This is a genomic window from Thalassotalea mangrovi (assembly GCF_005116735.1).
GTDB classification, from domain to species: domain Bacteria; phylum Pseudomonadota; class Gammaproteobacteria; order Enterobacterales; family Alteromonadaceae; genus Thalassotalea_A; species Thalassotalea_A mangrovi.
Map to the genome: position 1 here is coordinate 1 of NZ_SWDB01000028.1, position 115,343 is coordinate 115,343.

91 protein-coding genes and 5 tRNA genes are annotated in these 115,343 nt (G+C 47.3%); 35 read left to right on the plus strand and 61 right to left on the minus strand.

Annotated elements, in window-relative coordinates; genetic code table 11:
• Positions 1-241: 241 nt before the first annotated feature.
• A complete protein-coding gene (locus tag E8M12_RS11315) occupies positions 242-2,695 on the plus strand; it encodes a M13 family metallopeptidase (protein ID WP_169303127.1) in 2,454 nt (817 codons plus the stop codon).
• Positions 2,696-2,739: 44 nt separating this feature from the next.
• On the opposite strand, the gene E8M12_RS11320 is transcribed toward E8M12_RS11315, so the two are convergent.
• The 6 genes from E8M12_RS11320 to E8M12_RS11345 all read right to left on the minus strand — a co-directional run bounded on the left by E8M12_RS11320 (position 2,740) and on the right by E8M12_RS11345 (position 7,916).
• A complete protein-coding gene (locus tag E8M12_RS11320) occupies positions 2,740-4,056 on the minus strand; it encodes a tetratricopeptide repeat protein (RefSeq protein ID WP_136736258.1) in 1,317 nt (438 codons plus the stop codon).
• A 17-nt stretch (positions 4,057-4,073) separates the two neighbouring features.
• On the minus strand, positions 4,074-4,679 hold the full coding sequence (locus tag E8M12_RS11325) for an energy transducer TonB (protein WP_136736259.1): 606 nt from the start codon (positions 4,677-4,679) through the stop codon (positions 4,074-4,076).
• Positions 4,680-4,681: 2 nt separating this feature from the next.
• On the minus strand, positions 4,682-5,095 hold the full coding sequence (locus tag E8M12_RS11330; protein WP_136736260.1) for an ExbD/TolR family protein: 414 nt from the start codon (positions 5,093-5,095) through the stop codon (positions 4,682-4,684).
• 49 nt (positions 5,096-5,144) lie between these two features.
• Complete coding sequence (locus tag E8M12_RS11335) at positions 5,145-5,684, minus strand: MotA/TolQ/ExbB proton channel family protein (RefSeq protein WP_136736261.1); 540 nt, start codon at positions 5,682-5,684, stop codon at positions 5,145-5,147.
• Between the two features lie 3 nt (positions 5,685-5,687).
• Positions 5,688-7,061, minus strand: coding sequence for a MotA/TolQ/ExbB proton channel family protein (locus tag E8M12_RS11340; RefSeq protein WP_136736342.1), 1,374 nt, complete (start codon positions 7,059-7,061; stop codon positions 5,688-5,690).
• A 69-nt stretch (positions 7,062-7,130) separates the two neighbouring features.
• Positions 7,131-7,916 (minus strand): DUF3450 domain-containing protein, encoded by a 786-nt coding sequence (locus E8M12_RS11345; protein WP_136736262.1) that lies wholly within the window; start codon positions 7,914-7,916, stop codon positions 7,131-7,133.
• 554 nt (positions 7,917-8,470) lie between these two features.
• On the opposite strand from E8M12_RS11345, the gene E8M12_RS11350 reads away from it, so the two are divergent.
• Positions 8,471-8,917, plus strand: a complete 447-nt coding sequence (locus E8M12_RS11350; protein ID WP_136736263.1) for a hypothetical protein — start codon at positions 8,471-8,473, stop codon at positions 8,915-8,917.
• A 173-nt stretch (positions 8,918-9,090) separates the two neighbouring features.
• Here E8M12_RS11350 and E8M12_RS11355 read toward each other — a convergent pair whose 3' ends face one another.
• The 3 genes from E8M12_RS11355 to E8M12_RS11365 all read right to left on the minus strand — a co-directional run bounded on the left by E8M12_RS11355 (position 9,091) and on the right by E8M12_RS11365 (position 15,762).
• Positions 9,091-11,766, minus strand: coding sequence for a TonB-dependent receptor domain-containing protein (locus E8M12_RS11355; protein ID WP_136736264.1), 2,676 nt, complete (start codon positions 11,764-11,766; stop codon positions 9,091-9,093).
• Positions 11,767-12,116: 350 nt separating this feature from the next.
• Positions 12,117-14,906: a beta-helix domain-containing protein gene (locus E8M12_RS11360; protein WP_136736265.1), complete on the minus strand. Its 2,790-nt coding sequence runs from the start codon at positions 14,904-14,906 to the stop codon at positions 12,117-12,119.
• Between the two features lie 364 nt (positions 14,907-15,270).
• Positions 15,271-15,762: a ribosome recycling factor family protein gene (locus tag E8M12_RS11365; protein ID WP_136736266.1), complete on the minus strand. Its 492-nt coding sequence runs from the start codon at positions 15,760-15,762 to the stop codon at positions 15,271-15,273.
• Positions 15,763-16,182: 420 nt separating this feature from the next.
• Between E8M12_RS11365 and E8M12_RS11370 the strand changes: the two genes are divergently transcribed.
• From E8M12_RS11370 to E8M12_RS11390, 5 genes are all read left to right on the plus strand, one after another.
• A complete protein-coding gene (locus tag E8M12_RS11370; protein WP_136736267.1) occupies positions 16,183-17,088 on the plus strand; it encodes a MipA/OmpV family protein in 906 nt (301 codons plus the stop codon).
• Position 17,089: 1 nt separating this feature from the next.
• Complete coding sequence (locus E8M12_RS11375) at positions 17,090-17,485, plus strand: DUF3019 domain-containing protein (RefSeq protein ID WP_169303128.1); 396 nt, start codon at positions 17,090-17,092, stop codon at positions 17,483-17,485.
• On the plus strand, positions 17,486-18,190 hold the full coding sequence (locus E8M12_RS11380) for a response regulator transcription factor (RefSeq protein WP_136736269.1): 705 nt from the start codon (positions 17,486-17,488) through the stop codon (positions 18,188-18,190). It begins immediately after the preceding gene.
• 3 nt (positions 18,191-18,193) lie between these two features.
• A complete protein-coding gene (locus tag E8M12_RS11385; RefSeq protein WP_136736270.1) occupies positions 18,194-19,498 on the plus strand; it encodes an ATP-binding protein in 1,305 nt (434 codons plus the stop codon).
• Between the two features lie 239 nt (positions 19,499-19,737).
• Entirely contained in the window at positions 19,738-24,651 is a 4,914-nt protein-coding gene (locus tag E8M12_RS11390; RefSeq protein ID WP_136736271.1) for a S8 family serine peptidase, read from the plus strand.
• A 107-nt stretch (positions 24,652-24,758) separates the two neighbouring features.
• Here E8M12_RS11390 and rdgC read toward each other — a convergent pair whose 3' ends face one another.
• Entirely contained in the window at positions 24,759-25,682 is a 924-nt protein-coding gene (gene rdgC / locus E8M12_RS11395; RefSeq protein WP_136736272.1) for a recombination-associated protein RdgC, read from the minus strand.
• Positions 25,683-25,740: 58 nt separating this feature from the next.
• Here rdgC and E8M12_RS11400 point away from each other — a divergent pair, with 58 nt between their 5' ends.
• Positions 25,741-26,085 (plus strand): phage holin family protein, encoded by a 345-nt coding sequence (locus tag E8M12_RS11400; RefSeq protein ID WP_136736273.1) that lies wholly within the window; start codon positions 25,741-25,743, stop codon positions 26,083-26,085.
• A gap of 108 nt (positions 26,086-26,193) precedes the next feature.
• Here E8M12_RS11400 and phoR read toward each other — a convergent pair whose 3' ends face one another.
• The 3 genes from phoR to E8M12_RS11415 all read right to left on the minus strand — a co-directional run bounded on the left by phoR (position 26,194) and on the right by E8M12_RS11415 (position 29,546).
• On the minus strand, positions 26,194-27,525 hold the full coding sequence (gene phoR / locus E8M12_RS11405; RefSeq protein WP_136736274.1) for a phosphate regulon sensor histidine kinase PhoR: 1,332 nt from the start codon (positions 27,523-27,525) through the stop codon (positions 26,194-26,196).
• A 6-nt stretch (positions 27,526-27,531) separates the two neighbouring features.
• Positions 27,532-28,224: a phosphate regulon transcriptional regulator PhoB gene (gene phoB / locus E8M12_RS11410; protein ID WP_136736275.1), complete on the minus strand. Its 693-nt coding sequence runs from the start codon at positions 28,222-28,224 to the stop codon at positions 27,532-27,534.
• A gap of 380 nt (positions 28,225-28,604) precedes the next feature.
• Positions 28,605-29,546: a porin gene (locus E8M12_RS11415; RefSeq protein WP_136736276.1), complete on the minus strand. Its 942-nt coding sequence runs from the start codon at positions 29,544-29,546 to the stop codon at positions 28,605-28,607.
• Positions 29,547-29,898: 352 nt separating this feature from the next.
• Here E8M12_RS11415 and E8M12_RS11420 point away from each other — a divergent pair, with 352 nt between their 5' ends.
• Positions 29,899-30,867, plus strand: coding sequence for a PstS family phosphate ABC transporter substrate-binding protein (locus tag E8M12_RS11420; protein ID WP_136736277.1), 969 nt, complete (start codon positions 29,899-29,901; stop codon positions 30,865-30,867).
• A gap of 218 nt (positions 30,868-31,085) precedes the next feature.
• On the opposite strand, the gene E8M12_RS11425 is transcribed toward E8M12_RS11420, so the two are convergent.
• Positions 31,086-31,586, minus strand: a complete 501-nt coding sequence (locus tag E8M12_RS11425; RefSeq protein WP_136736278.1) for a glycine cleavage system transcriptional repressor — start codon at positions 31,584-31,586, stop codon at positions 31,086-31,088.
• 189 nt (positions 31,587-31,775) lie between these two features.
• Here E8M12_RS11425 and E8M12_RS11430 point away from each other — a divergent pair, with 189 nt between their 5' ends.
• Positions 31,776-33,431, plus strand: a complete 1,656-nt coding sequence (locus E8M12_RS11430) for a DUF8614 domain-containing protein (RefSeq protein WP_136736279.1) — start codon at positions 31,776-31,778, stop codon at positions 33,429-33,431.
• A gap of 207 nt (positions 33,432-33,638) precedes the next feature.
• Here E8M12_RS11430 and thiI read toward each other — a convergent pair whose 3' ends face one another.
• Positions 33,639-35,102, minus strand: a complete 1,464-nt coding sequence (gene thiI, locus E8M12_RS11435; RefSeq protein ID WP_136736280.1) for a tRNA uracil 4-sulfurtransferase ThiI — start codon at positions 35,100-35,102, stop codon at positions 33,639-33,641.
• A gap of 208 nt (positions 35,103-35,310) precedes the next feature.
• Here thiI and xseB point away from each other — a divergent pair, with 208 nt between their 5' ends.
• The 4 genes from xseB to E8M12_RS11455 all read left to right on the plus strand — a co-directional run bounded on the left by xseB (position 35,311) and on the right by E8M12_RS11455 (position 39,336).
• Positions 35,311-35,559: an exodeoxyribonuclease VII small subunit gene (gene xseB, locus E8M12_RS11440; RefSeq protein WP_136736281.1), complete on the plus strand. Its 249-nt coding sequence runs from the start codon at positions 35,311-35,313 to the stop codon at positions 35,557-35,559.
• The gene (gene ispA / locus E8M12_RS11445) at positions 35,559-36,449 is read left to right on the plus strand and encodes a (2E,6E)-farnesyl diphosphate synthase (protein ID WP_136736282.1); all 891 of its coding nucleotides are present in this window, start codon (positions 35,559-35,561) and stop codon (positions 36,447-36,449) included. The genes xseB and ispA overlap by 1 nt, the downstream gene beginning before the upstream one ends.
• 12 nt (positions 36,450-36,461) lie before the next feature.
• Positions 36,462-38,324 carry a 1-deoxy-D-xylulose-5-phosphate synthase gene (gene dxs / locus E8M12_RS11450; RefSeq protein WP_136736283.1) on the plus strand — a complete coding sequence of 621 codons (1,863 nt, stop codon included), beginning with the start codon at positions 36,462-36,464 and terminating at the stop codon, positions 38,322-38,324.
• A 76-nt stretch (positions 38,325-38,400) separates the two neighbouring features.
• A complete protein-coding gene (locus tag E8M12_RS11455; RefSeq protein ID WP_136736284.1) occupies positions 38,401-39,336 on the plus strand; it encodes a DUF808 domain-containing protein in 936 nt (311 codons plus the stop codon).
• 83 nt (positions 39,337-39,419) lie between these two features.
• Here E8M12_RS11455 and E8M12_RS11460 read toward each other — a convergent pair whose 3' ends face one another.
• From E8M12_RS11460 to trmJ, 15 genes are all read right to left on the minus strand, one after another.
• The gene (locus E8M12_RS11460; RefSeq protein ID WP_136736285.1) at positions 39,420-40,112 is read right to left on the minus strand and encodes a hypothetical protein; all 693 of its coding nucleotides are present in this window, start codon (positions 40,110-40,112) and stop codon (positions 39,420-39,422) included.
• 141 nt (positions 40,113-40,253) lie between these two features.
• The gene (ribBA, locus tag E8M12_RS11465) at positions 40,254-41,363 is read right to left on the minus strand and encodes a bifunctional 3,4-dihydroxy-2-butanone-4-phosphate synthase/GTP cyclohydrolase II (RefSeq protein ID WP_136736286.1); all 1,110 of its coding nucleotides are present in this window, start codon (positions 41,361-41,363) and stop codon (positions 40,254-40,256) included.
• Between the two features lie 26 nt (positions 41,364-41,389).
• A complete protein-coding gene (locus tag E8M12_RS11470) occupies positions 41,390-42,043 on the minus strand; it encodes a riboflavin synthase (protein WP_136736287.1) in 654 nt (217 codons plus the stop codon).
• A 15-nt stretch (positions 42,044-42,058) separates the two neighbouring features.
• Entirely contained in the window at positions 42,059-43,189 is a 1,131-nt protein-coding gene (gene ribD / locus E8M12_RS11475) for a bifunctional diaminohydroxyphosphoribosylaminopyrimidine deaminase/5-amino-6-(5-phosphoribosylamino)uracil reductase RibD (RefSeq protein ID WP_281277716.1), read from the minus strand.
• A 48-nt stretch (positions 43,190-43,237) separates the two neighbouring features.
• Positions 43,238-43,693: a transcriptional regulator NrdR gene (nrdR, locus tag E8M12_RS11480; RefSeq protein ID WP_136736288.1), complete on the minus strand. Its 456-nt coding sequence runs from the start codon at positions 43,691-43,693 to the stop codon at positions 43,238-43,240.
• A gap of 168 nt (positions 43,694-43,861) precedes the next feature.
• The gene (glyA, locus tag E8M12_RS11485) at positions 43,862-45,118 is read right to left on the minus strand and encodes a serine hydroxymethyltransferase (protein WP_136736289.1); all 1,257 of its coding nucleotides are present in this window, start codon (positions 45,116-45,118) and stop codon (positions 43,862-43,864) included.
• A gap of 123 nt (positions 45,119-45,241) precedes the next feature.
• Positions 45,242-45,580, minus strand: a complete 339-nt coding sequence (fdx, locus tag E8M12_RS11490; protein WP_136736290.1) for an ISC system 2Fe-2S type ferredoxin — start codon at positions 45,578-45,580, stop codon at positions 45,242-45,244.
• 2 nt (positions 45,581-45,582) lie between these two features.
• A complete protein-coding gene (hscA, locus tag E8M12_RS11495) occupies positions 45,583-47,445 on the minus strand; it encodes a Fe-S protein assembly chaperone HscA (RefSeq protein ID WP_136736291.1) in 1,863 nt (620 codons plus the stop codon).
• Between the two features lie 16 nt (positions 47,446-47,461).
• Positions 47,462-47,989, minus strand: a complete 528-nt coding sequence (gene hscB / locus E8M12_RS11500; RefSeq protein ID WP_136736292.1) for a co-chaperone HscB — start codon at positions 47,987-47,989, stop codon at positions 47,462-47,464.
• Between the two features lie 25 nt (positions 47,990-48,014).
• Positions 48,015-48,338, minus strand: a complete 324-nt coding sequence (iscA, locus tag E8M12_RS11505; RefSeq protein WP_136736293.1) for an iron-sulfur cluster assembly protein IscA — start codon at positions 48,336-48,338, stop codon at positions 48,015-48,017.
• A 13-nt stretch (positions 48,339-48,351) separates the two neighbouring features.
• Positions 48,352-48,735 carry a Fe-S cluster assembly scaffold IscU gene (gene iscU, locus E8M12_RS11510; protein ID WP_136736294.1) on the minus strand — a complete coding sequence of 128 codons (384 nt, stop codon included), beginning with the start codon at positions 48,733-48,735 and terminating at the stop codon, positions 48,352-48,354.
• A gap of 25 nt (positions 48,736-48,760) precedes the next feature.
• Positions 48,761-49,975, minus strand: a complete 1,215-nt coding sequence (locus tag E8M12_RS11515) for an IscS subfamily cysteine desulfurase (RefSeq protein WP_136736295.1) — start codon at positions 49,973-49,975, stop codon at positions 48,761-48,763.
• A gap of 28 nt (positions 49,976-50,003) precedes the next feature.
• Positions 50,004-50,510: a Fe-S cluster assembly transcriptional regulator IscR gene (gene iscR, locus E8M12_RS11520; RefSeq protein ID WP_136736296.1), complete on the minus strand. Its 507-nt coding sequence runs from the start codon at positions 50,508-50,510 to the stop codon at positions 50,004-50,006.
• A 163-nt stretch (positions 50,511-50,673) separates the two neighbouring features.
• Positions 50,674-51,477, minus strand: a complete 804-nt coding sequence (cysE, locus tag E8M12_RS11525; RefSeq protein ID WP_136736297.1) for a serine O-acetyltransferase — start codon at positions 51,475-51,477, stop codon at positions 50,674-50,676.
• Between the two features lie 33 nt (positions 51,478-51,510).
• Positions 51,511-52,275, minus strand: coding sequence for a tRNA (cytosine(32)/uridine(32)-2'-O)-methyltransferase TrmJ (gene trmJ / locus E8M12_RS11530; protein WP_136736298.1), 765 nt, complete (start codon positions 52,273-52,275; stop codon positions 51,511-51,513).
• Positions 52,276-52,628: 353 nt separating this feature from the next.
• Here trmJ and suhB point away from each other — a divergent pair, with 353 nt between their 5' ends.
• A complete protein-coding gene (gene suhB / locus E8M12_RS11535; protein WP_136736299.1) occupies positions 52,629-53,435 on the plus strand; it encodes an inositol-1-monophosphatase in 807 nt (268 codons plus the stop codon).
• A gap of 71 nt (positions 53,436-53,506) precedes the next feature.
• On the opposite strand, the gene E8M12_RS11540 is transcribed toward suhB, so the two are convergent.
• Both E8M12_RS11540 and E8M12_RS11545 read right to left on the minus strand, forming a co-directional pair.
• Entirely contained in the window at positions 53,507-54,832 is a 1,326-nt protein-coding gene (locus E8M12_RS11540; protein WP_211245034.1) for a M24 family metallopeptidase, read from the minus strand.
• A gap of 47 nt (positions 54,833-54,879) precedes the next feature.
• Positions 54,880-56,298, minus strand: a complete 1,419-nt coding sequence (locus E8M12_RS11545; protein WP_136736300.1) for a M28 family peptidase — start codon at positions 56,296-56,298, stop codon at positions 54,880-54,882.
• A gap of 573 nt (positions 56,299-56,871) precedes the next feature.
• Here E8M12_RS11545 and cobA point away from each other — a divergent pair.
• Positions 56,872-57,696, plus strand: a complete 825-nt coding sequence (gene cobA / locus E8M12_RS11550) for a uroporphyrinogen-III C-methyltransferase (RefSeq protein ID WP_136736301.1) — start codon at positions 56,872-56,874, stop codon at positions 57,694-57,696.
• A 66-nt stretch (positions 57,697-57,762) separates the two neighbouring features.
• Here the strand turns inward: cobA and E8M12_RS11555 are convergent, their stop codons facing one another.
• The 7 genes from E8M12_RS11555 to E8M12_RS16335 all read right to left on the minus strand — a co-directional run bounded on the left by E8M12_RS11555 (position 57,763) and on the right by E8M12_RS16335 (position 64,230).
• Positions 57,763-58,131: a rhodanese-like domain-containing protein gene (locus E8M12_RS11555; protein ID WP_136736302.1), complete on the minus strand. Its 369-nt coding sequence runs from the start codon at positions 58,129-58,131 to the stop codon at positions 57,763-57,765.
• 229 nt (positions 58,132-58,360) lie between these two features.
• Positions 58,361-59,308 carry a protein translocase subunit SecF gene (gene secF, locus E8M12_RS11560; protein ID WP_136736303.1) on the minus strand — a complete coding sequence of 316 codons (948 nt, stop codon included), beginning with the start codon at positions 59,306-59,308 and terminating at the stop codon, positions 58,361-58,363.
• A gap of 14 nt (positions 59,309-59,322) precedes the next feature.
• Entirely contained in the window at positions 59,323-61,173 is a 1,851-nt protein-coding gene (gene secD / locus E8M12_RS11565) for a protein translocase subunit SecD (protein ID WP_136736304.1), read from the minus strand.
• 10 nt (positions 61,174-61,183) lie between these two features.
• Positions 61,184-61,516 (minus strand): preprotein translocase subunit YajC, encoded by a 333-nt coding sequence (gene yajC, locus E8M12_RS11570; protein WP_136736305.1) that lies wholly within the window; start codon positions 61,514-61,516, stop codon positions 61,184-61,186.
• Positions 61,517-61,563: 47 nt separating this feature from the next.
• Positions 61,564-62,697, minus strand: a complete 1,134-nt coding sequence (gene tgt / locus E8M12_RS11575; RefSeq protein WP_136736306.1) for a tRNA guanosine(34) transglycosylase Tgt — start codon at positions 62,695-62,697, stop codon at positions 61,564-61,566.
• Positions 62,698-62,825: 128 nt separating this feature from the next.
• Positions 62,826-63,881, minus strand: a complete 1,056-nt coding sequence (queA, locus tag E8M12_RS11580) for a tRNA preQ1(34) S-adenosylmethionine ribosyltransferase-isomerase QueA (protein ID WP_136736307.1) — start codon at positions 63,879-63,881, stop codon at positions 62,826-62,828.
• A gap of 199 nt (positions 63,882-64,080) precedes the next feature.
• The gene (locus tag E8M12_RS16335) at positions 64,081-64,230 is read right to left on the minus strand and encodes a hypothetical protein (protein WP_169303129.1); all 150 of its coding nucleotides are present in this window, start codon (positions 64,228-64,230) and stop codon (positions 64,081-64,083) included.
• A gap of 478 nt (positions 64,231-64,708) precedes the next feature.
• Between E8M12_RS16335 and E8M12_RS11585 the strand changes: the two genes are divergently transcribed.
• The 7 genes from E8M12_RS11585 to E8M12_RS11615 all read left to right on the plus strand — a co-directional run bounded on the left by E8M12_RS11585 (position 64,709) and on the right by E8M12_RS11615 (position 70,774).
• A tRNA-Trp gene (locus tag E8M12_RS11585) sits at positions 64,709-64,785 on the plus strand.
• Positions 64,786-64,983: 198 nt separating this feature from the next.
• Positions 64,984-65,457, plus strand: coding sequence for a hypothetical protein (locus E8M12_RS11590; protein WP_136736308.1), 474 nt, complete (start codon positions 64,984-64,986; stop codon positions 65,455-65,457).
• A gap of 19 nt (positions 65,458-65,476) precedes the next feature.
• Positions 65,477-65,941, plus strand: coding sequence for a ribosomal protein S18-alanine N-acetyltransferase (gene rimI / locus E8M12_RS11595; protein ID WP_136736309.1), 465 nt, complete (start codon positions 65,477-65,479; stop codon positions 65,939-65,941).
• A 212-nt stretch (positions 65,942-66,153) separates the two neighbouring features.
• Positions 66,154-67,734, plus strand: a complete 1,581-nt coding sequence (prfC, locus tag E8M12_RS11600; RefSeq protein ID WP_136736310.1) for a peptide chain release factor 3 — start codon at positions 66,154-66,156, stop codon at positions 67,732-67,734.
• 3 nt (positions 67,735-67,737) lie between these two features.
• A complete protein-coding gene (argS, locus tag E8M12_RS11605) occupies positions 67,738-69,477 on the plus strand; it encodes an arginine--tRNA ligase (protein ID WP_136736311.1) in 1,740 nt (579 codons plus the stop codon).
• Positions 69,478-69,693: 216 nt separating this feature from the next.
• The gene (locus E8M12_RS11610; RefSeq protein WP_136736312.1) at positions 69,694-69,924 is read left to right on the plus strand and encodes a hypothetical protein; all 231 of its coding nucleotides are present in this window, start codon (positions 69,694-69,696) and stop codon (positions 69,922-69,924) included.
• Positions 69,925-70,015: 91 nt separating this feature from the next.
• Positions 70,016-70,774, plus strand: a complete 759-nt coding sequence (locus E8M12_RS11615) for a TatD family hydrolase (protein ID WP_136736313.1) — start codon at positions 70,016-70,018, stop codon at positions 70,772-70,774.
• Here E8M12_RS11615 and E8M12_RS11620 read toward each other — a convergent pair.
• Complete coding sequence (locus E8M12_RS11620) at positions 70,760-71,344, minus strand: AhpA/YtjB family protein (protein ID WP_136736314.1); 585 nt, start codon at positions 71,342-71,344, stop codon at positions 70,760-70,762. The two genes, E8M12_RS11615 and E8M12_RS11620, sit on opposite strands and share 15 nt — an antisense overlap.
• A 130-nt stretch (positions 71,345-71,474) precedes the next feature.
• Between E8M12_RS11620 and serB the strand changes: the two genes are divergently transcribed.
• The 3 genes from serB to E8M12_RS11635 all read left to right on the plus strand — a co-directional run bounded on the left by serB (position 71,475) and on the right by E8M12_RS11635 (position 76,805).
• Positions 71,475-72,539, plus strand: coding sequence for a phosphoserine phosphatase SerB (gene serB, locus E8M12_RS11625; RefSeq protein ID WP_246034120.1), 1,065 nt, complete (start codon positions 71,475-71,477; stop codon positions 72,537-72,539).
• 293 nt (positions 72,540-72,832) lie between these two features.
• On the plus strand, positions 72,833-74,197 hold the full coding sequence (gene radA / locus E8M12_RS11630; protein ID WP_136736315.1) for a DNA repair protein RadA: 1,365 nt from the start codon (positions 72,833-72,835) through the stop codon (positions 74,195-74,197).
• A 331-nt stretch (positions 74,198-74,528) separates the two neighbouring features.
• On the plus strand, positions 74,529-76,805 hold the full coding sequence (locus tag E8M12_RS11635) for a S9 family peptidase (protein WP_136736316.1): 2,277 nt from the start codon (positions 74,529-74,531) through the stop codon (positions 76,803-76,805).
• Positions 76,806-76,868: 63 nt separating this feature from the next.
• Here E8M12_RS11635 and E8M12_RS11640 read toward each other — a convergent pair whose 3' ends face one another.
• The 3 genes from E8M12_RS11640 to dinB form a co-directional block, all read right to left on the minus strand.
• A complete protein-coding gene (locus tag E8M12_RS11640) occupies positions 76,869-77,324 on the minus strand; it encodes a YybH family protein (protein ID WP_136736317.1) in 456 nt (151 codons plus the stop codon).
• 92 nt (positions 77,325-77,416) lie between these two features.
• On the minus strand, positions 77,417-78,274 hold the full coding sequence (locus E8M12_RS11645; protein ID WP_246034122.1) for an MBL fold metallo-hydrolase: 858 nt from the start codon (positions 78,272-78,274) through the stop codon (positions 77,417-77,419).
• 92 nt (positions 78,275-78,366) lie between these two features.
• A complete protein-coding gene (dinB, locus tag E8M12_RS11650; protein ID WP_136736318.1) occupies positions 78,367-79,416 on the minus strand; it encodes a DNA polymerase IV in 1,050 nt (349 codons plus the stop codon).
• Between the two features lie 177 nt (positions 79,417-79,593).
• Here dinB and E8M12_RS11655 point away from each other — a divergent pair, with 177 nt between their 5' ends.
• Positions 79,594-81,570 carry a BCCT family transporter gene (locus tag E8M12_RS11655; protein ID WP_136736319.1) on the plus strand — a complete coding sequence of 659 codons (1,977 nt, stop codon included), beginning with the start codon at positions 79,594-79,596 and terminating at the stop codon, positions 81,568-81,570.
• Between the two features lie 79 nt (positions 81,571-81,649).
• Here E8M12_RS11655 and E8M12_RS11660 read toward each other — a convergent pair whose 3' ends face one another.
• The 6 genes from E8M12_RS11660 to E8M12_RS11685 form a co-directional block, all read right to left on the minus strand.
• Positions 81,650-81,934, minus strand: coding sequence for a hypothetical protein (locus tag E8M12_RS11660; protein ID WP_136736320.1), 285 nt, complete (start codon positions 81,932-81,934; stop codon positions 81,650-81,652).
• A gap of 60 nt (positions 81,935-81,994) precedes the next feature.
• Positions 81,995-83,140: a GNAT family N-acetyltransferase gene (locus tag E8M12_RS11665; RefSeq protein ID WP_136736321.1), complete on the minus strand. Its 1,146-nt coding sequence runs from the start codon at positions 83,138-83,140 to the stop codon at positions 81,995-81,997.
• Positions 83,141-83,214: 74 nt separating this feature from the next.
• Positions 83,215-84,534, minus strand: coding sequence for a metal-dependent hydrolase family protein (locus E8M12_RS11670; protein ID WP_136736322.1), 1,320 nt, complete (start codon positions 84,532-84,534; stop codon positions 83,215-83,217).
• 159 nt (positions 84,535-84,693) lie between these two features.
• Positions 84,694-85,176, minus strand: coding sequence for an FKBP-type peptidyl-prolyl cis-trans isomerase (locus tag E8M12_RS11675; protein ID WP_136736323.1), 483 nt, complete (start codon positions 85,174-85,176; stop codon positions 84,694-84,696).
• 424 nt (positions 85,177-85,600) lie between these two features.
• Entirely contained in the window at positions 85,601-86,980 is a 1,380-nt protein-coding gene (gene pntB, locus E8M12_RS11680) for a Re/Si-specific NAD(P)(+) transhydrogenase subunit beta (RefSeq protein ID WP_136736324.1), read from the minus strand.
• Positions 86,981-86,990: 10 nt separating this feature from the next.
• Positions 86,991-88,532 (minus strand): Re/Si-specific NAD(P)(+) transhydrogenase subunit alpha, encoded by a 1,542-nt coding sequence (locus tag E8M12_RS11685; RefSeq protein WP_136736325.1) that lies wholly within the window; start codon positions 88,530-88,532, stop codon positions 86,991-86,993.
• A gap of 324 nt (positions 88,533-88,856) precedes the next feature.
• Between E8M12_RS11685 and E8M12_RS11690 the strand changes: the two genes are divergently transcribed.
• Positions 88,857-89,297: a hypothetical protein gene (locus tag E8M12_RS11690; RefSeq protein ID WP_136736326.1), complete on the plus strand. Its 441-nt coding sequence runs from the start codon at positions 88,857-88,859 to the stop codon at positions 89,295-89,297.
• A gap of 141 nt (positions 89,298-89,438) precedes the next feature.
• Here E8M12_RS11690 and E8M12_RS11695 read toward each other — a convergent pair whose 3' ends face one another.
• From E8M12_RS11695 to E8M12_RS11745, 11 genes are all read right to left on the minus strand, one after another.
• Positions 89,439-92,561 (minus strand): efflux RND transporter permease subunit, encoded by a 3,123-nt coding sequence (locus tag E8M12_RS11695; RefSeq protein ID WP_136736327.1) that lies wholly within the window; start codon positions 92,559-92,561, stop codon positions 89,439-89,441.
• A gap of 2 nt (positions 92,562-92,563) precedes the next feature.
• Positions 92,564-93,718: an efflux RND transporter periplasmic adaptor subunit gene (locus E8M12_RS11700; RefSeq protein WP_136736328.1), complete on the minus strand. Its 1,155-nt coding sequence runs from the start codon at positions 93,716-93,718 to the stop codon at positions 92,564-92,566.
• Positions 93,719-93,914: 196 nt separating this feature from the next.
• Complete coding sequence (gene nagP, locus E8M12_RS11705) at positions 93,915-95,240, minus strand: N-acetylglucosamine MFS transporter NagP (protein ID WP_438363461.1); 1,326 nt, start codon at positions 95,238-95,240, stop codon at positions 93,915-93,917.
• A 92-nt stretch (positions 95,241-95,332) separates the two neighbouring features.
• A complete protein-coding gene (nagA, locus tag E8M12_RS11710; protein ID WP_136736329.1) occupies positions 95,333-96,463 on the minus strand; it encodes an N-acetylglucosamine-6-phosphate deacetylase in 1,131 nt (376 codons plus the stop codon).
• A gap of 1 nt (position 96,464) precedes the next feature.
• The gene (gene nagB-II, locus E8M12_RS11715) at positions 96,465-97,463 is read right to left on the minus strand and encodes a glucosamine-6-phosphate deaminase NagB-II (RefSeq protein WP_136736330.1); all 999 of its coding nucleotides are present in this window, start codon (positions 97,461-97,463) and stop codon (positions 96,465-96,467) included.
• 25 nt (positions 97,464-97,488) lie between these two features.
• A complete protein-coding gene (gene nagK / locus E8M12_RS11720; RefSeq protein WP_136736331.1) occupies positions 97,489-98,376 on the minus strand; it encodes an N-acetylglucosamine kinase in 888 nt (295 codons plus the stop codon).
• Positions 98,377-98,522: 146 nt separating this feature from the next.
• Complete coding sequence (locus E8M12_RS11725) at positions 98,523-101,204, minus strand: beta-N-acetylhexosaminidase (RefSeq protein ID WP_136736332.1); 2,682 nt, start codon at positions 101,202-101,204, stop codon at positions 98,523-98,525.
• Positions 101,205-101,281: 77 nt separating this feature from the next.
• Positions 101,282-102,874: a tryptophan halogenase family protein gene (locus E8M12_RS11730; RefSeq protein ID WP_136736333.1), complete on the minus strand. Its 1,593-nt coding sequence runs from the start codon at positions 102,872-102,874 to the stop codon at positions 101,282-101,284.
• Positions 102,875-102,885: 11 nt separating this feature from the next.
• Positions 102,886-104,424 carry a tryptophan halogenase family protein gene (locus E8M12_RS11735; RefSeq protein ID WP_136736334.1) on the minus strand — a complete coding sequence of 513 codons (1,539 nt, stop codon included), beginning with the start codon at positions 104,422-104,424 and terminating at the stop codon, positions 102,886-102,888.
• A 42-nt stretch (positions 104,425-104,466) separates the two neighbouring features.
• Complete coding sequence (locus tag E8M12_RS11740) at positions 104,467-105,189, minus strand: SapC family protein (RefSeq protein ID WP_136736335.1); 723 nt, start codon at positions 105,187-105,189, stop codon at positions 104,467-104,469.
• 140 nt (positions 105,190-105,329) lie between these two features.
• Entirely contained in the window at positions 105,330-107,903 is a 2,574-nt protein-coding gene (locus tag E8M12_RS11745) for a TonB-dependent receptor (protein ID WP_136736336.1), read from the minus strand.
• A 491-nt stretch (positions 107,904-108,394) separates the two neighbouring features.
• On the opposite strand from E8M12_RS11745, the gene E8M12_RS11750 reads away from it, so the two are divergent.
• Positions 108,395-109,423, plus strand: a complete 1,029-nt coding sequence (locus tag E8M12_RS11750; protein WP_136736337.1) for a LacI family DNA-binding transcriptional regulator — start codon at positions 108,395-108,397, stop codon at positions 109,421-109,423.
• Positions 109,424-109,453: 30 nt separating this feature from the next.
• Here E8M12_RS11750 and E8M12_RS11755 read toward each other — a convergent pair whose 3' ends face one another.
• Positions 109,454-110,089: a TetR/AcrR family transcriptional regulator gene (locus E8M12_RS11755; protein WP_246034123.1), complete on the minus strand. Its 636-nt coding sequence runs from the start codon at positions 110,087-110,089 to the stop codon at positions 109,454-109,456.
• A gap of 162 nt (positions 110,090-110,251) precedes the next feature.
• Here E8M12_RS11755 and E8M12_RS11760 point away from each other — a divergent pair, with 162 nt between their 5' ends.
• The 6 genes from E8M12_RS11760 to E8M12_RS11785 all read left to right on the plus strand — a co-directional run bounded on the left by E8M12_RS11760 (position 110,252) and on the right by E8M12_RS11785 (position 115,063).
• Entirely contained in the window at positions 110,252-111,409 is a 1,158-nt protein-coding gene (locus tag E8M12_RS11760) for an efflux RND transporter periplasmic adaptor subunit (protein WP_136736338.1), read from the plus strand.
• Positions 111,406-114,489, plus strand: coding sequence for an efflux RND transporter permease subunit (locus E8M12_RS11765; RefSeq protein ID WP_136736339.1), 3,084 nt, complete (start codon positions 111,406-111,408; stop codon positions 114,487-114,489). The genes E8M12_RS11760 and E8M12_RS11765 overlap by 4 nt, the downstream gene beginning before the upstream one ends.
• A 195-nt stretch (positions 114,490-114,684) precedes the next feature.
• Positions 114,685-114,761: transfer RNA gene (locus tag E8M12_RS11770), tRNA-Met, on the plus strand.
• 5 nt (positions 114,762-114,766) lie between these two features.
• A tRNA-Leu gene (locus E8M12_RS11775) sits at positions 114,767-114,852 on the plus strand.
• A 10-nt stretch (positions 114,853-114,862) separates the two neighbouring features.
• Positions 114,863-114,937, plus strand: a tRNA-Gln gene (locus E8M12_RS11780).
• A gap of 51 nt (positions 114,938-114,988) precedes the next feature.
• A tRNA-Gln gene (locus tag E8M12_RS11785) sits at positions 114,989-115,063 on the plus strand.
• Positions 115,064-115,343 lie beyond the last annotated feature (280 nt).

The following is a 115,343-nucleotide window of genomic DNA, read 5'->3' on the forward strand; positions in this document are numbered from 1 at the left end:
CTTCGAATTTATCTATTTATTCCCTTGTTTTCTCTGAATTATTTGTGGGGATAGCTCAGACTCTGACCCCTTGATTTATCTATCACCTTTAATTTCAACCCCTTAAATTCTTCTGCATTTAACATCCATTTCTGCTCACTTCCCTACCCCCGTTTTTCTGATTCTTGGCTATAGTTAATTCATTAAGCAATAACAATAGTTCGCAGTCTGGAAGATTGCTGCGCAAGAAATGGAAAACCTCATGGTCAAGTACCTGATTTCAACATTTTTACTGCTCACCTTACTCGCCTGTACTTCGGGATCTCGTCAGGCAACCCCCGTATCCTACCGCTCTGGCATTGACCTGGAAAACATGCTGCTGGAAGAATCTCCCGGTAAAAACTTTCATCAATATGTTAACGGTCACTGGCAACAATATGGCGTACTGCCGAGCGAACTTCACCAATACGATGTTTTCGATGAGCTCGAACAGCGCTCTCACGATGCCATCTTACAAATCATTGAACGGGCCGCCAGAACCCGCTATGGGCACGGCACTGACGAACAAAAAGTTGGCGATCTGTATCAGTCGTTTTTAGATTTTAAACGTCGTAACTCGATGGGGATTGCGCCATTAAAGCCGGTGCTCGAGCAAATTAACGCGATTGAGTCTAATGCCGATTTCGCCCGCTACCTGGCCTTTGCCAACAAAGCGGACTACAACCCGCCGTTTGCATTAAGCGTTGAAATCGACCTGGAAGATACGTCACGGTATATGCTGACAACCTGGCAGGCGGGACTTGGCCTGCCAGATAAGCAACATTATTTAAGTGACGAGCAAAAATATCGTGATATCCGCGGTGCTTATCGCCAGCACATAGTAAGTATGTTTGAGCTTGCCGGGATTGAAGATGCTGAGCTCAACGCCAGTAAAGTCATCGCTCTGGAAACTGAGCTTGCCAATCATCACGAAGACAAACCAGACAACCGTGACAAGAACAAACTTTATAACAAATTTCTCTACCATAACCTGCCGCAAATCATGCCTTATTTTGACTGGAAAGAATTTGTCGAAGATGCTGGTTTGTCTAAAAACGTCGAACTGGTCGTGCCACAAATTGATTATCTGCGTGGCCTCAATGAAATGCTGGTTACTACCGAGCTAGAAGACTGGAAACTGTATTTTACCTGGCATGCGATTCATGCCAATGCCAATCATTTGACTCAGAGTTTTGCCCGCCAGCATTTCGCCTTCTATGGGAAAACGCTAAACCAGCAACGAGCAATGAGAAGTGCTAAGTGGCGTGCCGTCAACGTTGTCAATGATGTCCTCGGTGATATCGTTGGCAAGACCTATTTGAAAGAGCACCTGACCACTCAGGTATCGAGAAGCGTACAACAGATTGTCCGCAATCAGGTTTTCGCCCTCGCTTACTGGCTTGATGATATTGACTGGCTTGATGGCGATACCCTGGACATGGCACTGGATAAATTAGCAGAGATGCAGGTTCAAGTGGGTGGCCCAACGATTTGGCAGGATTACCAAAACCTGGAGATCCGCTTTGACGATTATTTTGGTAATCAGCAGCGAGCTGCCATATTTCAATATCAACAACAACTAATGCTGTTAAATCAGGATGTTGACCGCGAACGTTGGCAACAACTTCCGCAATCGGTGCATGTAACGTACCAGCCAGAGTTAAACCAACTCATTATTCCTACAGGTGCGATGCAGCCGCCACTCTATGATCCTGGGGCCGATCAAGCGATAAATTATGGCGCTATGGGCTCTGTGATCGCCGAGGCCTTGATTGCCAGTATCGATAATAACGGTAGAAATTTTGACGATGAAGGGATTTATCAGCCCTGGTGGCAAAACCGTGACAAACGAGAATATCTGCAACTGGCAGCAAACGTAGCCGGTCAATACGATACGCTAGCACTAAGCATTGAACACGAAACACAACTTCATGCCCACGCACTGCTGGCCAAAGCGGAGGCCGAAGCGGAGGCGAAAGCACTTGCCGCCGCCAAATTACTCGAAGAAATTGACGAAGAAAACTCATCTGAACAGCCCAAAGACGGCGTCGGCTCTGATGCCAGAGACGATGAAAACATGGAGGCCCCTGAAACTGAAACCTTGCCTGAGTCAAACCAAAGCGAAAGTTTATCACAACCGGAAAATATGCCAGCCCCGGTTAATGAGGAGTTTCCGCCGATTAATAGCAGTGAGGAAATCAATACCGAACTGACAGCAAACGTTCCGGATGGCAGTGTTCCTGTTGAACAACAAGGTAGTGAAGAGTCGACTGATAGCTCTTATGACAGCTCTGATGGCGGCTCGGAACAAACTAATTTGCCAGCACCACAGTTTCCGATGGTTAATGGAGTACAGACATTAGATAGAAGCTTATCGGATATTAATAGTTTGTCGGTTGCGCTGCGCGGATATCAACGGGCGCTTTCTGGTAGAAATGGCACATCGATTGATGGTTTTACCGGACTCCAACGCTTTTTTATTGGCTACGCTCAGCGTTGGCGTACCCTGTACAGCCCGCAAAGATTAGAACAAATGCAGCAACAGGAGGATTATCTGCCGCTGCGCTACCGGGTCAACGGTGCGGTTCGTAATATGGATGCCTTTTATCGGGCTTTTGATATCCAGGAAGACGAAAGGATGTTTCTGCCCGCTGAGCAGCGGGTCAGGATCTGGTGATAAATCAAGGGGTCAGAGTCACAGACTCTGACCCCTTGATTTACCTAATTTTTAACCTGCGCCAGTTGCATCTGATAGCCCTTTTCCCGCTCCACGTATTGGCTCCACTGTTGCGCCGTTTTTGCAACATCGGCAATCTCTTCTGCCTGGGCAAAGGCTAACAGGGATTGTTCAAATCGTTTCAGGTTAAAGTGCCCAATGCCCATGGCTAAATGCATGTCACCAACGTTGTCTATACCACCTCGGTTTAACGCCTGCTCAGCCGCATCAATGGCCTGCTGCCATTGCTCCAGATTCAGGTACGCCTGCGCCAGCTGCGCATCAAACTCCCCCGTATCACTGATTTTACTGGCTCGCACTAACACCGGTATCGCCTTGTCGTCTTCCTTGGCGAGCATATAACTTTGTGCCAATAACTGCAGGCGTTGCAGGTTAACCGTTAATGAGCCATCGTCCATCGCCCCTTGCAACAAGGTTGCGGCTTTAAAAGGTAACTGATGATAAACATAGAGTTGCGCCAGCGTCATAATGTCTTCTTCCTTAGTGATATAACCAGCCTGCCAGGAAGCTTCCATTACCGCCAGTTGCTTATCTTCTTCACCAATTTCTCCGTACATACCCGACAGTTGTAACCAGTACTGAGGTTTATTAAACAGGCGCACCATTTGCTCCATCACTTGTGTCACCTGTTTCGGTTGCTTGAGCTCGTAATGGGCGGCACGTTTTAATATCAACCAGTTTTCGCGCAGCTCGTCACCATTTTGTTCACTGATGGCAATCGCATTATCAATGGAATTCAAAGCTTTGTGATAATTCTTCTGTTGATAAAAAACCTGGGCAAACAGCACATGCTCATTCGCCGTTAACTCACCATCTTTTTCGGCCTGCCATTTTTTCAAGGCTTGCTCGGCACGGATATAATCCTGCTTTTGCATGTGTAGTTGTGCCAGGGAGTACAAGGTCGACATATACAGCGCATCGGTGATGCCGTCTTTATCACTGACCACCATTTCAAAGTTGGCAATGGCATTATCAATATCATCAATACCGTAATACAAGAAGCCATAAAAATTAAACAGCATGGCTTTCTCGTAACTGTTGAGGCTCGACAACCTGTCTTTGACCGCATCCAGTACTTCGATGCCTTGTTGCGCGTTTCCTGCATCTGCCATCTTCTGGGCTCGGGCCAACTGGCCGTAAACCCGTTCTCGCATTGCCGGTACTCGCTTGGTTTTTCGCGACGGCGACTCTTCTGCCTGGGCCTGATTAAAGATTCCGCTTGTTGCTGCACCCGACCAATCCTGAGCGCAAAACAGCAAGGACGATCCAAGGACAAACAATACGGATTTAGAAAATTTCATTGAGCTCTCCTAACCAGTTAACCATCGATTTCAAAAGTGATTTTATTCTGCACACCAGCCACTTCCTGCGGCTTACCATTTACCACCCGGGGTTTGTATTTGAACTTTAACGCCGCATCCATGGCCGCCTGGTCAAAGATACCTTCAGGCTCGGCTTCAACGACCATTGGATCGCGCACCGAACCGTTGGTTGTCACCGTAAATTCGACAATGACGTAGCCTTCAATTCCCCGTGATTGCGCCCGACGTGGGTAGATGGGTGCAACTTTCACTATCGGTAAATATTCACCATCACTGGTATCAAGCCCCAGCCCCCCTGAAAGCGCAACATCGGCCTGGATATCAGCACTAAAACTGCTGGTTGTTGCCATATCGTTTGGATTGGATTTGGCAACATTTGGAGTCATATTCTGCGGTGGCGGTTGCTCCGGCTTTTTCGGTTTCACCGGCTTGCGCTTTTTCGTTTCAACCGTCTCTTCCTGCTTCAGGCGGATAAAATCCAGTACTCTGCCTTTTGGTGGCTCAGACATGGCTTCATTGCCTGAGCTAATCAGTGTCTGCATTCCCCAAAACAAGCCAAAGGTGACAAACACTGCCAGGCCAAGGGCAAGTAAATATCTCATTGTCAGGCCTCTTGTGCGGCTATGGATACATCAAATACACCAGCCGCCCTGGCAGAATCCATCACCTTAATTAATACCTCGGTGGTGGCCTTTTTATCCGCCTGAATGACTACTGTGCCCTGTGGGTTTTCCGCTTTAAGGCGCTCAATGTTCGCTTGTACAGCGCGAATATCAACACGACGCTTATTAATCCAGACTTCACCCTTATCACTGATCGCCACCAGGATATTGGCACGTTCTTTTTTCAAAGCGGTAGCCGCTTCCGGGCGATTGACCTCGATACCTGCTTCCTTTACGAACGAAGCCGTTACGATAAAAAAGATGAGCAGGATAAAGACAACATCCAGCATTGGTGTCATATTAATTTCTTCATTTTCTTCCTGCTCTTGAAGAACTTTCGTTAATTGTGATCGCATAACAATTTCCTAAATATTTCTGGCGTAATAGCCTGCACTCGCAACACGATTAGTGCGCGGTTGGCATTGCATCTTCCAGTAATTCTGTTTCGCGTTTCGCGAAGCGTTGTAAAAAGCTCGAGGCAAATACCCCAGACAGTGAGCCAACCATTCCGGCCATTGTTGGTATCGTTGCTTTCGATACACCGGAAGCCATTGAGCGAGCGTTACCACTACCTGAGATGGCCATCACATCAAATACTTCAATCATCCCGGTCACTGTACCCAGCAGACCTAACAGTGGACATAACACAACTAATGAATGAATTAATGGCAAATTCTGGTTGAGGCCATTGCTGCCCCGGGAAATTAGCGCCTGGCGAATCTGTTCGCTGTTCCAGCTTTCCCGTTTCGTGGTTGCAACCGTCCGCCGTTGCCAGGTATTTAACATGGTCTTTTTGATGCCACGGTAGCGATAAAAGATGTAAATCAGACGTTCGAAAATCAACAACCACATCAGGCAAACGACGGCGGCAATGACCAGGAGAACCTGGCCACCTGTGTCCATGAACTCCCGAATATCATTCATCATTTCGATGAAAAAGAGCATGGCTTACGCTCCTTTTTCCGAACGTTCAGCAATGATGCCAGCACTTTGTTGCTGCAGAATGCTGATGATATTGCGGCTGCGGGTATTCAGCATGGTAAACAGAAATACCATGGGAATGGCGACTACCAGACCAAGTACCGTGGTTACCAGAGCCTGGGAAATACCGCCAGCCATCAGTTTCGGGTCACCAGTACCGAATAACGTAATCGCCTGGAAGGTATTGATCATCCCGGTCACCGTACCCAACAGTCCGATAAGTGGTGCGACGACGGAGATAATCTTAATCATCGTCAGTTTACTGGAAAGCTTAGGCTGTTCGCGCAAAATGGATTCTGATAATTTCAGTTCCAGAGTATCGACATCAGCCGATGGGTTTTGCTCTTTTACCAGCATCACCCGGCCAAGTGGATTATCATTGGTTGCCTGGTCATTTTTAAGTTGGCGATTTACCTTACGACCAATCAGGAACAAGGACACAAAGCGCTCCAGTGCGATCAACAGTCCGATTGCGCCGATGGCCAGAATGATATAACCGACGGTACCACCTTGCTCGATGCGCTCCTGATTATTCGGAGCCTGAACCAGAAGGGATAAAATTGAACCACCGGTTGGGTCTAGTGCGAAAGCAACCTGCTCATTGTTGGCGGACTCAAGTGCTGATGCGGTCGCTAAATAACGCGAAGATGGCTGACGTTGTAGCTCCGCAACGCTGCCCGTTGCATTGATATACTCAAGGTAGCTGCCGTTGCTTATCAGGTTAAAGTTACCAACCCTAATAACTTCTGTATTGACACTCTCACCATCGGCTTTAACAACCTGACGCTGAAACTTTGCGACTTTAGCGCTTTCGGTCATTTCCCGTTGTAGCTCAAACCACAGCTTTTCAATATCTTCAATCGATGCCAGTTTTGAGGTTGACCCCATAGACTGTGCCAAATCATCAAGAAACGCTTCACGACCCGGGATTTGCGCCGAAATCACCGAATTTTGAAACTTGCTTTTGGTATCACCAGCAACTTGCTGCAACACCCCAAACAACTCTTTCAGCTCGCCCATGCGTTTGTTTAGCGCTTCGGCCTGGTTGGCTAACTTAACCTCGTTTTCCTGATAATTACGTTCCAGTGTGGTGCTTAACGTTACCTGCTCGATGCGTTCGTTATTAACCTGTTTAAGCATCGCATCCTGCTCTGCACGTTTGGCTAAAAATTCCGCTTCACGTTGCTGGTTTTGTTTGCTTTGCGCTATTTTTCCCTGTTCAAGCTGCGATAATAGCTCATCCAGTGATTTTGCTTGTTGTGCCTGGGCGGTGCCAGCCAGGGCCAGAGTACATAGACCCGATGCTATGACTTTCACCGCTGACTTATTAAAAAATGGCATATTCATGATGTTCATTGCTTTATTCGATACAATTGCTGTTAATAATTTCATTGAGTTACCCAGTCCCTGTTATTTAGCCGAATTCACTGGCACGACAATTAAGTCTGGGGCCAATTGTTTGCGGGCAATGCGCAGTCCTTTATTGATGTCAGAACGCATGCTGGTAGGTAGCGCCTGCCATTGGCGAGATTCCTGATCCCAAATGCCAAGGTGAGAACCATCACGTGTCTGGTAAATTAAACTGACCCGACCAATTCTTAAAAAGTCGACATCACGCTCACTACCGTCGACGGTCAGTAAGCCGGTGTAGGCTTCAATGGTTCGGCCGTAATCGGTTTCCACCTGATAGGCCTCCAGTACACGACGGAATTTTTCCGATACCGAAACATTGGCACGGTCGAGCATGCCTTTTAAATCGGCAATGCGGTTGCTGCGCTCTTCTTCTAAAAACGGGACATCGAGGGCGATAAACTGATCGAGAGTGTCGATCATCCGTGTCATCAACGGCGAGATTTGACGCTCAATAATGCTGACCTGTTGCATCGAATCCTGAAGTTGTTGCAGCTCCTGCAATTGGTTGTCCAATTGGCGTTGCATCTGTTCGTTATAGACTTTCAGACCATCGACCTCTTTGCTGAGAGTTTTGAACTGTTGCAACTTGCTTTGGATCTGATCGTTGTAATTATCAATGCGCTGCTGCGATTTTTCCGCGGAAGCATTAATTTGCTGAGAATTGCTAACGACCTGAGTTAACTGCTTTTCAGTAGCTGCTTCATTTTCAAACGCATAGCCGCTTAAGGAAAGTGCACTGCTGCCAAGAACGATTGCAGCGAACACCTTATTGGATGGTTTCATAACTTACCCTTGATTTTAAAAATTCTGCATTGCTTCAGCCTTTTGTGGCGAAACCTAAGCTTTTTTCACTTGGGATAAAGTGTAGTGAGGGAATATGACAATTTGGTTGCAGCTATGTTGCACTTTAATGAAGATGACAGTTTTGTTGCAACATCATGAATGGATTCACTTTTTTGTCACCAACAAATAGTCGTTTGCTCGCGGGTAAATGGCCTGAATCGCGCAAATGCCAGAGTTCTACTATGCTGTAATAATACCAATCACATTAAGTTTGTGCACAACTCAGAGTTAGGGCAGAGGTTCAGTTACAACATAGATTTCATTGATATAGTCATTCTATATTAATGAAATATAGGGCCGTAAATGGGCCTCTCACTCACTCCCTACGGGTGAGTTTTAAAGGCGTTTGAACTGCATTCCTGATTTTGGTTGATTTTGAGATAACGGAATAACCATTCTCTGCAATCAAAGCCTTGTCTAAAAGCCTTTAAATTCTCACTGAGTGAGCAATAATTTAATGTGATTGGTATAAGACCGTCTGTAGGAGGTTATCGATGAAAGCCAATGCACATATCATCACCATCGTGACAAGCGTGTTGTTTGTTATTAGCGGTTGCAGCAGTAACTCTGATGAAATTGCCGCCTTGGAAAATCGGGTGCAAATGCTCGAACAGGCTCAGCAAATCAACAATACCCTGGCCAAAGATACTCATACCAAGATCATTGCCACCATGACCGCCGGGCTCGAAGGCCAGCAACCGAGCATTTTCATGACCCCGGAAGCGAGGTTTTTCCTGGCTCCGGAATACTGGCAGAACAATGTAAGCGACGAGTACAGCCAGTGCGTTTATTCCTGTGCCAAGAATGCCTACGCCGGCTATGAAGCCTGCGGCCTTAATGACCAGGCAATGCAGGATGGCTGCAGCCAGCGGGTACAGGATTCGGCTAAAGTGTGCCAGTTAACCTGTATCAATCGGTTCAGGCCGGTGACGACGCCGTAAAGGAGCTTTAAGCGATAAGAAGCTGTAAGCGACAAGCTGTAAGCGTTAAGTGGCTTCTCCTCGTTTCTAGTTTCTCGTTTCTCGTCTCTAAAAAGCAAAAGGAGCTGTAATAGCTCCTTTTGAGTCAACTTAACGCTTTTACTTACCGCTTAAAGCTTACGGCTTACAGCTTGTTAAAAGTCCCACTTAAACGCAACATCAAAGCCAACACCGTAGGTTGAAGAACGCAATAAGGTGTCTTCAAACTCGATCTGCTTTTTCTCATCGAGAAGGTTGTTTACTTTAAACTTCAACGTCGATGAATACGTTGGGTAATAGGTGTAAACAAAATCGATGGAGTGAAATGGCTGCTCATAAGCATCATCCCTGCCGTCAATGCCTGGAATGATGATACGGTCACCAAACACATTGTAAGCCAGCGTGGCACTGTGATTGCCATTCGGCGCATCCCAACCCAGGTTCAGGTTAATCACGTATTCACTGTGCCCGGTCATACGACGTGTCGGGTTAGTAACCGTGGTGGATACACCGGTTTGTTCAACAACATTCTGAGTATCGATATTTATCTCGGAATCTGAAACAGTAACATTACCAGATAGGAAGATATCTTCACCGATGCCACCTAAGAAATTGAAGTCCTTTAAGAATTCCGCTTCAATGCCATAAACTTCACCATCTTCGGCATTGGCAATTCGGATCAGTGGCGGACCATCCTGAGCCGGAGACTGAACCGCTTCAATCGGTTTGATCATATCCTTGTAGAACAACCCCACCGATAAGTTCTCACCGGTGTCCATATACCATTCCCAACGCAAATCGTAGTTTTTCACCTGGGTGGAAACCACCCTTGGCGTACCGCCGACCGGGAACTCCGTGAGCGGGTCGATGTAGGTCGCCGGTGCGACTTCTCGGATATCCGGGCGCACGGCACTTTCACCATAAGAAGCGCGGAACTGCATTTCTTGGTCCAGCACGTAGGTTAGCGCCACGGCTGGGTAAATATCGTCTTCTTTAAACGCCAGTTTAGCGAGATCGTCGACCGTCGGCTCAGAAGGAATATCGAACTGGCCTGTTGCCGGATCCAGCGGTGCCACAACCTGGCGAAAATCTTCCCAGCGAACACCTGCACTAACACGCCAGGTATTATCGTAAAACCAGTCGATTTCACCATAATAGGCATCTACCATTTGTGCTGACAGATAGTCATCACCAGCGACCGATGTATCACGAATGATGCGCTCATTACCATTAAATGGCTGATTTAAAATGGCATCGTCAGTGAGGATATCATTAACAGCAAATCCGGCTAAATCATAGTTGGCAAAAGCCAGTGTATTCCAGTCAATTCGACGGGCAAAGGCATCACGGGATTTTTCAATAAAATCGCCACCGGCCTTTAATTCAATTTCGCTGCGATCCCAGGTTAACGGTAATGAAACATTGAAACCGTAATTTTCAACACGGTCATTCAGATCCTGGAAGGTATAACGTGAAGCGGTCGTCGCCTTGCGTAACGAACTTTCCGTTTCCAGGTCGAAGATACCGTCTTCATTCTCATCGGCGAGGATAAATCGGGTAGTTACGTTGCCCGGTGCATAACGGCTGGAACGGGCATTGGAATACTTCCAGTCAAATCCCAGGTAATTTAGGGCCGGGAAATTATGTTGACCACGCAGTTGATTGGCCAAAAACTGACGTTCTTCATAAATGGTTTCGTTATCGCGAACACGCAATCCGTCGCTCAATAATACGTTATTGGTATTACCCAGCTTCACTTTCACTTCATCACGGGTGTCGCGAAGAATAATGGTGCTGAAATCAAGGCGATGATCACGGGCATATTCAAAACCTAAGTTAAACATACCGGAGAATCGCACACTGTGCTCGGTTGCATCAACCTGGTCAAAACCGCGAACCAGCGACCAGCTACCATCTTGCTGTTCGGTAAAATCCTGTCCTTCGTACTGCTCGGTTACCTGCCACTCATTATCATAGGACAGAGATGTGAGATAACCGACGCGCAGATCCTGGCCAAAAACATCGTCAAAATCGAAACGATCACCCAAGGCCAGGTCTAAGCCAAAATCCGGATCGACACTATCCATGTAGGGGTCATAATCCCGGTTAAACTGAGCGGCAATCTCACGATTTTCCTGTTGCGTTACGCTATCCAGACCTTGGTAGCTGCGCCACAACTCTTGCAGGCGGGCAGGAGCCGCGCGAGTTCCATCGTCTTCACCGTACCAATCGTTGTCACCACCGTTGTAGGTAAAACCATCATCAAAGTTGTCGGTGTTACCACCGATATTTCCGCCGACCTGTAAGGTAAATTCGGATGGAATGGTTTTTAAGCGAATATCAACGCTACCGCCACCGAAGTGAGCAGGCATTGATGCCGAATAGGATTTTTGTACCGACAGAGATTCAATAATGGCCGATGGAAATAAATCCAATGGAATAACGGTACGGGTCGGATCCGGACTTGGTACCGCGGCACCGTTCAGTGACGTACTGGAGTAGCGTTCTCCTAAACCGCGAACGTAGATGAACTTGCCGTCAACCAGAGTCAAACCGGTAACCCGGCGCAGGGCCGCTGCCGCATCACTATCACCGGTACGGGCGATTTGTTCGGCACCGAGAATATCGGCAACAAACGCCTGATTCTTACGTTCTTCAATTACCGCACTGGCTGTACCCTTCAGGCGACTGGCTTTTACGACAACTTCTTCTATCGCTTCCTGTTCGGCATCATCCTGCGCCAGGGTAACACCCGGAGCGGTGGATAGCATTGCCGTTAATACCGACGTACTAAGCAGGGATAACTGAAATGTTTTTAATTGTGTTTTCATTTTCAACCTCTTGAGAATGGCATCAAAGAATGTCTTTGATGTAGCTGCTCTAGCGTTCAACGAATGAAGGGTGTTGTTTTTACAGACAACACCCTATTCGCTGTAGGGGCTGCTGAGTTTTCAGGGTTGGCTTTTGCAGTGAATTGTTTGGAATCTGGGCAAGGCTTTATCTCTTCGGCGTACCATACGTACGTCGATGAGATAAAACGAAGTTCAGATTTAAAACAAACGCTGTTCGAAGAATTCATTTGAGTTATCACTCCCCATGCTTCGTTAACACGCATGAATCGACGATACGCTCTTCGCAAATGAACAAAAGTTAACCTCGAATATTCAGGAGCCCCTCTAGGCTATTCCAAGCCCACAGTCCATCCTGCAGTCCAGTCATTATCAGCACTTACCGCACCGATGTGGTTGGCATCATCGAAGAACGCATCGCCAGCAAAGCTTTTAGGTGCAGTGGTATCGATGGTAAAGATGCCATCAAGCACGTCTGCTTGTGATGCCTGTACAGAGTTACCCATTTGACCCAGCACCCAGGTACCTAAATCAAACGCCGTGCCGTCAGATTCTGCGGTATTCTTGAAGTTCTCACCACAGGCAAATACCGAGTTGGTGATCACTGTGTCGCCATTTAGTGCCTGGTCAACGGTAAGGCCCGCTTCCATTTCGAAACACTCACCCATACCTGCGCTACCGGTTACTACAAAGTTGTGTAGCTGGGCGCGAGTACCTTCACGTAGGTAGATACCTTCTGAATCTTTGTCGGCGGTGTCGAAGTCATTACCGATAATGGTCATATTGGCAATGGTCGGGTTGGATTGCGGTTGCTTACCCGGGGTTGAACCATCATTGTCCGCTTCAATGGCCCGGTTAGATTCACCATTATTGGCATCGTGCTTAACCAATACGTATTGCAGGTTGCCTTTAAAGCCATTATCCCAGTCAACACTGTCATCTTTGTTTGATGTCAGTACCACATACTTGGCATTAACGTTACCACCGAAGAACTCGATACCATCGTCAGCATTTTCGTGAACCTGGATGTACTCAACTTTTGTACCGCTACCGACACCACCAAAGGTAATACCATTTAGTTCGTTATCCGGAGCGATTTCGTACCCGGCGTGCTTTACGACGACATAGCGAAGTGTACCCGAGCTGTCATCTTCCTGAGTACCACCGAATACCGCACCTTCCTGGACGCCTTCAACCTGAAGGGCACAGGCACTGCCGTCGGTAGGACATTTGTTTGATGGCGCATTACCCAGCAGAACAATTCCACCCCACTGGCCAGAACCTGTGATTCCGCCATTAACATCTTCGCTTGATGTGAAGGTGATTGGATTTGCCTGAGTACCCATGGCATTGATTTGCGAACCACGGCTCACTACCAGGTAATCATCACCTGAACGACCAAAAATGGTGGTACCGGCTTCGATATTCAGTACCGCAGAGTCAACATTATCACCACCAACAAATACCGGACCGTCGAGAGCGTATAGGTTATTGCTGGTTAAGGTCAGGTTAGCGGTCAGTTGACCAGAGATTTCACAGGTCGTAGTACCATTTACCGGAGAAATGGCAGTGGTGCCAGCCGGACAGCCTTCAGCTTCCACGGCAGCCGTCACTTCACCGCCACCAAAACCGAATGCCCAGCCCTGACGCCAGTCATTATTGCCATCAAACGCACCGATGTAGTCGGTGGTATCGAAAAATGCACCTTCCGTGTTAGCCACATCCTGACCCGCACCTAATAATGGCGAATTGGCATCTGGCGTACCGTCAGAGCTAACCAGGATAGATGAATAAACACTGTTCGAGGTCTCTGCCAAAAACCAGCTTTCCAGATCCAGCAATACGCTGCCATCAGCGGCTTTGGCATCTTTGAAGTTTTCGCCATTGGCACAAGCCATGACCGAGTTCTGGATGATAATTTTGCCGGAATTGGCGTTATCGACGGTAACGGAAGAAACATCACCACCTTCAAATTCCAGACACTCACCCATTTCTGAAGGACCGGTCACAACCGTGTTATAAATGCGCGCCGCGGTACCCTCACGCAGATAAATACCTTCTGAATCTTTATCGGCAGTATCGAAGTTATTACCTATGATGGTCATATTAGCAATCGCAGGATTGGATTGTGGCTCTTTATCCGGTGTAGAACCATCGTTATCGGCTTCGATGGCACGGTTTGCTTCACCGGCATTAGCCGCGTGGGCAACATAAACGTGCTGCATCATGCCACGGTAGCCGTTATCCCAGTCGATAGAGTCGTCTTTATTGCCGGTTAACACTAAGTGTTTAACGTTTACCGCGCCGCCGAAAAACTCGACACCATCATCAGCGTTGGCGTGTACCTGAATGTAATCAACGTCAGTTGCTGAACCGACACCACCAAAGGTAATACCGTTTAATTCGTTGTCTGGGGCAATTTCATAACCCGCATATTTAACAATTACATATTTTAAAACACCGGAATCATCTTCCCAGTTATCACCACCGAAGACACCGCCTTCGGCAACGCCTTCGACCTGCAGCGCACAATCACTGCCATCAGAAGGGCATTTATTAGAAGGCGCATTACCTAAAATAACCAACCCCCCCCATTGACCGGCGGTGGTTTCTTCACCCTTAACATCCTGCAGTGACGTAAAGATAATTGGCTTAGAGGCGCTACCTTCAGCATTAATTTTACCGTCACGGTGTACCAGCAGGTAATCATTACCCGATTGTCCGAACAATACCGCACCCGGCTCAATGGTTAAATTCACTTTGTCGGCAACATTCGCAGCACCAGTACCGACCTGCAGGTCTTCACTGATCGCATAAAATACTGGCTTGCCATTGGCTGATGACAATAAGGTTGTATCTTCAAGAATGGGGTCACGAAGGATTTGCACCTGAACGTCAAAACCTAAAGCCGCAGTAACTTCTGCGGTAAGCGCTGACGAACCAACACCTGGCAGTTCTACGTTACTGCCGCCACCGTCACCGTCGCCACCATTGTTGATGATGGTATCACCAACAGAGTTATCGACGTTCGATTCAAGATTGATATCGCCACCACAACCGGCCAATGTAAGACCTGCCGCAATCGCGCTGAACTTAAACAACTGTGTTATTTTGTTTTGCATTTTGCTGCTCCGCAGAGAATAGAAATAAAAAATTCCCAATCATAGTACTGAGCAAAAATGACAGTTTTGTTTTAGTAATATGGTGATTTGATGTAGAAATTATTACAGGAGTGTGACAACGGCATTTTCACGAGGAGATGAAACCGACCCAAAACCAGTTAAATCAATTAAAATCAGATAGTTAAAATAAAAAACTTTCACAAAGTTGCAAACTATAATTCATCGAATTGTCATTTGCGAAATAATCGGCTCTAGACTACCAACCGTTTATAAGTTCATGAAAGATAGTATAAAACAATCCGTTTTCGGATATACGTACAAAATAACTAGCCATAGAAAACCATGTTAAATAAAGGTTAACCAACTAGTTTTCATCCTGCCACTCATAGATATCAATTGCTGAACGGGCTTCGGCGATGGTGCAGTTAGCCAGAACCACCAGTTCCTTGACACTAATCCCCGGATTTCTGGAAACCAGGTTTACTAATTCTTTTTCGGTAAGCTGGCCACGGCTTTCTTTAATTTTCTTCAGCACCCATTGCCAACTGACTTCCTCGGTTTGCTCTAACGAATGGATAAGTGTCGTTAACTGATCGCGATTTGCAGATAACCGCCAATTGCGGGAACGGCCAATTCGGCTCAGCTCTGCCCCACTGTCGCGAATGATGGCTTTGATTTCATACGCCCGCATTACACGTCGTAAAAATGAAGGAAGCAATATGTGAATTAACTGCGCCATGTCTATTGAATACATTGCAAAAATTAGCAAACAGAAGCGCAGTATATCAGCAGAAAAAGCACATTGCATTTCGAGCACACTGTATTCCTGGCACATTGCATTTCGAGCACACTGCATTCCTAGCACATTGCATTCCTGGCACACTGCGTTCCTGGCACATTACATTCCTAGCACATTGCATTCCTGGCACACTGCATTCCTGGCACACTGCATTCCTGGCACACTGCGTTCCTAGCACATTGCATTCCTGGCACATTGCATTCCTGGCACACTGCGTTCCTAGCACATTACATTCCTAGCAGCTAGTTGCTAGGCGCAATCTTCGATTGCATGCTAGGAACGATTTCCAATTGTGTGCTCGAAACTAAATCTTTGATTTCGTGTGCTCGAAACTAAATCTTTGATTTCTTGTGCTAGAAACTAAATCTTCGATTTCGTGTGCCTGATTGATACAAAATGGTACACAAGAATCATTGACTCAAACCGGACCTGACCATAAAGATAAGGTCAGTAGAAGTAAGTTGTTACGAATAATAAATGTGGTCAAAAAGTGGCGACAGAATAAAAACAATACTACGCAACACTTGTGTTTGTACGCTGATTATTCTGTCTGTATCTAAGACGCAAGCCAAACAAAGCTATGAAGATATTTACCAGGCGCAGTCAGGTTGGCATCTGGGTATGGCTGCTGGCTATGGAAAAGTTGATAACCCGGTATACCAGGGTCGAGACATTCCCTTAGTCCTGATCCCAAAATTCGAATTCTACTGGGGTGATTTTGCGATCAACAACAGTCAGTTGATTTATACTCCCTGGCAAAATCACTCCACCACCTTTTCCTTTTTAACCCGGGTTAATGAAGACGGCCTGTATTTCATCGATGATTTGTTAGCAGCTTCCGCGGGTGCCGCCTTTTTTCAGCGTCCTTTCATGAGTGATGGTGGACCAAGTCAGCAAAAAGCGATCACAGAGCTTCCCCTTATGCGCGGCAATATGGAGCGAATCGATGACAGAAAGATATCCGTTCTCGCCGGTATGGAAGTCAATCACGACTGGCAAGACTGGCGCCTCAGTGCCGCCTGGTACCAGGAGGTTAGTAATTATCATCATGGTAATGAAGCATTTGTGAGTATTGCCAAAGCCTGGCACGGACAATCACACTTATGGTTAACCAGCCTCGAGTTGCAATATCAGAGTGAGGATTTACTGCAATATTACTATGGCACCAGATTAGCCGACTGGGTCGCCGGATTTGGCCGATTTCAGCCTGATTCAGCGCTCAATACCAGTATAAAGATCAGCTATCGTTACAACATTAACCAGCAATGGGATTTTATTGCCGAAGCCCGAGCCCAGCGTCTCGACTCGATGTTGAATGAGAGCCCATTGCTGGAGCAGCAACATTTATATTCTTTCTTTGCGGGATTTGCCTGGAGCTTTTAGGATGGGCAGACTCGTGAAGCAAAGTACAACTTATCTGATAGCCCTGCTGGTACTGGGCTCACAATGGGTTTACGCCCAGCAGCCACGACAGTATTTTGAGATATCGCCGAACCGTTGCCTGAGCAAAGATGATCAATGCCGCCTGACGACAAATCTGTCCTGGCATGTTAATGACCATTTCCAGGTCTGTCTCAAAATTTATGAGCGCCAGGTCCGAATATTTTGCGACCTGCCGGCCAGCATGGAGAAATATTCGTTGGAGCTGTTGAGTCACGAGGATATCCGCATTGACATTACCAACAGGGAACAAACCAAACTGTTAGCGACCCAGCGTATTGAAATTCTCCACGTTAACGAGCGCAACCCCAGACGTCGTATAGCCTGGAGTATCTTTTAAATGGATCAACATTCAATATTATACATAGAAGATGATTGCAAGCTGGCCAAACTGGTTAGTCGTTACCTGCAAAGTCATGGCTTTACCGTTACCCACCATGAGCAGGGGTATCCCGCGGTGTTTGCCGCGCAAACGCAAACCTATGACCTGATACTCCTTGATATTGGTCTGGCAGATATGGATGGTTTTGAAGTGTTTCGCGAACTCAAACAAATCACCACTTCGCCGGTTATTTTTATGACCGCAAGACAAAGCCAAATCGACCATATAGCAGGCTTAGACCTGGGCGCTGAAGATTACCTGACAAAACCGGTAAGCCCATCGATTCTGTTAGCAAGAATCAACCGCTGTTTACGCCGTAAACACACGACTCCCTCATTACAGAATCGCTACCCGGCAATGAAATTTGGCTCCCTGGATATCAATAAATCACAAATGCAGGCATTTATTGATGGTCAATCTTTACAACTTACCAATGCGGAATTTTCCATATTAGTGCAACTTGCCAGTAAGCCCGGTGAAATGGTTAGCCGAGAACAACTATTCGATAAAACCATAGGTCGCCAATATGATGGTATGAATCGCACTATTGATGGTCGGGTCAGTCGTCTGCGTAAAAAACTGGGCGATGATGTGAATGGTCCGGAAAAAATAAAAACCGTTTGGGGTAAAGGTTACATTTTTATGCCCAATGCCTGGCAATAGTCTATGTTCCGCCTTTATCTTTCGCTTTATCTCACCTGCGCTTTGTGCCTGGGCACCAGCGCCTGGTTTCTTGAGACCTATTACAGCCAGACCGGACGACTCAGCAACCTGGAAAAACAATTAATTGAAAGCTACCTCAACAATGGTGAACACCCCGACAACATAAATGCCGACAGCCTGTTGAGTAAGGTGCCGTTAGACAGCCTGCACTTATCACAGGAACTGTATCAGCAACTGCAGACAGGGCAGATACTAACGGTCGAGGACAGCCTGCAGCAATGGTACTTTTATCAGTTAAATGACAATGCCACTGAGGTAACAATCTTTGGTCCATTTACGGCTACCGGCGATGACAATGCCTCATTAATTAAGTTTATCTTTTACCTGAGCATCGCCGTCGCGGTTTTTCTCGGCAGCTGGCCCTTGTTCCGCGATTTAAATCGCCTGCAACTTGCTACCTACGCCATAAGTCGCGGTGTACTAGGGAAAGATATCCAATTCTCACGATTTTCAATGATCAAAGATATTGGTGACACCTTCAATCATATGAGTCAACAACTCAGTCGTCGGGTAACAACCCAAAGGGAGCTGATCAACGCAGTTTCGCACGATTTTCTGACGCCAATCTCAAGGGCCAAGTTTGCGCTTGAGGTGCATGATGATGAGCAATGCCACAGTCTGAAAAATGTTGACTTAATGCAGGATCTGGTTGAGCTGGAAATACTGGTCGAAGAGTTTCTCACTTATGCTGAGTTTCAACAATGCAAACCGCAGTTTGTATACCGGTCATATACCAGTGGTGACCTCATTATGCCGTGCATTAGCAAGTTTTCAGTATATAGCGACCTGGACATTAACCTGACCGATCAGCAGCAGAATATCTTTGTCGATCAGCGAAGTTTTCAACGAATCCTGCAAAATCTGCTTGGCAATGCGGTTCGTTTTGCCCGCAAGCGTATCATCGTGTCAATTCAACAGGCATCGACATATTGGGAGTTATCCGTCAGCGATGATGGACCTGGCATCGCCGAAAATAAAAAGGCCGGGCTACTAAAAGCATTTAATCAGGATGAAAAGGGTAATGAAGAAATATATCAAGGTGTGGGTTTAGGCCTCGCCATCGTCAAGCAATTATGTATCTGGCAACAAGGTCAGTTACGGGTCGATAGCTGCCCTACCCTGAACGGCGCTCGATTTACCATACGAATTCCACACCCTAACTGCGCCCTGGATAAGGATCAGCGACCGCAATCAACATCCCTTCGATATGAGGGAAATGATTCACTGTTCGCTCCCGACCCAAGGTAACGATGATGTTGCTCCATTTCAGGGAGCCAGTTCGATGATTGCCTGCCCGTTCAATCACACAACTAAAAACTCAGCCCTCAATTTGTACCAACCTGTATCAAACTGTACTTTAGTTTGCCAATTCATTGACCGAATTTGCTAACCACAGGAATCTAACAAAGTTAAAAACCGCAGGTTTTATGCCATCATTTTGACGGTAAAAACCTGTAACTCATTAATTTAAAAGTTAAAGGACTTTTATGTTTAACTTAAAGAAAGTTTCTGTGGTGGTAGCCTCAGCACTGTACGCCAGTGCCGTTGGCGCCAGCGCCACCAATGCGCCGCAGTCTGGCTGGTTAGAAGCACCAGCCGACTATCAGGCGCCAAAACCGCTGGAGCGAGCCGAATACCCGGGCATCGCCAACCAGCAAACCAAAAAGCAACATAAAGTATTTCAGGCTGAAGCCGATATCAGCGGCGTACAGACCTACATTGTACAACTGGAAGATCAGCCTGTTGCAACTTATGGCGGTGAATTACAAGGCTATGCGGCTACCCAACGTCATGTTTTGGCGGCACGACAAACTAAAAACCAACCGCTGAACCTGGCACAACCAGATATCGCCAGCTATCGCAGTTACCTGGATAGCAAGCGCCAGCAATTTGTACAAAATGCCAGCCGCCTGCAAGGACTAAACATTCATCCAGAGCGCGAATTCAGCGTGGCGTTGAACGGTTTTACCACCCAAATGACCCAGGATGAAGCGATTCGCCTGGCCAAAGTTCCTGGCGTCAAACACATTACCCGCTCAAAAATCTACGAGTTACAAACCAGTGGCACTATCGGCCAGACCGGTGCGGATAAAGTCTGGCAACACCCTGTCCACGGCGACAACATGGGTGAAGGTATCGTTGTCGGTATCATTGATACCGGGATCAACACCGATCACCCGTCATTTGCCGAAGTAGGCGGTGATGGCTATGTACATACCAATCCACTAGGTGCAGATACCTTCCTCGGTGACTGTGTCGACTCGCCCCAATTGTGTAATGATAAACTCATTGGTGTCTACTCTTACCCGGAAATCACCCAGGCTTATTCGGATCCGGTATTTGCCGAATCCCGCCCAGAAAACGGTGAAGATTATCACAGTCACGGTTCTCACGTTGCCGGTACCACGGCCGGTAACATTATTTATGATGTACCATACAAGCTGAAAGACAGCGCGCCGCAAGGCTCAGGCATGGATACCAACCTGATTTTCCCTCAGGCATCGGGTATGGCGCCACACGCGAATATTATTTCTTATCAGGTATGTTGGCCTGGTGGACAAGGTGACCCTTATGCCGGATGTCCTCACACAGCATTACTGTCTGCAATTGAGCAGGCGGTGATCGATAACGTTGATGTTATCAACTTCTCTATCGGTGGCCTGGAACAAGATCCATGGCTGGATCCGATTGAACAGGCGTTCTTTAATGCAGCCCAATCCGGTATCTTTATCGCCGCAGCGGCCGGTAACAATGGTGATTATCTGGGAACTGCCGATCACTCATCGCCATGGCTGACCAGTGTGGGTGCCCACACGCCAAGCAAAAAAGCAGGTTTCAAGGATAAGCACCTAACGAACCTGTCTGGCGGTGATACAGAAGCACCACAACCCATGTCTGGTGTATCCATCACCTTTGAAGAAATCTCTGGTCTGTTGGTTAACGCTGCAGATTTCCCAAACCCTAATGAGAATTACTCCTGGAATATGGCAAACTGTGATAAGCCATATCCTGAAGGTACATTCGATCTGGCCGACGATCCTGAAACCCTGGATATTGATGAAAGCCAGCAAAATGTGATTGTTGTCTGTAAGCGCAGCAGCAGCCCACTGTATTATAAGGCTGCCAATATTGCTGAAGGTGGTGCCGAAGGTATGGTGGTATATAACCGCTCCAGTTGGCAGGACAATAGCCCAATTCCAGCAGTACCGCATCCGCTGCCAGCAATACATATTACTTATGCCGATGGCATGGATTTAGTTGACTGGATGGCATCTGGTAAAGGCCACATGGGTACTATCACACCGACAGAAGCTTATGAAGAAGACGTCGAAGATGAAATGATGGCTTACTTTTCCAGCCGCGGTCCTTCTTATTTTGGTCTGGATACACTAGTCGTCGATATCGCTGCACCGGGTGTAGACGTATACGCACCTGGCTCAGATGATCAGCCGTTTACCAATAACCCTGGTACTGCTGACTGGATGAGCATGTCAGGTACGTCGATGGCGAGCCCACATGTTGCCGGTGCTGCTGCTATTTTGCGCCAGTCTCACCCTGACTGGTCACCGATGGAAATTCAATCAGCGTTGCTATTAACCGCCAGCAATGACTTACAGAATTCCACCTTCCTCGACAGTTATTCACCTAGTGGTTGGGATTCCGGCTTACAGGACATGGGTGCGGGTCGAATGAATGTAGACCTGGCTGACAAAGCTGGCCTGATACTTGATGAGTCGATGGAAAACATGCAGGCTGAAAACCCGAATTTAGGTGGGTTTGAGAAACGCCTGAACACGGCTTATATGGTCGATACAGAGTGTGTCAGCGAATGTTCATTTGTTCGTAACTTTAAAGCCACCAAAGATGGTAGCTATCAAGTATCGACTGAGACCTGGATTGGCGACTTTGATATTGAAGTTGAACCTATGTCGTTCGACATTAAAGCCGGTGAAACCCAGTCAATTGTTGTCACTGCCAGATCGAAAAAGTCCAACAGTGCGGTTAAATTCTATGATTTGACCGGTAATCAAGGCCAGGTAATCTTAACCCCTGCCGACGATTCTCCGGTATTAGAGTTGCCGGTATGGACCTATAACGGTAACTCGGGTTTGCCCGATCACGTAATGATCAACGCGCACCGTACCTCGGCTACCACCAATATTGGACCGTTTAATACTCGTGAGATCACTGAGTTGTCAACGCAAAGCTATGGCCTGGTCAAAGGCATGGGTGAAACCGCCCATCTTTATTATGACGAGAGCAGCGAAGATCCGTTTAACCTGACTGAAAACGAAGCTTTGGAAATGGTCAACGTTAACCATGTGGAATTAACCGAGGTTAGCGAAGGCAGTAAAATGCTGATCAGCCGTGTTGTTGGTGACAATGTCAATGATGCCCTGGTGTTCATGGGACAAGATTTAAATAATGATGGTCATGCAAGCTATGACGAATTGTTATGTATGTCTACCGACTACAACTCGGCGAATTTCTGCTCCGTTGTCGATCCAAACCCGGGCACCTACTGGACCGTGATCATGAATACCGATCGTCCAGGCTGGAATGAAGAGGACATGGGCCGGGAAATTTCTTTTGTGACCGCGGTGATAAATGGTGATAACCAAAACCTCACCATTACGGGTGCGGAGCAAATCCCGGGCTACGAAGAGTATCAACTGAAATTAAACTACCAGTTACCAGACATGGAAATCGGTGATTACTATTTCGGTGGCTTTGATATTGGTTCAAACGCCAACGATAAAGGTAACCTTGGTTTTATTCCGGTGACTATCACGCAAGTTGATGAAGACGTGACGTTCACTGTTGCTCAACCTAAAGCAAAAGCTGGTGATATCGTTGATTTCAATATCAGTGTCATTGCGAATAATGAGCAACAAGCCCGTGACTTCACCCTGCAGGCGACCCTGCCAGACAGTATTCAGATCATTCCTGACAGCATTGTCGCCTCGAATGCAACGCCAGCAACACCGGAACTAACTGACAATGTACTGTCGTTAACTGGTACTCAGGAAACGACCCGTGATGTTGTTCGTAATTATAAAGTTACAACCAACGTAACGGATGAGATGTGTTCCCTGACTGCAGGTAGATCACCGTATCCGGGTTATATTGATTTAAGACCTTTTGGATGGCGAACCCTGGAAGATGTGCAAGGACGTTACTACAACGAGTATGAATATTCATTGAAAGACTTGATGAGCTGGGATGAAGATATTGCCTTCCCATTCTTTAACAAGTATCACTTCACCTCGATGAAGATTAACCCGGCAGGTTTTATAACGTTTGGCACTCAAGGACGGGCAACGCCTAACCATGTCGAGTTTCCTCGCGGGGCGGCCTTCCCACCACCACCGAAGTATATCATCGCCCCTTTCTGGGTTGGTGATAATACAATCCCAGAACGTGTCGATTCCGTTTATCCAAACCACCATCTTAATGCCGGTGTAACACCAACTTATACCTGGGACAGAGAATGGTTAGTACTGGAATGGGATAACGTTGAGCGTGCCTACAGCGATGGCCAGATGGTCGACTTTGAAATGTTCATGAGAATGAACATTAATTTTGAGCCTGGTGAATATGAAATGATGTTCGCCTACGACAATGTCGAGCTGGCAGATGCTCAGGGTTCAATCGGCTTTAAAGCGGCAGATGGCAGAGTCCTGATTGATGGCGATATCCCGATGGATCTCAACATTGGTGACTCCGTTGCCTTTAACAACCTCGATGAAGTTGTGAGCGATGAGTTCGTTGTTTGTATGGATTATACCGGTCCGGAAGAATCACGATTCAACGTCAGCTTCCAGGCTTATGTATCGGAAGCGGCGGCTGGACAAACCCACGTTATCGAACTGGAAAATGGCCTGGTTGGTTCTGAAAATGAACAGTTATCGTTAACCCTCGATGTGACTGGTAATATCCAGATTGCTGAAATCGGCGATATCACTATCATGGAAGGTGAACAAGCAAGCTTCAAAGTGAACTATGCGGATGAGAATCCGGTAAGTAACATCATTGAAGTGATGGCTGACAATGTCACTGCGGAAGTTTCCGGTCATGAATCAGGTAGCATGGTTACCCTGACTCCAGAAACCGGTTATAACGGTACCGTTGAAGTGATGGTAAAAGTGTCCGATAGTGTCAATGCAGGCGATGCTGCGGTAACCAGATTCATGCTTACGGTTGAATCTGATGGCATTGAACTGGGTTGTACCGATGATACGGCAACCAACTTTGATGAAAACGCCAATACCGATGACGGTAGCTGTGAATATCCGCCGCAACCACCAGGACAGGAAAAGAAAAAGTCTGGTGGTAGTAACTCTATCCTGGCACTTCTGGCCTTGATGGTGATGGCAGGAATGCGCAGACGCATCCGTTAATACCCGCTTTATTCCAATGTAGATATGATAAAGCCCGGTTTGTTTACACAAACCGGGCTTTTATTTTGCTTGAAATAGCCAGCTGTTTGGCTATCTATTCTGCTCTCTTATTCTGTTTCCAGGTAGCTATCGGTGCGCAAGCCAAACTGCGTCAATAAATCATCAATAAAGCGATTTAGCTCGCCTGTCATCAGGGTAAAATCTGCATCAATTTTTACCAGGATGTCGTCACTCTGGATATCGGCATTTTGTTCGTGGATGACATCAAAGAATTTAACCCGCTTCACGCTTAAATCATCGGCCAGGACACAAGACAGGGTTTGATCCCAGTCAAAGGCGATTTTCACCACCTGTTTATCGGTATTTAAATGAGCGAGCATTTCATCAGACAGTAAATCCTGGTTTTTGCAGCGGATTATTGCCGCATCTTCACCCAGCGCTTTTAACTCACCTTCAAAACCAATTAAAAATTGTTCCGGCAGGTTCTGCTCTAATAACCAACTGGTCATAATAGTTTCAGCGCCGGTTTCCGGGGCGAATGAGGTTACCGGTAAACTGCCCAGCGATTTGCGCAGTAGCGCAAGAAAGTCTTCCGCTTTAGAGCGTGACGAGGTATTGATGACAATAATGTTTTTGGCCGGGCAGATATATCCCTGGGTATCACTAATCCGGGAAAATGCTCGCGGCAACAACTCAAAGGTAATATCTTCTTTAAATTGTTCTTTTTCTTTTTTGGTAGCTTTGCGAGAATGCTCCTGTTCAAGCTGTTCTACTTTCTCGTCAAGTGCTTCTTTAACTACCGATGCTGGCAGGATTTTCTCTTCCTTGCGAGCCGACAACAAAAAACAGCCATTAGCATGATGAAGTAGACGCTGGCCGTGTTTACCTAGTGCATTGCTCCAGCCAAAATGTGACATTTCGGTTTTGCCACACGGACGAAACTGGTTTTCCTGGAGTTGGCTTTCAAGCTCGTCTTCGTTTATGGTAAATGGACGGGTAAATGCAAAAATATATAAATTTTTAAACCACATGGAAATATTCCTGTCCCCTTAATTGAACATCGGGGATCTTTACTGAGAAGAATTTGAGATGGGCATCATAACCAATATTTTATTGCTGAGTATATCTATTTTTTTAGTTTCGAAAATGATGTCGTCGATTCATCTGAAAAGTTTCTGGACCGCTGTGGTAGTAGCGATCGTTTATAGCATCGCTGATATTCTCTTATTCTGGTTGCTGGTGATTATTTCGATGCCATTGATCATCATCTCGTTTGGCCTGTTTGTGTTTATCCTTAATGCGTTTCTGCTCTGGCTTACCGATCAATTACTCGACGATTTTGAAATCGAAAGTTTTGGCGCTACGATAGTCGCCTCATTTATCATCACTGTGATTAATTTAGTTCTGGGCTGGATATTTTTACCTGGGGTCTGATAGGAATAACTATCAGAAACAACGCCGAGTCCGCTAGTAATGACAATTCAAGGGAGCTTTATTGAACGATAGAAAAACGTTCAGAGCCTGTTCTCTTAAAGCGACAAGCTACTGACCGACTGGGTGTGAATAGTTTTCGCCAAGTATGAAACTGTCGTGGGCGGGAAATTCAATTTTAAAGGTCGATCCCCGATGCAACACACTGCTAATTAACAATTCGGCGTTGTGATGCTGGGCCACATGTTTAACGATCGCCAGCCCAAGGCCGGTACCACCGGTATCACGGGAACGGGATTTATCGACCCGGTAAAAGCGCTCGGTTAATCGTTTGATGTCGTCTTCGCGAATACCAACGCCATTATCCGTTACCTGATAAACACAATATTTCCCCAGCCGCTGCCAGCTTACTTTGATTTCACCGCCGTCCGGGGTGTAGTTAATGGCATTGACTAATAGGTTGGCAAATGCACTTTTTAATTCCGACTCATTACCTTTCAAGCCGAGTGACTCGTCAATGTCAAATACCAGTTTATGTTGCTTGTCTTTGTTTAACACCTGAACATCATCAATTAATGCCGCAATTAAGTCAGGCACATTGATCATGGCCCTGACCTCCAGGTCGGCATTGACTTCGACCCGGGACAATATCAACAGTTGCTCAACCAGCCTGTCCATGCGGGTTACCTGTTGTTCAATGGTGTTAAAGGTACGCGCCCAGTGCGCTGAAAATTCGTCGGTTTGCTCCTGAATCATCTCCATATAACCACGCACCACAGTCAGTGGTGTTTTTAATTCATGGGAGACATTGGCAACAAAGTCACGTCGCATTTTTTCCACCCGGTGTGATTGACTCACATCCCGGGCAAGAAGCAGGTATTGCTCATCCCCATAGGGCATAAACCGCATTTCAATGCGCTGGTGCTGATGCTCTGGGGAGAGTAAAGTGCAAGGGTTTGAAAAGTCTTGCTTACCGATGTATGTCGCCAGCTCTGGCGAGCGTACCAGGTTAGTAATGCGCTGACCATTATCCATCGGCCAACGAATACCAAGCAGATAACTGGCTTTTTTATTCGACCAGCGAATACTGTAATCAAGACCAAGAACGATGGCGGCATCTGGTAGCGCTTCCGCACCATCACGAAACTCGCGAATACGGGCATTAAGATCACGCTGCTTTCGTCGGTATTTCTGAGTACGACGATAAATGCCATCGTAGACATGGCCCCAGATACCGGTGGACTCTGGCGGTGATATAAGCTTTTTTTGCCATAGCCAGGTAACCAGCTTAAGCAGATGCTTGTAATTCCAGGTCAGGGCGATTGTCGCGCCAATTAACAACACTAGTTGCAGTTGGTCGAACAACAGGCCAACCACGACCAGAGCACTAATAACCAGAAGTATTCGGCTAAAAAACTGCTTTTTCGAAAAGCGGTAGATCATATTTTATTAATTTACTCTGCTGGAGAACCGGTAACCGGCGCCTCGTACGGTTTGCACAAACTCTTCATGACCATTACCGGCAATCGATTTACGCAAGCGACGAATATGAACATCAACGGTACGATCTTCAACGTAAACGTTTGTCCCCCAGACATTATCAAGTAATTGTTCTCGCGAGTAAACTCTCTCGGGATGGGTCATAAAAAAGTGCAACATCTTAAACTCGGTCGGCCCCAATTCGATCGGTTTGTCATTGATTGCGACTCGATGCGAAACCGGGTCCAGACTTAACCCTTTAAACTCAATAAGCTCTTCCAACGCTGTCGGTGCCACCCGACGAATTACCGCTTTGATACGGGCGATCAGTTCTTTTGGTGAAAAAGGCTTAGTGACATAGTCATCAACGCCAATTTCAAAGCCTTTAACTTTATCATCTTCATCGGATCGGGCGGTTAACATGATGATTGGAATTTGCCGGGTGTACTCCTGCTGTTTGATTTCCCTGGCAATTTTGATACCACTGCCACCCGGTAACATCCAGTCCAGCAACACCAGGTCCGGAAGCGGATCGACCAGGCAGGCCTTTGCCTCTTCATAATCGGCGGCCTCGATGGTATTAAAGCCATTTTGTTCTAACACAAAAGTAATCATTTCCCGGATTGGGGTTTCGTCTTCAACCACTAGTATTTGTCGGTTCATAATCCTTCCTGACAAAGTCGATAACCTAAACTTTAACCATTTTGCCAACAGAACGTGACACTTTTATGACAATGTTCACAAAAAGATCATAGCAGTTATCGGATAAGATTATTACACAATCGCAGTCAGTCTGATTACCCAACGCACATTAACGATGTTTTCAACGGTATTATCGCCAGACGGAATCGTTTAAATACTTCTCGCCAGAATTAAAGCGAGTCAATGCATCGAATTGCTTTCTAAACTAACGCGAAAACTTGTTGTTAAATTAAGTAATAGAAAGGGGTAAACCGGGTATTACCAAGAGATGAAAATTCGTTTTTGTCTGCACATAAAAAAACCGCGTAAAAACGCGGCTTTTTCGCCAGTAAACGACTGGTTTAGAACTTGTATTCAATACCTGTACCGAAGTAGTTACGATCGGTAGCATCGTCAAACTGGTAGTCGGTGTAAAAAGCCATTAACTTAGCGTTTTTAGCAAGCTTATAATCCACACCAAAGGTATAACCGGTCGCATCGGTGTCGGTTACCAAGCCTAAGTCTTCCAGTTCAAAGTTACCGCTCTGGAACTGACCTTTCAAATCCCAGTCGTTAATGCTGTACTTCGCAGATACAAAGTAACCGTCCATTTCTTCACCAGATTCCAGGTTTTCCTGATTCTGGATCATCGCACCTAAGGTAACACCAGCAAGCTTAGTGGATACGGTTGCGCGGTTTACATCGTAGCCCTTAACATCACGATCCATGGCAACAGAAGCAAACCAGTTGGTGCGTTTCAGGCCATTGTCACCGTAAAATAACGCCGCACTTACGCCTTCATCATCTTCGTTCGCACTACCGTTAGTTACATAAGTCAGGCCCAACTGGAATTCACCAAACATTGGTGTTTTGTAGGTAACCGTATCACGAAGGCGGTTTTCACCCTGGAAGATATTTTTGATATCGCCTTCCATATCGTTGAACAGGTCAACTTTACCCTGAGACTGTTTGGTAACGGTATCGTTCTTACCCAATACGACCTTACCGAAGTTACCTTCTAAACCAACATATTGATTACGACCAGAAATATTCTCATCGCCTTCACCGTCAACGTCAACCTGTACTTCGAATTTAACAATCACTTTCAAGTCATCATTAATATCGTAGTGAGAATTAACCCCTAAACGAGATGCATTACTTTTCACTTCTGTGAAACTGCCTTCACCTTCATCTGAAAGTTGAACAGTAACATTGGCTTTACCGTAAAATTCATTTTCAGCCATGGCTGCAGAAGAAAATACAGTTAATACAGCTAAAGCTGCAGAAGATTTTACTAAGTTCATTGCGCTACCCTAAAGATTTATTAGCAAGGTTGAGACGGTTGTTCAGAAATGAGCAACAGCCCCTAGTAATTTTTAATTGAGCGCATTGTGACATCCGAATATGACACTTTTGTGACAATGTGACATTTTTTTGTCAGTTTTTTGATGAATTGATGAAGGTTTACATGCTGTTAACATAAAACCTTCATCAAACTGACACCTGGACGTCATATGCCTTAAGCACTCTTACTATCACGCTGGTTAAGTTGTATTTGTTAATTGGGAATTTTTTTACCTTTGTCATAAAAGCGTCATAATTCTTTCTTAAGATGAATTTGAATTTTTTAATCGAATTAAGTCTTTGGAGAATACAATGACGATTAAACGAGTTTTAACAGCAGTTAGCTTTGCTGTTGCCACTTTTACCAGCCAATCGGTCATGGCATTGGATGAAAACCTACCTGAATACAAGAAAGTAAGCGGTATTTCTGGCAACCTTTCTTCTGTTGGTTCCGATACCCTGGCTAATATGATGACCTTCTGGGCGGAAGAATTTAAGCGCAATTATCCAAGCGTGAACATTCAGATCCAGGCGGCCGGTTCTTCTACGGCGCCACCGGCTTTGACCGAAGCGACGTCAAACCTGGGTCCAATGAGTCGTAAAATGAAGTCAAAAGAAATCCAGGCGTTTGAAAAGAAATTCGGTTATAAGCCAACACCAGTACGAGTCGCTATTGATGCATTGGCGGTGTTTGTGCACAAAGATAACCCAATTGAAGGATTAAGCATTCAACAGGTAGATGCGATTTTCTCAAGTAACCGTAAATGTAAAGGTGAAAAAGACATCGACCGTTGGGGCGATTTAGCACTGACTGGCGACTGGGAAGATAAAGACATCCAGCTATATGGACGTAATTCCGTATCTGGTACCTACGGCTATTTTAAAGACGAAGCCCTGTGTAAAGGCGATTTCAAAAATACCGTTAACGAACAGCCAGGTTCTGCCTCAGTGGTACAATCGGTATCAGCATCACTTAACGGTATCGGTTATTCGGGTATTGGTTATAAAACTTCAGGTGTTCGCGCCCTGCCACTGAGCAAGCGCGGTACCGATTTTGTAGACGCAAACATGGAAAATGCCACGTCTGGTGAATATCCACTGTCCCGTTACCTGTACGTCTACGTAAATAAGCACCCAAGCAAGCCACTGGCACCGAAAGAAGCGGAATTTTTGAAAATGCTGCTTTCTAAAACCGGTCAGAAAATTGTTGAGAAAGACGGTTACATTCCTCTTCCTGCAGACATTGCGGAAAAAGAAATGAAGAAGTTGGGTCTGCTTTAATTCAACCATCTAAATTGGTTGAATTGAGCGGTAAGCTTTAAGCGGTAAGAAAAAAGCAGAGAGGCTTTAAGGCTATAGAGTTTTAAAGCTGTAAGGAAAAAGCGGCTCTTACTTTACAGCCTTGCAGCCTTACAGCGTTACCGCCTAGTTTTTGCTCTTACTTACGTCTTACAGCTTATAGCTTACGGCTTACGGCTTACGGCTAGTCGATGTGTTTGTTAACTAACAATCACGTCGACGATAAGATCATTAGCAATGTCTTCCAACGCATTCACCAATGACTCTATGTGCTCATCACCGCTAATGGCAACGGTTGCCGTAGCCTTAAAAAGTTTTTGGCCAAAATGCGGGGCATTCCCCTGGGTACTCACCAGTTTCACCAGGTTACCGCCCTGGGCATGAATCACCGACGATATTTCGGTAATGATGCCGGTGCGATCATTGGCCGTTAGGTCCAGTCGAATGGTCTCTTCCTTCTCAAGCTCAGGTTCGCTGATGGCTGTTGATACTTGCAATCCCTCGATATCCTTTAGCGCCGCGACAAGTGCATCACCATGTTCGTTGTCGACCGATACTTCCAAAATGCCGGCAAAAAAACCTGATAACTTACGCATACTGGATGTCTGCCAGTTGCCATGATGCTGTTTAATGACTTTCGCCAGGGTATCAACGATACCGGGTTTATCCTTACCTAAAAACGAAATAACAATATGTTTCATAACCATTCCTTCATCAAGTTATCAGAACTCCTCTGATAACTTATCGCAAAATTCGCGTCTTTGCTTAGTTTTTAACAATCCAGCACGCATTATGTTGCTATTGCGTTGATAATTTTCTAGTCTTTCAGCAAACAATAGATACCCGTATTCAGGGCCTCTGAACACCAGTACTAATTATGGAGTAAATGTATGCTGGCCATAAAAAATCTTTCTCGCTTAAGTGCAGCAATCGTTCTTGCGACCAGTGTTTGTGGTTTCACAGCACAAGCCTCGACCGAAAATCTTTCCTTAAAACCGGAATTTAAAGACCGTCTCGATATCTATCAGGAAGTGGAACTTAACACCGACCTGAGTCATCTGAACGATAATCAACGCACTATGCTGTCATTACTGATTGATGCGTCAAAAATCATGGATGAATTATTCTGGTTACAGGCCTACGGTGAAGGCAAAGCTGAGTTGCTTAAACAAATTGACGACCCGGCAGTGAAACGCTTTGTTGAAATCAACTATGGTCCCTGGGATCGCCTCGATGGTGATAAGCCATTTTTAACTTCAGTCGATGAAAAGCCTGCCGGCGCGCAGTTTTACCCACCATCAATGAGCAAAGAAGAGTTTGAAAAAGCCGAGTTCGAAGGCAAGACCTCCCTGTATACCCTGGTGCGTCAGGATAAAGAGGGCAACCTTTTCTCAATCCCCTACTCCGAAGCCTACAGCGATCGGATCAATCGAGCCGCTGCCATTTTAGAAAAGGCGGCAACCTATGCTGAAGATAAAGAGTTTAATAATTATTTAAAAATGCGTGCCGACGCATTGCGTAATGACGATTACCAGGCATCGGATATGGCCTGGATGGATATGAAAAATAACCCAATTGATGTGGTTATCGGTCCAATCGAAACCTACGAAGATATGCTGTTCGGTTATCGCAGTGCGTTTGAATCTTATGTGTTAGTCAAAGATATGAGCTGGAGCGAAAAACTCGCCAAATACGCTGAATACCTGCCTAAGCTGCAAAAAGATTTGCCGGTGAAAAAGGCTTACAAAAAAGAAGTGCCGGGATCCGATGCCGATTTAAATGCCTATGACGTGATTTATTACGCCGGACATTCCAATGCTGGAGGCAAAACCATCGCCATTAACCTGCCTAATGACGAGCAGGTGCAGTTGGAAAAAGGGACTCGTCGCCTGCAACTGAAAAACGCAATGCAGGCAAAATTTGACGCCATATTAGTGCCGATTGCCGAACAGTTGATTGCCAAAGACGATCGTAAGCATGTTACTTTCAACGCGTTTTTTGCCAATACTATGTTTCATGAAGTGGCACATGGCCTGGGCATAAAAAATACCATCAACGATAAAGGTACAGTGCGTCAGGCGTTAAAAGAACATGCCTCGGCGCTGGAAGAAGGAAAGGCGGATATTCTAGGCCTTTACATGGTTCGCCAGTTATTGGCTGAAAAAGTGATTAGTGAGGGTGAGTTAAAAGACTATTACACCACCTTCATGGCCGGTATTTTCCGCTCGGTCCGTTTTGGCGCCAGCAGCGCTCATGGTAAAGCCAATATGGTTCGCTTTAATTATTTCGCCGAAAACGGTGCATTTTCTCGTGATGAAAATGGACTGTACAGCGTCGACATGGAGAAAATGACCGCCGCGATTGATTCCTTATCGGAATTAATCCTTACCCTGCAGGGTGATGGTGATTATGACGGCGTTGGTAAGTTGATGGAAGAATCGGGCATGATTAAAGAGCAATTAGCCGCCGATTTGGCGAAACTGGAAAAAGCTAAAATTCCGGTCGATATCGTCTTTAAGCAAGGTAAGATGGTGTTGGGGCTTTAACTGAAACCTAAGTACAGAGGCGCCAGGTTGGCGCCTCTTTAGGGTTGCGGGTACATGAATCGGAGGATTCATTCCGGGTACGTAAAATTGAAAATTTTACTCCGGGTAACCAGCAACTTCACTTGCCCTCAGAGACGTATTTCGTCTCGTACCCGAAACAGTTTTTGATTGTGTACCGAAAAGGAAAGTCCCAGACTTTCCTTTGTCTTACGGCCGATATACCTTCACATTTTCAAAGCCATTATCATGCAGATATAAGGCCTGTAGTTTACTCATCACGCCGCGATCGCAATACAGTAAATAGGTTTTATCCGTTGGCAGGTCGCCAAAATGAGTCGCCAGTTTATAAAACGGAATATGCTGCACTTCAATATCGTCTAACTCGAGTGGGTTGGCATCTTCCTCTTCCGGCGAACGGATATCGATTACTACGTTGTCGTGGCCGGCACTGTCGACGGTTTCAACCTTATCCACCGTCGCCACTTCTTCTTCGGTTTCCATGGCGATATCACGCATGTCGAGAATCTTAGTTCGGCTCACCACATCGGTAAGAATTTCCATATCAAAATTCTCTTCTTCGGCTTCGATGCGCGACAATACCGCTTTTACCGTTGGTTTTTGGGATATCACCCCACAGTACTCCGGCATGGTTTTGGCGAAATCTTCGGTGCCGATTTCACGGGCAATATCGATGATTTCCTGCTTATCCATCGCAACTAATGGACGCAGAATTAAGGTTTCGGTAACCCGATCAATGACGTTCAGGTTGGTCAGGGTTTGTGATGAAACCTGTCCCAACGCTTCACCTGTAACCAGTGATTGAATGCCACGTTTTTCGGCAATCATTGATGCGGCGCGCATCATCATACGCTTTAATACGACGCCCATTTGGCCGTTATCAATTTTTTCGAGAATCTCAGCAACGACTGGTTCAAAATCCACCGCGAAGAATTTCACCCGGTGTGACGCGCCATATTTATTCCACAAATAGTAACTGACCTGTTTTACTCCGACTTCATGGGCTGAACCACCTAGATTAAAGAAACAGAAATGGGTACGCGCGCCCTTGCGGATCATCTGATAACTGGCAACGCCGGAATCAAAACCTCCGGACATCAAAGACAGTACATCTTCCTGGGTAGCAATTGGGAAGCCCCCTAACCCCTGGTGACGATGGGAGATAATGAACAGCTGGTCTTTGTTCACTTCTAAACGAATGGTCACATCCGGTTTACGCAACTGTACCCGAGCAGATTCAACATGCTGGTTTAAACCACCGCCAACATACTGTTCCAGTTGCAATGAAGTGAAATCATGCTGTCCGGTGCGTTTGGCCCTTACACAAAACGATTTATCTTCAATCGTCGGGCCATGAACCGCCAGCGTCTTTTTGAATATATCATCAAGATCCAAAAAGGTACTTTGCTGCACTTCGAGAAAATGTGGGATACCGGGAATACATTTTAACGTGTCTATCAATAACTGACGGTTTTCCGCACTGGTATTTTTGCTGGTAACTTCAATGCTGTCCCAGTTTATCTTGGTACGAACCTGCTCATCGACACGACGCAACACATTCTTAATGTTGGATTCAAGGATTTTGGTAAAACGCTTGCGAACCGGACGGGATTTGATGGTGATTTCCGATTGCAATTTAACAATAAATTTCATTGATAACGCCAGTTAAGCTATAAATCAGAGTATTATACACAACCCGTCAATAATTGCCTGTATCGATACGGCTATAGCCAATCGATTATTGAGTTTTATTACTCACGTTACGTTTTATGATGGGCATTTGCGATGGACTTGGTAAGCTGACCATTACAGGGTAAAATGCTGGCAATGATACAAAAGGGAATAACAAACTGGGGCAATTATGGCAAAGAAGAAGCCGGAAAATCTGAGCTTTGAAGAATCAATGTCAGAGCTGGAAACTATCGTCAATGCATTAGAACAAGGCGATTTGCCACTCGAGGATTCAATGAAATTGTTCGAGCGGGGACTGGCGTTAAGTCAACATAGCCAGAAAACCCTGGCAAGTGCCGAACAGAAAATTCAAATTCTGATGAATCGCGATGAGCAGGCGCCATTGCAGCCATTTGCTGACCCGGAGTCCGATAGCTAGTGGCAACTTTAGCAAATTTAACTACCTACCAACAACGAATTGACGACTTCCTGAAACAACAACTGGCACAGTTGCCGTTAAACGATACGCGACTCATGGATGCCATGCATTACGGTTTGCTCATCGGCGGTAAACGGATGCGTCCGTTTCTTACCTATAGCACCGGAGAAATGCTCGGCGTTGCATTAGCCGACCTTGATCCTATCGCTGCAGCCCTGGAATGTATTCATGCCTATTCATTGTTGCACGATGATTTACCGGCGATGGATGATGATGATTTGCGTCGCGGTCAACCAACCTGTCATAAGCAATTTGATGAAGCCACAGCGATCCTTGCCGGTGACAGCCTGCAGACATTGGCGTTTGATATTGTCGCCAGCCACAACTTTCAGAGCGTTAATGCCCGTGGGCAAATCCAGTTAGTGAAAATGCTGGCCCGGGCTTCCGGTTACCGGGGCATGTGTGGCGGCCAGGCGATGGATTTAGCGGCAACCGATAAGCAGGTTGACCTGGACCACCTGGAACGCATTCATCGATTAAAGACCGGTGCCTTGCTGGAAGCGGCGATATTAATGCCGACATTATGTGTCAGTGACATCGATCCTGCGCATGTGACATTGCTTAAACAATATGCGCAAACCATTGGCCTGTTGTATCAGGTACATGACGATATTATCGACATTACCAGCAGCGAAGCGACCCTGGGTAAGCCGTCGGGATCGGATATCGAGGCCAATAAATCCACCTACCCGGCATTATTAGGCTTGAGCGGAGCTCAGCAAAAAGAGCAGGAGTTATACGCTAATTCACTTCACGCCTTAGATGGTTTGCCCTACAATACACAGAATTTAGCGAATTTTTCCACGTTTATCGTCAAACGTGATCATTAAATGAAAGAATCTATGACTATTGATCTTCAAAATTATCCTTTGATTGCGCAAATCGATAAGCCGCAACAACTGCGCGAGTTTCCCCAGGATCAGCTGAAACAGATCAGTGATGAGTTACGCAGTTACCTGCTTAACTCGGTCAGTAAAAGCAGTGGCCACTTTGCCTCGGGCCTGGGTGCGATCGAACTGACCGTCGCCTTGCATTATGTCTATGACACGCCGTTTGATCACCTGATCTGGGACGTGGGTCACCAGGCATATCCTCATAAAATCCTTACCGGTCGGCGCGATCAATTGCATACCATACGCCAAAAAGAAGGCCTGCATCCGTTCCCCTGGCGTGAAGAAAGTGAATACGATGTACTTAGCGTAGGTCATTCATCAACATCGATTTCTGCCGCACTGGGATTGGCGGTAGCCGCGGAAAAAGAAGGACTGAATCGCAAAACCGTTGCTGTTATTGGCGATGGGGCGATGACCGCCGGTATGGCATTTGAAGCGTTAAATCACGGTGGCGATATTCACAAAGACATGCTGGTTGTATTAAATGACAACGAGATGTCGATCTCAGAAAACGTTGGCGCCCTCAACAACCATCTTGCCAAGCTGTTATCTGGCAGTCTTTATACCGGCCTGAGGGAAGGCGGAAAGCGCATTCTTGGCTCCATACCACCGATCAAGGAGCTGGCCTCAAAAGCGGAAGAACATCTTAAAGGCATGGTAGTACCCAGTACGTTTTTTGAAGAACTGGGCTTTAACTATATTGGTCCGATTGATGGCCATGATGTCAATGGCCTGGTCGACACGATTCGCAATATGCGCAACCTGAAAGGTCCGCAAATCCTGCATGTTGTGACCCGAAAAGGAAAGGGTTACGAGCAGGCTGAACAGGATCCGATTGGTTATCATGCGGTGCCAAAATTCGATCCTAGCAGCGAATCCCTGCCGAAGAGCAAGCCCAGTTTGCCAACCTATTCAAAGATCTTTGGTGACTGGCTGTGCGCCACTGCCGAAGAAGACAATAAACTGATGGCTATTACCCCGGCGATGCGCGAAGGCTCAGGCATGGTAGAGTTTAGCCAGCGTTTTCCTGACCAATACTTTGATGTCGCCATTGCTGAACAACACGCGGTGACGTTTGCGGCAGGGCTAGCAATTGGCGGTTATAATCCGGTCGTTGCAATTTACTCAAGCTTTCTGCAACGTGCCTACGATCAGTTAATTCATGATGTAGCCATTCAAAATTTGCCGGTATTGTTTGCTATTGATCGAGCCGGGATTGTTGGTGCCGATGGCCCAACCCATCAGGGGGCATTTGATTTATCCTTCATGCGTTGCATCCCGAATTTAGTGATCATGACGCCGTCTGACGAAGGGGAATGCCGTTTAATGTTAAATACCGGGCATCGATTACAGCAACCGGCCGCAGTTCGCTATCCACGCGGCAGTGGTACCGGAGCATCATTGCCGGACATCAATGAAACCATTGAAATCGGTAAAGGAAACACCATTGTATCCGGTGACAAGATTGCTATTCTATCGTTCGGTACCATGTTGGCAGAAGCGAAAATAACCGCCGAAACGCTAAATGCCACTCTGGTCGATATGCGCTTTGTTAAACCTCTGGATGAAGACAAGATTCGCGAATTAGCGGCTACCCATGACTACCTGGTCACCGTCGAAGATAATGCCATCGCCGGTGGTGCCGGTTCGGCTGTCGCTGAGTACCTGAATCAACAGGGGATCCATAAACCACTGTTACACATCGGCATACCAGACGAATTTATCAAGCACGGAACACAACAGGAAATCCATGCCGAACTCGGCCTCGATTCCGAAGGAATCACGGCTCGCATTCAGGCCTTTACTCAATAATTTAAAGCCCTTGTGTGTTGCACAAGGGCTTTTTTACACCCATTATCATTAACATTTTTTTGACTTAGGGATGACTATGGCTGGTTCAAGTTTATTCGCACTGATTGATAAAATTGCGGTCGCTCTGGACGATGTGGCTTTAATGACCAAGGTAGCGGCAAAAAAAACTGCTGGTGTGCTTGGCGATGATCTTGCGTTGAATGCACAACAGGTCAGCGGCGTCAGGGCTGAACGAGAACTCCCGGTTGTCTGGGCGGTTGCTAAAGGCTCGTTGATCAATAAGCTCATCCTGGTGCCGGCCGCGTTGTTAATCAGCGCATTTATCCCTGCCTTAATCACCCCATTACTTATTGTAGGTGGCGCCTATCTTTGTTTTGAAGGGATCGAGAAAGTCTTTCACAGCTTTCATGGCGAGGATGACGAGCAACAACACCAGCAAGACATTCATGCCCTGGCCGATGAATCGGTGGATTTAGTCGCCTATGAAAAAGATAAGATAAAAGGTGCGATCCGTACCGATTTCATTCTATCCGCAGAAATCATTGTTATCGCCCTGGGGACGGTACAGCACAGGCCTTTTATTGACCAGGCCACAGTTGTATCCCTGATTGCCCTGGTCATGACGATCGGTGTGTACGGGCTTGTCGCAGGCATCGTTAAAATCGATGATCTCGGCGTCTATTTTTTGCAAAACCCGAAATCCGGGTGGCGTGGTAAATTGCGTCAATGGCTGGGTAATGGACTATTAAGCTTTGCTCCCAGGCTGATGAAAGCATTGTCATTTTTGGGAACGGCTGCGATGTTTTTAGTCGGTGGTGGAATTTTAGTCCACGGCATCGAATATTTTCATCATTTGCAGGAGCAGACTTTGCACCTGGTGACAGGCTGGCCAGGCAGTACCTGGTATGCCTGGTTGGCTGCGCCCCTTTACACCTTAATCCTGGGAATGATCCTCGGCACATTGGTGTTTTTAACCGTGACCCTGTTAAGCCGCCTGCGATCGGGTAAGTAATTCAGGATTCAGCCCAAAGGTCCTTGTTGAAAATTCATTCTGATTGCCGGGCATCTGAATATTTAACAACCATCCAATGATCATTAAACCATCAACTGCTGGCACCAGGCGCTAAAATCGACCCACCACTGCATTTTAGGCAGGGCGGCAAACAGATAGACATTGATCCCCCAGGCGAGGGTAAAGTAGATAAATGGCCTGCTATTTTGCCGTTTTTTATAGTCGCTTATGATCAGCAGCACGCCGATAAGAAACGGCAGCATCAGTAATAACAAAAAGTTTGGCGGCTGATAGCCAAAATAATCACTGATATTGCTGACTGCCCGGCCAAATCCGGGCATCAGGAACACAAATGCAGTAGCAATCATATACCTGGCATGAAGAGCCGGGGTTTTGCGATGGTATATGGCCATCGCAAATAAGAACAAAAACAGCGCAGCCAGGAATAAACCGAACCAGTGGAAAGCCAGTACTTGCTCAGGATGAGGCAAAGGCACCTTGCCGATAAAATCAAAGGCCACATAGGTTGCCGACACGACCACCAGAGGTCCGAGAATAAAGGACAGGCGACCCATCTGCTTATGTACCGAAAAGCGTTTGTGACGCATTAGCCAGGCCTGGGAAATCAGCAGCAGGCACCAGAGCAACATGATGACGCTATGAAAGTGTTGGGCGAAGGAATGTTGCTGGTTAAGCCTGGAAAAATAGCTGGGCCAGAAACCCACCATTAGTACCAACAGCAATAAGATAAAGTAAAGATAAGCCTGTCGAAACATAAGCTCTCCTGTGGTTCTACAGTCAATACTGCCAGGAAAGACTTTCCAAATAAATTAATCCTTTAACCATAGCACAAGCCATTGACCCTAAAATAAAAAATCCAGCCGCAGCTGGATTTTTTCTGATCGCCCTGTAAATGCTTACTCGTGAATATATTCGACGATTTCCAGGCCAAAACCTGACAGAGAGTGATATTTCGTCTGTGAACTTAGCAAGCGCATTTTGCTGACACCAAGGTTTGCAAGGATCTGCGAACCGACGCCAACATTGCGTGAACCGACGTGTTTTTTCACTTCTTTAACGTCCTCACCCGCATCCTGCATAGCAAACTTTTTCACCTGCTGGATTAACGCCTGTGGCGTCTGGTGTTTACCCAACAGCACCAGTACGCCCCCTTCCGCTGCAATGCGCTGCAAGGCGCTGGCGATCGGCCAGGACGACACATTACCGCGTTGGCAGTAGAGTAAATCTTTAAAGGTATTTTCTAAATGCACCCGAACCAGGGTTGGCGTTTCGGCATTTATCTCACCTTTGATCAAGGCAAAATGGGACTGGCCATCAATGGTATCGGTAAATGCCACTAAATCAAACTCGCCAAAGGTAGTCGGGAACTTACATTCGCTGACTCGTTGGATGGTGGTCTCAGTAGCATTGCGGTATTCGATTAGATCGGCGATAGTGCCAATCTTTAAATCGTGTTTTTTGGCAATGATTTCCAGATCGTTGCGACGGGCCATAGTACCATCTTCATTGAGGATCTCGACAATCACCGCTGCTGGCTCACACCCTGCCAGACGCGCCAAATCAACACCCGCTTCAGTATGACCGGCACGGTTTAACACACCACCATCTTTGGCAACCAGCGGAAAGATATGACCGGGTTGCACAACGGAAGTATGATCCGCATCTTTAGCTACCGCAGCAAGCACTGTGGTCGCTCTATCTGCCGCTGAAATACCGGTTGTTACACCAGTAGCGGCTTCAATCGAAACGGTGAAGTTGGTGGTAAACTGTGCCTCATTATTGTCAACCATCAGAGGTAATTTTAACGTTTCACAACGCTCTCTGCTCATCGGCATACAAATCAGGCCACGCCCATGCGTAGCCATAAAGTTAATCGCCTCCGGCGTAACTTTTTCTGCTGCCATAATGAAGTCACCTTCATTCTCCCGATCTTCATCGTCCATCAGGATAACCATCTTGCCAAGGGCAATATCCGCGATCAGTTCCTGGGGAGTATTAAATTTCATAACTGCCTCTAAGGATTTGTTCAGGCTTAAATAAAGCCAGTTTTTCTTAATAAGGATTCACTAATGCCCGAGCCTGCGTCTGTCTGCTCGCGGCACTGCATAAGTCTCTCTACGTAGCGGGCTACCACATCGACTTCTAAATTAATCTGTTGACCAACACCATATTCGGCAATAATAGTTTCGGCCCGGGTATGAGGAACGATGGTCAGGCGAAATTTGTCGTCAACGACACTGTTCACGGTCAGGCTGACGCCATCAATGGTCACCGAGCCTTTTTCAGCAATATAGGCTCGCAACGATTTATCTACCTGTAACCAGTATTCCCAGGCATTACCGCGCTCACTGATCGCCGTTACGGTCGCCAGGCCGTCGACATGACCACTAACAATATGACCGCCAAATCTTGACGTTGCCAACATCGCCTTTTCCAGGTTAACCCGCTGGCCCGGCTGATAATTACCAAATGCGGTGCGTTCCAGCGTCTCCAGCGACACATCGGCACTGAAACTGTTAGTGGTAAAGTCCGTGACGGTCAGGCAGATGCCATTGGTCGCAATCGAATCGCCGAGTTTCACATCCCCCATATCAAGGGATTGAGCATCAATTTCAATGCGCGCACCAGACGGTTGGCGTTGAATTGCTTTAATTCGTCCAGTTGCTTCTATAATTCCGGTAAACATAGGATGTTCATTTGCCTATTCATTGGCAAAACTGGCACGAATACGAATATCCGGACCAATTTTACGAATATCTTTGATGGTAAGATGTTGTGCCTGATCCAGTTTTTCAAGCCCTGGAAGTGCCAGTAAACTGATCGCGTCGGCGCCCATCAACTTAGGAGCCTGGTATAACCATAGCTCATCAACCAGTGCAGCCTGAATAAACGCTGACGCCAGGTTGCCGCCAGATTCGAGTAACAGGTTATTGATTTCCATCTGCCCGAGAACGGGAAGAAGTTGCTGCAGGTCAACCTTGCCATTGGCATCGCCTTCGACATCAATTACCTGCACGTGCTCTGGCCACTCGGGCTCGGCCTGCAATTGATACTGACTGCGCACGATTATAATTTTTGATGCCTGAGAAAACAGCGCAAGCTGCGGATGCAATCGATAACGGCTATCGATAATAACCCGAATCGGCTGCCGCAGGTTATCTGGCTCCACATACTGTTGTCCAAACCCCAGCTCATCGTAACGCACGCTAAATCGCGCATCATCAACCAATACTGTATCGGCGCCAGAAATAATAGCACAGCTTGTGGCGCGCAGCCGTTGCACATCCTGGCGTGACTGGCTGGAAGTAATCCATTTACTTTCACCACTTTTCATCGCGATCTTACCATCCAGTGAGCTTGCTAATTTACAAATCACTCTTGGTAATCCGGTTTGCATGCGCTTAATGAATCCGGCATTTAACTGCTGTGCCGATTCCTCCAGCAAGCCACATTGAGTCGCTATCCCAGCCTCTTCCAGTAACTGTATGCCACGGCCACTGACCTGCGGATTCGGATCCTGCATCGCAATGATGACTCTTTTGACGCCAGCATCAATCAAAGCCCGGGCGCATGGAGGAGTTCGTCCATAATGGCTGCAAGGCTCCAGGGTAACGTAGGCCGTCGCTCCCTGAGCCCGTTCCTGTGCCATCGCCAGGGCGTTCACTTCCGCATGCCCCTGCCCCGCTTTGACATGATATCCTTCACCGACGATTTGCTGCTCGTTTACTAATACGCAGCCAACCATAGGATTTGGTGACGTGGTGTAAGTTCCCCACCTAGCCAGCTCTATCGCTCGTTGCATGTATTTATAATCGTCGTTGTTAAAACTCACAATCAGGCTCTATCGATAAGAAGTTAAATAAAGGCAATACCGTTAAGATTAGTCACTGTCACCAAGGCGGGCGATTTCTTCACCAAACTCGCGGATATCTTCAAACGAACGATACACGGAGGCAAAGCGTATGTAGGCAACTTTATCGAGCTTTTTCAATTCTTCCATGATTACATTGCCGAGCATTTCCGAAGATACTTCCCGCTCGCCGGTCGCGCGAAGTTTAGACATAACATGGTTAATCGATGCTTCAGTCTGTTCAATACTCACCGGTCTTTTTTCAAGCGCCCTTAACAGACCATTACGAAGCTTGTCTTCATTGAATGGCTCTCTGGAGCCATCGCGTTTAATGATCCTTGGCATCACCAGTTCTGCAGTTTCAAACGTAGTAAAACGTTCCGAGCAATGCAAACACTGACGGCGGCGGCGAATTTGATGGCCATCGGCAACCAGTCGCGAATCAATCACCTTAGTATCATTGGCAGAACAAAACGGGCAATACATGGGTTTCCTCGGCTTAAGGTATTATTATTGGTCAGTCCTGCGGCAAAAAAAATGGCCGCACAGAGCGACCATTTTAATCGAATCATCTAAAGATTGCGACGATTAACCTTGATTATACCAATCACATTAAATTATTACTCACTCAGTGAGAATTTAATGTGAATGGTATTATGCATAAACCGGGAATTTCGCACAAAGTGCTTTCACTTTTTCCTGCACGTCATTGATGGTTTGTTCATTGTTGATATCGTCAAGAATGTCGCAAATCCAACCGGTCATTTCGCGAGTTTCCGCCTCACCAAAGCCGCGACGAGTAATAGCCGGGGTACCCAGGCGCAGACCTGAGGTCACGAATGGTGAACGCGGATCGTTAGGAACCGAGTTTTTATTCACGGTAATGTGGGCTTTACCCAGTGCCGCATCGGCATCTTTACCGGTAATGTCTTTATCAATCAGGTCTAACAACAACAGGTGGTTCTCAGTGCCATTCGATACCACTTTGTAGCCACGCTCCTGTAACACCGCAACCATGGTTTTAGCGTTTTCTAACACTTTTTGCTGATAATCTTTAAACTCAGGCTGTAACGCTTCTTTAAACGCTACGGCTTTTGCCGCGATCACATGCATCAATGGACCACCCTGGCCACCCGGGAATACCGCGCTGTTAAGTTTCTTGTAGATGGTTTCATCATCACAACCTGAAATGATCAGGCCACCACGTGGACCGGCCAAGGTTTTATGGGTTGTGGTAGTGACGACATGTGCATGAGGTACCGGGTTTGGATACAGACCGGCAGCAACCAGGCCAGCAACGTGAGCCATGTCTACCATAAAGTAGGCACCAACTTTGTCAGCGATTTCACGCATCCGGGCCCAGTCAACGATACCTGAATACGCAGAAAAACCGCCGATGATCATTTCTGGTTTGTGCTCTTGTGCCAGACGCTCAACTTCTTGGTAATCGATTTCGCCAGTTTCAGGATGCAAACCGTACTGAATGGCTTCGTATAACTTACCGGAAAAGTTTACATGCGAACCATGAGTCAGGTGACCACCATGGGCAAGGCTCATTCCCAATACCTTTGCACCTGGTGTTACTAACGCCTGAAATACCGCAGCATTGGCTTGCGAGCCGGCGTGTGGCTGAACATTTGCATAGGTTGCACCGAATAATTCACAAGCACGGTCAATCGCCAGTTGCTCAGCTTTATCGACATACTCACAACCACCGTAGTAACGCTTGCCTGGATAACCTTCGGCATATTTATTCGTTAACTGTGAACCCTGAGCTTCCAGAACGCGGGGACTGGTATAGTTTTCAGATGCAATCAATTCGATATGCTGTTCCTGGCGGACAACTTCATCAGCCATGGCCTGATATAACTCAGGGTCGAAATCTGCGATATTCATATCACGAGTGAGCATGGTTATTCCTCTGTTTTAAAGGTGGTTTCTGAGACGACAGATTAATTATCAGGCCGCTATTTTGCCCTAACATAACAAGGATGTCATTACTGATTCTTTAACGACACCCGATTAATTCGCTGATTAGTGGTTTTCACTTACCATGTTCACGGTGTATTTTGGAATTTCAACAACCAGGTCTTCATCGGCGATTACCGCCTGGCAACCGAGGCGTGATTCCGGATCCAGACCCCAGGCCTTATCCAGCATATCATCTTCAAGTTCGTCACTTTCTTCCAGGGAGTCAAAACCTTCACGAATGATCACATGGCAGGTCGTGCAGGCACAGGACTTTTCACAGGCGTGCTCAATATCGATGTGATTCTTAAGAGCCACATCGAGCACGGTTTCCCCGGTATTACCTTCTAAGACGGCTCCTTCCGGGCACAACTCATCATGGGGAAGGAAAATAATTTTTGGCATTGTTAAACCTCATCTACCGAATGCCCTGCTAGTGCCGTCTTGATGGAAGAATCCATACGACGTTCTGCAAAGCTGGCTGTAATTGTATCGACATCTTTGATGGCCTGTTCAATCTGGGCAATATCCGATGTCTGACTGATTTTCGTTAATTGCGCAAGGGCATTTTCAATCGCCGCAAGCTCATCATCCGTTAACAGGGCATTACCATCCTGTTGCACTGCCGCTTGTACGGCTTCAACCACGCGCGCCGCTTCAACTTGCTGCTCTTTAAGCATGCGAGCCTGAATATCGCCTTTGGCATGGGTGACACTTTCCTTCAGCATTTTGATAATGTCGCCCTCTTCCAGGCCAAAGGAAGGCTTCACTTCAATCGATGCTTCGACGCCGGTGGATTTTTCCATGGCGCTGACACTTAGCAAGCCATCGGCATCCACTTTAAACGTCACCCGAATGTGCGCAGCTCCTGCCGCCATGGCTGGGATGCCCCGCAATTCAAAGCGAGCCAGGGAGCGGCAATCTTCGACTAACTCTCGCTCGCCCTGCAAAACATGCACCGCCATCGCCGTTTGTCCATCTTTGAACGTAGTAAACTCCTGCGCTTTGGCAACCGGGATGGTTGAGTTTCGAGGAATGATTTTCTCGACCAGACCGCCCATGGTTTCAAGACCCAGCGATAAAGGCGTTACATCCAGTAGCAGCATCTCACTATCCGGCTTATTACCGGCTAATACATCAGCCTGGATAGCAGCACCGATCGCAACCACTTTATCTGGATCAATGGAGGTCAAAGGCTGACGTTTAAAATAATCACCGACCTGTTCACGTACCAGGGGCACTCGGGTAGATCCGCCCACCATTACCACTTCATGGACGTCGCTGGTACTAACGCCAGCATCTTTTAACGCCCGGCGACAGGCCCGCAATGTCTTGCTCACCAGCGGCATGATCAGTTCATTGAGTGTTGCTTTGCTTAGCTCAAGGGTTAAGGTTTGTTGCTGATGGTTGATCACCACCTCAACACTATCCTGTGAGGATAATAATTCTTTGGCGCGACAGGCCTGCTCCAGTAATTGCCGCTCAAGTTGATGTGAAAGCGGTCGCTGCAGCTCAAATTCGCTGACCAGATAATCGACAATGGCATTGTCAAAATCATCACCACCCAGGGCCGAATCACCGCCCGTCGACAGCACTTCAAATACGCCTTTATTCAGACGTAGGATGGAAATATCAAACGTGCCACCGCCTAAATCATAAACGGCGATAACCCCTTCCTGTGCGGAATCCAGACCATAAGCGACCGCCGCAGCGGTGGGCTCATTCAACAAACGCAGGACTTTAACCCCGGCAAGGGTTGCGGCATCTTTGGTGCTTTGACGTTGAGCGTCATCGAAATACGCCGGAACGGTAATCACTACGCCTTCGAGATCCCCACCTAACGCTTGCTTAGCTCGTTCCACCAGTGTTGATAGCACTTCGGAAGAGACCTGCACCGGATTAATGTCACCTTGCACGGTGGCGATACTAGGATGATCCTCATTACCGCTAAAGGTATAAGGTAAATTAGGATATTTTTGCTTGATATCCGCCAGTGATCGCCCCAACAGGCGCTTGGCTGAAACAATGGTATTTTGTGGGTCTTCGATGGCCAGTGCCTTGGCGCTGTCACCAACCAGGATTTTGTCCTGCTGATAACTGACAATTGACGGCAGAATATCCCGACCTTCTGCGTCCGTTAAGGTTTTTGGTAAACCACTTTGAACGCTGGCGACCAGTGAGTTGGTGGTACCCAGGTCGATACCTGCAGCCAGTCGATGTTGATGGGGAACCGTGCTTTGACCCGGTTCTGCAATTTGTAATAACGCCATAATCTGTTCTTAATAATTAATCGTCGAATAAAGTATCTTCTATGCGCTCAAGTTCAATATATAACTTTTGATAAAACTTAAGTTTGCGCAGAACCTCACCGGCCTGCTGGTTGGCCGTATCGCTGTGTTGCCCGAGCAGCTGTTCAAACTCCTGCCAAAGCTGGCGCGATTGAATATCCAGGGTTTCTTCTGCAGACATAAGCGCAGTATCGATGTCTTTGGCAAATTTAATCTCCGCCAGCATTTCCCGCAGTTCCATTTGTACCATCAAAAAGTCCACATCCTGGAATGTAGACTGTTCTTCCGGCAGTTCGGTATTACGCAGTTGTAACAGATACTCGCCGCGCTTTACGGGATTTTTCAACGTTTGATACGCATCGTTGATTTGTGAAGATTTTTGCACCGCCAACATTTGATCCTGGCTCGATGAATGCGCAAAACGGTCCGGGTGGACCGTTTTTTGTAAAGCCTGGTATGTGGTTGCCAGCGAGGTTAAATCAATCGAAAAATCGGCCTCTAAACCAAATAATTCAAAGTAATTCAATAGGGGTCACCGTGGGTGGTTGGTATTAAACGTTGAAGCTCTCACCACAACCACATTCGCCTTTGGCGTTCGGGTTGGTGAACTGAAAACCTTCGTTCAGGCCTTCTTTTACGAAGTCCAGCTCGGTACCTTGTAAATAAGCCAAAGACTTGCTGTCGATGATGACATTAACATCATCGACTTCAAACACTTCGTCATCGGCATTAAGTTCATCGACGAACTCAAGCACATAGGCAAGACCTGAACAGCCGGTGGTTTTAATGCCCAAACGCAATCCTATCCCTTTGCCTCGATTAGCCAGAAAAGATTTTACTCGTTCAGACGCCGCCGCCGTCATAGTTACAGCCATGTTTTACTCCGAATTACTCTTTGTTTTTTGCGCGATAATCGTCGATAGCTGCCTTGATAGCGTCTTCCGCTAGAATCGAGCAATGAATTTTCACCGGCGGTAACGCCAGTTCTTCAGCAATCGCGGTATTTTTGATCTCCGCGGCTTCCTCAATAGACTTGCCCTTTACCCATTCGGTAACCAGGGAGCTGGAAGCAATTGCTGAACCACAACCATAAGTTTTAAACTTGGCGTCTTCAATGATGCCTTTGTCGTCAATTTTAAGTTGTAATTTCATCACGTCACCGCAAGCCGGTGCGCCTACCATACCCGTTGCAACCTTAGGATCGTTTTTGTCGAACGAACCTACATTGCGTGGATTTTCATAATGATCAATAACTTTGTCACTGTAAGCCATAATAAACCCCTTTGAGACACTAACGTTAGTGTGCTACCCACTCCACTTTGTCTAAATCTACACCGTCCTGGAACATTTCCCACAATGGTGACATATCACGTAAATGTGTGATCGCCTTGCGAATCAGCTCAATGGCATAATCCACTTCTTCTTCCGTGGTAAAACGTCCAAAACTGAAACGAATTGAACTGTGTGCCATCTCATCATTCAGGCCCAGGGCACGAAGTACGTACGAAGGTTCCAAACTTGCCGATGTACAGGCTGAACCGGAAGATACCGCCAGGTCTTTTAATGACATGATTAAAGACTCGCCTTCAACGAAGTTGAAACTGACGTTCAGGTTGCCCGGATAACGCTGATTGAAATCACCGTTGACAAACACTTGTTCCAAATCCTTGATGCCCGCCATCATGCGATCTCGCATTGCCGTAACGTGTTCAAGGTCTTGCTGCATTTCTTCTTTGGCTATGCGGCAGGCTTCACCCATGCCAACAATCTGGTGCGTTGGTAAGGTACCACTGCGCATGCCACGCTCGTGGCCACCACCGTGCATTTGCGCTTCCAGGCGAATACGCGGCTTACGACGCACATATAAGGCACCAATCCCCTTAGGACCGTACATCTTATGAGCAGAGAACGACATTAAATCGACTTTCAGTTCCTGCAAATCGATTGGAATTTTACCAGCACTTTGCGCAGCATCGACGTGAAAAATAATTTTGCGGGCACGACACAGTTCACCGATGGCGGCAATATCCTGAATCACACCGATTTCATTGTTCACATGCATGATGCTGACCAGTACCGTATCGTCGCGCATCGCCGCTTCTAATTTAGCCAGGTCGACCAGGCCATTAGACTCAGGGTCCAGATAGGTCACTTCAAAGCCTTGACGCTCCAGTTCACGACAGGTATCCAAAACCGCTTTGTGCTCGGTTTTGCAGGTGATAATGTGCTTACCTTTTTTCTGATAGAAACGCGCCGCACCTTTGATCGCCAGGTTGTCAGATTCGGTTGCACCCGAAGTAAAGACGATTTCGCGCGGGTCAGCGTTGATCAGGTCAGCAATTTGATTACGGGCAATATCGACCGCTTCTTCTGCCTGCCAACCAAACTTGTGAGAACGACTTGCTGGGTTACCGTAAGTACCGTCAGTCGTCAGGAATTCCATCATTTTTTCAGCAACACGCTTATCAACCGGTGTTGTTGCTGAATAATCAAGATAAATAGGTAATTTCATTAATAAGTTGCCTCTGCTAACGCTGGATTTACCATTCGTTAATAATGCTTCTGGTTGAAATCAAAGTGCCGACTTGCTTATCTTCACTATGCAAAGAATGTTCGAGATCCTGTCGCTTCGCCACTTTTTGCACATCACCCTGGTTAACCAGTTCCGACAAGGTGATGCCACTTAAAAATTCTGCAATCCGATTACTCAGGTCACTCCACAAATTGTGGGTCAGGCACTGATGTCCGCTCTGGCAATTGCCTTTGCCATGACATTTGGTGGCATCAACACTTTCATCAACAGCATTAATGACATCAGCGATAGCAATCTCGGCACTGCATCGTCCCAGGCGATAGCCGCCACCAGGACCTCTGACACTGCAAACCAGCCCCTGTTTGCGTAATCGGGAAAATAATTGTTCAAGGTAAGACAGGGAAATTCCCTGGCGTTCAGAAATATCTGCCAAAGGAACCGGGCCCTGTTCAGCATGAATGGCTACATCAAGCATCGCTGTTACCGCGTAGCGGCCTTTGGAAGTTAATTTCATGGTGTTACCTTTGAGTCGCTGCAAACGCGCAGACTGAAAATCCTGGCCGGAAACCTTATTTTTCGGTTGCCGGCTAGCATTGCAGCGCGCATTTTACTTATCCTAGTAAAATAGTCAACTAAATACCTTAGTATTTTACTCAAGTATTAGGGGAAGGGTCAAATTATATTTTCGGATCAAAGGAGTCCTGGGCGGCTTTGCGGCGTTCTGCCGCGGCTTTTTCATCCTCGCTGAACTCGCGCACATGCAAAGGCGGCAGCTCTTCTTCACAGACCTTGCCCCCCACATGATTAACCGCAATCGTCACTTCCCGCAGCTTATTATCCAGTAACTGCACATGGTCAAGTAGACGGCCAATGGCTTTGGCAACCGGATCCGGGTTGTCGGCCGAAACAGCATAGGCATCAAAGCCATATTTTTTCGCCATTTCCTGGCGTTGCTGGTGTTGAGGGTCATTGCTGCTGACGATGCGTCCGGGAATACCAACGACGGTGGCGCCTTCAGGAACATCCTTTACCACCACGGCATTAGAACCGATGCGGGCACCATCTCCTACATTGAGCGGGCCAAGTACCTTGGCACCGGCACCAATAACCACATTATTCCCCAGGGTCGGGTGCCGTTTGCCTGCTTTCCAGCTGGTACCGCCAAGGGTAACACCATGGTAGACGGTGCAGTCATCACCAATTTCAGCAGTTTCACCAATGACAATGCCCATACCATGATCGATAAAAAAGCGACGGCCAATGGTTGCCCCGGGATGAATCTCGACCCCGGTAAACCAGCGAAATAGTGTCGATAAAAAGCGCGCCAGCCAGCGCAGTTTATGCTCCCATAACCATTTGGTCAGACAATGTCCCCATATGGCATGTAAACCGGGATAATTGAACAAGACTTCCAGTGCATTGCGTGCCGCAGGGTCACGATCAAATACACTGTTAATATCTTCTTTTATTCGTTCAAACATAAACTTTCCTGTGACCGACATTAGCCGGCTTGGTTAATCCTTACTAGCATTGGCAACCGTTTTGTCAATGGAAGCAAGAATGCCGCGTAGCATTTTCAACTCTTTACCATCCGGACGAGCACGATTAAACAGACGGCGTACTTTGGTCATGATCAAGCCCGGGTGCTTAGGCACGATAAAACCAGTGCCCTGCAATGACTTTTCAAAATGCTGGTAAAAACGTTCGGTTTCTTCAACTAACGGATATTGAGTATCATCGTCTTCGTTAATATCGACCTGAGATTGTTCAACATTATGGGCTGCGGATTGATCATCGAGATAATTCATCCGAATTTCATAACTCAGAGTTTGCACCGCCATAGCCAGGTTCAGGGAACTGTATTCTGGATTCGCTGGTATTGCCACATGATAATGACACAACTGTAACTCATCATTGGTTAAGCCACTGCTTTCACGGCCAAACACCAGGGCCACCGGATATTGTTTGCCTTCTTCAACCATTTTCTTACCACAACTGCGCGGTTCGAGCATTGGCCATGGTAAAGTACGGGAACGAGCACTGGTGCCAACCACCAGACCACAATCTGAGATGGCTTCCTCTAACGTGCTAACCACAGTGGCGTTGGCTAATACATCGGTTGCACCAGCCGCCAGAGCCTGCGCCTGACCGTTGGGCATCTCCATTGGGTCGACCAGCACCAGGTTGGTCAGCCCCATGGTTTTCATAGCACGTGCCGCCGAACCCATATTGCGACAATCGGAGGTGTTAACTAACACGATTTTTACGTTTTCTAACATTGAGTTAATCTAAATTTTTTCGGTCATCAAATTTGCCGGCAATAGTACCATAAAGTGGCGCTGGAATATGAAATTTTCCACGAAATATCCAATATTCTATCCGCCTCGCTGCGTTTTAATAATAATAGTTAATTCTTGCTAAGTGTCAGCGGTTCTAAGGACAATCAACCTTTGCACTTCGCATCGAGCAAAATGGTAAGAACTAAACTATAGTTTTGCCAACTGGGATGGGTCGCCAGACCATCGGTTAACAAGGCAATTTTAAGTATCAGTTTTTGTTCGCAACCGCTTATGCTTTCTGGTATGATGCGCGCCGCTTAAAATTGTTCTTTTAAAAATTGGGGTAGTCATCTATGCATCCGATGCTAAACATCGCTGTGCGCGCAGCGCGCAGTGCCGGTAACGTTATCTCGCGTGCCTTCGAACAACTGGATAAAGTTGAAGTCGAAGCCAAAGGCAGCAATGATTTTGTTACCAATATTGATAAACAAGCTGAAAACATCATTAAAGATATCATTCTGAAATCTTACCCGGATCACGCCATTATCGGCGAAGAGAGCGGGCTGACAGCAGGAAAAGATAGCGATTATCAGTGGATTATTGATCCTCTTGATGGCACCACCAATTTTGTTCGCGGCATTCCGCACTTTGCCGTATCTATTGCGCTAAAAGTAAAAGGTAAACTGGACCAGGCGGTGGTTTATGACCCCATCCGTGGCGAACTGTTTACCGCCAGTCGTGGTAAAGGCGCTCAGTTAAATAATGTTCGTATTCGGGTAAAAGGCGGCAAAGACCTGTCTGGCAGCATTCTCGCAACCGGTTTCCCGTTTAAACAAAAACACAACACCGATGCCTACCTGGCAATGTTTTCCGAACTGTTTGCGAAAACGGCGGATATCCGTCGTGCCGGTAGCGCTGCGTTAGATCTTGCTTACGTTGCGGCTGGTCGTATGGATGGTTACTGGGAGCTTGGTTTAAAGCCATGGGACACCGCTGCCGGTGAATTACTGGTGATCGAAGCTGGTGGCCTGGTGACTGACTTTGTTGGTGGTCACCAACACAGCGCCAGTGGCAACCTGGTCGCTGCCAACCCACGCCTTATCAAACAGATTTTGACGGACATCCGCCCTCACCTTACCCCGGCGATGAAAGCAAAATAATATCCTTCGTTTGACTCAATTGAACGAGATTTTCTGTACAAAAGGGAGCCCATTAGCGCTCCCTTTTTTATTTATTCAATCAATATTAGTTGCTCCTGGCGGGGATAAAGATACTCAACCTTTTCACCATCAAACCAGGCATCTTCCTCCAGCATAATACGAATCTCACGCTGCCATTCCGGGATATAGCTTGTCACGTTTAATTCGATGGCATAAGCGGTATTGGCGTGCAGTGGCCACTCCCCAGAACCGGGTAAAAAGCTTTGATTGTCCCACATGCCAATACTGGTTCCCGCATTGTGACCATATGGGCCAATCGGGTGCGAATAAATGCTTGGCTTCAGCCCTAAAGCAACCGCCTTAGCGCGCACCGATTGTAATAATTGATTACCTGTAACACCGGTTTTAAAACTGTTGGTGAGCAATGCCTGCAGTTGGTTGCCCTGCGCTAAAGCCTGTTTCAGGCCTTGAGGGGCGTCTTTTTCGCCAGGCGCCAACACATAAGCATGTTGCTGGATATCGGTATTTAATCCGAGATAACTAATGCCAAAATCAACGTGCAACAAATCACCATGACCAATCACCGTTTCAGCATTATCTTTATCTTTGCGTTGTAGCGACACACTTGGCTGGAACCAGGTCGTCAGGCCGTAATCATTAACCGTCTGCCTCAGCCACCAGACAATATCTTCGGTCGTGGTGACGCCGGGTTTGATGACTTGTGAAGAAAATGCGGTATTGATTATCGCCTTGGTAAGTTGCACCAGGTTCTGATAATGCTTAATCTCACTCGCTGTGCGAGTTTCCAGCCAGGAAACCGCTAACGGTTGTGCTGAGACCAATTTTTTCTGCATCTCTTTTGGCAGGTTAGCCAGTAATAACTGCTTGTCGGTTACCACCAGGCCATCGGCGAGGCCAATATGCTCAGATTGATTAATGGCTATCGACCCGACATTAAACCTGGCGATCAATGCCACCAATGCCGCGAATTGACTGCTATGCTCGTTAGCATCCCAGACATTCTGGTAGAATTCACCGACATCATATCTACCCAGTGAATAGGTATGAACGTTTTCAGGCTGTAAGGGATCACGGATAAACGCCAGCATGGTACGCCGCCGCGCATGCAACCAGTCGGCTGGTAACAGGGTCTTTAAAATGGGGTCTTCGTTATATTCGCGAGAGACGATTAGCCACATATCGATATTTTCGCGCTTCATCAGCCCAGGCAAAATGATATCGAGGCGCTCCACCAATAACTGGTCTTTGCGCAATGCCTGCTGTTTAATACTGCCCACTAAGTTGGCGGCAAGTTGCTCCAGCTCAGTCGCTTTCTCGGTTATCGACGCCTCTGTACTTTGCGCTTTAGTAACACAAACCACTAACATCAATAACATGGCCGCAGCTCTGCTGCCGTATCGAGAACTTAAGATTAATAACACGGTTAATAGCCTCCAAACGAGCCAGCCGGCCCCGGGAACACCACCGGAGATTCAAAGCCATCTCGCGATACACTGGCAACGCCGAAGAAATAATTATCAATAACAATATTTTCCAGGATAAAGCGATCGACATTGCCGACATATTGGCTATGAGTCCACTGCGGTTCGGTCGTTAAGCGCCAGTAAATCCGGTAACCGGCGAGGTTTTCAGCTTGTTTGCCCTGCGGCTTTTGCCAGCTTAATGTGGTTGATGGTTGCACCGCGCCACTGATTTCAACATTGGCTGGAGGTGCCGGTGCCCAGGCCAGGGACGCCATGCTAACCGCATTTAATGAGGTTAACTTAGCGTTGAAGTCAAAATCGACGCCGCTGAGCTCATCGCCATACTGGCGGCCATTTTCGTTGCGTATGTCCTGATGCTGACGATCATAATGTTCATTGGTTTCCATAATGCGCACCGCCGGAAAGCCTACCTGGTTAAAGGGTCGGTGGTGCCCGCCTCGGGCAAATCGATCAAGGCGATAGACCATCATCAGATCCAAATTGGGTATGTACTTATCGGCAATCACATCGATATAGCGGGCGAGGTTACGCGACGGTGAATCGACTTCTCCTCCGGTAAAGCGGCGTAACCTGGCCTCCTCTTCGGTTTCCACATAGCGCACTCCTTCTGAAAAAACCCGCGCCGTCGTGTTATTGATAACCCCATTAATGCCAGCGATATTACCGATCATATCGTTATTAAGCACCGCCTCGACACGCCAGTTATCTTTGATAGCCTGCTCTGCCATTATTTTACCGCCAAACAGGCCCTGCTCTTCGCCAGATAAGGCGGCATAAACCAGGGAACCATTGAACTTATACTGGCTCAATATGCGTGCGGCCTCTAACACACCGGCGACGCCGGTAGCATTATCATTGGCTCCGGGGGAGTCAGCTGTGGCATTTAATGGATCACTGACCCGAGAATCAATATCGCCACTCATGACGACGTAGCGATTGGGGTCAGTCGAGCCTTTTTGAATGGCGATGATGTTCACCACTTGCGTAGGTTCAGGAATACGTTTTTCACCAGAAAACGTCTGTTTTTGCTCAATAACTTCAAGGCAAGCACCACATGCCGCGGATATTTTTTCAAACTCACTTTTGATCCAGCGACGAGCCGCGCCAATCCCCCGGCGCTCCGACTCGGTTTCAGATAAGGTGTGCCGGGTTCCGAAACTCACCAGTTTAGTAACGTCTCGCTGCAGATTTTCGGCACTGGTAGCGCGCTGAATGTCCCGCAGCACCAGGTGTTCCGATGGCGGCACTGTGACCGCTTCTGCAGCATTCGATGCTATCGGCAGGAGTGCAAACAGGGTCAGAGGTGAAGATAATATTGACGAGCGAAAAACTGATGTCAGCAAGCGTTTATTAACCATAATTTTTCCTTATTATGAGTTGTCGGTATTAGCGCCTTTAGTTGACCTAAATAACCAACAATAACTTTGTTTATCCTCACTTTTTTTGTTATTCAGCGCAACAGCCGTTTGCTGTTATGCGACCAATCCTCCACTTGTGGCGACGAATACCACCAGCAATTAGTCATGGTGGGCTGAAGTCATCGCTTTACTGCATTCGCTCGCATTCTTATACCAATCACATTAAATTATTGCTCACTCAGTGAGAATTTAAAGGCGTTTAGACAAGGCTTTGATTGCAGAGAATGGTTACTCCATTGTCAAAATCAGTAACGCAGGAAAAACGCCTTTAAAACTCACCCGTAGGGAGTTAGTGAGAGGCCCATTTACGACCCTATATTTCATTAATATAGAATGACTATATCAATGAAATCTATGTTGTAACTGATACCTCTGCCCTAACTCTGAGTTGTGCACAAACTTAACGTGATTGGTATTAATACCCAAAAGGAATAACACATAGACATTAAATAGTTAGTAGTTATTAAAAGTTTGGTTAAAATTACTGCAGATTAAATTTTTGAAGTCAATACCATGCAACTACCCGCCTCTAAATCCATGTTCAAGCCTGGCGAAATTGCCCTTATAGGAGCCGGCCCTGGCGATGCTGAATTGCTGACCATTAAAGCATTGCGATTTATCCAGCAGGCGGATGTGGTGGTCTATGATCGACTGGTAGCTAAAGATATTCTTGATTTATTGCCGGCTGGAGCGCGGCGGATCTACGTTGGCAAAGAGCTTAATCGCCATAGTGTGCCACAGGACAAGATCAACGAGACCCTGGTAACGCTGGCCAGGCAACAGCTTAAAGTAGTGCGCCTCAAAGGTGGGGATAGCTTTATTTTCGGCCGCGGCTCAGAAGAGCTGAATTACCTGTTTGAGCATCAGCTAGCTACCCATGTTATCCCGGGCATTACTGCTGCATCGGGATGCACCACCTATGCGGGTATTCCCCTGACCCATCGGGGCATTGCCCATAGCTGCAGTTTCATCACCGGCCATTTTTCAAAAAATGGCGAACTGATACTGCCCTGGGAAAATTATGTCGATGCCGGCCAGACACTGGTGTTTTACATGGGCATAAAAAGCTCGGCCATCATTTGTGAAAAGCTCATCGCTCATGGACGCGCACCACACACGCCAGCGGCAATCATTCACAGTGGTACACAAAACAACCAGAAGGTATGGCGCACCAACCTTAGCGAGTTACCGGAATTAATCGCCAACGAACAAATTCGCTCGCCGAGCCTGCTGGTGATCGGTGATGTGGTAAATGCGGTAGCAGCCGGTGAAAATGGCATCAATGACCAGAGAGCATATTTTGCGCCACCTGCATTAGGGTTACGAAAAACCGGATAGTTGCAGACAATAATACTTACACTGTCGACAAGGATAGCGCGGTTGTCGATACTTCGATGACAGCTGTTATCCTTCATTTAATAGGCCGGCTGCAACGCCTGCCTTATAGCCACCAATTAATGAATAGATATTCTGGTAACCCATTTTCTGCAGGTTTTCGGCAACCAGAATCGACCGAAATCCGCCGCCACAATAGAGCACCATAGCGGTTGCAAAGTCCGGATACAACTTTTCAATATCACGCTCGATAATACCCCGCCCCAGGTGCTTTGCCCCTCTAAGGTAACCTTGTTGAAATTCATGATCCTCACGAACGTCGATAAACTCAAACGGTCTGCACTCCTGAGCCATCTGCGTCATCTGTTCAATGGTGATTTCCTTTACATTTCCCTGCACCGCTTTGACCAGAGCTAAAAATTGAGGTGAATGGTCCATCTTCTATGTCCAGTTAGCTAATTTTCAATTCAGACTAAACAAGCCTTAGGCAAATAACAAGCCGGAAAAATCAGCAACCGCCCCTATTTGCTTTTACTTAACCCTCGGTTTTCGTCAGCGGGGTCCTTACCCAGGAAGCGAGAATCAACAGGCCTGTTGATAGAGCAATTAACATAAAAAAACCACGCCAAAGCGTGGTTTTTCTCTAAGATTGACAGAACATTAAGGCCTAAGGCATTAACTCTTCCTGATCGGCACCTTCTTTTTCAATTACTTCCGGGATCAGGTCTTCTTTCGAAATACCTAACGCCAGGGCAACAGTACTGGCCACATAAATGGATGAGTACGTACCGACAAAAATACCGAATAATAATGCCGTCGCAAAACCGTGGATCAATGCACCACCTTTGAAAAATAAGGCAAGCAACACTAAAAACGTGGTTAATGAGGTAATCATGGTTCGGCTCAGAGTTTGCGTCAGGGAAATATTAATCACTTCCTCCGGCGTACCTTTGCGGATCTTACGGAAGTTCTCACGAATCCGGTCGGATACAACGATAGTATCGTTAAGCGAGTAACCGATAACCGCCAGGATTGCTGCCAGTACAGTTAAGTCAAATTCCAGTTGTAAGAACGAAAACAAACCTAAGGTTAAGATAACGTCATGGGCAAGCGCCGTAACCGAACCCAGTGCGAATCGCCATTCAAAGCGAAAGGCAACATAAACCAGGATACAGATCAGTGCGGTCAGCATCGCTAATCCGCCTTGCTCGGTTAATTCGTCGCCAACATTAGCGCCAACGAATTCGATACGACGCATTTCTACGTCCTGACTCGTGCCTTGTTTCAACATGGTCAGGATTTCATTACCCAGCATTTCCGCTTTCACGTTATCGCGCTGGCCAAGACGAATCAGAACGTCATTGGCACTGCCGAATAGCTGTACAATGGCGTCCTCGTGACCGCCCTGCTCCATGATACGGCGAATTTCTGAAAGATTCGCTGGTTGTTCAAACCCGACTTCGATCAGGGTACCGCCGGTAAAATCCAGGCCCCAGTTTAACTTGTTAACGGACAATGACACGATCGACGCGATGATCAGCACCAGGCTGAAAATTACCGCTGGTTTGCGGTACGACATAAAGGCCCATGTGTCTTTAATTTTTAATATTTGCATAATATTCACCTGACCTATATCGACAATTTATCGAGTTTTTTGCCGCCCCAAATGGCATTAACAACCGCACGCGTACCAATAATCGAGGTAAACATCGAGGTAATAATACCGATGGACAGGGTTACCGCGAAACCTTTGATAGGACCGGTACCAACCGCAAACAGAATAATCGCTGCAATTAAGGTGGTGATATTGGCATCAAAAATGGTCGAGAACGCCGCGTCATAGCCGTGATGGATAGATTGCTGGACACTCTTACCTTCGCGTAATTCTTCGCGTATCCGTTCGAAAATTAGTACGTTAGCATCAACCGCCATACCAACGGTCAGTACGATACCTGCCATGCCCGGTAGGGTCAGGGTAGCGCCCGGGATCAGTGACATAACACCAACAATCAGAATCAGGTTAGCGGCCAGCGCAAGGTTGGCAACAACACCAAATTTACGATAGTAGAACATCATAAATGCCAGCACCAGGGCAAAGCCCCAGAGGATCGCCTGCAGACCTAACTGGACGTTTTCAGCCCCCAGTGAAGGGCCTACCGTACGTTCTTCAACAATGGCGATTGGCGCAATCAGAGCACCAGCGCGTAACAGCAAGGCTAAGTTATGAGCTGCTGCTGGATTCGGTTGTCCGGTAATCTGAAAACTACGGCCTAAACGCGATTGAATGGTGGCAACGGAAATCACTTCCAGCTGCTTATCAAATTTAAGGCTACCATCCGGGTTTTTCTCACCGGTGGCGACACTTTCAATAAATACCGTAGCCATCGGTTTGCCGACATTGCCTTTGGTGCCGCGCGACATTTTATCGCCGCCAGCCGCATCCAGGTCAACATAAACCGCCGGTTGCTGAGTCTGCTGATCACGACCAGAATTGGCGCCGACGATATGCTCGCCCTGAAGAATGGAGCGCTTTTTCAGTAACACCGGACGGTTGTCCTGGTCATAAACCACGAAAGACCCTGGAGGTACACGACCATTAACCGCCGACATCAGATCATTTTCCTGGTCGACCATATGGAAGCTCAAGGTTGCCGTTGCGCCAAGAATTTCTTTCGCTTTTGCCGTATCCTGAACACCTGGCAGCTCTACCACAATATGCTTTTGTCCCTGACGCTGTACCAGCGGCTCAGCAACACCCAGCTCATTCACCCGGTTACGGATAATGGTGATATTCTGCGAGATGGCGTTTTCACGGGTTTCTTTGATTTTCTGCTCGGACATGGTCACTTTCAGTGACAGCTTATCCTCGTTATCCACAAAGACATAACCCGGATCAACACGTTTTAAGATGCTTTCAGCCTGCTCAAGATCGTCGATATTGCGTAACACCACTTCGACACCAGTACCCGACTCCGACACCCGCTTGTAGCGAATTTTTTCTTCCCGCAATTTAGCGCGGAAGGTGTCAATCATATTGGTTTGAGCTCGTTCCATTGCCGTTTTCATATCCACTTCCATCAGAAAGTGAACACCGCCGGACAAATCCAGACCCAACTTCATTGGTACGGCACCAATATTTGCCAACCATTCCGGTGTCGCAGGGGTCAGGTTTAATGCTACGGAATACTCGTCACCCAGGCCTTTAACCAGAGAGTCACGGGCATTTTGTTGATTTTCGTAATTACTAAAACGAATTAAAATCTGGCCATTTTCCAGCGCCGCACTGCGATAGCCGATATTGGCACCGTCAAGTTGCTGTTTTACCGCATCCAGGGTTGATGCGGTGACGTCCAGACCACGTTTTCCGGAAATCTGAACCGCAGGGTCTTCACCATAAATATTTGGCAACGCATAAATGGCGCCAAAAATCAGGATGAAAACCACCATCAGAGATTTCCATAATGGATATTTATTTAACACAAGACTGTCCTTAAAGTGACTTCATCGTTCCTTTTGGAAGCACAGCGGTAACTGCGGCTTTTTGTACAGTCACTTCTGTACCTTCGGCGATGGCAATTACGATAAAATCTTTTTCGTCGCTAACTTTAACGATTTTACCGACAACACCACCCTGAGTAAGAACTTCATCGTTCTTGGCCAGTGCCGACATCAGATTCTTGTGCTCTTTCACACGCTTGGCCTGTGGACGGTAGATCATAAAATAAAAAATCAAACCGAAAACCGCCAACATAATCAGCATTTCAAATCCACCACCCGATTGTGGTTGCTGCGCTGCATAGGCTTTACTAATAAAAAAATCCATAACTTCCTCTTTTCACAATGATTACCCTAGCGGTAATTTATTTTCAATTATTCTTCATTACTGTCCGCTTTCAATAGCGGCACGTCCATACCACGTAACGCATAGAACTCGGCGACAAAGTCGTCTAATTTACCTTGCTCGATGGCATCACGCAAACCCTGCATGACTCGCTGATAAAATCTCAGGTTATGCATAGTATTCAGTTGCGCCCCAAGAATCTCATTACACTTATCTAAATGATGCAGATAAGCCTTGGAATAATTCTTACAGGTATAGCAATCACATTCCGGATCCAGTGGTCCGGTATCCGTTTTGTGTTTGGCATTGCGTATCTTCACCACGCCATTGGTGACAAACAAATGACCATTGCGGGCATTACGGGTTGGCATCACGCAATCGAACATATCAATACCACGACGCACACCTTCGACCAGATCTTCGGGTTTGCCGACTCCCATTAGATATCGGGGCTTTTCTTTCGGGATCAAGTCCGGAGTATGATCAAGAATTTTAATCATCTCCTCTTTCGGTTCACCAACCGATAAACCACCGATGGCATAACCATCAAAATCAATATCTAATAAGCCCTGGGCTGAAACTTCGCGCAAGTCTTCATACATACCACCCTGGACGATGCCAAACAGGGCCGATGGGTTATCGCCATGGGCGTCTTTGGAACGTTTTGCCCAACGCAACGACAATTCCATCGATGCTTTGGCCTGTTCATGGGTTGCCGGATATGGCGTACATTCATCAAAGATCATCACAATATCACTGCCGAGGCTGCGCTGTACTTCCATCGAGCGTTCCGGCGTCAGCATAATCTTTTCACCATTTACCGGCGAGCGAAATTCCACGCCTTTTTCGGTGATTTTGCGCATTTCGCCAAGACTGAACACCTGAAAACCACCAGAGTCGGTTAAAATCGGCTTGTGCCAATTCATAAAATCATGCAAGTCACCGTGCTGCTCGATGATTTCAGTGCCCGGGCGGAGCATTAAGTGAAAGGTGTTACCTAAAAGAATATGAGCGCCTGTCGCTTCTACTTCATCGGTGGTCATGCCTTTAACGGTGCCATAAGTACCGACTGGCATAAATGCGGGGGTTTCTACCACGCCACGGTCAAAAATCAGACGACCCCGACGGGCTTTCCCATCCTGATTAATTAATTCGTACTTCATAATTTATCCTTACCGGGCAGCGAAACAGGCCACCGGTATCTCTTTAACAGCTCGGCTTAAGTATACCAAACGACTTAAGCCTGATTATTACCCGACCACCAATAATCCATACGGTGGCCAGATTGTGGTTAATCTTGGTTCTGCCTGGTCAGAAACATCGCATCGCCGTAACTGAAGAAGCGGTACTTTTCAGCAACCGCCGCCTGGTAGGCTTTCATGATGTGATCATAGCCGGCAAATGCGCTGACCAACATCAACAATGTCGATTCTGACAAATGGAAATTGGTGATCAGGCAGTCGATGAGTTTAAACTCAAATCCCGGGGTGATAAAAATATCGGTATCACCATAAAATTCTGCCAGGGGCTGGTTGTTATCGGCATGGTATTTAGCGGCACTTTCTAACGAACGAACCGACGTTGTGCCAACCGCAACAACACGTTTACCCGCAGCTTTGGTCTGTAGGATTTGGCTGATGACCTCGCTGCTTACTTCGACATATTCGGAATGCATGACATGGTCGTCAATATTCTCAACACGGACTGGTTGAAAAGTCCCTGCCCCGACATGTAGGGTAACAAAGGCGAGTTGCACCCCTTTTTCTTTGATTTTCGCCAGTAAGGGTTCATCAAAATGCAGACCGGCAGTAGGTGCCGCAACAGCACCCGGCTTTTCGTTATAAACCGTTTGATAACGTTCTTTATCCGACTCTTCGTCGGGACGGTCAATATAAGGCGGTAGTGGCATGTGTCCAATTTGTTCGAGCACTTCCAGTACCGATTGCTCACCCTGAATCTGCAATTCAAATAACGCATCATGACGGGCAACCATGGTGGCTTTCACCTGCCCTTCCAGTAACAACTCAGCACCGGGTTTTGGCGATTTGCTGGCACGTATATGAGCAAGTACCCTGTGTTGATCAAGAATGCGTTCTACCAATACCTCAATTTTTCCACCACTGGCTTTGGTGCCAAACATGCGCGCTGGGATCACCCGGGTATTATTAAATACCAGCAAGTCACCGGGGTTGAGTAAATCGATGACATCAGCAAAGGTGTTGTGGTTAATCTCGCCATTATTACCATCCAGAGCCATCAGTCGACTTGCCGTACGTTGCGCCTGAGGGTAACGAGCAATCAGTTCATCCGGTAAGTCAAAGGCAAAATCGCTTACGCGCTTAGTCATAATCAGGGACCAAAAATCGAGGTTAAAAAATCCGCGACAGTTTAGTGTGCAAGCCCCCGAATATCAAGTGAAATAGCGGTTTTACCAATGAATTTAAGTTAATAGGAAGGCTTAATCTTTGCCGTGTTAAGATACCTTTTTTGCGGTGCGATGATTTATATGTCGGATAAGCTCGCCCGGGAACGGGTGTTCTGACAAGTCAAACCTGCTCGTTATGCGACTTGCTATCACCTTCGGGTGGCTGGATGGCCTGTAGGTCTTCGGCGGCGAATGTAGATTCCACTATATTAATATCAACGCATACCCGCGTCGTTGTGGCCTGCACTCTGGCATTTTTTTTACGGCGCATAAGTTTTCTAAGCATATCAATAAATTTCATGCTTTAAGTCCTTTCAGTCATTGAAAACGAGCCGCTGGGGGGGACGTGCCAGGTTACAATACTTGCTTAGGTTAACAGGAGTACTGCTTAATTTTTCAGCATTTTATTCTCAAAATTTAGTGATTGCAACTATAACCGACTGAAAATAATGATTTTTTAGTGCTTACAACAGTGTTTCACCGATGCGATATGAACGCCCATTCAGGTTGACAAAAGTTCACTATCAATGAACACAGACCAGTTCCTCCTCCTTCACCGCTGGTATTTTTGCCAGCACTCATCCGCAGGCAGGCTATCAGTAGTGAATTAATTGCCTGATTTATCGTCTCCAAAGCCTTTGCATAACACGCTTTTGCACAATAAATCAGCAGTTAAACGCTCTACTAAAAAAAATCGTAAAATAGCTCTTTACCTTTACCTTCGTATGGGTATAATGCACAGCCATTGCAGGGGTGTAGTTCCAATTGGTAGAACGGCGGTCTCCAAAACCGACGGTTGGGAGTTCGAGTCTCTCCACCCCTGCCATTTCTTTTTCTGCACGAAATTCTCAAAAACCTCTTCTTTGATAAAAAAATCAAAACCTTGTCGATATAAACAGCGTTACCATGACGTCTTACGTCCATTTTTTTTCAATAAATTACTGTGGCAAACTAGGTTGTTAGTGATTTTTCTGTCATTATTAGTGGATATTAAAACTAGCCCAGTCTATCCGGTGCACATACCATGAGCTTAAATCGTAAACAATTTGATTACTTGCAGGCAATGGGTATTAGTATCTGGTCAGCTCGTGAAGAAAAGTTTGCGTCGCTCGATGGCAACGAGGACAATCCGCAAATTGTCGATCAAAGTGACAAGATACTGGCCGAGCTGAATACGCTCAGCAGTCATCCTCCTCGCTCTCGGAAAAAACAGGAACAACCTCGTTCATCGAAACTTTCACTCGTGCAGCAGTATCAGGCATGTATCGATAGTCGCTGGTTTTCAGATTTACTGGTCTGGCTTGCCATTGATAAAACCGAGGTCGACGTTTCTGAACAAGGCCTGCGTTTTGGCAACTTCCTGTGGAAATTTGATCGCCAAAGCACAATCCGCTTTGGCGACAACACGATAAAGTCGCCGAGCTTTGCCACCAGGCAACCCAGTGCGGAACAAAAACGTCAGCTATTTCTCTGGTTCCGGGACAGCAAGCAAGGTTAACCTGAAAAAACGGGTTTCTATGAGTTGTATTAAGCCATTCACCAATAACGACATCGATGCCATCTATCAAATCGAGACCGCCTGTAATCCATCTCCCTGGTCACTAAAGACTTTGCAAGGCTGTTTTGGTCCACGTTACATCACTCGAGGCATTAGAGAAAATGATTTGTGGTGTGGCTTTTATGTGGCCGATTATGTTTTAGATGAATTGACCCTAATGGAAATAGCGGTGCACCCACACTGGCAGCGTAAAGGATTTGCCAGCGCCCTGCTCGACGATCTATTCGACCAGGCCGGGCAGCGTAAAATCCGCCAATGCTTTCTCGAAGTCAGGGACAGCAACACTGCGGCTCAATTACTGTATATAAAATATGGGTTTGAACAAATCGACCGGCGCCTTGGTTATTACCCCTGCAACAATGGTCATGAAGATGCCATCATTATGCGCAAAACCCTACCCGCCCTGGCACTGGCTGAAACTTAGTTTAAGGTAATACAACAACCAAAAATGATGAGCAAGGCAAGCTTGTCCGTAATTACCATTAATTATTTGCTAAAATTTTCCCTCAAGTACTGCTCATTATCACCTCATTCGTTATAATAGCGCGCTTTAGTGCCCGGTGACAGATTCAGTACGCTGAATTTGCCTTGATATCGGGTATCGGGAACCTCTAATTCATCGGGCTAAGTTTTAGTATGACGATACAACAGCAGGAAGTCGGAAAACGCCGGACTTTCGCCATCATTTCTCACCCGGATGCGGGTAAGACGACGATTACCGAAAAAGTATTGCTTTTTGGTCAGGCGTTGCAAACTGCCGGCACCGTAAAAGGTAAAAAATCGGGTCAGCACGCCAAATCTGACTGGATGGAAATGGAAAAAGATCGTGGCATTTCGATTACCACCTCGGTGATGCAATTTCCATACGCCGACTGTCTGGTCAACTTACTCGATACTCCGGGTCACGAAGACTTTTCCGAAGATACCTACCGAACCTTGACTGCCGTTGACAGTTGCCTGATGGTAATTGACACCGCAAAAGGGGTTGAGGATCGAACCATCAAACTGATGGAAGTCACCCGCTTGCGCGATACGCCAATTATTACCTTTATGAATAAAATGGATCGTGATGTGCGCGACCCCATTGAGGTAATGGATGAAGTAGAAAGCGTATTAAAAATTAAATGTGCGCCTATTACCTGGCCAATCGGCATGGGTAAGGAGTTTAAAGGCGTTTATAACCTGCTAACCGACGAAACCATTCTGTATAAATCGGGACAGGGACATACCATCCAGGAAAAACGTATTGTTAAAGGCCTGGATAACCCAGACCTGGATGCAGCCATCGGTAGCTATGCTGACGACCTGCGCGAAGAGCTCGAACTGGTGCTGGGTGCCTGCCATGAATTTGATCTTGACGAATTTCTGAGTGGCGAATTAACACCAGTATATTTTGGTACCGCATTGGGTAACTTCGGCGTTGACCATATGCTTGATGGCTTAACGCAATGGGCACCGAAACCGCAACCTAGGCAAACCGATGTACGGGAAGTTCAGGCTGATGAAGATAAGTTCTCTGGTTTCGTATTTAAGATTCAGGCAAACATGGATCCTAAACACCGTGATCGTATCGCCTTTATGCGTATTTGCTCCGGCAAATACAGCAAGGGAATGAAAATGCGTCAGGTGCGAATCGGTAAAGACGTTAAGATTGCCGATGCCGTAACCTTTATGGCGGGTGACCGTGCCAATGTCGAAGAGGCTTTTGCGGGTGACATCATCGGCTTGCACAACCACGGTTCAATTCAGATTGGCGATACATTTACCTCGGGTGAAGAGATGAAATTCAGCGGCATTCCAAATTTCGCACCGGAAATGTTTCGTCGTATTCGCCTGCGCGATCCATTAAAAGCCAAACAATTACAAAAAGGGCTGATTCAGTTGTCCGAAGAAGGCGCGGTACAGGTATTCCGACCGCTGGCCAATAACGATATGATCGTTGGTGCCGTCGGTGTCCTGCAATTCGAAGTTGTCGTGCACCGCCTAAAAACAGAATACAACGTTGATGCCATTTATGAGCCGATTTCGGTTGCCACTGCCCGCTGGGTAAGTTGTGAGGATGACAAAGCCATGGCGCAGTTTGAAAAGAAAGCGCATGACAACCTGGCCCTGGACGGTGGTGATAACCTAACTTACATCGCGCCAACCATGGTGAACCTGAACCTGACCCAGGAACGTCATCCAGATATTATTTTCCATAAAACCCGTGAACACTAAATTATGAATATTCGTCAAATACTGAATGAAAAAGTCAGTGCCGCCATGGTCGCTGCCGGATTACCCGCCGACACAAACCCGGCGGTCAGTGTATCTAACCGCCCGCAATTCGGTGACTATCAGGCCAATGGCGTGATGGGTGCTGCCAAGAAGTTAAAAACCAATCCACGTGAATTAGCTCAAAAAGTCATGGAAAACCTTGACTTGGCTGACATTGCCAGCCAGGTGGAAATTGCCGGTCCGGGCTTTATTAATATTCACCTGGACCCTTCCTGGTTGGCCGCGCAATTGCAAGTTGCCAATGCCGATGACAAACTTAATATCAGCCAGAGCGAGCAACCCAAAAAAGTGGTTGTCGATTATTCCGCACCGAACCTGGCCAAAGAAATGCATGTCGGTCACCTGCGTTCTACCATCATTGGTGATGCCGTTGTCCGCGCTCTTGAATTTCGTGGTGAGCAGGTTATTCGCCAGAACCATATGGGCGACTGGGGTACTCAGTTTGGTATGCTATTGGCGCATCTTAGTGACAAACTGGCCCATGATGAAGTCGCCGAAACGGCATTGGCCGATCTGGAAGATTTTTATCGTCAGGCCAAGATTCGCTTCGATGAAGAAGACGGATTTGCTGACCGTGCTCGAGATTACGTGGTCAAACTTCAGGGAGGCGATGCCGACTGCTTGGCCTTATGGCAACAATTTATCGATATCTCGATTCATCACAGCGAAGAGATTTATGACAAACTCAACGTCACTCTCAAGCGCGATGATATCATGGGCGAAAGTGCCTATAACCCGGACTTACCGAAAATCATCGACACCCTGATGGCAAAGAATATCGCTGTCGAAGATCAGGGCGCAAAAGTCGTATTCATTGAAGAAATGGCTAATAAAGATGGCGAGCCTTCGGTATTTATCGTGCAAAAATCCGGTGGTGGTTACTTATACGCAACAACCGACTTGTCTGCTTGTCGTTACCGTAGCTTTGATTTAGACGCCGATCGGATCATTATATTTACCGATGCGCGCCAGGCATTGCACTTTAAACAGGTTGAAATTACTGCTCGCAACGCCGGGCTCCTGCGCGAATCAACAGCTTACGATCATTGTCCGTTCGGGATGATGATGGGTAGCGACGGCAAGCCTTTTAAAACCCGAACTGGCGGTACCGTTAAGCTGGCGGAATTACTTGATGAGGCGGTGAGTCGTGCACAAACCCTGATGGCCGATAAAATTGCTGACTTTTCGGAGCAGGAGCGAGCCGAAATCGCCCGTAAAGTGGGGATTGGCGCGGTGAAGTTTGCGGATTTATCGAAAAACCGCACCAGTGATTACATCTTTAACTGGGATACCATGTTAAGCTTTGAAGGTGCGACGGCGCCGTATTTACAATACGCCTATACCCGTATTCAAAGTATATTCAAAAAAGCCGGTGTCGATGCGACCCAGCTAACTGGCAACATCATGATTAGTGAAGCGCAGGAAAAAGCACTGGCGGTTAAATTATTGCAGTTTGAAGAAGTATTGGATGCGGTGATCAGTGAATGTACACCAAACCTGTTGTGTAACTATCTGTATGAATTAGCCAGCTTGTATATGAGTTTTTATGAAGCTTGCCCAATCCTTAAAGATGGCGTTGCCGATGAAGTTAAGCAATCACGTCTGCAATTATGTCAGCTAATAGGTAAAACCCTGCAACAGGGGCTGGATTTGCTCGGCATTGAAGTAATGGAACGTATGTAATACCAATTGCTGCATCATATGATCAAAACCGCGAGGCTGGCATTTGTCAATTTCGCGGTTTTTTCTATAACAACGGCGCAAATTAACATCGTTTTTTCCGGTCATCTCAGCCCAGGATTAATCGAACATATGCCGGTAATATTTTTGCTATTTCTGGTTGTTTTTACATCATAAATTACTTATATTTCGACCGGTCTTTTTCGCTCGGGTATAAAAATGAAAATAAAGGAATATTGTCAGGGCGATTGCATTGCAAAAATCATTATGCTCAGCGTTGGCCTGTTGTTAACTGGCTGTTTTCTCATTTTGTTTATCGTTAACCTGCAATCCCTGCTGGAAATCTCCTTTGCTTACACCTTGATAGCCACTGGCATCAGTGTATTGGCGTTGTTGGGCTTATTCTGGTTTGGATACCACTACCTGTGGCGAGTCGGCCGACCTGAATAGTACGACTTCCTCCCCCGACTCGACAATTGCGTTATCCTTAATCCATATAATCCTTTGAACGACACCGCCAGATTCAGCAACGGGAACAAGATTGTTATTCACCGACAGCCATTGCCATTTTGACTTTCCTGAATTCTCCGGGCTGCGCACCGACATTGCCCGGCAGATTAGAGAATTGGGGGTACATAGAATAATTGTGCCAGGCGTAAGTGCCGCGCATTGGCAACGGCAATTCGATACCTGTCGACAATTTGCCCCCTGTTATTTTGCCTTTGGTATCCACCCCTGGTGGGTAGAGGATGCTAAGGAAGAGGACCTGACCTTATTGCCTGATTACCTGTTGCACAACAAGGTCATTGCTGTCGGAGAAATCGGTCTCGATGCGAAAATTGACAATATGGCAAAGCAACAGGAATTTTTTCAGGCACAGCTGGCAATCGCCAGAAGCGCTGACCTGCCGGTATTAATACATCACCGCCGCACCCATCATTTAATTCAACCCTTGTTAAAACAATATGCTTTGCCGCGTGGTGGGGTTATTCATGCATACTCAGGCAGTTTTCAGCAGGCGATGACCTATGTTGAACTTGGTTTTAAGCTCGGAGTTGGCGGAACGATTACCTATGAAAGAGCCCAAAAAACCCGGGATGCGATTGCCAGGGTGCCCCTGACATCCCTGCTGCTGGAAACCGATGCGCCAGCAATGCCGCTCGCCGGCAGACAAGGGGAAATAAATTCTCCGGCCTATCTGCCAGAGGTATTCCGGCAATTGTGCCAGCTTCGTAGTGAACCTGAAGACCTTATCGCACATCAGCTGGAGCAAAACTGCCAACAGCTATTTTCGTTTTAACCCGAGAATCCGTAAGTCAGGGGTTGTTGGATGATTGTACCAGTACAACACAATCATCGCGCCGAGTAACAACATCAGAATAAAGGCCAGGTTATCACGCTGGCGTTCATTAAATTCATCGACCAATTCGTCACCATTGAAGTTAATACGCACATAACCGAGCAACTCGGCGCCGCGAATCTCTTCAATATACGGGGCATGGTAAGGACTGCCAGCGCTGGGTAATTGCTCGAGATCGCTGATTATACGGCTCGCTGACTCGGAATGGGCAAGCAATTGTCCATTGGTATCGTAAATTAGCACCTGTTCCACCCAGGGACTGAGTTCAAGTTGTCGGGCAAATTCATTTAAACCCGTACGCTCATTTTTCTGCAGCAAAATTTTAGCAGTCAACGCTGCCTGTCGGGTGAAGCCACGAGCGATATCTTCGACATGCTCGATCATCACCTGCTGATTTTTGTAGATGCGGACAATGGAGCTGTTAAAGAAGAGAAGCAGGATAACGATGGCCATAAATATGGGTAACAGACGATTCACCGTATGCTGAATCCTGGAAATCAGTGTCGACATGAATTTTTCCTGAGTAAAGTCCGTGTATGCGAATAATAAATTCAAAATAAAGTTTTAATAATAGAGGGTTATTTGCGAAGATAGAATCCTTTTTTACTGTCATTTTCTTTTCTTTGCAAAGGTACGTATTGTGGTAAGCCAATGTCTTAAGGTCGCACTTTCTCAGGTAAATTCGCTGACATTAAATCAGCTTCTGACCCATCAATCCCTCGCCGAGCCGTTACTGTTCAGCTTTTCAGAGCAAAACTTGCTCATCGACAGCAGCCTGGAGACCCTGACTCCGGGCCTGTTTAGCAATGAGACAATAACGCCAGTAAAGAAACCTACCGATAACGACTGGGAACTGGTGGTACTGAGTAAAATGAGCGTTGGCCAACTGCATTCCCTATGTCAACTGTCTGGTGTTGAGCTGCTCAGCTTAGCAAGAATCAATCACCGCCTTGGTATCTCCAGTTATCGCTTTAACCTGGCAGCCACTGATATGAGTGCAGCCAGAGAAAAGATTAACCAGTTTGCAATGACAGAAAACCTAGAGGTTGCCCTGCTGCACGCTGCTCCATGTTTAACAGAGCCGGGGCTGCTGATCATGGACATGGACAGTACCACCATTGAGATTGAATGTATTGATGAAATTGCGGCATTAGCAGGTGTTGGTGACGAGGTTGCCCAGGTAACCGAGCGCGCCATGCAGGGTGAATTGGATTTCGCCGCCAGCCTAACCGAGCGGGTTGCCCGGTTAGCCGGTGCCAGCGAATCGATTTTAGCCGAAGTCGCAGCCAACCTGCCATTGATGCCGGGTTTAAGACCGCTTATTGAGGTGTTAAAGGCCAATCATTGGCGGGTTGCCGTCGCTTCCGGGGGGTTCACTTACTTCACCGATACCCTACAACAACAGTTACCGTTAGATGCCACCCAGGCCAATGTCCTGGAAATTATCGATGGCACCCTGACCGGAAAAATTATCGGTGATATTACCGATGCCCAGGTTAAAGCCGACACGCTCACTCGCCTGGTCGGTGAATTCGAGATCCCGTCCAGGCAAACAGTGGCGATGGGCGATGGCGCTAACGATTTATTGATGCTGGACGCTGCCAACCTGGGCGTTGCCTACAAAGCCAAACCTGTGGTGTTGCAGCAAGCCGATTGTGCCATTAATTTTTCAGGACTGGATTGCCTGGTGCATTGGCTGAAATAGTGACAAAGGTTTCTCTGCTCCAATAACATCTCATGGTTTGCTGCCATTGTGCTCTGGACTTAAAACCAAAAACTGCATATCATACTGTACGTTTATACATACATAATACCAATCACATTAAATTAAAACTCACCCGTAGGGAGTTTGCCAGAGGTCCATTTACGGCCCTATATTTCAATAATATAGAATGACTATATCAATGAAATCTATGTTGTAACTGAACCTCTGTCCTAACTCTGAGTTGTGCACAAACTTAATGTGATTGGTATAAAACCAGATAGAGAAACAGATTCATGGCAAAGAATAAAACGGCATTTGTATGTAACGACTGCGGCGCAGATTTTCCTCGTTGGCAGGGGCAGTGCGGCGAATGTAAGGCCTGGAATACTATCACCGAAGTGCGCCTGGGGACCGCCCCTAAGCGCACCGACAACCTGGCCGGTTACGCCGGCCAAACCAGTGCACAAGTCCAGGTGTTAAATGCCATTGATTTAAGTGATTTACCTCGTTTCAGTGCCGGCTTTGCCGAATTTGACCGAGTTCTCGGCGGCGGTATTGTTCCTGGCAGTGCCATTCTGATTGGCGGCGAACCGGGTGCCGGCAAAAGCACCTTGTTATTGCAAACCATGTGCACTCTGGCAGAACAAATGAACGCGCTCTACATTACCGGTGAAGAGTCGTTGCAACAGGTGGCGATGCGGGCGCATCGGCTAGAACTGAAAACCGATAAGCTGAAGATGCTTTCGGAGACCAGTGTCGAAAACATCTGCAACATCGCCGACCGGGAAAAGCCAAAAATCATGGTGATTGACTCGATCCAGGTGATGCATATGGCAGACGTTCAGTCGGCACCGGGCAGCGTGTCTCAGGTCCGTGAAAGCGCCGCCTATTTAACCCGTTTCGCCAAGCAAAATCATGTCGCGATGATCATTGTTGGCCACGTCACCAAAGACGGGTCGCTGGCGGGACCGAAAGTGCTTGAACATTGTATAGACTGTTCAATCATGCTCGAAGGTAGCACCGACTCCAGATTCAGGACCCTGCGTGGCCATAAAAATCGCTTTGGTGCGGTCAATGAGCTTGGTGTATTTGCAATGACAGGGCAAGGCCTGAAAGAAGTCAAAAACCCAAGTGCTATCTTCCTGTCACGACAGGAAGAGCAAACCTCAGGCACAGTGGTAATGGTACTTTGGGAAGGTACCCGGCCGCTATTGGTGGAAGTACAGTCGTTAGTCGACTACTCTGCCCTGGCGAATCCACGCCGGGTTGCGGTTGGCGCTGATCACAACCGGTTATCGATGCTATTAGCCGTTCTGCACCGCCATGGCGGTTTACAGATGAACGATCAGGACGTATTTATTAATATTGTCGGTGGTGTCAAGGTATCAGAAACCAGTGTCGATTTAGCACTATTACTGGCGATGGTTTCCAGCTTTCGCGACAAAGCCCTGCCCCGGGATTTGGTGGCATTTGGAGAAATAGGCTTATCCGGAGAGATTCGCCCGGTTCCCAGTGGCCAGGAGCGCATCAACGAAGCCGCTAAACATGGTTTTCGTAAAGCCATCGTCCCCATGGCCAATAAGCCAAAAGAGCCAATCGAAGGTATGGAGATTATTGGCGTTAATACCCTGGCCCAGGCACTGGAAGCGATTCTTTAAAAACTCTTCGACAGTTATGGTTTAGGTGGTTAAAATAGTGAGAGCGTGTTGACCTTTGCTGGCCGAATTTTGTTCAACAAGTGACTGTTAATTGTGAAATTGTTGGAACTAACAGCACACCTATTGTATGAAACCGCACCATTGAATTCTGCGAACAGCGTTTGTTTTGATCCTGGCCCGCGTTTTTTCAATTGACCGTACAATAAGTACGCTACATTGAAAAAGCCTTGCCCAAATTCCAAACAATTCACTGCAAAATTGCCCTCGAAAGATAAACACGCTCTAGTTATTTAATTTAAATTACCTAAGCTAAGCCTAATTAAGCCAAATTATGAAAAAAGCCGTATCGGGCATTATTATGTTGTTGGCAAGCACGACGTGCTACGCCGAACAGAATCAAGCCCAACAACCAGCCGAACCTGCCACCAGCGTTGAACCTCAGGCACTATCCATTGAACGCATTTTCAGCGCCCCGTCATTAAGTGGCGAAAAATCAAAAAACCTGCAGTATTTCCCGGATGGCACCAGGGTCTCTTACCTGAAAGCCAAACTTGATGATCAGAATCGCTACGACCTGTGGCAATACGACATTGGCAAAAACGAACACACGTTACTGGTCGATGCTGACAGTATTTTTTCCGGCAAAGAAGAATTAAGTGATGAAGAAAAAGCCCGCCGTGAACGTCAACGGGTGTATGGTTCGGGGATTATGGAATATGTCATTTCGCCTGAAGGCGATAGTATCGTATTCCCCATTAATGGCGATTTGTACCTTTACAGTCTGACGCAAAAACAGGCGCGACAGCTGACTCAGGACAAGGAATGGGAAACGGACGTAAAATTTTCTCCTAAAGGCGCGTACGTATCCTATATCAAAGAGCAAAACATCTATTTAATTGATGTTAAATCCGACGACATGCAAGAAAAGGCCCTGACTAGTGACGGCAAAGGCACCATCAAAAATGGTATGGCAGAGTTTGTCGCCCAGGAAGAAATGGACCGGATGACGGGCTATTGGTGGTCACCCAATGAAAAGCACCTGGCCTATATTCAGGTTGATGAATCGGGCGTGGATGTTGCGATTCGCAATGAAATATACGCGGAAGAAGTGAAGCTTTACGAGCAACGCTACCCGGCGACAGGCACCAACAATGTGACAGTGAAATTGAAATCGGTGCAGATTAGCAACGGTAAAGTAAAAGACTTCCCTCTAGGTGACAACCCGGATATTTACTTACCGCGGGTAAAATGGATGCCGGACTCAAAAGGTTTGAGTTATCAATGGCAGAGCCGTGATCAGCAAACCTTAAAACTGCGCTTTCATCAATTGAAATCTCGGGTTGGCAAAACCGTGATCACAGAAACCTCCGATCACTGGATAAACCTAAACCATGATTTAACGTTTTTAGAAGATAAACGTCAGTTTATCTGGGCATCAGAGCGTGATGGGTATAAACATCTTTATCTCTTCAATTACGAGGGTGAGATGATTGCCCAACTTACCAAAGGTAAGTGGGTTGTGGACGAACTGATTGCTGTCGATGAAAAAGATGGCTGGCTATACTTTACCGGTCGCGCTGATACGCCGCTGGAAAAACATCTGTATAAAGTAACGCTTGACGGAAAATCACCAGAGCACGTGACTCGCATCAGCAAACGTAGTGGTTTTCACAAAATCCGTTTCGCCAAAGACAAGCAGACCTATCTGGATAATTTTTCCAGTACCAGTGTTGCGCCGCAGCTAAGTTTGCACAAGGCCAATGGCGAGCGGATGACATACTTACTTGAGAATGCCCTGAATAACGAGCACCCCGTCGCCCCCTATCTCGATGCATTGGTAACGCCAAAGTTTGGTACCCTTAAATCCGATGATGGCGCTGTTGATCTTTATTACAAACTCTACACTCCAAAAAACCTCAAACCTGGTCAGAAATATCCGGTTATTGTCCATGTCTATGGCGGCCCTCACGCGCAGCGCGTGACGAATCAATGGCAAGGTGCCGATATGATCCAATACATGGTGAGCCAGGGTTATATCGTATTTCAGCTAGATAACCGTGGTTCGAATTATCGCGGCACTGGTTTTGAATTCCCGATTTACAAGAAGTTAGGGGATGTCGAACTACAGGATCAAATCACCGGCGTGAAATATCTGCACACATTACCATTTGTCGATCCCCAACGCATTGGCATCTATGGCCACAGTTATGGCGGTTATATGGCATTAATGGCATTATTTAAGGCACCTGAGTACTTTCAGGCTGGCGTTAGCGGAGCCCCGGTAACCGATTGGTTGCTATACGATACTCACTATACCGAGCGCTACCTGGGACATCCGGAAGATAATGCCGAGGGCTACCAACAAAGCTCAGTATTCCCGTATGTTGAAGGGTTTCAAGGAAAGTTGTTCCTCTATCATGGCATGGCCGACGATAATGTGTTGTTTACCAACACCACCAAGCTTATCAAGGAACTGCAGGATCATAACAAAATGTTTGACCTGATGACCTATCCTGGCTCCAAACACAGTATGCGAGGCAAGCCAGTGAAAGTGCATTTAAACAATGCCATCATGCGCTTCTTTAATGATAATTTTCAACCGCAGTAACAACTTAATAATAATGCCCTGATATTCAGGGCATTTTTTTAAGCGTGTATTAACCTTGTCGATTCACCGACAAAATCGATCTCCTTTGTCGAAAATCACTTTCCAGCGCCCATTCGCCTCTTTACGCCAGATTGACGTATAGGTGTGAAATCTCCCCTGCTGATTCCACACCGGTCCCGTACTCAACGCAAGCCCGCCATTATCCAATACTTCGACACGTTCAGGACGCCAGGCAAAAGGAGCTTCGGGATTTGCAAATAACTTGCTCCAGGCTTCAACAACCTGTTGCTTACCGCGATGGACAGCTTGCTCGGAGATAAAGACAGCATCGTCGGCAATAAACTCTGAGAATGCACTAAGATCTCTATCTGCCATCGTTTTAGCAAAGGCCAGCTCGCTTTCCCAGACTGCCTTAGCATCGATGTTGTCATTGGCATGGCCAGTCTGGATCATCAAGGATAGCGCAATTAAAACGGACAATCGGGCAAGTCGCCCAGCATCGTTTAGGAAAAGGATCATGATTTGCTCCCATGAATATTTAAACAATAAAAAGGAGCTGACAAAGCAGCTCCCCGAATCATCAACAACGCTCGTGTTTAACGAAACCTTGTTTATTGCCCTAAGTCAGTGATCAATGTTTTCAGCCAACGTTCTTCGTTAATAAATTGCCAGCTCCAGGATTTATACTGTTCGCCAATGCCTGCCTCGAGAATTTCTGCCTCGGTTTTGCCTTCGGCTAATGCGGATTCAACCAAATCAATCGAATAACTGATCATATCGATGGAAGACTGCAAGCCAATCATATCGGTCACCTTGCCATGACCAGGAATGATTTTAATATCCTGGGCATAACTTTTACGGATTTTTTGAATATTCTCTAAATAGCCTTTCACCGTACCGCCATGGGTAATATCGATGTAAGGAAAGCGCCCTTCAAATAACAAGTCGCCCATGTGCAGCACTTTATGTTTAGAAAAATAGACGACAGTGTCACCATCCGTATGACCTGATGGTAAATGCATCAATTGAATCACCTCGTCATCCAGATATATTTTCACCCCATCGGTATAGGTAACTACCGGTAAATGTGCGCCGGACTTGTTATTATCCTCAGCTACCCGCTTGCGCACGTTTTCATGGGCGAAAATCGGTGCATGCTGGGCAAAATACTCATTGGAGCCGGTATGATCACCGTGATAATGAGTATTAACCACGTATTTTAATGGCTGTTCTTTGATTTCCTGCATTGCCGCTTCGATTTTTTCTGCCAGGGGTTCAAATTGATCGTCGACTAGCAACAGACCGGAATCCGTTGCCAAAACACCAATGTTACCGCCGGCACCCTCGAGTATATAAACATCGCCCGCAACTTGAGTGGCGGCTATCTTCACATCCGAAAAGTCTTGTGCGGCCAGCACCGGTAAACTCAACATGCTGCCAATAAGCAGCAAAACAGATAAATTTTTCATATATCAACCCTGATTGTTTTTTATTACTTTCTGACTATGGAATATTTACGATAGAAAATCCAGTCGCAATACGGACAGAAGTACGAGCAGGATCAAAGATTTAGGGAAAGCTGCTGCTCTTTTTGTGGTGCCGAGAAGCCGACGTGCAGGCCAAGCAAACGCACGGGTTTACCCGCGCCACGTGCTAATGCCTCACGCAGCAGGGAAGGGAAAAGTTCTGGGGTTAATTGCTGGCAACTAAGGTCGACCGTAGTCTGGGTAAAGTCGGCAAATTTGACTTTCACGCCCTGGCGACAGATGGGCAGTTGCTCAGCTCGTTGTAATCGTTGCTCGAACTTTGGCAGCAGCCCATCGATAATTTCCAGACAGGCGGTTTCCCCGTCAACATCCTCCGGCAGTGTCGTTTCTATGCCGAGTGACTTGCGTAGCCGCTCAACCGTCACCGGGCGATTATCATTGCCATGACAACGCTCGTACAAGCTGGCACCAAATTTACCAAACCATTGTTGTAACTCCGCCTTGCTGTAGTGGCGTACATCGGCACCGGTTTTCAGGCCGTAATGATGTAATCGCTGCAAGGTTTTCGGACCGACACCAGGGATTTTTTTTAGGTTCAGGGTTGCGGTAAAGTCCATCACCTGATCAGGTTTGATAACGAAAATGCCATTCGGTTTGTTTTCATCTGAAGCTATTTTTGCGAGAAACTTGCACGGTGCTACCCCGGCGGAGGCGGTAAGCTGTAATTCATTAACAATGTCGCGTCGGATTTGCTCGGCGATTAAGGTGGCGCTGCCTCGACAATGAGTGCTGTCGGTCACATCCAGATAAGCTTCATCAAGCGATAAAGGTTCGATAAGATCTGTATAGCGGAGAAAGATGTCACGGATTTGCCGCGATACCTGTTGATATACGGACATTCGACCTTTAACTAAGATTAAATCCGGACATAACCTGAGTGCCTGCGCTACTGGCATCGCCGAGCGCACGCCGAATTCACGGGCCGGATAGTTGCAGGTTGCCACCACGCCTCGTTTGCTGCTGCCACCAATAGCAATCGGAATGTTACGAAGCGCCGGGTTATCACGCATCTCTACCGCCGCATAAAAGCAATCCATATCAATATGGATAATCTTTCGAACCATAATTTCATTGCGACCACACACAACTGTACATAAACACAGTATACGTATCATCCAGGTGCCAGACAATAGCCTGGCGGTTAATTTCCCTCATGTTAATTAAACCTTGTCTATACTTATGGCGTCCTTCCAGGCGAAGGCAATGTGAATCAAGGTGTTAGGGTTAGTAGGAGGTGAAGCTTGCTCAATAGACGTCAACCTAAAGGGCTAAACAAAAAGGTTTTTTACAGCTCGTCTGCCCTGATTCTGATTTTGTTGGCCTACGCTGTGATCTGGCCACGCTCTGCCGAAAGCAATTTCAACAGCCTGCAGGCGCTTATCATCGCTGATGCGAGCTGGTTTTATATCCTCAGTGTCGCCGTTATCCTGATTTTTGTCATTTTCCTGTGCGTATCTCAATACGGTGATATCCGGCTCGGGCCGGATCATTCCAGACCGGCTTACTCGATGATGTCATGGATTTCGATGTTATTTGCTGCAGGCATGGGTATTGGCCTGATGTTTTTCAGTGTTGCTGAACCCATTATGCATTATTCTTCCCCGCCCAATGCGCAACCAGAGACCGTCGCCGCAGCCAGGGAGGCCATGCGAACCACGTTTTTTCACTGGGGCTTGCACGCCTGGGCCATCTATGCGGTGGTTGCCTTGATTCTTGCCTATTTCGCCTTTCGCTTGAATCTACCCTTAACCTTAAGATCGGCTCTGTTTCCATTCATTGGCAATAAAATATACGGCTGGCCAGGGCATCTGGTAGATATCTTTGCTGCAGTAGGTACCGTATTTGGTGTTGCTACGTCCCTGGGCCTGGGCGCATCCCAGGTTAATTCCGGGTTTCATTACCTGTTTGGTATTGAGGTCAATAACCTCAATCAGATTATTTTAATGACCATCATTATCGGCTTTGCTATTGTCTCCGTGGTCAGCGGCCTGGATAAAGGCATTAAGCGCCTGTCGGAAACCAATATGGGCCTGGCCCTAGGGCTGTTATTGCTGGTGTTTGTCCTCGGACCTACGGTATTCCTGCTGTCCGCCTACGTGCAGAATATCGGTGATTATCTATCCCACATTGTCCGTTCCACCTTTAACCTTTATGCATACAAAAAGACCGAATGGATTGGTGGCTGGACCCTGTTTTACTGGGGCTGGTGGTTAGCTTGGGCACCGTTTGTCGGTTTATTTATAGCACGGATCTCCAGGGGAAGAACGATTCGCCAGTTTGTGGTTGGGGTATTGCTTATCCCCACCGCATTCACCCTGTTCTGGATGACCATTTTTGGAAACAGCGCTATCGATATGGTGCAAAGTGGTAAAGCCAATGATCTAGTGCGCATGGTCTCGGAAAACACTTCCGTCGCCCTGTTCGTATTTCTTGAGCATTTCCCATTTTCGGAATTTCTTGCTGGCCTGACCGTGTTGATGATTGTGATATTTTTCGTCACCAGTTGCGATTCCGGAGCGATGGTTATCGATATGTTATGCTCTTACGGCAACAATGACACACCGGTGTGGCAGCGCATCTACTGGGCCGTATGCGTGGGTTTAGTCGCCGGTATATTACTGCTCGCCGGTGGATTGAACTCATTGCAGACGATGACGATTGCCAGCGCCCTACCCTTCACTATTGTGTTGATGTTGTCGATGGGCGGATTATTAAAAGCATTGCGGGTTGAGAGCTTTAAGCAGGAGAGTTACTTGCTGACGTCTTTACCGCATACTGGTGCAGATAATAAAGCCTGGCGAGAACGTTTATCGAAGATTAACCACTACCCGAGCAAAGAAAACATCGATAAGTTTATTCAGGATACCGTCCATCCGGCGTTTGAAGAACTTCAACAGGAGCTGACTAAGCTTGGCAAAGAGTCCACCCTGGCGGCCACCGAACACGGTTGGCAGCTCTCGGTGAAAATAGAAGATTCACCCGACTTTATCTATGGCGTGTACCGACAAAGAAATCAGCGACCTAACCTAACCGATGAGGAAAATGAGTCGCTAAAAAGTGCCCCTGACAACGATGATTATCATTACTATCGGGCAGTGGTGCACCTGACCGAAGGCGGCCAGGATTACGATGTGATGGGCTGGTCGACGCTGGGAATTATTAACGATGTCATTGACCAGTACTATAAACACCGTTACTTTATTTACTTGCTCAATTAGAGCGTGCTGAGCTTAGCTGGACAAACTTTGTTCAATAACCGCCAATTACCGGGCCAATCATTGAGTCTGCAAACACGCTCTATTGGTCGTTAAGGTCGAATTCAAAGCCGCCAATCAATGGTGCCAGCAGATTGTAAATGATACACATAACCGCGACGCTGATGTAAGTGAAAATGAAGTAGATAACCGGTAAAACCAGTAACGCCCAGCCATTAAACCCTGCCATATCGGGATTTTCCAAATCCGGCGCCCATATGGAAAATAACATAAACGGAATCAAAACAGGCAGAATTGCCACGGCCATCAGCGCGCCTGACATCAGGGCGTATTGATGGATACTCATACGGGTGATACGACGTTTCATTGCAGGGCCTCGAAATTAAAAACCCTTTGAGTATAGGAGGTTTGTCAATAGGACTGGCAACTAACCCTGCCGATAGGCGCTGTTTAGCACTCCAGATTGCATCAGTTTTTGCAGATGTTCATTCTCACGAGCAATAACATCAATGATGGCCGGTTTAAACGCAGACTCAGCCAGCAAATAACTGCCATACGTGGTAGTGGCGATAAAACCACGGTTAAGCTTATGCTCTCCCTGCACCCCGGCATCGAACCGCTGCAGGCGATTGGCAATGCAGTATTCAATTCCCTGGTAATAGCAGGCCTCAAAGTGCAGCCCGACAATATCCTCAACAGCGCCCCAATAGCGGCCGAATAATGCTTGTTGATGCACAAAAAACAAGGCACTGGCGACCGGTTTTCCTGAACGCCTGACCATTAACAGGCGACATTCACCGGGTAACTGCTGCGACAAAAACCTGAAAAAATCCAAAGTCAGGTAACCCTGATGACCAGAGCGCTTCAGGTATGTCTGGCGATAACACTGATAGAAAAACTGCCAGTCGTTATCTTCAATCATCGCCCCTTCTATCCAGCTATATTCAAGATTTTCCCTGGCCAGTTGGTTACGCTCTTTGCGAATATTTTTACGTTTGCGGGCAGTCAGCCGCGCCAGAAAGTCATCAAAGTCCCCGTAGCCTTGGTTAAACCACTGGAACTGAATATCGATACGCGCCTCAAATCCATGCCTGGCTAGCTGTTCACAGGTTTCCTGGTCAATAAAAAGACACTGTAGATTACTGGCTTTCAATGTCTCGAGGCGTTGCCGCAACACCTTAGCGATGCTTGCAAGTAACTCGTCTTCGGCAATGTTGCAATCAGCACATAACGCCAGGCGCGCGCCGGTTACCGGGGTAAAAGGTATGGCAGAGACCAGTTTCGGGTAGTAATCCAGTTGCCGTTGTTGATAGGCCGCCGCCCAACTCCAGTCGAACATATACTCGCCATAAGAGTGCATTTTTACATAGAGCGGCATCGCCGCAATGATTTGTTGATCAAAGCGGACTACAAGGTGATGGCTCAACCAACCGCTATCGCCGTCAATGCAGCCCCCCCGCTCGAGGCATAATAAATAATCGTATTGGCAGAATAATGATTGTCCGGCGAATAAGCGCTGCCATTGTTGGCGAGGAACTTCTTCAATTGAGCGATGAAAGCTAGCCGTTAACATGACTCAACTGGCCCCCCTGATTATGTGTGTTGCATCGCCAATGGCGGCAACACACAGTTAACCATTTGCCAGGGTTAGTTTTTATGTACCACGCCATCTTTCATAACAAATTTAACGGACAGTAATTGACGAATATCCTGCAATGGGTTGTCATCAACGGCAATAATGTCTGCGTACTTGCCTTTTTCCAGGGTGCCCAGCATATTGGAAGCATCAATCAAATGCGCAGCATTAACGGTTGCCGACTTAATAATATCCATTTCCGTCATCCCCGCCTGGTGCATCAGAATCGCCTCCTGGGCATTATCACCATGTTTGGAAACACCAGAGTCGGTACCAAATGCAATCTTTACCCCCTCTTCATAAGCGTTGCTGAAATTTTTTAACATGTCCGCTCCGACACGTTCCGCTTTGGCTTTAATCGCTGGCGACATGAAGTCACTGTTCTGAGCCATTTTCAATACCGTATCGCCAGCCAGTAGCGTCGGTACCAGGTAAGCGTCGTTATCTAAAAATAGTTCAATGCTGTCCTCATCGGCGTAGCTGCCATGTTCAATACTATCGACACCGGCGCGAAGGGCAGCGTTGATTCCCTCTGCGGCATGGGCGTGACTGGCCACTTTACGTCCCAGGGCATGCGCCGCTTCCACCACTTCCCGCAATTCATCGTCGGCCATTTGCTGACCCGTTCCGGTATTGGTGTCCGATAAAACCCCGCCGGTAGAAGTGATTTTAATGACATCGGCGCCAAACTTAATGGCCCGTCGCGTCGCTCGACGACAATCAAATGGGCCATCACAAATGGTTTTCGAGGTGTATTTATCCATTAAATCATGGCGCATGCCATCAATATCGCCATGGCCACCGGTGACCGACACGCCACCTGAAGCAATAATTCGCGGACCGTCCACCCAGCCATTGGCAATCGCATCACGCAGGGCATAAAGCTGCTGTGGATCTGCCCCTAAATCGCGCACTGTGGTAAAGCCGGCATCAAGGGTCTTGCGGGCAAAGTGAACGCTGCGCATCCCTGCCAGTTCAGCCGACATCTGTAACCGTTCCCTCGCATTATCCGGGCCTAATTCACCCTGGATATGAACGTGCATGTCCATTAGCCCAGGCATGACAAAATCAGTTTTCAAATCAATGATCTCAACGTTGTCACCATAATCTTTACCGGACACATAGCCAGAAACAATGTCGCTGATTTTATTGTCTTTGATCACCACCGACTGGCGTTTTTGTACCGTTTTCCCTGGCACTGCCAGCAACTCTCCGGCATGAATAATTTTGATGCTTTCTGCCCAGGCACTGGCACTGAATAGGACGGCTGAAGCCGCGGTTAGCGCCAGATACGGCAAAGAGGAATATTTATTATTATTTTTCGTTTTCATCGGATTTCCTTACAACGTTTTTAATAACCGGCAATCAATAAGATTACTTTGAAAAGAGGTAACCTATTAATATCACAATCAAAAAAAAAATCTAAGAGCGCTGGCCCTTAGATTTTCTGTTGTCATGCAATTTCCTGACTACGGTAAGCTAATTAGCCGTTAATGTTGGTGACCGCCAACACCATGGGCATGACCATGGGAAATTTCCTGCTCATCCGCTTCACGCACGGCAACAATATCGATATCAAACTCCAGGGTCTGACCGGCAAGTGGGTGATTGGTATCAACCGTGATCATAAATTTCCCCACCTTAACGACAGTCACCTGACGTTGACCCTGCTCGGTATTGACGACCGCAACCATACCTGGCTTCCAATTGCTGGCTCCTTGCAGGTGCTTGGCAGGGATTCGTTGTATCGCCTCTTGTAAATACTCGCCATAACCGTTTTCTGGAGTAACGGTGACACTAAAACTTTCACCCTGCTCCTTATCGATAAGTGCATCTTCTACACCCTTGATCATCGCGTTATGACCAACCAGTAACGCTAACGGATCGCCGCCTTTTGAATCTTCCAGCACCTGGCCATCCGAATCTTTTAACACATAATGGAACTGCACTACCGTATCTTTGGCTACCTTCATTTTTTATCCTGTTCTTACAACTGATGAAAATTATTTCGAGATACCCAGTCTGCTAATATACCAATCACATTAAATTATTGCTCACTCAGTGAGAATTTAAAGGCGTTTAGGCAAGGCTTTGATTGCAGAGAATGGTCGTTCCATTGTCAAAATCAGTAATGCAGGATAAACGCCTTTAAAACTCACCCGTAGGGAGTTTATCAGAGGCCCATTTACGGCCCTAGATTTCATTAATATAGAATGACTATATCAATGAAATCTATGTTGTAACTGAACCTCTGCCCTAACTCTGAGTTGTGCACAAACTTAATGTGATTGGTATAACAACTGGAGTCGCTATCAGTATACGCTAAAACCAATAAAATAAATGCAAAAAGGCCAACATCCTAAACGAACATTGGCCTCGCTCTTGAGCACTTTAGGTTTAACTCAGTGCGTGATTAATTGCATCCACTGACGCTTTCGCATCGCCAAACAGCATTTGCGTATTTTCTTTAAAAAACAGGGGATTCTGCACCCCTGCATAGCCCGTATTCATCGATCGCTTAAAGACGATTACCTGCCGGGCATTCCAGACCTTCAGAACAGGCATGCCAGCAATCGGGCTATTCGGGTCTTCGCTGGCCGCCGGATTTACCGTATCATTGGCGCCAATAACCAGGACCACGTCGGTTTTACTGAAGTCGTCGTTGATTTCATCCATCCCCAGTACGATATCATAGGGAACTTTGGCTTCGGCTAACAATACATTCATATGCCCTGGCAGGCGCCCTGCCACCGGATGAATGGCAAAGCGAACATTGACACCCTTAGCTTTAAGCGCCTGGGTCATTTCAAAGACCGGATATTGGGCCTGTGCTACCGCCATCCCGTAACCTGGGGTAATGATCACCGATTTGGCCTGACTCAGGCTATCAGCGACCGCCTGTGCTGTGGTTTCGATGTAATCACCGTAATCCGTGTCACCATCGACAATCACCTCAGTGCCAAAGCCACCAGCAATAACACTGATGAACGAGCGGTTCATCGCTTTACACATGATATAAGATAAAATGGCACCGGAGGAGCCCACCAGGGCACCGGTAATAATCAGCAAATCATTACCCAGCATAAATCCAGCAGCTGCCGCCGCCCAGCCAGAATAGGAATTGAGCATCGATACCACGACCGGCATATCGGCACCTCCGATAGAAGCCACCAAATGCCAGCCAAATACCAGGGCAATGATGGTCATTAGCCACAATGGACCAAATGCGCCTTTGGCAACAATGAAGTAAATCATTAATGCGAAACAAATAATACCTGCGATCAGGTTCATTTTATGGCGATGTGGCAGCATCAGCGCCGCACTATTGACCAGTCCCCGTAGCTTCGCAAAGGCCACTATCGAGCCGGTAAAGGTGACTGCTCCGATAAAAATACCGAGAAATACTTCCACCAAATGGATATTGAGTTCGGCTCCACGTAGACCCGAAGTGTGGTCGAAAAAGCTGTTATAACCGACCAGCACCGCTGCCAATCCGACAAAGCTGTGTAAAATCGCCACCAGTTCCGGCATCTGCGTCATTTCAACCTTTTTCGCCAGGTGCAAGCCAATCATCGCACCAACCAGCATGCAGGCCAGGATTATCCATAGCGCTGAGGTTTGTGCTGCTGCCAGAGTGGCAATCAGCGCAATCGTCATGCCAGTTATGCCAAACCAGTTACCCGATTGGGCCGTTTCCTGTTTACTAAGCCCGGCCAGACTCAGAATAAAACACAGGGCGGCAAGGATATAAGCGGCGGTAATCATTCCTTCAGACATCTTAGTCTCCTTACTTACGGAACATTTTCAGCATCCGCTGGGTCACGAAGAAACCGCCAGCGATATTCACGGTAGCTATCAGTATGGCGAAGCCTGCCAATACATCGACCAGTAGCGATCCTGAACCTATTTGCAATAATGCCCCGAGAATAATGATTCCGGAGATAGCATTCGTTACGCTCATGAGCGGAGTGTGCAAGGCATGGGTAACATTCCATACCAGGTGGTAGCCAACCACGCAGGATAAAACAAATACGGTAAAGTGGGATAAAAATTCAGGGGGTGCCACATCCGCAATCCACAGGAAGATCAATACTGCAAATCCCAGCATTAACAGTTTATTCGCCGGATGGGCGTTCGACTCACTCGATTCCTCAGCCGCTGGTGCATCGCCTTTGACAACAGCAGGTTTTACTTTGGGTGCTGCTGAAACCTTAATCGCAGGAGGTGGAAAGGTGATTTCTCCTTCTTTTATTACCGTCATATGACGAACCACCGAATCCTCAAAGTCGAGCTGCAAATGACCATCTTTTTCTGGCGTGAGAAGTTTTAACAGATTAGCAAGGTTGTTCGCGTACAGTTGACTTGACTGATTAGGTAACCGTGAAACCAGATCGGTGTATCCAATAATCTTAACCTGTTGGTGCAGCGTCAACTCTCCCGGTTTAGTTAGCTCACAGTTGCCACCACCGGGAGCCGCCAAATCGACAATCACGCTGCCAGGTTTCATCGACTCCACCATGTCTTTGGTGATTAACGTCGGCGCTTTTTTACCCGGGATCATCGCTGTAGTAATAATAATATCGACATCCTTTGCCTGCTCGGCAAACAATGCCATTTCCGCTTCGATAAATGCCGCACTCATTTCTTTGGCATAACCATCGGCAGAATCAGAATCTTCCTCAAAATCCAGTTCCAGAAACTCTGCACCCATGGAGACGATTTGTTCTTTCACTTCTTCGCGGGTATCAAAAGCGCGCACAATGGCACCAAGGCTGCCAGCAGTACCTATTGCCGCTAGGCCTGCGACACCGGCACCTATGATAAGTACTTTTGCCGGTTCAATATTTCCTGCCGCGGTAATTTGCCCGGTGAGAAAACGACCAAACTCATTGGTAGCTTCCACCACTGCCCGATAACCGGCAATATTTGCCATTGAACTGAGCGCATCCAAAGACTGCGAACGGGTCATCCGCGGCACCATATCCATCGCCAGGGTATTGATTTCTCGCTCAGCCAATGACTGCAGCAAGTCTTGCTGTTGGGCCGGAGCAATGAAACTGATTAAATAACTTTGCGGTGTCAGCAGCGCAACCTCGTCTGCTTGCGGGGCATTAACTTTCAATACCACATCACAAGCCAGGGCCTGCTCCCGGTCGGTGATCTCCGCCCCGGCTTGCCGGTAAGCCGCATCATTAAAACTGGCTTTATCTCCGGCACCTGCCTCCACACAAACCTGATAGCCAAGTTTGGCTATCGCTTCGACAGATTTTGGTGATACCGCGACGCGATTTTCCCCGGCCAGGGTTTCTTTGGGTACTCCAATGCGCATATCGTTTCCTTGCTACATTTTATTGTTAATCTGGATTCGTAATTGCTTGAATTTATTAGTATCACTTAACGAGCAAAAATTAAACAAAACAACCCGGAAATTGTGAATATTCTGTAAAAATAATTCAGCTATTTGATAAAAAAGTGTTTGATAACAACATTTTTTGCGGTATGGTGAATATCAATTGTGAATTCATTGAATCGCAATTGCTATAAAACTGATTAGCCCCCATGTAGAATCAGTGCAGACAACGATTTACCGGATAATGTAAGTAAATCAGGTCGTTGAATAATTGCACATTGATAATGGACAGGTTAAACAGCCATGAAAAAATTCCTTTGCGCCAGCCTTCTTCTTTTTACACTGCCTTTTTCTGTGTCAGCTAACTCCTCGCTAACCGAGGAAAAAATCACTGCTATCGCTGAGCAGTTTGTCAATTTCCATAAAACCGAAGCGGTCGAGCTGTTACAGAAGATTCTCGCCCCGGACGTCAATGTTACTGTGACTCAGGGCTCCAACGGTTATGGCTTTGTATTAAATTACAATCGTCAGGAATATATCGATTACCTGCAAAAAGGCCATAAAAGTAAATTTCGTATCGGTACCGATGTTACCTACGTATCGTCAGAGTTTCTCGGTAATCGCGAAGCCAAATTTATCGTCCGCTATCGTTCCAAGCAACTGAATAAATATGTTTGGGTGGAAGGCATCGTGAGGGTCGTCGGTAAAGACGTGCAAATTACCGAAATCGAAGAATATACCTAAGTCGGGAATTGCCTGATTTACTCTAGAATCTGTCATCTGCTGTAAGTGTCATGCAACCACCGGCACTCTAAATATGGGGTTGTGATGTTGATACTCCCTAACCCTTTAGCTTAACTCGGTTAACCTCGCGTTAAGCTTTTTTTATTGCCGCGTTGCCTGTCCTTTGACGCGTTCCCGCAATGTCTGAACAATCACATAACAAACAGGGATAATAATGGTGCCGATAACCAGCGCCACAAACATCCCTCCAAACACAGTCACCCCTAAGGAACGTTGGCTAAACATACCCGCACCACTGGCGATAACCAACGGCAAAATGCCAACAATAAAAGAAACACCGGTCATGCATACCGCCCGAAAGCGCAGGTTAGCAGCGATACTAGCCGCATCAACTATGCTTTGCCCTTCCTGCTCACGCTGGTGACGAGCAAATTCGACGATCAGGATGGCATTTTTTGCCGCCATACCAATCAATAAAATAAGCCCAACCTGTGCAAATAAATTCAATGCAATCCCCATCACATTAAGCGCCAGCAAGGCACCGGCAATGGCCATCGGTACCACCAGGATAATCGCGGTCGGAACCGACCAGCTTTCATACTGGCCAACCAGGAACAAATAAATGAACACCAGGGCCAGGGAGTAGGCATAGATCGCCATATTACCTGCTTCGATTTCCTGGTAGGTCATACCGGTCCATTCCGACTGGTAGCCAGAAGGTAATACATTGGCAGCGACGTTCTCCATTGCCTTAATTCCGTCCCCGGAACTAAAACCCTGACTGGGTTCGGCGCGCACCGTTACTGAGTTATAGAGGTTATAGCGGTCACTGATATCCGGGCCATGAACCGGCTCGACCGTGGCAAAGGTATTCAACGGAATCATTTCACCACGATTATTGCGCACAAATAACATAAACAGGTCGGACACTGAGCCTCGATAATCAGGCTTAGCCTGCATGATCACTTTGTAAGTCTGGCCGAATTTAGTGAAGTCATTCACATATTGTGAGCCGAGTTGCGCCTGTAGCGTCGCAAATATACTGTCAATATTTATGCCCAGCGCCTTGGCCTTAACCCGATCAACATCAATTAAATACTGCGGTACGTTGGCTCTGAATGTACTGTACACATTGCTAAGAGCAGGGTCCTGATTGGCTTCAACAACAAAATCATTAAGAACCTGGGCAAAGTCACTGGCAGGCCTCGCTAAAGAATCCTGGACGATAAATTCCAGTCCCCCTACTGCCCCCATGCCCGGTACCGCCGGCGGCGCGATTGCCACCACCTGCGCTTCGGGGATTTGCGAAAAGGCCATCGCATTGACGCTTTGGGTCACCGCAAAAACTACATCTTCTTCCCTGGCTCGCTGATCCCAGTGTTTAAGAACAATAAACAAGGTACCGGCATTGCTTTGCGCCGCCGAATTTAAAATGGAATACCCGGATACCGAAGTGACACTTTCGATGCGTTTATCTGTGCCTAGGCCATCGCTGAGTTTGTCGAGAACCTGCTGGGTACGCCCCAGAGAACTGGCATCAGGTAATTGCACCGAGACAATAAAAATGCCTTTATCTTCATCCGGAACAAAGCCTGTAGGGGTGCGCAGGAACCCCCAGCCGAGGGCGACAAACAATACCAGCATAGCGAGCGACACCGCCACAATCTTGCGAACCAGATAGGCGACCGCCTGGGAATAACGCTGACGAATTTTGTCAAACCAGTGATTAAAGGCCCGGTACCAGCCAGATTCCTTGTTTTCTGCTTTTAACAGCAACCGACAAAGTGCCGGGCTCAGGGTCAGGGCGTTTAACGAACTAAAACATACCGCCACACAAATGGTCACCGCGAATTGTCGATACATAATACCGGTGAGCCCCGGTAATAAGGCGACCGGAACAAATACCGCCAGCAATACCAAGGTGGTGGCAATTATCGGTCCGGTCACCTCCTGCATGGTTAAGGTAACCGCCTGTTCCGCAGTCATCTTTGACTCGCTCAAATGCCGTTGCGTATTTTCCACCACCAAAATGGCATCATCGACCACCACGCCGATGGCGAGGATCAGGCCAAACAAGGTAATGGTATTAATTGACATATCAGCCAGCAATAAAATCCCAAATGACGCAATTAACGAGACTGGAATGGCAATCGATGGGACAATGGCCGCCCGCCAGTTACCGAGAAAGACAAAGGTGATGATTATCACCAACGCTACCGCCTGGTATAAGGAGGTTTGCACTTTGCTTATCGATGTACTGATATAACGTGTTGTATCGTAACCGATGGAATAATCGATCCCTTCAGGAAAATCCGCGGCCAGTTGTGACATTAATGTTTTAACATTCTCACCGGTTGCCAGCGCATTCGCGCCCGGCAACAGATACAGGGCAACGGTACTGGCGGGCTTACCATCAACCTGAGTAACCACCGAATAATTCTCCTGGCCTAACTCAATGTCGGCGACATCCTTTAGATACACAAACGAGCCATCGGAACGTGAACGGATGATAATATCCGCAAATTCATCGACTTCACTTAAGGTGCCTTTGGCCTGCAAGGTGTATTGGGTCTGAATATTTTCTTCATAGGGAGGTGCCCCTACCTTACCGGCAGCAACCTGAATATTCTGCTCCTGCAGGGCGCTGCGAATATCATTCGCGGTTACCCGCAACGACGCCATCTTCTGCGGATCGAGCCAGATACGCATCGAGTAATTGGCCTCCCCCATAATCATCGCTTCCGACACGCCGTCGACGCGCTTCAGGCGATTCAGCAAGTTAATTTTGATGTAGTTTGAGATAAATACCCGGTCGAATTCATCACTGTCTGAGAACACATTGACCAGGAACAACATGTCCGGTGATTGTTTTTTTACCGTAATGCCCGCCAGGCGGATATCCTGGGGCAATTTCGGTTCAGCCATCGCGACCTGGTTTTGAACCCGAACCAGTGCCAGGTCGGTGTCGGTACCCACCGCAAACGTTACCGTCAGCCGATAGCTGCCATCATTGGCGCTTTTTGAGGACATATAAATCATCCCTTCGACACCATTGACCACTTCTTCTATCGGTTGTGCAACTTTCTCCTTAACTACAGATGCCGAGGCGCCAGTGTAATTGGCGCTAACCACCACCTGCGGCGGGGCAACGGATGGGTACTCAGAAATGGGCAGGATCGCAGCGGCGATAATCCCAATTAAACTCAGGACAATGGCGATAACCAGGGCGAGTTTAGGTCGTCTGATGAAGGTTTGACTAAACATCCTCAGTCCTCTGACTGAGGAGCGACAGGAGCATCGGCCTCAACCGGCTTGATTTTTTGACCACTGCGGATTCGTTGCACACCGTTAATGACGATAGTATCGCCGATATCGAGCCCCTGGCTGACAATAACCATGATATCGACACGCTCGCCAAGCTTTACATTTTGTCGGGAAACCACTTGCTTATCATCGACCAGCATCACAAACTCTCCTTGTTGATCAGACTGAACTGCCGTTTGCGGTATCATCACCTTGTTGGTCTCTTTCGGCTCTTCGACAATGACATTAACGTATTGCCCGGGCTTAAGAATGCCATCAGGATTGGGGATCGTAGCTCGCACTTCCATGGTGCCGGTTTTGGGATCGACGCGATTGGAAACAAATGTAATCTTGCCTTCGTGGGGATAAATGTCGTCTTTTTCTATGGCGATTTTGACCCGCTCCTGTTCGCGGCGTTCGGCACGTGGCAAGCGGGCTTTCGCTTCGGTAAATTTTTTCGCCATTCGCCAATAGACCTTTTCACTGACAAAAAACGGCACTTCCATAAAATGGGTAGCCACTATCGTGGTCAGCTCGCCGGATTCGGGGCTGACAACATCGCCGACACTGTAAATACTGCGGCCGATTTTTCCGGAAATGGGAGCTTCAATGGTGGCATAACTCAAATCAACTTTGGCATTATCAAGTTGTGCTTCGGCGGCAGCTAACGCCGATTGTGCCTCCAGTAACTTGGCTTCCAGGTCATCCAGTTCTGAGCTTGAAATATATCCATCCGGTGCCAGCTCCTGGCCACGCTGAAAATTTTTATCGGCGGCGGTCAGCGCCGATTGCGCCCGGGCCACCTGAGCTTCACTTTGCTTTTTTTGTGCCTGGAGCTCATCATCGTTGAGTTTAAACAGTATGCTACCTGCTTCAATTTCCTTGCCTTCAGAAAAGTTAATGGATTCGATTTTCGCTTTGACCCTGGCAAGAATTTTTACATCGCTCGAGGCATTCAATCGCCCCACGAAACTCACTGACCCGCGGTGCGGAAACGTGTGAACTTTCTGCACAATGACTTCCACTTCCTGAGCTTGTTCCGGCGCAGGTTTGCATCCGGGCAGCAATGTCAGGAGCACGAGCGTTACACTTATGTAGACAAGAATTGTTTTTGTCATAATGGGTATCCTGTCAATAATCGATGATGGTTGCACATCTACAACTAATACCAATCAGCTAGTTATCGTGAACGTTATAAATCGATATAAGTATAGAAAAGATATAGATTTTGATAGTAAATGACCGAGACAAAAAAGCCCGAGCGCTTTCGCGTCGGGCTTTCACCATGTCAACCTTTCAACATTATTGAGAAGATTACTTCCAGTGTTTGATTTTATATCCTTTGACCGCGTAGAACAGGATAAACAGATAACAAGGTAACATCACCAGGTACGCCCCCTGCTGTCCGGCATCGGATGCCGAACTTGCCAATCCCCAGAATAACGGACCAAAGGCGCCGCCAGCAATTCCCATTACCAGTAACGCCGAACCTATACTGGTCAGTTTGCCCAGACCCGATAATGCCAGGGGCCATACCGCCGGCCATACTATCGCATTAGCCAATCCAAGCAAGGCAATCAGCAGCAGGCTATCAGGTAACAGTGCACCGCCAAACGGCACCAGAAAGGCGTTCGCTAACAGGAAGGAATCGCTATCGGCGATAACAATAAGAATCGTTAATATTACCCCCAGTACTGCCGAAATGGTCAATGCTGTCGGCTGGGATAAAAAGCGGGGAATGGTAACAATACCGATAATATAACCCAGTACCATGCAGGCCATGGTGTAGGAGGTCATCACCGCGTAATTCTCAATGCCAAGAGATAAGGCATAGGTGCCTATCGTGTCGCCAGCAATCACTTCAACGGCAACATAAAAAAACAAAGCCACGACACCGAGCACTAAGTTAGGGTGCGCAGTCACATCGCGCAGGCGATTCGAGTTCGCCAAATCTGCATCGTCTTCTTTTTCCAGCTCAGGCAGTGGTGATTTTTTCACTAACAGGGCCAGAAAACCAATAAACAACGCCATCCCCAGATAAGGTAATACCAGGCCATTGGCCATTTCATCAATCTGCAGCTGAGTTAACTCAGTACCGACCCTGTCTTTAAAGCTGTCAAGAATCAGTGCGGTGAATACCATAGGCGCGACCACACCCGCACTTTTATTGAGGATCCCCATCACGCTGACCCGAGCCGCCGCCGACTCCTCAGGACCGATACGGACCACATAAGGGTTGACCGCGGTTTGCAGCAGCGTCTGACCTGCCCCCATCACCAACTGGGCAAATAAAAATAGCGCAAAAATCTGGGTTTTCGCTGCCGGGATAAACAATAACCCGGCAATCATCATCCCAACCATCCCCAGTGCCATCCCGGTTTTGTAGCCAACTTTACGAATCACCCATGCAGAGGGTAATGCAGTAAACGTTACTGCAATGTAAAAAGAAAACAGGATCAACGACGCCTGAAATGGTGTTAGCTGTAGGATTTGCTTTAAATACGGCATTAACGAACCATTTAACCAGGTCGCGAATCCGAGAATAAAAAATAACCCGGCAACAATGGCCATGGGCACGAAACTACTTTTTGATTGCTGTGTTATGGTCGAAGCCATATTGGCACCTTCTGAATGTTGCATAATTCCCCAACTTTTGTGTTTATTGATATTGTTTTTATTGTTTGTATTGTTACCAACCTACTGCTATCGATTTTCAATATGATTAGGGCGCATTAAACCAAACGCGCCCCATTTACCCATGTCTGTGTGACCTCCAGCTGGTCGTCAAAGATGACAAAGTCCGCCGTTGCTCCGGGCTTTAAATGGCCATAACGTTTGTCTATCGATAAAAACTGTGCCGGATATAAAGATGCCATGCGCAGTGCTTCTTCCCTCGGTATTTGTAAATGCTGTACGGTATTGCGCACCGCGCTTGCCATATCCAGGCAGGAACCGGCCAACTCTCCGGTTGTTGCATTTAATCGGTCACCATCGCGAAGTACCCTGGCTCCGAGAAGGTCAAAGCTTTGCTCATCAGTTCCTACCGGTGACATGGCATCGGTCACCAGGATAATTTTTCCCGGTTGCTTCGTTTTGATTGCCAGGCGGGCCGAATCATAGTGAACATGGTGACCATCGACAATCAGGCCACACCAGCTGTTATCGTCCAACAACGCTGCACCAACCATGCCCGGTTCGCGCGACTGGAATGCTGACATGGCATTAAATAAATGGGTAAAGCCTGATGCGCCCGCTTGCAATGCCTGATTTACCGTAGCAAAGTCGGCATTAGAATGACCAAGACAGACATGTACCCCACAATTAACCAGGCGTTCAATATCTTCCGGGGCAACATTTTCCGGCGCAAGGGTAACCATCACCTGGCCCAAATCCTGGCGACAAAACACCGCCATTTCCCGATCAGATATGGGACGTATATAACTGGCGTTGTGGACCCCTTTTTTCGGAACCGACAGGTGCGGCCCCTCGAAATGTACACCAATAATACCCGGTTTTTTCATCGCCAGCGCGGCACTGATCACATCGGCGGTAGCTTCCAAAACACTGACATCGTCGGTTATCAACGTTGGCAGCATCGCCGTAGTCCCATATTGGGCATGGGCGTTAAACATGATATCAAGGGTCTCGAGACTGGGAGCCACATTTAATAATGCGCCACCACCACCGTTAACCTGTACATCGATCAGGCCCGGCGCCATCAGCCCCTGGATTTGCTCTGCCTGAGCATCGATTCCGGAAATTTCCTCAGTGTGGACAATGCGACCATTGAGAATTTCCACCAGGCAATTGCTTTGTAAAACCTCGCCATCAAAAAACAAACTAACCTGAAGTCGTTGCAGCATATTATAAAGTCCGTGTTACTTTTTTCAGTCCTTGCGGTTCATCGGGATTAAAGCCCTTGGCGACAGCCACTTTTTCCACGTCCAGGTAAAAGCGCTGCAATACCAGTAGTGGCGCCAGTCGCGGGTGAATATCGTCAACCACTTGTTGCAGATGGATCATTTTAGCGCCACGTGTTGTCACTTCCTTTATTTGCTGTTGATGAGCACTGGCAGATTCATCATTGACATGACAGTCAATAATCGTCAATTGCTGGGCTACAAGCGTCACTGGCCCATGTAAAAACTCAGCGCTGGAAAATGCTTCGGCATGAATGGAACAGACTTCCTTGAGCTTAAGCGCAATTTCCTTACTTACCGCAAATCCCAGACCACGTCCCAGTACCACCAGGTTGCGGGTATTCGTCAATGCCATTGAGGTCAGTTGCACCGGGCTATCGATTGCCTGCTGCAACCCCGTTGGTAATGTTTGCAAGGCGTTGATTAGTCCCTCGTTTTTACCCCAATTTGCGGCTAACTGCAACAGTGCACTTAAGGTTGCCAGATAGCTTTTGGTTGCCGCAACGGAGTTTTCAGGACCGGCCTTTAGCCCCAGCACGTCATCAACCAGCTCTGCCAGTGGAGACGATTCATCATTGACCAAAGCAATGGTGTAAGCGCCGGCGTCTTTGGCCATTTTCGCCTGCGATAAAATGTCCGGGCTGCGTCCGGATTGCGAGATAACAATGGCCACGGCACCGTTAAGTTTCAGGGATTTTCCGTATACGCTGGCAACAGAAGGCGCCGCCGCAAAAGTGGGAACGCCGACCTCAACTTCAAACAGATATTTACCAAATACGCCGGCATGATCGGATGATCCACGACCGATTATCATCACCATTTTTGGATCAAGCTGGTTGAGCTTTTCGCCAATCCTTGCCGCCGCCTGCGCATTTACTTTTAGTTGCTCGGCGATCACTTCGGGTGCCTGGCGTGCCTCTTGTTCCATTAAAGTCGTCATCATCGTCTACTATCCTGCAATGCTATTACTAATTTTGTTGAGCCTGTTGTCTGGCAAACAGTATGGCGCCAATTTCAGGCGGTTGTCTGGGTTTACTGAACTGATTAAAAATGTCGATGGCAAGCCAGTCCTTAAGCCGGACTTGCAAGCCACCGATCAGGGAGATCCGCGTTGGGTTTCTGGCCATCAGTTTATGGAACATGGCACTGAAATAATTGCTGGCCTGAGCCAGTATTTGTTGCGCCACCAGGTCGCCTGCATCGGCAGCATCAAACACATGAACCGCCAGGCGGGCATAATACGTCGCGCCCTGACCCGACAGGCAACTGACCAGATCCGTAGCCTGTTGACAGTCAAGCGCCTGGAAAATTTTTTCCGATAACAGGGTTTGCTCCCCTAATGCATCACTGGCAAGCAATACCCGTTGTACCGCCTGCAGGCCGAGCCAGGCACCGGAACAGATATCTCCCTGGGGAAATCCGTGACCGCCCACTATCAGGGACTCATCTGCTGAGCTGACATAACCTACCGAGCCAGTGCCGCAAATCATAATCGCACCCTGCTCGCCATCATGGGCGCCTAAACAGGCGATATGCAGATCGGTTGCTAAATGCATCGCCTTAAACGGATGTTGCCAGTCATTCATCAGGGAAAAATATTTGGGGATGTTAACCCCGGCAAGGCCGACTCCGGCGATCAAATCGCCGATACGTTGCGAATCCATACCGGCATCAGCGAGGGCCAACCCGGCCGCTTCGACGATGGAATTTTGCGCATGTTCAACACAATGGAACGGGTTTGCAGCGCCGGCAATCCCCTCGCCCAGACACTGCATATTCGCATCGACAATAACAGCCTTGCATTTGCTGCCGCCGCCGTCGATACCCAAAAAGAGTTGTTGTTCACTGCTAAGCATTTAAGCCTCTAAGCATATAAGCTCTGTTGACAACAAGGCGGGCAATACCGCCAGTTTCAAAAATCATTGACTAAGTCTAACCACTAATGACAACGCTGTCATTATTTATTTCAGGTTTTTCGATTACCTTGCTAACTCAATAAAAACTACTTTACTTTCAGTGCCCTACCAGCACGTTCCGAGGTCATGGCTTTAGCCCGTACCCAGATTTCGGCATCAGTGACTTCTACCGGGGCAGTATAGTCTAACCAATCCGATTCAGCGGTTCGATATTGCAGTGGCAGGCCCGGGAATGCCGAGTTTATCTGTAGGCGTCCATTTTCAATTTTTCCGCCCGCGGTAGGAATACGGTAATGAATATCCGCCAACTCCAGTTTGGCAAACTCTTTATTGGCAAGCGTAGCGGCAAAATTACTCCATTGCTGACGACGCTGTTGATGTTGTTGCTGGCTAATTTTATGACTGTCACGATCATAGATTTGGCCATTATGATCATAAGGCAATGCCCATTCAGGTGAGTGCCATGCGCGCTCGGCTAATGCCAGCAAACGAGGGAATATTTTGTATTCACTCAAGTCATCGCTGCGGGTATTTTCACTCCATAACTGGCCCTGTATGCCAATAAACCTTTTACCCTTTAGCATCGGTTGATGGATGATGTTGCCCTGCTCATCTTTTTGCACAGTGTCATCGGCCTGATACGGATTGTCCTCCCGATCTAACCAGTATTCCGCGTGAGCTGGCAGGTTATCGGGCATAAAGCTGAAGATTTTTTCGCTATTGGTATGGCGGGAAGCCCAGTAATAGCCATGTTCCTTCGGATCGGCTTCATAAGGAAAGTCAAAATACATCACATCCGGACTGGAAACCACAACCTCCCAGCCTCGGTTTACTAGCTGATGGGCACTTTTATGTCCCTGCCAGGAAAGCACTCCCCAGGCGTTTGCCTGAACAACATCTGGCATGTTGTCAGGATTGGTATGGCTAATGCCATCACTCCAGCCGGCAACTTCGATATCGCGCTCGGCAAGAATTTGCGCAACACGTTCAATAAAGTAACCCACCAGGTCTTCGGCTTTTTCTAATTTATCATTGCCGGCGATAAACGCCTGGCATTTAGGAGAATCTACCCAGGCTCCGGCCGTTTCATCGGCGCCGATATGATAACGGGTTAGCGGATATCCCGCCTCTGCATGCATGGCTTTCACTTCGTCCATCACTTTAGCAATAAAGGCATAGGAAGAGTCCATACAGGCATTGATGGTATTGTCGTTATAATACTGCACCGAAGAATAAACCGTCGTATCCTTGGGATCGTGTAACAGATATTGTTGCGCTTTCTCGGTATCACCAGCACCCATATATTTGTCAAAACGGCGTTTCATCGACACGATTGCCGCGCGGGAATGGCCCGGCATATCCAGGGAAGGAATTACCTGGATGTGACGCTCACCAGCATACTTTAAGATTTGTTTATATTGCTCAACGGTAAAATAACCATTTACCGGGCTGGTTGGGTCAACTCCCGCTCCTAATTGCGGTAACAAACAGGTCTGTTCGCGCAAATCAAAACAACGCTTCGAACCTATCTCTGTCAATTCTTCAAGACCCGGTATTTCGAGGCGCCAGCCCTCATCATCGGCCAGGTGCAGATGTAACTTATTAAGTTTATAAGCGGCCATCTGATCGATTAAATCGTATAAAAACTGTTGTGAATGGAAGTTTCTCGATACATCAACAAACATGCCACGAAAATCATAATAAGGCTGATCCTGAATCTGAACGGCCGGTAGCGTTAAATCCGTAACACGGATAAGCCCGGCCAGGGTCTGTAAGCCATAAAAAATGCCCGCCTCGTTTGCCGCTGTGATGGTAATTTTCCTATCAATAATATCGAGTTGATACGCTCCTTCAACGCTGCCGGCATGCTCGTTAAGTTGCAACATCACAGGAATGCCTGATGCGGACAATTTCACCCCCAGCGAATCGAGGCGTTGCAGCGCTGCTGCCACTGACGCTTTGTTAACCTGGTTAAACTTAAGATCTATGCCGTCACTTAAGTCCACCACCGGTTCAGTATCTATCACTTCAACGGATGTCGGTGTTGGAATCACCGCCGTTTGCAACTGGTGGTTGCTTGCCGGCATCGCGCTATTACGGGCAAATAATACCTCGGCGGTGGCCCATTGCGTCTGGTCGGTGTCAGTGCGCTTAAATTGCTCGCGAACCTCGGTATATTCCTTAACAAAAGGGCTTATCTCTATTCCGGTTTCCGGGTCAACCTGGGTACGGGTACTGGCAATCACTCGCGCTTGCCATTCCCCTTGGTTCGCAACCGGACTGGTTTCATCGACAGCAAGGATGTAATTGGGGATCAAATCGGTTTCCGCCAGGCTCCAGAAATCGGCACGAAAATCCAGGGATTTGGTCTCCCCTTTACGAAATCCACTAAAGCTTTTTGACAGTGAAATCTTGTGTAAATCGCCATTAACGTGGGCAATGGTAAACTCGCCGGCGGCAAACGTTTGTACCGGGTTAATCAGGGAGAAATAGATAGCCCAGTCTTTATAATAAAAGTCTTCCTGTGCGGTAAAATTCAAACGCCCCTGATAACATAAGCCATCGTGTTTGGCCTTATCGCATTGCCCATCGGCAACGTTGGTCACCAGTTCAAATTCGACTTGCAGTGAATTGGCAAATGTATCCAGGGCCCCCTGGTCAATCACCGCCATGTTTATTGCCGGTTGAGAACTTGTTGTGTCGGTTTCGGTATTACAGGCGCTTAACAGTGCCAGGCTTAAAAGGGAAATCACCAAAGGATTTTTCATTGTTATGGTTCCTGTTTCCTTGTTAATTCATCCACCCTGATGTATCGCATTTTGTCGGCCATCAGTGTTAGTTATCTTTATTGGCGTTGTAGGCCAAACTGGCGAATTTTCGCCAGCAACTGCCGGTGCTCAGGTAGTTGCTTTAATAATTGTTGGCGGTGTTGTTGTAACTGATGTTGTAGCTGGGCAACCCGTTGTTGCTCGTTGTAGCGATACTGGCTTTGGGATAAATCCGTGCAAAACTCCATGCCATAAAGCACATACAGGTAATTCTCAAGATTAAAAATTTCATAGCCACTGGCAAAGTCATAGGCACTCGGCAGTTGCCATTGCCAGCGTTGTAACCGTTCCTGCAATACCGGGCTTAAACCACTCCACTGGCGGTTGTCGTGCCAAAAATCGCTGTCATCGCGGCGAGACAGAAAATAATGGAGCTTAATGAAATCAATCACCCGCTCCCAACTGTGCCTGACGTTTTGATTAAACTGCTCGGCGACCAATGGCATTAACGCCCGATGCGATGGAAATTGTTGCGCCAGCATTTTTGCAGTCACATCAAATAGCAACAGTCCTGTCGCTTCTAATGGTTCGACAAACCCCTGCGACAAACCAATTGCCACACAGTTTTTATGCCAGAAGGTTTGTCGGTAACCCACGTTCATGTCTATCTGGCGAATTTCATAGTCCTCTTTGGTATCGCCCAGATAATTTCGAAAATCCTGTTCCGCCAGGGATTCACTTAAGTGAGCGCTGGAGTAAACATAACCGCAACCACGTCGAGTAGTTAAGCCGATATCCCAAACCCAGCCAGCCGACTTTGCCGTCGCCTTGGTAAAACTGGGAATTGGCTGCTCTGCATCCTGGTATGGCACCTGAACCGCCAAGGCCTTATCAACAAACAAGGATTGATTTTTCCTGATAAAGCCAACGCCTAAGGCTTTTTCCAGTAATATGGCGTTAAATCCAGAACAATCTACAAACAGGTCGGCGTTAATAGCCCCGGCACAGTCAGTAACCACCGCAGCAATGTCACCCTGCGGGTCTAGGGTGACATCACTGACATTGGCTTTGATTAATGTCACGCCAAAATGTTCGGTCGCATGTTGTTGCAACAACCGGGTAAATTTCGCCGCATCCAGGTGATATGCATACTGGCAGTGGCCCTGATACTGAGCACTGGTTATATGTTTCGGTGCCAGTCCCTTATCACAGACCTGTCCCTGGAAAGCGACAAAGTCGGTATAGGCCGGACGCTTATCCACCGGCAGTTGTAACCAGTAGGCGGTAAGGTCCGGAATTTCACTAATCAGAGGATAATCAAATAAATGATGATAATGGGATGACTGACCGAAAGGGGGAGTATCCAGCCAGTCAATAAACTTAATGCCCTGCTTAAACGTCGCATCACATTCCTGGATCAAGCGTCCTTCATCGATACCAAAAGCCTGCAGGCTATGTCGCAGCATCGGCACCGTGCCCTCGCCCACGCCAATTGCAGGAATATGTTCTGAATCGACCAGGATTATCTCCACACCTTTATCCGGTGAGGGTTTTAACTGGCTGGCAAGATGGTTTGCGGTCAGCCAGCCTGCGGTGCCGCCACCGACAATCAATACCCGCTGAATCGGTCGCTGTCGGTTTTCGCGATCATTAGGCGCAATATTATTCATCTCATTACCGCCTATGCACCCGTAATACACTGCTTTTCAGGGTGAATCGAAGCGAGGAAACGTTCATGTGGCATGCTCACTTGCAATGCCCGTTGACTCATAGATTGCAAACGGTCAAATATCTGATCGCAACTGGCTTGATCAAATGGCATATGTAAGCTGGGATAATGCCCCATGCCATAAAGAATAAAGCGATAATTTTCATCGGTGAACGTGGTCGCATAACCGCCAGCCAGATCCATAAACTCGCAGGTTTTATGTTGCCAGGTTTGTAGTTGCTGGCTTAACTGCGGACAGTAATCAACGCTGCGTTGGGCATTGCGCCAAAACTGGCTATCATCACGATCGCTCAGGCAGTAATGAAGAACAATAAAACGCTTGAGGTCATCGTAAACACCGTTCATCAGGCGATTATAGGAATCGCGGGTCGCCTGGCTTATATCGCGACTGTTAATGTGAGTAGACAGCAGTTTCGCACCGACATTAATCAGGTGCAGTCCGGTTGATTCAAGCGGTTCAATAAAGCCGCCGCTTAAACCAATGGCAATACAGTTGCCCAGCCAGAATTCTTTGCGACAGCCAACTTTCATATCCAGATGCAGGGTTTTTAACACCTCAACATCGTCACCAAGGTGCTCGCGCAATTCCTGTTCAGCCTGGGCTTTATCAATATAACGCGAGTCGTAGACATAACCACTGCCGCGACGTGAGGTTAAATCGATTTCCCAAGCCCAACCATGGCTTAAGGCGGTTGCGGTGGTATAGCTACGGGGCGTTTGCTGATCCCGGTAAGCGACCTGCATGGCAACAGCCTTATCACAGGGTAACTGGTGTTGAAAAGACTGCCAGTTGTCAGCTTTTAGCGGTTCAATCAACAGGCCTTTAAAGCCGCTGCAATCGATAAAAATATCGCTGCTAAATTCGCCCTTATCGGTCATCACCGAATGAATATTGCCACCCTCGACAACAACCTCCTGAACCAGGGCTTCAATATGTTTAACGCCGGCCTGCACGGCTTTGCGGCGCAGAAAGCGCGCCATGGCAGACGCATCCAGATGGTAACCATAGGGAGTGATCCCCTCATAGGGCCTGGAATCAGGCATTTTCGGACAGTGATTATGCGCCATTAACGCCGCGGATAAGGAAACGCCTTGATCATAACGTTCAAACAGGTGCCGGGAACGCAGAATCCAGCTAGTGGAGATATCAAGGATATTGCCTAATGGCTGATGCTCAAATGGGTGGAAATACTGATGCATTACGCCGTTTTCAGGCTGCATCCAGTTATTAAACAGGATACCTGTTTTTAGCGTGGCATTGGTTTCTCTTAACAGCTCAGCCTCATCAAGGCCCATGGCGGCAAAGAAAAATCGAATGGAGTGTACGGTTGCTTCGCCAACGCCGAGAATTCCGACATCTTTGCTCTCGATAAGGCGAATAGCGACCTGGGATTGCTGGTGGTTGTATAACTTGTTGAGATATAACGCAGTCATCCAACCAGAAGATCCACCACCGACTATGGTGATGGATCGCACTGCTGTTTGATTCATATGGCTCGACTAACCCTTTCAGGAAAGCTCGAGCGCTGAGGATTAAGCGGCCTCAGCAGCTGTTTGAGCTTTCTTCTGAACCAAACGATGAACCTGGTGCATGGAGTTCAGGTGAGCAAAAATTGGCCCTAAGAACCCGCGCTTGCGAAGTTCCAGATAATCTTCATCGCTTAATTCATTCAGTTTTTTCTCATTAACCAAATACAAACCGTTGATTGCGATTTTTTCGCCATTCAGGTTGATTTCCAGGTTTTGCTGTACCAGCAAGTCCTTGTCGGCTAATTCCTTAGTGAACATACGCGTGATATGCGAATGCTCAAGATAAGAAGCCATGGCTTCTTTACGTTTGGCCAGGAATTCGGTTTCATCACCGTTTTCTTCGAATAATGGCTGGCCTTCTTCTTCATTAACCACATCATTGTCGGTGGCAATAATTACCATATACTTATCAGACTCTTTTGACTCCGGCACTAATGCCAAAGGAAAGTGAGTCATACAGGCTGGTACGTAGGTTCCACCCCAGAATTCGCCTTCGGTGTACAGGTTTTCGCCCGGCTTCAGACCAAATAAGGCAACCGGCTGGAACGTACCATTTTCGGTGTTCTTAACAAATACGACAGGGAATTCGGCACTGGCGCGAGAAAACTCGTGAACCACCAATGGAACTAAATGTTGTGCTTCAGCCTGTTTGAAATTTCTTTGTGCTTTAATTTTTGTTTTGCCGTGGATGTTTTTATTTAACGGCTGTACATTTTGCTGGCTCATTTAACTTCTCCCTAAATGTAGACCTTAGTTGTTTTTAGGCTGATAGACTAAACCGGGAGTAAAAGCCAAGACAAGTGAAAAAACACTTTTTTTTGATAAAAAGGGAGATTTCTCTCCCTTTTTATCGGTTCATTAACAACTTAAAAGCGGAAACTTGCGCCTAAGTTGATACGTCTTGCCATCTCGTACTCATATAATGGGAAGCCATCGGCAAAACCACTGTATGAGGTTGGATAGTTATTGTTACCAAATTGCTTGGAGCTTTCTTCGGTAATATTGTTGACATCTAACTTCACATCAAAGTGATCGGTTACGTGCCAAACCGCACTCAAATCGAGCGTACCGAAGTCATCATGCAGGCGGTTCCCGTAAGAGCCGGATTCACGCAGCATATATTCGCTCCGCCAGTTATAGGCTAAGCGCACCGAAAACAGGTCATTCTCATAATATCCGGTGGCATTATATGCGTGCTCTGAACTATCACTCAGGAACGGGTTCATATCGGTGAAGGTATCTTCATCGGTTTCTGAGTCCGTGTAGGTGTAGTTAAGCAACGCACCGAAACCATTGCCAAAGTCCTGTTGATACTGTAACTCAAGACCTTGCAGGGTGGCGTCTTTACCGTTAGATTTCTCCTGGACAGTCCAACCCACGGCAGCCTCTTGTGGCGGTAACGGGAATGGAATTTCAGCCGCTGTAGCACTGCGATTGGTGAAGGTAACAAAGTTATCTACCTGTTTATAGAATAGCGTTGCAGCAACCAGCGATGAATCGTTGAAGTACCACTCAAGCCCCAAATCAAACGCATTTGAAGTAAATGGCTTAAGACCGATGTTACCGACAATCCAGAATTGGTTATTCGGCGTGTCATCATTGGTACCGACAACATTTGGATTGACGTACATGTCCACATACTGGGGACGCGCCATAGCCCGTGAAGCGGAAGCGCGTAGCAGCAATTCCTGAGACAGTTCATATTTCAGGTTTACGCTCGGCAATACTTCGCTGTAATCGGCGCTACTACTGGTTTGCATACCATCAAGGAAATACACCGATTTGGCATCGGTCGACACATAGCGAACACCAAAATCACCGCTGAAATTGTCCCCGGCAAATTCGGCCATCACATACGCGGCGAAATTTTCTTCCTGGACTTCACTGTAGGCACCAAAATCTTCGTTTTCACCGATGATACTGGCTTTTGCCAGGCGCTTCAGTTCGTCAGCATCAAATTTCATGATTTCATAGTCGCCAGCACCCACATCAATGGTACCGTTTTGCAGGTTTGCGGTGGCAAAACCGTTAACAAAATCATCGCTTTGAATATATTCAAAACGGCGCGACGTGGTTTCGTGCTCGGCATACTTCAAACCGGTCTTCAGCGAGGCGATTACCCCCCACTCCACATCAAAGGTGAGATCACCCTGGATATAGCTTTCTTCATCAGTTTTCGGTGTGCGGTTGAAGTTTGGACCGGTCCCCATGTTCAGTAAGCCCGGATCGTAGCTGGCCATATCAAAACCGGCTGGCAAATCCCAGGTCTGGTTACCACCGGTAAAGTCATAAGTACCACCCGCAATCGATGGCACTAAGCCATCATCCAGTACCATTTCAAAGTCGGTACCACCGGTAGAACTGGTATCGCCGATTTGGAATTTGAACGCATAGCCATCACCGCTGTAATTGACGGTAAGATCAAGGACATCGGAATTCATCGTCGCTTCACGAGGACGCATCTGATAAAAAGCAACATTCAATGGACCAGCGATCTGTGTACCCTGGTTGGTTGCGGTTTGCCCTAACCAGGTAGTATTGCTGCTGTCACCCCAGGAGGTATCTGCCTGAGTCAGCCATAACGCGTAATTGGTATTATCCGCCTCCATCTTCATATCGATATAATTAAGGACGATATCCCAGTTATCGTTTGGCGCATATTGAAAGGTCGCATTCAGCGCGGAACGTTGACGTTCCTGTTCAAATGCGACCGGACCTGCACCCCACTCCCAGAACGCTTCATTACCCTGACGCTGTAATGAACGATCCTGCTTGACGGCAGAAACCAGGGCACCAAAGCTTTCGTCGTTATTTTTCCAGCTTACCAGGCCTGAAAACAACGGGTCAGTTTCTTCGGAATCGGTTTGATAGGAGGCTTCAACAGAGCCATAAACGGACAGCGACTCCAGATCTAGCGGCTTGCGCGTGTTTACGACAACCGTGCCACCGACGCCACCTTCCGCTAGGTCAGCACGAGAGGATTTATATACCTCTAAATCGCCAACCAGCTCTGATGGCAGTAACTCATAGTTAAAACTGCGCTTTGCCGGTTCCAGTACAAACCAGCCCGTTGACGCTACATTCTGGCCATTTAGCGTAGTTAAGGTCAGGTCCTGGCCCGCACCACGGATAGACACCGCAGCACCTTCACCAAACTGGCGCTGAATGGTAATACCGGGAATTCGCTGCAACGACTCAGCAACGTTTTTATCCGGAAATTTGCCGATATCTTCGGCGGTGATTACATCGACGATTGCGTTAGAAAAACGCTTTGCGTTGAGGTTTTTTTGTTGGCTTCCCCGAATACCGGTGACCTCGATAACCTCCATATCCTGGTTATCTACAGACTCCTCGGCAGCCAATGCTGATGCGCTGGCACCAGAAAGGACCATAGCGATACTGCTGGCAAGCAGCCGCTTTTGGAATTTGAATGACGACATCTTCTTGTTCCTTATATATTTTTTATTTTTTTCACTCTATGAATTGCCAGTCTGTAAAATCATCACGGTTCATCCCTTTTCCCCGTTATTGACTCACCAAAATGACAACGCTGTCATAAAGCTTAATAAAACCATACACGTAATTTTTAATTTTGAAAAGATTTTTTTTATTCTGGAATTTTTGCTTAAAACGCAGTCAATTGGCTCAGTAAAGCTAATCTACAGGCTAATAAAATCAGTAGCTTATGATTATGATAAATTGATACTACGGCTGAAAGTTTACAGGTTTTATTACTGCTTCGAGTGAAGATTTTGTGCAATCGGAACCATCAAGGGGTTGGGTATTTGTCATCGCAATTAAATTTGACGTATAGTAAGCCGATATTGATCGCTCGAATACGCCAGTGGTATAGACAGGCATTAATAAACAATAGATTTCCCTGTTGCGCAAGCCCGGCGTTACCCCCACCAAAGACAAGGACAGATGTACCATGAAGGTCACCATTAATGATGTAGCCCGCCATGCCGGAGTATCAATTAAAACCGTATCGCGAGTGATCAACCAGGAAGCCTCTGTTCGTAGCGCAACCCGGGAAAAAGTGGAAGCCGCCGTCAAGGAGTTGAATTACCAGCCAAATGCGGCAGCACGCAACCTTGCCGGCAGTAAGTCATTCAGTATCGCCTTTATCTACGATAATCCCAATGCCTATTATGTCATTGATATGCAAAATGGTATTTTGCAGGAGTGCCGTAAACAAAACTTTGAACTGGTGATTCACCCCTGCAATGCAAAAGCTGAAAATATAATCGATGAAATCACCACCATGATCCGTCATTCCCGGATCTCAGGAGTGGTGCTGACGCCACCGTTTTCAGAAATGCCGACGGTTATCGAACGCTTAACCGACCTTGGGGTTAATTTCGTGCGAATTTTTTCTGGTCATGATGCGCCGGATGGCATTTCGCCATGCATCATGGTTAATGACTTTGATGCCGCCTATGCAATTACCGAACACCTGATTGCACTCGGCCACAAAGCTATCGGGTTTATCAGTGGCGGCAAGGAACATAAGTCTACATTTGAACGAATCGAAGGTTACCGACAAGCACTTAATAAGCATGACATCAAGGTTGATGAAAGCCTGATCATCGATGGCGAGTACTCGTTTGATTCCGGGGTTACTGGTGCGACCGAGTTACTACAGCGCCAACATCGTCCAACGGCGATTTTTTCCTGTAATGATGAAATTGCCGCCGGGGCGTTGTTCGCCTCTCGCCTTGCCAATATCGCCATTCCCGAAGATTTGTCGATCGTGGGCTTTGAAAACAGTCCATTCTCGAGGCAAACCTGGCCGAAAATTACTACCGCAGATCAACCGAACCAGACCATCGCCCAGAATGCGACTGCGCTATTAATCAGTGAAATTCGTAAACAAAAAGCCGACGATATCTGCCAGCAGTTTACCCCGACTTTACTGGTGCGCGACTCGACCAGCAAAGCGAAATCTGCCGCCAATTAAAGCTGGGAAATGCTGGCGATAAGGGGTTCTTTAATGGTTAGCGGGCGGAAGCTTGTAGCCATAACCCCTTAAGAAATGTCGGACACTGGCAGCGATATAGCGCTTTACCTCGTCGATGCTCATTGGCTGTTCAATGTTGTACTCTTTCTGCATCCAGATCTCTCCCTTAATCATCGATAAAAACTGAATCGCAGCGGTGTGCACATCGCCAATGGCGAGGATATCCTGGCGTTTATACCCGGCTAAGATATCCCGGACTTCGGCGATCACCCGTTGCGGCCCCGCCTGGTAAAACAACCTCGACACATGCGGGTAGCTGGTCGATTCATTGATACAAATACGATGAATGGCCAATGCCTGCGGAGACAGTAGCAGGGCCAGGAAATGCTCGGCATATTGACACAAGGTGGTGTAAGGCTCACTGTCCTCGGGACTTAGCGTAGATGTGGAAATAAATTCTTCACAGCGGGCGGATATGGTGGCAACAAATAAATCATCTTTGCTGCCGAAATGACTGTACACCGTCTGCTTTGACACCCCCGCGGTTTTTGCAACCAGATCCATACTCGTCGCAGAAAATCCTTTTTCACAGAACAACTCTGCAGCCGCATCGTAAATCTGCTGACGTTTTTCTTCACTCTTACTTCTGGTTTTCGGGGATGACACGCAATTCTCCAGGTAAACAATATCGCTGACCAAACCAACTTTCGCTCGTAATCATTATCGATATCTTTGTAACTCATTTCTAAAGAATTGTAACAAATCAAACTAGACAGTCCAGTTTAAACTACCTAAACTAGACTGAACCGTCCAGTATACTTTGTGATTATGATTCGCCAACGCCAACAACTAAAACCGCTTTTTAGCCGTCGCATGCCACAAAAATGCCCGTTGCTAGCCACCTTATTGGCCATTCTGTTATTGCCACTGACTGGCTGTAATGAGCTGCAAACCAGTACCACCAGTACTTCCTCACAGAAATATCATCATCAGGTTGAACCCCACCGCCTGAAGGCACAATCGGGGTATTATGTGGAACGCAAGTTTGCTGGCACAGTGCGTTCCAGGCAATCGGCCCGACTAATGTTTGAAGTATCCGGACGAGTGGATTCAGTGCTCGCTTTTGAAGGGGACAAGGTCAAACAAGGGCAAATTCTGGCAACCCTGGACCAGGAACTACTCACCATAGAGCTGCAACAACTGAGCGCTCAACAGGCTCAATTTAAAGCCCAGCAAGCGTTGACCCAGGCAAATTTGCGCCGGGTCAATGCCTTGATTGAACAGGGCTACACCTCGGCGCAGAGTAAAGATGAGTTAATTGCCGAAATGCAGGTATTAAATGCCAACCTGCAACAAGTGCAAGCCAATATCGATGCCAAACATTATCAGTTAAAGCGCACCGCTATCACCGCTCCATTTGCCGGAACCATTAACAAACGGCTAATCAATAAAGGTGAGCTGGTGTCACCACAGACCATGGCTTTTGAATTGCAGCAGGGTGAGCAAAATGAATTGAAGGTCGGGGTGCCACAGCACCTTGTCGGAGCAATTGCTGAGCAGACTCATCATCAGTTACTGATTGACGAGGCAAAAATCGACGTTGACAATGTTTCTATAAACAGCGATATCAACCCTCTCAGCCGGACGGTACAGTTGCGTTTTCGATTACCGGATACATTGGCGGTTTATAATAATCAGCTCGGTTATCTGGATTATCAGCAATATATAAAAGCGGATGGTTTCTGGGTGCCCCTGTCGGCCATTACTGACGGTGTTCGTGGCGTCTGGAACGTTTATATCCTCAGCCGTGGCGAACAGGATCTGTTTACCATACAACCGCAGACGGTGGAAATTCTTTATGTGACTCAGGACAGTGCTTATATCCGCGGACAACTGGATAACGATGCCTTAATCGTAAAAAGTGGACTGCAACGACTTGTCAGTGGTCAACTGGTTCGCGTTAAAGAGTTGGTAAGTGCACCATGATTGAGATCTTTGTTCGCAATGGTCGCCTGATGGCGCTATTGATCATTTTGTTGGTGGTAGCAGGTTTAGCATCATTATCGGCCCTGCCCCGCTCCGAAGATCCGACCATGGAAAACCGCTTTGGCCTGGTGATCACCCAGTACCCGGGTGCCAGTGCCGAACGTGTCGAAGCCCTGGTGACCGAAAAAATCGAGCAAAAGTTGCAGACATTGTCAGAGATTGAATACCTGGCATCAACGTCACGGCCCGGAATTTCAGTTATTCAGGTAAAATTAGAGGGTCACATTACCGATTCCAAACCGGTATTTTCCCGAATTCGTGATTTACTTGCCGACGTGTCCCCGCAATTACCCGCGGAAAGCTCACCACCAAGGTTCGACGAAGAGCGAAGTTTCGCCTACACCCGATTGATCGCCTTAAACTGGCAGGATGACAACCGGGACGCACAACCCGACCTACTGATTATGGGCCGCTATGCCAAAGAGTTGCAAAGCCAGCTGCGTCTGGTAGCCGGTACCGACATCGTTGATATTCACGGTATCAATGACGAAGAGATCGTGGTTGAACTGGACCAACAAAAAGCAGCGCTTGCCAATATTTCGGCACAACAGGTCGCCCAGGCGGTCCTGGCTGCCGACGTCAAAGTACCAGCCGGTAAGTTGTTTAATGCCAATAATCAACTACAGATTGAAGTCGTTGGTGCCCTTGATAGCCTGCAGCGAATCAGAAACATTCCCCTGCGCAGCGACGATAATCAGATTCTACGCATCGCCGATGTCGCCAATGTCACCCGGCAATTGCAGCAACCCTTATCAGAAATTGCGATTATTAATGGCAAACCGGCATTAGTAGTCGCCACCCGAATGGTTCGCGGTATCCGCATTGATCAATGGAGCCAGCGTGTCGATGCGAAAACCGAGGAACTTGCCAAATTGCTACCATCGAGCATGTCATTGCAGGTTCTGTTCGATCAAAATACCTATACCGATGCCCGCTTAAGTGACCTGGTCGATAACATTCTGCTGGGCTTTTTGATCATTGCCCTGGTTCTGTTTATCACCCTGGGCTGGCGCGCGGCAATCATTGTTGTCGTTTCCCTGCCATTAACGGTGTTATTTACCCTGTCGGTGATGAACTTTACCGGTTTACCCATACACCAGATGTCTGTGACCGGTCTGGTGGTGGCGCTGGGGATCATGGTCGACAACGCGATTGTCATGACTGACAGCATTCAACAACGAAAGCAACGTGGCATTAATGGCCTGCAGGCAGTGTTGCAGTCGGTTCGCCACTTGTGGTTACCGTTACTCGGCTCAACCCTGACCACCATACTGGCATTTATGCCCATTGTGCTGATGCCTGGTGATGCCGGTGAATTTATTGGTGGCATCGCGTTAAGCGTGATTTTCTCGTTAATTGGTTCTTACCTGATCTCTCATACCATAGTATCCGGTTTATCCGGTCGATTTGTGAAACGAGACCAGGCACCGCACTGGTATAACCAGGGATTACGTATTAATGCGCTGGAGCAGCACTTTCGCAACAGTCTAACCTGGTCACTACGTTTCCCTAAGACCATTATTGCCCTGGTATTTTCCTTACCGATCGCCGGATTTATCGCCGCCGGCAGCCTGTCAGAGCAGTTTTTTCCGCCCTCTGACCGTGACATGTTTCATATTGAGGTGTTTTTACCTCCGCAAAATAGTATCAATGCCACCAAAGCGCTGACTGACGAGATTAGCACTGCATTATATCAACATCAGGGTATTGAAGATGTTCGCTGGTTTATCGGCAAAAGTGCCCCGGCATTTTATTACAACCTGATTGCCGCCAAGGATGGCATGCAAAATTACGCCCAGGCAATGATCACTACGACAGATTTTAAAGAAGCAAATCGCTTGATCCCAAAATTACAGCGCCAACTTGATGACCAGTTTCCCCAGGCACAGGTACTGGTACGTAAGCTGGAACAGGGACCACCATTCAATGCGCCCATTGAAATACGTATTTACGGGCCGAATCTCGATACCTTGCAGGAAATAGGCGCCCGCTTACGCCGCATTTTTTCGGAAACAAAGGACGTGGTTCATACCCGGGCAACATTACTGGCTGGCACACCAAAAGCCTGGGTGAAAGCCGATGAGGACGCGATTAGCACCTTACAACTTTCGTTAGGCGCTCTGGCCGGACAATTGGAAGGAAGTTTGCAGGGGCGACCGCAAGGTTCAGTTATTGAGGCAACAGAATCGATAAATGTCAGGGTTCGAGCCAGTGATGAACACCGACAAGGCATCAGCGATTTAACAAACTTCCCCATTATCAATGCCGCCACTGGTGAATTTATCCCTCTGTCCGCGGTATCTGAAGTCAACATTGAACCATCACGGGGCGCTATTCCGCACCGCGATGGTAAACGGGTCAATGTTATCGAGGGATATTTACGCGCCGGCGTCCTGCCATCGGTGGTGCTGGATAAAATAAAAGCACAAATAGATAACGGCGCACTTGACGTTCCGTATGGATACTCGCTGGAAATTGGTGGCGAGTCTGATGCCAGAAATAAAGCGGTAGGGAAGCTGTTGGGCAGTGTTGGCATTATCCTGACCCTGCTCATCACAGTTGTGGTGTTGTCGTTTAATTCATTTCGAGTATCCGCCGTAATATTTATCGCCGCATTTATGTCGATGGGCCTGGGCTTATTGAGCGTATTTGTCTTTAATTACCCATTTGGCTTTACCGTTATCGTTGGACTACTGGGCTTAATGGGCCTGGCGATTAACTCAGCGATTGTTATATTAGCGGAATTAAAAGCCGACGAAGCTGCCATTCACGGAAATAAAGAGGCTATTATCCATGGCGTGTTAAGTTGTACTCGTCATATCAGTTCAACAACGATTACCACGGTTGGTGGATTTTTACCCTTGATCCTGGCTGGTGGCGGTTTTTGGCCTCCATTTGCTATCGCTATCGCCGGTGGCACCGTGTTGACTACCCTGCTTTCATTCTATTTTGTGCCAGCAACATTTTACTTAATGAGTCGCAAGCGCTCTTTTGATCTGACCGCAAGCTTTGCCAGTTAACCAAAGCAGATAATCTAAAAACGCCCCCATTGGAGCGTTTTCAGTTAAATTCGGGCATTAATGCAGCAAACTGACGACTCTTTGAGCAAACAATCAAAAAGTCGTAATTTTTTCGAAAAAAACAGTTGACGACCACAGGGCAGATTTGCATAATACGCCGCACTTGCTTGAGGCAACTCAGACAAGTGTTTGGAAGGCTACGTAGCTCAGCTGGTTAGAGCACATCACTCATAATGATGGGGTCGCAGGTTCGAGTCCCGCCGTAGCCACCATCCTCGCGGGAGTGGCGGAATTGGTAGACGCGCTGGATTTAGGTTCCAGTATCCTCAGGATGTGAGAGTTCAAGTCTCTCCTCCCGCACCATTTACATTGTTGGGGTATAGCCAAGCGGTAAGGCAGCGGGTTTTGATCCCGTCATTCCGAGGTTCAAATCCTCGTACCCCAGCCACTTTCCTTAAGTGGAGCGTATCAAAGCAAACAATGTAAGAAAGCCCTGAGTTGGGGTATAGCCAAGCGGTAAGGCAGCGGGTTTTGATCCCGTCATTCCGAGGTTCAAATCCTCGTACCCCAGCCAACTTTCCTCATCTGTTTCTCTATCTTTCTTTTTCTATTACGTTATTAATCCCCATTCGTTGTAATTTTAGCGATTGCTAGTGCACGTTATTTCTTGTATCTGTACATTATTTATAATTCCTTAGGCGCCCGGTTCCTTATCCCCCGAATGCCGCTTCTCTGCTTCCTGGTTGTTTTATCTTAAAACGCTTTATTTTATCCCCCTACTTCCGGTATGGTTAATTGGTTAATTAATACCAAGTCCACTAAGTGTTTTCCCACTCAGTGAGAATTTAAAGGCT

Coding starts and splice junctions, on each gene's coding strand:
- E8M12_RS11315 (WP_169303127.1), top strand. CDS start 242: ATGGTCAAGTACCTGATTTCAACATTTTTACTGCTCACCTTACTCGCC.
- E8M12_RS11320 (WP_136736258.1), bottom strand. CDS start 4,056: ATGAAATTTTCTAAATCCGTATTGTTTGTCCTTGGATCGTCCTTGCTG.
- E8M12_RS11325 (WP_136736259.1), bottom strand. CDS start 4,679: ATGAGATATTTACTTGCCCTTGGCCTGGCAGTGTTTGTCACCTTTGGC.
- E8M12_RS11330 (WP_136736260.1), bottom strand. CDS start 5,095: ATGCGATCACAATTAACGAAAGTTCTTCAAGAGCAGGAAGAAAATGAA.
- E8M12_RS11335 (WP_136736261.1), bottom strand. CDS start 5,684: ATGCTCTTTTTCATCGAAATGATGAATGATATTCGGGAGTTCATGGAC.
- E8M12_RS11340 (WP_136736342.1), bottom strand. CDS start 7,061: ATGCCATTTTTTAATAAGTCAGCGGTGAAAGTCATAGCATCGGGTCTA.
- E8M12_RS11345 (WP_136736262.1), bottom strand. CDS start 7,916: ATGAAACCATCCAATAAGGTGTTCGCTGCAATCGTTCTTGGCAGCAGT.
- E8M12_RS11350 (WP_136736263.1), top strand. CDS start 8,471: ATGAAAGCCAATGCACATATCATCACCATCGTGACAAGCGTGTTGTTT.
- E8M12_RS11355 (WP_136736264.1), bottom strand. CDS start 11,766: ATGAAAACACAATTAAAAACATTTCAGTTATCCCTGCTTAGTACGTCG.
- E8M12_RS11360 (WP_136736265.1), bottom strand. CDS start 14,906: ATGCAAAACAAAATAACACAGTTGTTTAAGTTCAGCGCGATTGCGGCA.
- E8M12_RS11365 (WP_136736266.1), bottom strand. CDS start 15,762: ATGCAGTGTGCTCGAAATGCAATGTGCCAGGAATACAGTGTGCTCGAA.
- E8M12_RS11370 (WP_136736267.1), top strand. CDS start 16,183: ATGTGGTCAAAAAGTGGCGACAGAATAAAAACAATACTACGCAACACT.
- E8M12_RS11375 (WP_169303128.1), top strand. CDS start 17,090: ATGGGCAGACTCGTGAAGCAAAGTACAACTTATCTGATAGCCCTGCTG.
- E8M12_RS11380 (WP_136736269.1), top strand. CDS start 17,486: ATGGATCAACATTCAATATTATACATAGAAGATGATTGCAAGCTGGCC.
- E8M12_RS11385 (WP_136736270.1), top strand. CDS start 18,194: ATGTTCCGCCTTTATCTTTCGCTTTATCTCACCTGCGCTTTGTGCCTG.
- E8M12_RS11390 (WP_136736271.1), top strand. CDS start 19,738: ATGTTTAACTTAAAGAAAGTTTCTGTGGTGGTAGCCTCAGCACTGTAC.
- rdgC (WP_136736272.1), bottom strand. CDS start 25,682: ATGTGGTTTAAAAATTTATATATTTTTGCATTTACCCGTCCATTTACC.
- E8M12_RS11400 (WP_136736273.1), top strand. CDS start 25,741: ATGGGCATCATAACCAATATTTTATTGCTGAGTATATCTATTTTTTTA.
- phoR (WP_136736274.1), bottom strand. CDS start 27,525: ATGATCTACCGCTTTTCGAAAAAGCAGTTTTTTAGCCGAATACTTCTG.
- phoB (WP_136736275.1), bottom strand. CDS start 28,224: ATGAACCGACAAATACTAGTGGTTGAAGACGAAACCCCAATCCGGGAA.
- E8M12_RS11415 (WP_136736276.1), bottom strand. CDS start 29,546: ATGAACTTAGTAAAATCTTCTGCAGCTTTAGCTGTATTAACTGTATTT.
- E8M12_RS11420 (WP_136736277.1), top strand. CDS start 29,899: ATGACGATTAAACGAGTTTTAACAGCAGTTAGCTTTGCTGTTGCCACT.
- E8M12_RS11425 (WP_136736278.1), bottom strand. CDS start 31,586: ATGAAACATATTGTTATTTCGTTTTTAGGTAAGGATAAACCCGGTATC.
- E8M12_RS11430 (WP_136736279.1), top strand. CDS start 31,776: ATGCTGGCCATAAAAAATCTTTCTCGCTTAAGTGCAGCAATCGTTCTT.
- thiI (WP_136736280.1), bottom strand. CDS start 35,102: ATGAAATTTATTGTTAAATTGCAATCGGAAATCACCATCAAATCCCGT.
- xseB (WP_136736281.1), top strand. CDS start 35,311: ATGGCAAAGAAGAAGCCGGAAAATCTGAGCTTTGAAGAATCAATGTCA.
- dxs (WP_136736283.1), top strand. CDS start 36,462: ATGACTATTGATCTTCAAAATTATCCTTTGATTGCGCAAATCGATAAG.
- E8M12_RS11455 (WP_136736284.1), top strand. CDS start 38,401: ATGGCTGGTTCAAGTTTATTCGCACTGATTGATAAAATTGCGGTCGCT.
- E8M12_RS11460 (WP_136736285.1), bottom strand. CDS start 40,112: ATGTTTCGACAGGCTTATCTTTACTTTATCTTATTGCTGTTGGTACTA.
- ribBA (WP_136736286.1), bottom strand. CDS start 41,363: ATGAAATTTAATACTCCCCAGGAACTGATCGCGGATATTGCCCTTGGC.
- E8M12_RS11470 (WP_136736287.1), bottom strand. CDS start 42,043: ATGTTTACCGGAATTATAGAAGCAACTGGACGAATTAAAGCAATTCAA.
- nrdR (WP_136736288.1), bottom strand. CDS start 43,693: ATGTATTGCCCGTTTTGTTCTGCCAATGATACTAAGGTGATTGATTCG.
- glyA (WP_136736289.1), bottom strand. CDS start 45,118: ATGCTCACTCGTGATATGAATATCGCAGATTTCGACCCTGAGTTATAT.
- fdx (WP_136736290.1), bottom strand. CDS start 45,580: ATGCCAAAAATTATTTTCCTTCCCCATGATGAGTTGTGCCCGGAAGGA.
- hscA (WP_136736291.1), bottom strand. CDS start 47,445: ATGGCGTTATTACAAATTGCAGAACCGGGTCAAAGCACGGTTCCCCAT.
- iscA (WP_136736293.1), bottom strand. CDS start 48,338: ATGGCTGTAACTATGACGGCGGCGGCGTCTGAACGAGTAAAATCTTTT.
- iscU (WP_136736294.1), bottom strand. CDS start 48,735: ATGGCTTACAGTGACAAAGTTATTGATCATTATGAAAATCCACGCAAT.
- E8M12_RS11515 (WP_136736295.1), bottom strand. CDS start 49,975: ATGAAATTACCTATTTATCTTGATTATTCAGCAACAACACCGGTTGAT.
- iscR (WP_136736296.1), bottom strand. CDS start 50,510: ATGAAATTAACTTCCAAAGGCCGCTACGCGGTAACAGCGATGCTTGAT.
- cysE (WP_136736297.1), bottom strand. CDS start 51,477: ATGTTTGAACGAATAAAAGAAGATATTAACAGTGTATTTGATCGTGAC.
- trmJ (WP_136736298.1), bottom strand. CDS start 52,275: ATGTTAGAAAACGTAAAAATCGTGTTAGTTAACACCTCCGATTGTCGC.
- suhB (WP_136736299.1), top strand. CDS start 52,629: ATGCATCCGATGCTAAACATCGCTGTGCGCGCAGCGCGCAGTGCCGGT.
- E8M12_RS11540 (WP_211245034.1), bottom strand. CDS start 54,832: ATGTTATTGATGTTAGTGGTTTGTGTTACTAAAGCGCAAAGTACAGAG.
- E8M12_RS11545 (WP_136736300.1), bottom strand. CDS start 56,298: ATGGTTAATAAACGCTTGCTGACATCAGTTTTTCGCTCGTCAATATTA.
- cobA (WP_136736301.1), top strand. CDS start 56,872: ATGCAACTACCCGCCTCTAAATCCATGTTCAAGCCTGGCGAAATTGCC.
- E8M12_RS11555 (WP_136736302.1), bottom strand. CDS start 58,131: ATGGACCATTCACCTCAATTTTTAGCTCTGGTCAAAGCGGTGCAGGGA.
- secF (WP_136736303.1), bottom strand. CDS start 59,308: ATGCAAATATTAAAAATTAAAGACACATGGGCCTTTATGTCGTACCGC.
- yajC (WP_136736305.1), bottom strand. CDS start 61,516: ATGGATTTTTTTATTAGTAAAGCCTATGCAGCGCAGCAACCACAATCG.
- tgt (WP_136736306.1), bottom strand. CDS start 62,697: ATGAAGTACGAATTAATTAATCAGGATGGGAAAGCCCGTCGGGGTCGT.
- queA (WP_136736307.1), bottom strand. CDS start 63,881: ATGACTAAGCGCGTAAGCGATTTTGCCTTTGACTTACCGGATGAACTG.
- E8M12_RS16335 (WP_169303129.1), bottom strand. CDS start 64,230: ATGCGCCGTAAAAAAAATGCCAGAGTGCAGGCCACAACGACGCGGGTA.
- E8M12_RS11590 (WP_136736308.1), top strand. CDS start 64,984: ATGAGCTTAAATCGTAAACAATTTGATTACTTGCAGGCAATGGGTATT.
- rimI (WP_136736309.1), top strand. CDS start 65,477: ATGAGTTGTATTAAGCCATTCACCAATAACGACATCGATGCCATCTAT.
- prfC (WP_136736310.1), top strand. CDS start 66,154: ATGACGATACAACAGCAGGAAGTCGGAAAACGCCGGACTTTCGCCATC.
- argS (WP_136736311.1), top strand. CDS start 67,738: ATGAATATTCGTCAAATACTGAATGAAAAAGTCAGTGCCGCCATGGTC.
- E8M12_RS11610 (WP_136736312.1), top strand. CDS start 69,694: ATGAAAATAAAGGAATATTGTCAGGGCGATTGCATTGCAAAAATCATT.
- E8M12_RS11620 (WP_136736314.1), bottom strand. CDS start 71,344: ATGTCGACACTGATTTCCAGGATTCAGCATACGGTGAATCGTCTGTTA.
- radA (WP_136736315.1), top strand. CDS start 72,833: ATGGCAAAGAATAAAACGGCATTTGTATGTAACGACTGCGGCGCAGAT.
- E8M12_RS11635 (WP_136736316.1), top strand. CDS start 74,529: ATGAAAAAAGCCGTATCGGGCATTATTATGTTGTTGGCAAGCACGACG.
- E8M12_RS11640 (WP_136736317.1), bottom strand. CDS start 77,324: ATGATCCTTTTCCTAAACGATGCTGGGCGACTTGCCCGATTGTCCGTT.
- E8M12_RS11645 (WP_246034122.1), bottom strand. CDS start 78,274: ATGAAAAATTTATCTGTTTTGCTGCTTATTGGCAGCATGTTGAGTTTA.
- dinB (WP_136736318.1), bottom strand. CDS start 79,416: ATGGTTCGAAAGATTATCCATATTGATATGGATTGCTTTTATGCGGCG.
- E8M12_RS11660 (WP_136736320.1), bottom strand. CDS start 81,934: ATGAAACGTCGTATCACCCGTATGAGTATCCATCAATACGCCCTGATG.
- E8M12_RS11665 (WP_136736321.1), bottom strand. CDS start 83,140: ATGTTAACGGCTAGCTTTCATCGCTCAATTGAAGAAGTTCCTCGCCAA.
- E8M12_RS11670 (WP_136736322.1), bottom strand. CDS start 84,534: ATGAAAACGAAAAATAATAATAAATATTCCTCTTTGCCGTATCTGGCG.
- E8M12_RS11675 (WP_136736323.1), bottom strand. CDS start 85,176: ATGAAGGTAGCCAAAGATACGGTAGTGCAGTTCCATTATGTGTTAAAA.
- pntB (WP_136736324.1), bottom strand. CDS start 86,980: ATGTCTGAAGGAATGATTACCGCCGCTTATATCCTTGCCGCCCTGTGT.
- E8M12_RS11685 (WP_136736325.1), bottom strand. CDS start 88,532: ATGCGCATTGGAGTACCCAAAGAAACCCTGGCCGGGGAAAATCGCGTC.
- E8M12_RS11690 (WP_136736326.1), top strand. CDS start 88,857: ATGAAAAAATTCCTTTGCGCCAGCCTTCTTCTTTTTACACTGCCTTTT.
- E8M12_RS11695 (WP_136736327.1), bottom strand. CDS start 92,561: ATGTTTAGTCAAACCTTCATCAGACGACCTAAACTCGCCCTGGTTATC.
- E8M12_RS11700 (WP_136736328.1), bottom strand. CDS start 93,718: ATGACAAAAACAATTCTTGTCTACATAAGTGTAACGCTCGTGCTCCTG.
- nagP (WP_438363461.1), bottom strand. CDS start 95,240: ATGCAACATTCAGAAGGTGCCAATATGGCTTCGACCATAACACAGCAA.
- nagA (WP_136736329.1), bottom strand. CDS start 96,463: ATGCTGCAACGACTTCAGGTTAGTTTGTTTTTTGATGGCGAGGTTTTA.
- nagB-II (WP_136736330.1), bottom strand. CDS start 97,463: ATGATGACGACTTTAATGGAACAAGAGGCACGCCAGGCACCCGAAGTG.
- nagK (WP_136736331.1), bottom strand. CDS start 98,376: ATGCTTAGCAGTGAACAACAACTCTTTTTGGGTATCGACGGCGGCGGC.
- E8M12_RS11725 (WP_136736332.1), bottom strand. CDS start 101,204: ATGAAAAATCCTTTGGTGATTTCCCTTTTAAGCCTGGCACTGTTAAGC.
- E8M12_RS11730 (WP_136736333.1), bottom strand. CDS start 102,874: ATGAATAATATTGCGCCTAATGATCGCGAAAACCGACAGCGACCGATT.
- E8M12_RS11735 (WP_136736334.1), bottom strand. CDS start 104,424: ATGAATCAAACAGCAGTGCGATCCATCACCATAGTCGGTGGTGGATCT.
- E8M12_RS11740 (WP_136736335.1), bottom strand. CDS start 105,189: ATGAGCCAGCAAAATGTACAGCCGTTAAATAAAAACATCCACGGCAAA.
- E8M12_RS11745 (WP_136736336.1), bottom strand. CDS start 107,903: ATGTCGTCATTCAAATTCCAAAAGCGGCTGCTTGCCAGCAGTATCGCT.
- E8M12_RS11750 (WP_136736337.1), top strand. CDS start 108,395: ATGAAGGTCACCATTAATGATGTAGCCCGCCATGCCGGAGTATCAATT.
- E8M12_RS11760 (WP_136736338.1), top strand. CDS start 110,252: ATGATTCGCCAACGCCAACAACTAAAACCGCTTTTTAGCCGTCGCATG.
- E8M12_RS11765 (WP_136736339.1), top strand. CDS start 111,406: ATGATTGAGATCTTTGTTCGCAATGGTCGCCTGATGGCGCTATTGATC.